Genomic DNA, 114,084 nt, shown 5'->3' with positions numbered 1-114,084 from the left:
GCAAAGGCTGCCTGATCAAGACTTCCACATAGTGTCACCACCGGCGGTCTTAGTAGACCGCCACGCAGGATGCCTTAGCCTGCCTTGCGGAGAAGAACACCAGTCTCGCGCTCGACCTGATTGGTGCATGGGTGCTGGCGTCGGAAATCGTGAAGCTCCTGCCTGACCGTCTCCAGCACGGGATCGAAGGCCGGCCCATGCTCTTTGGCGATGTCGACGAGGACATCAATCGCCCGGAGCAGGCGCTCCTCAGTAACAGGCTCCCACTTGCGCCCTGACCATTCGTCCATCTCAGATCCTCCTCATGGATTGAGACAAACACTGGCCCAACATCCTTGCCGCTCGGTTAAAGGTGATGGTTAACGATTCTCGCCTCAACAGACATCCTGTTGCTTTCAGAGATCCGCCCTTCAGGTTTACGAAACAAACCCTTTCATGAAACTTTTTACAGCCGTGTTTGTTGGTTCGCCGTCAAGTTCTGCCCGACTGCCATGAAATGACGAGCCTGGATCAGCCAGATGACGATGCTCATTGGCTGAGAGGGACGAAATGGCTTGGCATGGAGCACGTGTGCTCCATGTACACAGCGGCAGAATGAGCGAACACGCGTTCTTTGATGTTTTTGTAAAAGGGGAGCACGGGCTCTTGGTGCAATCTGAACTCAAATCGCAGACCTTGCCCCATCGTGCCCGCAGCCTTCGCCCTCATGAGCGTCCCGAGCGCCAGTATGAGAGGGATGAGGCGCATTGGACAACCCTTGAGATCGAGACTCCCAAAGAGGCGTCCCGCCCTCTCGTTGTGGATCTTGACGGCACCCTGATCGCCTCCGACCTGCTGATCGAGACCGCCTTCTCGGAATTGGGACGCCGGCCGCAATCCATCGTCGACATGCTGATGGCCCTCTCCCGTGGCAAGGCCGCCCTGAAGCACCGCTTGTCGGAGCCCGTCGATTTCAATCCGGGAACGTTGCCCTACGACCCCGAGGTCCTGAGCCTGATCCGTCAGGCCAGAGCGGCAGGCCGCCCTGTTTATCTCGCGTCCGCCAGTCACCAACGGCTGGTGGAGAGCATCGCCGACCACCTCGGCCTCTTCACCGGATGGTTCGCGTCCAACGAGACCACAAACCTGGCCGGCCACAGGAAAGCCCAGCAGCTTGTGGAGGCCTTCGGCGAGCGCGGCTTCGACTATGTCGGCAATGATGCCGCCGACCTGCCCGTCTGGGAAAAGGCCGCAAAGTCGATTGCCATCCGCACCCCTGCCGGGGTCCGGAGAAGACTTGCCCTTCAATGTCCCGATGCAGAGCACCTGAACCATGCACGCCCGACGTGGCGCACCTGGGCCAAGATGCTGCGCGTGCATCAATATGCTAAGAACGCCCTCATCTTCCTCCCGCTCCTCGCGGCTCATCTGTTCACGCTGGAGGCCGTCACCCAGGCCATTCTGGCCTTCGTGGCCTTCTCGCTCTGTGCCTCGAGCATCTACATCCTCAACGACCTGGTGGATCTGCAGGATGATCGGGGCCATCGCAGCAAGTGCAAGCGGCCTTTGCCGAGCGGCGCCATTCCCCTGATGCACGGCGTGATGGCCATACCGGTTCTCTTCCTCGCAGCCTTGGTGGTCGGGTCTGCGGTGTCGCTGTCGTTCCTAGGGGTGCTGCTTGGCTACTTTGCCCTCACCACCGCATATTCGTTCGTGCTCAAGCGCATGATGGTCGTCGATGTGATCACGCTGGCAGGCCTTTACTCGGTTCGGGTGATCGGCGGCGCTGTCGCGACATCCGTGGCCGTATCGGAGTGGCTGATCGCCTTCAGCATGATGATCTTCATGTCCCTGGCCCTGATCAAGCGCTACGTGGAACTGGCAGCCCGCCGTGATGCCAACCTCCCCGACCCGACCAGCCGAGACTACAAGAACAGCGACCTGGACATCGTGGCAGCCCTTGCTGCGGCTGCGGGCTTCAATGCCGTGACAATACTGGCGCTCTACATCTCAAGCGACAGCATCAACGAACTCTATTCACGCCCTCAGCTTCTCTGGCTCGTGGGACCGCTGCTCATGTTCTGGATTGCTCGCGCACTGATGCTCGCCGGGCGGCGGATCATGGATGACGATCCCGTGGTGTTCGCGCTCAAAGACAAGGGCAGCCTGCTCACCGTGGCAGCTGCTGTCGTCCTGATCGTGGCTGCCGTCTAGGCCATGTCTATCAAGTCAGTGATCGGAGAGCGCGAGCTCCTGCCAAAGCCTCCCGCAGATCCTCGGGGAGAGCGGGACCGATGATGTTCGTCCGCTATGTCGTGTTCGCCATCATTGCGACGCTGGTCAATCTCTTTACCCAGGAAGTCGTCATCCGGATCGCGCCGGTGGCCCCCTTGGCTCTGTCCATCCTGATGGGAACGGCCGCAGGCTTCATCCTCAAATACGTGCTCGACAAGAAGTGGGTGTTCGAGGATGACTATGGCGGCCACCGGCAGGAGGTGCAGAAGATCACCCTTTATGGTGCCTTCAGCGTCCTGACCACCTTGGTATTCTGGGGCTTCGAGGTGGCTTTCTGGATGATTTGGCAGACGGATCTGGCAAAATATACCGGTGCGGTGCTCGGACTTGCGATTGGCTATGCCGCCAAGTTCATTCTGGATCGGACCTTCGTGTTCAAGGAGCGGCAGGCATGACGGAACTCACCGGTTGGGGACGCTACCCCCGCCATCCGTCAGAGACCCTCAGCCCCCTGTCCCCCAAAGCCCTCCCTTCCCTGATGGCCTCCCGGACCGGGCTGGTGGCCCGTGGCAACGGGCGCGCCTATGGCGACGCCGCCATCGGAGAACGGGTCACTCTCATGGCCCGAGGGCTCGATCGCATCCAGGCTTTCGATCACGCAATGGGCCGCATCCAGGTGGAAGCAGGCGTCCTGCTCTCCGATCTGCTCGAGGTCGTGGTCCCGAAGGGCTTTTTCCCTCCTGTCGTGCCGGGCACCAAGTTCGTCACCATCGGCGGCATGATCGCCTCGGACGTGCATGGCAAGAACCACCACCGAGACGGCGGGTTCGGTGACCACGTGGAAAGCCTGACCCTGGCTCTGCCGGACGGAAGCATCGTCACCTGCTCGCGTGACGAGAATCCCCAACTCCTGTCCGCCACCATCGGCGGGATGGGCCTCACGGGGACCATCCTCGATGCCACCTTTAATCTCCGGCCTATCGAGACCGGGTGGATGCGCCAGACAAGCATTGTCGCCCGCAATCTCGACGACGCCATTCGGGCCCTTCAGGAGACGGGCAGCGCGACTTATTCGGTAGCCTGGGTCGACTGCCTGGCCCGTGGCGCCTCGCTCGGTCGTTCGCTGATCTTCGCGGCTGAGCATGCCACGCAGCGGGACTTGGACGCCCTTCGCCCCGGAGGCGAGCTCTATCCCTCCTCCAGGCTTGGACGCCTGGGCGTCCCGCTCGACCTGCCCTCCTTCACTCTCAACCGCCTGTCGGTGTCCACCTTCAACGAGCTGTACTTCCGGGCAGGAGCTTTGAAATCCGGCTATCCTTTGCTGGTTCACTGGAATCCCTACTTCTTCCCCCTCGACGGGATCGGCAACTGGAACCGCATCTATGGGCGGCGCGGCTTCCTGCAGTATCAATGCGTCATCCCCACCGCGCATGCTCAGGCTGTTCTCGGCAGCATCCTCGAGCGCATCTCCAAGCATGGCAGCGCGTCCTTCCTGGCCGTGCTTAAGCAGTTGGGCGCGAGCCACGGGGATCTCTCGTTCCCGCTTGAAGGCTTCACCCTGACCCTCGACCTGCCCGTCAGCGACGATGCCTTCCCCCTGCTCGACGAGCTTGACCGCTTGGTGGTCGAAGCCGGGGGGCGGCTCTATCTAGCCAAGGATGCAAGGCAGTCGCCTGCAACCTTCGAGGCCGGTTACCCCGGATTGTCCCGCTTTCGCGACCTGCGGCGGGCCATCGGTGCAACCGGCCGGATTTCTTCGCGTTTGTCGGTACGGCTGGGCATCTGATGGAACCTTCGAAAACCCTTCTTCTTGTCGGCGGCACCTCCGATATCGGACGCGCCACGGCCCTGCATTACGCCCAGGCTGGATGGCAGGTGCAGCTTGCCGCCCGAAACGAGGACGAGGCCCATCGCAATGCCGGCGACATCCGCGCACGTACCGGCGCCGAGGTGACGGTGCACCGGCTCGATATTCTCGAGACCGGCGCCTTCGGGAGCTTTCTCGACACTCTGCCTGCGATGCCGGATACGGTGGTCTGCGTTGTCGGCGAATTGGGCGATCAGGCGAAGGGTCAGGCCGATATTACTCACGCATCCCTCGTGCTGCGAACGAACTTCGAAGGTCCGGCGCTCCTGCTCGGATTGTTCGCCGAGCGTTTCCTTGCGCGCGGATCCGGCACTCTCGTGGGCGTGAGTTCCGTGGCAGGCGATCGCGGCCGCGGCTCCAACTATCTCTATGGCGCCGCCAAGGCGGGCTTTACGGCGTTCCTGTCGGGCCTGCGCAACCGCCTGGCGCCAAAGGGCCTGCGGGTGATGACAGTCAAACCCGGTTTCGTACGCACGCAGATGACAGCCGGCATGAAGCTGCCGCCCGTCCTCACCGCGGAACCCGGCGAGGTCGGGCGCGCCATCTTCACGGCGGCCGAGAAGAGCAGCCGTGACGTGATCTACGTACGCCCGATCTGGCGGCCCGTCATGATGGCGATCGGGAGCATTCCCGAACGTTTCTTCAAGCGCTTGCGCCTCTAACCCCTGACGCACGGAGGACAGAAATCATGCGGCTCTGGACTGAGCGCCCCATGAAAGTGGGTCCGATTCTGCTCGCAGCCGCGGCCTTCCTCGCCCTGCTGCTCGCCCTTCCGGGGCAAACCGTCACGACCCGCTATCTGAATGACCTCTTCGTCATTCTGGACGGCGCCTACCGGGTTGCCGCAGGCCAAGTGCCGAACCAGGACTTCCACACGCCTCTAGGGCCCTTCGCGTATTATCTTTCGGCTGCAGGTTATGCGCTTTCGGGAACCCTCGGCGGCACCATGCCCACGGCCATGGCTCTGATGACGCTCCTGCTCGCCCTGCCGATGGCGCACGTTCTCGGCTCGCGGCTTCATCCTTTCCTTGCTATTCCTTACGGCGTGTTCCTCCTCCTGATCGTGGCAGTGCCTGTCAATCTCGGCGAGGGCGTCACCTCCCTGTCGTTTGCCAAGTTCTACAATCGGATCGGCTGGGCTGCCTTGGGCGTGCTCATCGTAATGTATCTTCGCCCACTGAGCACCGACCGGCGCCAGACGCTTCTTGATACGGCCTGTGCGACCGCCCTCACTCTGCTGATGCTCTACACGAAGCTCAGCTACGGTGCTGTGGCCCTTGCCTTCCTTCTGTTCATGCTTTCCGACCGGCAGCAGCGCCGCTGGTCTGCTAACGCCCTTGGAATCACGATCCTCGCGGCGCTCATCATCGAGCTCATCTGGCAATCTTCCCTCGCCCATCTGGCCGATCTGCAGCTGGCCTTCGACGTAGGTGGCGGGTTGCGCGGCACCTGGGGGCAGATCGTGGATCATGTCCTCGTGAACCTCACGGATTATGTCCTGCTCGGTCTGATTGCCGGGATAGCCCTGTACCGCACCCGCACTGTTCGGGACCTTCTGTTCTATGCCTTCTGCGCCGTAGCAGGGTTTCTGATCATCAATCAGAACTTCCAGGCCTGGGGCATCATCATGCTTCACGGCGCGGCGGCTGTTGCCGCGGAGACGATCCTTCGGTCTGAGAGCCGCCAAGCAGGAGCCATCGATCCGGGAGGCTGGTCCACGGCTGCAGGCGCAAAGCTGCTCTTTCTTGCCATGGTGCTGCCCACCGCCATCCATTCCTTGGCAGCACTCAGCCTTCACACGGCTGCAGCGAGCATACGGGCAGGCAACGCCGTCACACTCCCCAACCTGGAGCAGGTTCGGGTCGCGAACCTCTGGACATGGAACGACTACGACACCGCCACCGCTTATCAGGAAGTGCTGCGTGATGGGTTGGACGCCTTATCGAGGCTCGATCCGAAGCCGGAACGGATTCTCGTACTCGACACGGGGAATGTGTTTTCGATGGCGCTCAACGCTCCCCCGGCGCAAGGCGATACGCCATGGCTGCAATGGGACCGCACACTCGGCAGCGCGAACCATATCCCAGCCGAGACGCTACTGGCCGATGTGCAGTTCGTAATGGAGCCGAAACCGGCCGATAGTCCGGACGCCGCAAAAGGACCGCTGCCACAGCTTCAGGCTGTCTATGGCCCCTACATCGCGGTAAATTTCGATGCTGCCGAGGAGACACAGCATTGGAAGCTATATCGCCGCGCCCCTTTGGCTCCTGAGGCGGCCTTAAATCAGGACGGTCGTTCATGACTCCTCTTGAACGACCCACAGCCTGGGTGTCCGGCACGCTCCTTTGTGCGGCGGCGGCGTTCGGATTGCTCCTTGCCCTGCCGGGCCAGACGGTCACGACTGCCTACCTCAACGATCTGTTCATCTTTCTCGACGGTGCGCATCGGATCGCGTCGGGTCAGGTTCCGAACCGCGACTTCCATACGGCCCTGGGTCCCTTGTCGTTCTATGTGCCGGCTCTCGGATATTGGATCTCCGGCAGCATGGGCGGGGCGATGCCGGCAGCCATGGCGGCCACGACCCTCGGGCTTGCCCTGCCCATGATCCACATCCTCAGTTCGCGCCTCCGGCCGGTGGTGGCAATCCCCTATGGCCTGTTCCTGCTCCTGATCGTCGCCGTTCCCACGAATCTTGGCGAGAGCATCGCATCACTGTCTTTCGCGATGTTCTACAACCGGATCGGATGGGCAGCCCTCAGCCTGCTTCTCGTCCTATATCTTCAGCCCGGAAATCCCGGTAGCCGCCAGAACCTGCTCGATGCTCTCTGCGCCGCAGCTCTCACCCTGATGCTGGTTTACACCAAGGCCACCTACGGTCTCGTTGCCCTGGCATTTCTTGCCTTCATGCTCTTCGACTCCCGCCAGCGACGCTGGGTTTTGTGGGCTCTCGGTCTGATCGTCCTCTCCGCTCTCCTCATCGAGGCCTTCTGGCAATCCTCTCTCTCCCATCTTGAGGATCTCGTGCTCGCAGGCCAGGTTAGCGGAACCCGCGGCATCGTCGATCTGTCGCTGGCCTTCCTCCGCCATATGACTGACTATGTGCTTCTCGCCATCTTTGCCGGTCTGGTGCTGTGGCGAACGCGCAGCCTTCGCGATCTGCTGTTCTTCGGGATCTGCGCGGGTCCTGGCCTGATCATCCAGAGCCAGAACTCGCAGCCCTGGGGGATCATCACGGTGTTCGCCGGCGCGGCCGTCGCAACGGAGATCCTGCTGCGCTCCCGCCGTCTTGCCGGTCATGAAAGCCATGGAATCTTGGCTCAAGGGGCTCCGCTTCTGCTGATCGCCTTTCTCCTACCGACAAGCCTTCACTGCTTCATGGCGCTTGGTGTGCATTCCATCGCGGCCACAGCGCGGACGGGCGAGCCTTTCGGACTACCTCGTTTCGGTGAGCTGAGGCTGACCACTCTTTGGTTGCCGGGCAACCGGAGCTTCATGACCGACTATCTCATGAGCATCCGCGAAGGCGCGCGCCTCCTGAGCGAGCTTCCGGTGAAGCCCGAGAACGTCTCGGTGCTGGATTTTGCCAATCCTTTCTCGGCAGGACTAGGTCTGCCGCCCTCCCGTGGCGACTACGCGTGGCTGCACTGGGGACGCAACATCAATGACGTCAATCACCTGCCTCCGGAACAATTGCTCGGGGGGGTCGATGTGCTGATGGTGCCGAAGGCTGGGATCAACGGCATCCCGCTGCGCAATCTCTACGGAACTTACATTCAAGAGGCATTTGATCCCATCCGCCATACTGATCTATGGACCGTGTACAAGCGCCGTGAAGCGAGCGTGCTCAGCAGCGTCGGACAGTCGTTGGAACATGCAAAGCCATCCCGTGTTGGGGCTGGGGATGGAATGTGACCATGAATGTATCGAAGATACGCCCGGCATGCGTGGCGGCGCTCGTTCTTGCTGTGGCGACGATCTGCGCTCTGCTGCTCGCTTTGCCGGGTCAGACGGTCACGACTCGCTACCTGAACGACCTGTTCATCTTCCTCGATGGCGTTCATCGCGTGAGCGAAGGACAGATTCCTAATCGCGACTTTCACACGGCACTCGGCCCCCTCGTCTATTACGTGCCGGCCCTGGGATATTGGATTTCCGGGCATCTGGGCGCAGCCATGCCGGTAGGGATGGCGCTTATGGTCCTGATGATGGCATTGGCTGCCGCTCACATCGTCAGCACGCGCCTGAGGCCTGCCATTGCTCTTCCCCTTTCCATCTTCCTGATCCTGATCGCAGCCGTTCCCATCAATCTGGGCGAGAGCATCAACGGCCTTTCCTTCGGCATGTTCTACAACCGGATCGGCTGGGCAGCTCTCGGCCTCCTGTTGATCATGTATCTCCGACCGATCCACCGCCGCCCCTTTCAAAGCCTGCTCGATTCCTTCTGCGCCGCCTCGCTGACTCTTCTCATGCTGTATATGAAGCTCAGCTACGGGTTGGTGGGGCTGGGATTTCTCATCCTGATGCTGCTCGATTCACAGCAGCGGCGATGGGCACTGGCGGCATTTGGCCTGGTTCTCGCAGGGGGCCTGCTGATCGAAACCATCTGGGATTCGACCGAAGCCCACATCAACGACCTTCTTCTGGCAGGCGGTGTCAGCGGCAGCTTCAAGTCTCTCGATGAACTCGTTTCCGTGTTCCTCAGGAATCTGGCGGATTATACCCTCTTCGCTCTGTTCGCCGCTTTCGCGCTCTGGCGCACACGGAGCATCCGCGGCTTCCTGTTCTACGGGTTTTGCGCCGGCTCCGGCTTCATGCTGATCATGCAGAACTTCCAGACTGGGGGCATCGTCACCCTCCCGGCCGGAGCGGCTGTGGCGGCGGAACTTCTGGCTCGAACGACGCCGGCATCAGCTGACAGGAAAACCCCGGCCTTGGCCGCGGGCACTCAACTTCTGCTGCTGGCTTTCGTCCTGCCGAGCAGCATTCACCATGCCGCCACTCTCGGCCTCCATGCCGCTCTGGCCAGCACGAACCAGGGGCAAGCCGTGCCTCTGCCCAAGTTCGATCGCGTCAGGCTCGTGCAGCTGTGGACCGAGGATAACTACCCGGTCTTTTCACGCTATCTCGAAAGCCTCGGCGACGGCGCTCGGGCCCTTTCTGCACTCGGCGAAGAGGCGGGCCGGGTCCACGTCCTCGATTTCGTAGGCCCTTTCTCGGCCGGTCTCGGCCTTGCGCCGCCAAAAGGCGACAGCACATGGCATCATTGGGGCCGCACAATCAACGAACACCACCATCTTCCTCCTGAAACTCTCTTTCAGGATGTCCGTGTCGTGATGCAGCCGAAATGGCCGGTTGAGTTCGCAACGGCCGAAGGTCTGCGCCAGATTTATTCGGACTACCTGTCCGATCACTATGACCTTGAAGAGGAAACGAAGGACTGGAAGGTCTATGTCCTGCGCGAGCCTGCGGAAACCGTCAGCCGCTCGCCTGAAGACGATCAGGACGAAGAGGAAACATTCTCCTCCAGCGGCGGCTGACTGGCGCATCCTCAAGAAGCGCTTTGCCTGTAATGGCGCTCGAGCAACGGCATCGCGTCCGGCTTCCGTTGTCCGTGCTGCCGGATGCGGCGCCACTCGTCGGCAATGAGGATGGCGAGGCACAGCACCAGCGACCAGCCATAGACGGACCCTACGGTCAGCTGAGTCCAAGCCGGCTTGCCCAGTTGATCGATGATGAAGGGGACCGGAATGATGAGCAGCAGGGCGACGACACGCATGAGCATCCGGTTCCAATGCATCACGATCACAGGAAGCAGGAACAGGGTGTAGTGAATCCAGCCGAGAGGCGAAGCCAGGATTGAGGCCAGGAGTGCCATGGCGCTGACCGTGAGAACATCGGGCCGTCGCCACAATGCCCATGCCGCCAACCCCATCAAGAGAAGAAAGCCAAGCACCAGACCGATCGAGGGAATCCCGGCTCGCGCGGCAAGACCGGCAAAGGATCCATTCGTGAGAAAGAGAGCACGGTCCCCGTCCGCAGCGACGAGTTCGAACCACTGGAGGTAAACATCGGGCCCATAGATCGCCAGCGGGATCAGGCTGATGGCGCCCGCGGTGATGAAGGCAGCAAGCGCAGACCGATGCTGCCCGGAGAGAAGCAGAAGCACGGGCCAGACCAAGAAGTTCGGTTTCATGGCCACGATAATGCCGATGAGGATTCCTGCCCAGAGCCCCACTCCGCGTTCAAGCAGCAGCCACGCTGCAACGCCGGCGAGAACTAGGGGCAGATAGATCTGCCCGAGAAAGAGCGTGTCCCAGAACCCGGCGAGCGCAAAAGCCCACACGGCGATGACCAGAGCCTCGGCACGGTTCTTGACACGACTGACGAGAAGCAGGATCGCCGCCGCATAGACAGCCACCGAGATCCAGCGCCAGACCTGGTAGGTCACATAGGGATCGGCCACATCGAAGGCTTGGAACAGAAGCGCCGAGATCGGCGGATTGAGGTTGGGGTTCCACGACTCGAATCCTGGCAGCTCCACGCGAAGGGTCAGCGGATAGATGCCATAAGGATTGAGCCCCTCGCTTGCTGCACGGCCGGATGCCACGAAGGATCCAAAATCCCACAGGCCGGGCTCATTGAGGATGCGGGGAAGCTCGGCGCGGATCGCCAGAAGAGCCGCTATGACAATGAGGAGGCCAGTAATCCAGCGCGCGGCTGCCTTCATTGCTGATCCTTAAGGTCAAGGTTGAAAGAGACTTTTTGGTTGTAGTGCGGCCCTGTTCGAAACCTACCCCTGCAAGGATTTCTTCCAGAACTCTGCAGGCGCCGACTTTGATGGCTGAGACAACCGATTGGAACCGCTGTCTAATTTGGGAGGTTTACGGTTGAGCCAAGGCCGTTCCGGCTGGCAATCGACAAGTGAGGCTGTGTCTGACTATGGCGAATAATCCGGCTGTCCAGCAACCTGGAACGCAGCAAACTTCATCGGCCACAACGACCATGTGGGCTGTGGTTCTCGGCTGGGCCCTCGTGAGGCTCGTCGCATCCGGGGAGCGCCGCCCTGTCCCGGCCACAGCCGGACGCCCAGCTCGGCGTCCTCAGCAGCAGGGCACGAGCCAAAACCGTGACCGCGATACTGGTTTCGCGGAGAAGCAGCATTCATCACCCGACGCAGCCAATGAAAAGGGCCGCGGACGCAGCGCGGATACGCCGACCGAAATTCCCTCTCAGGGTTGGAAGGACATCCTGTGGCGCACCTATGAGGAGTTCGGCAAGGACCGGGTGATGTCCGTTGCCGCCGGCGTGACCTATTATGCCCTTCTTGCCATTTTCCCGGCCATCGCTGCTCTGGTCTCACTCTATGGCCTCTTCGCTGATCCCGTGTCACTGCAGGATCACCTCAATACCCTATCGGGTGTCCTTCCCAGCGGCGCCCTCGACATCATTCGCGAGCAGGTCACGCGGATCGCCTCGCAAGGCGGAGGGACCTTGGGACTCAGCTTCGTCATCGGTCTCGTCATCTCGCTTTGGAGCGCCAATGCCGGGATGAAGGCAGTCTTCGATGCACTCAACATCGTCTATGGCGAGGAAGAGAAGAGAAGCTTCATCAAGCTGAACGCCATGTCTCTCGCGTTCACCCTGGGAGCGATCGTCTTCATTATCCTCGCTATCACGGGAATTATCGTCCTTCCGATCCTTCTGGATTTCATCGGTCTGGGCAGCAGCCTCGAGTGGCTGCTATCCCTGGCACGTTGGCCGGTCCTGCTGCTTGTCGTCGTGTTCGGTCTGTCGCTGGTCTATCGCTACGGCCCGAGCCGCGACAAGGCTGAATGGAAATGGGTCACCCCGGGCGGCATTATCGCTGCCGTACTCTGGCTTGCCGTATCGATGCTGTTCTCGTGGTATGTGGCGAATTTCGGCAGCTACAACGAGACCTATGGTTCGCTGGGCGCGGTGATCGGCTTCATGACCTGGATCTGGATCTCAAGTGTGGTTGTTTTGCTTGGGGCCGAGATCAACGCCGAGATGGAGCACCAGACCGCCAAGGACACGACGGAAGGGGCTCATCAGCCTATGGGTACCCGTGGCGCACAGATGGCGGACACGGTCGGCGTTGCGAAGAGCTGATCCGGTAGATATAGACGACAAAGGCGCTCCTGAGGGAGCGCCTTTTTTGTGCTTTATGGAGTGTGAGCAGAGTGCATCCTACGATCAGGCGCACCTCCTCGAGGCTCTTCACGAGCTAAAGCGGAGTGGCACAGAAAAATGCGCTGGCGGTCCGCCAGCGCATTTGCAGAAGTCTCTGATAGGGAGAGTAGCGGGGACTAGGCCTGCCCCATTGGAACCGCACTCCCCAGAGCAGGCGAAGTCCGATTGGATTTGTCGTCATGGGCTCTCTCGTCGGAGAACCACGCGATTGTGGCCTTCAGGCCAACTTCAAGAGAAGTACGAGGAGACCAGCCGAGGAGTTGCTTGGCGCGCGTGATGTCGGGACGGCGTCGGCGCGGATCGTCAACTGGAAGAGGCCGGGTGACGACGCGGGAGGACGAGCCCGTCATTGCCAGAACCTTTTCGGCGAGATCGCCGACGGTCAGCTCAACCGGATTGCCGAGATTAATAGCGCCTGGGAACGGTCCTTGGTAGGCCATAAGGCGGAGAAATCCATCGACGAGATCCGACACGTAGCAGAACGAACGCGTCTGGCTTCCATCTCCATAAATCGTGATGTCCTCGCCGGCCAGAGCCTGGCAGATCACGTTCGATACGACCCGGCCGTCATCGGCGCGCATGCGAGGCCCGTAGGTGTTGAAGATCCGCGCAACTCGAACATCGGCGCGACCGGAGCGGTCGAAGTCGAAGGTCAGGGTTTCAGCGGCGCGCTTGCCTTCGTCGTAGCAGGCCCGAGGGCCCGTGGGGTTGACGTTGCCCCAATAGTTCTCGGTCTGTGGATGGACTTCAGGGTCGCCGTAGATCTCGCTCGTGGATGCAAGGAAGAAGCGTGCCTCGATGTCTTCTGCGAAAGTGAGAAGGTTGTGTGTGCCGACGACGCTCGTCAGCATCGTGTGTTCGGGATCGGCTTGATAATGGGGCGGCGAGGCCGCGCAAGCGAGATTGTAGACCTCGTCGAACTTGATGCGCTTGGAACGCAGGCGAGCCGGCAATGGCTTGATGATATCGCTTTCGACGAGATCGAAGCGCGGCTCACGCTCCAGATGGCACAGATTTTGTCTCCGCCCTGTCTGAAAATTATCGAGGGCGACCACATGAGCGCCTTCGCTGAGAAGAGCATCGCAGAGATGGGATCCCAGGAATCCAGCACCGCCCGCAACAAGGACGTGCTTGCTTTTACCATTCTTCATGCAAACGCTCCTTCTCAGACCGACAATAATGGTCTCGAGGTACAAAGCTTTTCTGGTCCAACGTTGAAGCTTGGCATTGGTTCAACGCGAACCTCCGAATCTATTCACAAGATCAGGCTCCGACTTCCAAAGCGAGAGAAGAATCCCTGCGCGGGCGGTCCATTGCCGCGAGAAGATCCCGCTCCATGGAAGCCGCACGGTGAGCTGCCGTATGCTCGGCCAGAATCCGCCCTTGCGCCGAAGCTCCTAAGGCTTTTCGCCGGGTCTCCATCCATGTATCGAGCACACGGAGCACGTCATCTGGTTTCTCGGCGAGGACAATGTCCTGCCCCGGCTCAAGCAAGGTTTCGATGCCGTCCCAGACGTCGGAAATGATCGGCGTTCCGCAGGCCGCTGCCTCGAAGAGGCGAACGCTCGGGCTGTAGCCGGCGCGGATCATATCGGCCCGGGTGACGTTGAGCGTATAGCGGCTCTTGGCGTAGAACGCCGGATGTTCGCCTGGGGGGACGTGGTCGATACGCTCCACATTGGATGGCCAGTCGATGTCCGCCGGATATTGCGGACCTGCCACGACGAAGCGCAGATGCGGCGCGTGCCGCGCCGGCTCGATCAGCAGCCGCTCGAGGGTCGGCTGCCGGTCGGGGCTATAGGTCCCGAGATAGCTGAGATCCCAATGCTTTTCGTGATCAAGCGCAGGATAAGCCTTCGGGTCGACAGAACAGTATAGTGCCCGTGCCGCCGGCGAGCCGTAATGCTCCATGAGGTGGTCGAGGGTGGGACCCCCGGTGAAGGAAAAGTAAATGTCATAATCGCGGATGAGAGCTGGCGTGATATACTCGTAATCACCTCGCTCCAGCTTCGCGAGCGTCACCGGCGTATCGATGTCGTAGAACGCCACCGTGCCTTTTGCCGTCTGCTGTACCCATTGCCCAACGGCGACGCCTTCGGGCACGTAAGAGCCGACAATGACGGCATCCGCATCAGCAATCGCAGTGCAGTAGCTCCTGAGATCCTCCAGGCTGGAATAAAATTCGAGGCGGCAGAAATCGGGGTCCCTCAGATCGCGGTGGGAGGCATACCAGGGCACGTCACGCTCAAGGAACAGAATGTCATGCTCACGGGCCGCAAAGGCCTTCAGCAGCGCGCGGAAGGTTGTCGCATGGCCGTTCCCCCACGATGAGGACAGGCTCAAGCCCAGAACGACGACGCGGAGCTTGGTCACGCCACGCTCCTTTCACGCTTCAGGGATGCCTCCTCGCGCAGGATCGCGTCCACTTCCGCGCCGCGACGGGTGTAGGTGTGAGCGGCCAGGATCCGAGCTTGGGCGGCATCGCCGATGGCACGGGCACGCTCCGGTGTCAGGGCCTCGACATGATCGGCCACATCTTTCCCGTCGCGAGCCACGAGCACTTCCTCACCCTCTTTCAGGAAGAGATCAAGCCCGACCCAGGCGTCCGTGATCAGGCACGCGCCGGCTCCTGCCGCCTCGAAGACGCGTGTCGCAGGCGAATAACCTGTTGTCGCCATCGAATCTCGGGCGATGTTGAGCACCGCCAGCGGGCTCGTGTTGAAGGCGTTGTGATCGCGCGTATAGACATGGCCGATATGGCGCACGTTCGACGGCATGGCTTTCGTCTCCCAGCCATTGCCGCCGATGAGGAAGCTGCGGTTCGGCAGGCGGGCGGCAGGCTCCAGGAAGAACTGCTCCACGCGGACTTCACGATCCGGCAGGCGGTTGCCGAGGAAGGACAGATCTGCCTTGAAGCGCTCATCTGCCGGCACCGGATGGTGGGTCGATGGATCGCAGGCGTTGTAGATCGGGATGCATCGGCGGGCGCCAAATTCCTCATAGGCTGCGACCACCGGTGGGCCCCCGCCATAGGTAAGCACCAGATCGAGCGACGGCATGGTGCGGTGGAGCGGATGATCCGGGCTTTGGCGCAGTTCGGCGAGGGTAGCCGGGGCGTCCACATCCCAGAAGATGCGGATGGCGTCCGGGCGTGATGCGGCCACGACCCCTTCAAGAAGCTCGTTGTCGAACACGCCGACGCCGGAAGCCTTCACAACCACATCGGCCTTAGCGGCCTCGGCCACTACGCCGCGCATGGCCTCCTCGGTTGCCGGATAGACCTTCACCTCGGCCCAATCCGGCGGTTCGATATCGCGATGCTTCTGGCGATCGAAGGCATCCGGCTCGTAGAAGGTGATGCTGTAGCCGCGGCGGGCGAGGTCGCTCAGCAGACCGCGATAATAGGTGGCGGCGCCGTTCCAGTAGGAGGACAGAAGACTGGAGCCGTAGAAGGCGATTTTCATGCGGACATCTCCATCGGCGCTCCGGCGCCGTGAGTGGCGAGGATGGCAAGAAGCTGTTCGGCCCGGTGGGAACAGGAATGGCGGCCGCGAATGGCGTTGAGACCATTCTCGACCAAGGAGCGGTGCAGCTCGGCATCGTTGCGCACGGCCGTGAGATGGCGCTCCATCTCAGCCTCGTCCCTCGCGACGAGATAATCCTTTCCCGGATTGAACAGGCCTTCCGAGTCGCTCCAGGGAGCGGAGATCAGCGGGATGCCGCAGGCCAGCGCCTCGAACACACGGATGGTGGGGATGCCCGGCAGCATGTCGACATAGAAGCGCCGCGGCACATGCACCGTTGCGAGATGGCGAGCAAACACCTCAGGCGCTCGGGCATTCGGTAGCCAGCCACGATAGGTAACGCCATAGCGGGCCAGCGTCTCGAGCGCATGCTCGGGATAACGGACCCCATAGATATCCAGTGGCAGACCGACGGTCTGTGCTGGGCGGAAAAGGAAGCTTTCCAGTTCAGTGCTGCGCTCGTCATCGCCCCAGTTGCCAATCCAGACGAGGCCCTTCCGCTCGACCTCTTGAGCTGGAGGATGGAAAAGACGGATGTCGGCAGCCTCATGCCAGACATGGACGCGCTCACCCCAGCCCCAGCGACGATAAACCTCCGCAAGAGTCTCACCAAAGGCGAGGACGTCGTCATAGCCATTGAGATCGAATTGACGGATGGCGTTGGGATCACTGACCGCCCGATGGTGCGTGTCGTGGAAGAGGAGCGTGAATCGGCCGCCCTGCCTTCGCACCTTTCCGATGGCGGCAACGAGCCAAGGATCGTTCCATTCATGGACGATCACCACATCCGCATCGGCAAGCGCCTCTTCAAGATCGAGATCAGGATCGAAGGCAGTCGACGTCAATTCGGGATAGAGGCTGCGATATGCATTGAGCCCCGCATCGCCATGATCCTTCAGCAGGTTCTCAAGGCTCCAGGCGCTCCTGGGCTCATAGGCCATCACCTCATGCCCACGATGGATGAGATCGCGCAGCACGCCGCGCAGGAAATGCGCGTTGCCGTGATTCCAGCAGGAGGCAAGGGAATGAGTGAAATAAACGAACTTCATGCGGCAGCGCCTTCAAGGGAGGCTTCACAGGATGTCCCGGCGAGCGCGGACCGATAGGCTCTCAGGACGCCTTCACTCATGGCCTCGACGGTATAAGTTTCAGCCCGCTGTCTGGCTGCGCGCTCCAAAGCGGATCGGGTGCCCGGGTCCTGCACCAAACGCTTGACCGCATCGGTAGCCTCATTCTCATTCCTTGGATCGACGAACAGCGCCGCACCGTCCCAGAGTTCGCGGAAGGTTGGGATGTCTGAGAGGATGAGGGCGCATCCGGCCTGGGCTGCCTCAAGCACGGCGAGACCGAACGGCTCGTAGCGCGCGGCCGACACGAAGATCGGTTGCTTGCTGAGCTGCCGAGCGACATCCTGATCGCTCAAGAGACCAAGAGCCTTGGCATGGCGGGCTTCGACCTGCACGCTATTCGGCCCCTGCAGCGGGCCTGCAGCGAGAACCGGAATTGACAGACGCGCAGCCATGCGATCAATGGTGGCGAAGTTCTTTCCTTCGTCCCAGAGACGCCCCGCAGTGAAGATGAAACTTCTGGAGCGAGCATTCGACGGCACGCCTGAGGCGCGCCTTCCATTTCTGACAACGGTAGGCATCTGCGCGAGGCCATAGGTCTCAGCTGTTGCTTGCGCGAATGCGAGAGTGGGCGCTAGGAGCTTGCTCGCGGAGCCATAGCCCTGTCGGACGAGGTCTGTGCGCCAGGCGAAGTCATCCGGCAGCGGCCCACCTTTTACGGCTTGCCACCAAGTGGCGACGCAGGAATGGCAGGCTGTCACGACCGGAACGTCGAACCGCGCATCGGCTGCCAACGCCGGCGCATTGAGGTGAATGAGATCCGGCCGAATCTGCGCTGCAAGGCGCGATATCGCGTGACCGGCCTCTTTCACCTCACCTCGATGGGATGCAGTCCAATCGAGAGGTAGACCTGTTACGACGAGCTCTGCACCAGCTGCCTCCGCCATGATCTGCTGATCTGCCGAGGGTGCAGGACCTAGCACCGCAATCGTCGTTCTGACACCGTGCGTCAGCAAGCCACCGGCAAGGTCAAGGGCATATTGCCAAACCCCGCCGACCGCATCAGCTGTCATGAGCACGTGCAGGCTCTTTGCGGTTTTAGACGTGGTCATCGCAGCTCTCGGCCATACGCAACTTGAGCCCGAGGAACACCCTCATGACAGGGCCTCGGCGGCCTGCATGCGAGGAGTCGATCCTGGCCGCGCGAGCCCCCTCTCCGCCTGCAGCCATTCGGCAAGATCAGCGACACCCTTGAGCCATGAGGTCGGCGGCTTCAAGCCGAGCTCCCGCGTTACAAGACGGGTATCGGAGACGTAGTAGCGCTGGTCGCCGGCCCGCCAGTCGGAATAGATTGTCTCGACCGGGCGGCCGATCACATCCTCGATGTGGGTGATGAGCTGGCGCAGACTGATGGCGTTCGTTGGCCCTCCGCCGAGATTGAAAGCACGGCCTTGGACAGCATCGATCCGCTTCCACGCGGCCGCGTAGGCATCGACTGCATCGGATATGTTGAGCACGTCACGGACTTGGCAGCCGTCGCCATAGATCGTGATGGGCTGGCCCTCAAGAGCGCGGATCAGGAAGTGAGCCACCCAGCCCTGATCCTCGGTTCCCATCTGCCGCTGGCCGTAGATGCAGCTCATCCGCATCACGCAGGTGGGGATGTCGAACGATCGGGCATAATCCAGAACGTATTGATCGGCCGCTCCCTTGGAGCAGCCGTAAGGTGTGTGAAAATCGAGCGGCCGCGTCTCGCCGATGCCTGCATCCCGGATGGCGGGATCGCGGGGCTTGTAGGCGTCGTTCGTCTTCTCAAGCTCCACATCCACAAGGTCACCGTAGACCTTGTTGGTGGAGGCGAAGATCAGCGGCACCCGCTCGTTGCGCTGCCGGAGCGCGTCAAGCAGGTTCAGCGTGCCGCGGACATTGATCTCGAAATCCTCGCGCGGATCGGCGAGGCTGGTGGTGACGGCAACTTGCGCCGCCATGTGGAATACGGCCTGCGCCTCGCCCGCAGCATCGGCCACGGCGGTCTCGTTCCGAATATCACCAACAACAGCCGAGATCTTATTCGGATGACGCTTCTTCAGCCATTCCAAGTTGCGGTCGACGCCCGGGCGCGCCAAGGCATCGTAGACCAAAACGTCATGACCTTCACCTGCAAAGCGGTCAGCGAGATTGGAGCCGATGAATCCTGCACCGCCGGTGACCAGAACTGGCCTCCGGCGGAGGATGGCAGGGGCACCGGCATGAGTGTCGATTTCTTTCATGCCACCAAGCCTCTCGCCTCAAGCTCCTTGCGAGCTTCCTGCACGAGATCCTTGGCTTCCTGCTTGGCAACCCATTCGGCGAGTTCCGCCAAGCCTTCCGAAAAGTCCTTCTTCGGACTGTAACCCAGCTCATCCCGGATCTTCGTGATGTCGGCGATGCAATGGCGGATATCACCGATGCGTGCCTTGCCGGCAATTTCGGGCGCCATGGGGCGGTTCATAGCCTGGGACAGCAGTTCCGCAACCTCGGAAACGGTGCGATCCTGACCGCTGCCCACATTGTAGACGCCGCCCGGCGCCTTCTCGTGCTCGAGAGCCAGGACGAAAGCCTGCGCCACGTCCTCGACATGCACGAAGTCACGGCGCTGCTGTCCGTCCTCGAAGATCATCGGCGGCTGACCATTGTGAAGCCGAGAGGCGAAGATCGCGAGAACCCCCGTGTAGGGATTGGACAACGCCTGTCCGGGGCCGTAGGCGTTCCAGAGCCTGAGAGCCACACCCTCCATGCCGTAAGCCGGGCAGAGGGTGAGGGTCAGCCGCTCCTGGACATATTTCGACAGGGCATAGACGGAAGCCAATGCCGGCTTCTTCCATTCGGGCGTCGGCACCGGGATGAGGGGACGCCCCCGCTCGTCGAGAGGATCCCAGGGATCGTTCTCGCTCGCGCGGGCCGCTCGCACGACATCCTCACGGATCCGCCCTTCCGCATCCTCGTAGAGGCCTTCGCCATAGATGCTCATGGACGAGGCGACGACCACGCGCTTCACCGGGTTATCGATGAGTTGCTGGAACAGCACCGCAGTGCCATAATCGTTCACGGAGACATAGCGGTCGACGGCATACATGCTCTGGCCAACGCCGACCTCCGCCGCGAGGTGAACCACCTTGGTGGCGCCCTTAAGCGCTCTCAGGACCGCCGTCTCATCACGTACGTCGCCGACTACCACCTCGACTTCGGGATCGAGTTCGTCGGCTTGGGTCTTGTCGCCGTGAACCTGCTCAATGAGGCTGTCGAGTACACGAACCCGGTGGCCACGCTCCAGGCAGGCACGCGCGACGTAGCGCCCAATGAAACCCGCACCGCCAGTAATGAGGATGGTATCCGTCACGAGGTATCTCCAGATTGGTTTCTGGTCCAAGCACCGATGGACAAACCAAGAAGCAGCAGCCCCTTCCCGATTTGGAAATGCGACGCAGACAATGCATCCATTCCTATCTCGGAATAGATTTTGCAGGCCTCGAGAGTTGCCTGCGCTCCAAATCTCGTCTCAAGCTTGAGGTTACATTCAGGAAACTACCCAACATCATCTTTGTTCCTGGGCTGTTTTATTAGTTTAGGCGCTGAATTGGGGAGACAAGAGTCACAGGGATTGGAATGTGAGCGGAACAACAAACGTTCTTCAATCGTTGGAAGCCAAGCTTAAGGGAGAGCTTCAGGTTTGATGCCTCTGGCTCACAGGCGTGCGCTTGCCTGAAAGAAGCATTCTTCCGCCCGCATGAGGGAGATCTGTGATGAACTCAAGGAAGGTCCGCGTCGGGATCGTGGGCGTCGGGAATTGTGCCTCGTCCTTCGTGCAGGGCCTTTCCTATTATAAGGACGCCAAAGGCAACGAACCCGTTCCGGGCCTGATGAATGTGGACATAGGCGGATACCATATCGGCGATGTCGAGGTCTCATCAGCCTTTGACATAAGCGCCTCTAAAGTTGGCCGCGACGTCTCTGAGGCGATTTTTGCTGAGCCTAACAATACGCAACGCTTTGCGCCCGTTCCCGAGAGTGGCATCATCGTTCATCGCGGCAAGACCCTCGACGGCCTCGGCAAGTACCTGCGCGAGGAGATAGAGGAATCGAACCAAGACGAGGCTAACGTCACGGAGATCCTGAGACAATCCAAGACGGATGTCCTAGTCTCGTACCTGCCCGTTGGGTCCCAGAAGGCAACGGAATGGTATGCTGAACGGGCGCTGGAGGCGGGCTGCGCCTTCGTCAACTGCATTCCGGTCTTCATTGCCTCTAATCCGGAATGGCGCAAACGCTTTGAGGAACGCGGCCTTCCCATCGTAGGAGACGACATCAAGAGCCAGGTCGGCGCCACCATTGTTCACCGCGTGCTGGCGAATCTCTTCCGTGAGCGCGGCGTGCGGCTCGACCGGACCTATCAGCTCAACTTCGGCGGCAACACCGATTTCCAGAACATGCTGGAACGGGAGCGCCTCGAATCCAAGAAGATCTCGAAGACACAGGCTGTATCCAGCCAACTCGACATCCCTCTCCCCGCCGGCGATATCCATGTGGGTCCGAGCGACCACGTGCCGTGGCTCACGGACCGCAAATGGGCCTACATACGGCTGGAGGGCACCACTTTCGGCGGCGTGCCGCTGAACATGGAGGTGAAGCTCGAAGTTTGGGATTCTCCCAACTCCGCCGGCATCGTGATCGATGCGGTGCGCTGCGCGAAACTCGCCATGGACCGCAAGATCGGAGGAGCGCTGACCGGTCCCTCCAGCTACTTCATGAAATCGCCTCCGCAGCAGTTCACCGACAACGAAGCCCGCGAGAGAACCATCCGCTTCATCGACGACGATGAAGAATAGGAGAGAGGGACGTGACCACTACGTTCCATCTTGTGCGTCATGCAACCCATGACAGGGTCGGAACCATTCTATGTGGCCGCATGCCGGGCGTACATCTCGGCACGCTCGGGAAAGCCCAGGCTGAACGCCTAGCCGTGCGCTTCACCAACGAGAACATAGCCAGCATTCAGACAAGTCCCCTTGAGCGGGCCGTGGAAACCTCCGAACCCATCGCGGCCGGTATCGGACAGCCGCTCGAAATCTGCGAGAGTATCGCCGAGATCGATTTCGGAGCTTGGTCCGGCACGAGCTTCGAGGCTCTGGCGCAGGATCCCCGCTGGTCGGCCTGGAACAATGCCCGCAGCAATAGCCGTCCGCCCTACGGCGAGACGATGCTGGAAGCGCAGGTTCGGATCGTGGGTGCCCTGGAGCAGTTGCGCAGCCGCCATAGAGATCACTCCGTCATCCTCGTCAGCCACAGCGACGTCATCAAAGCCGCCCTGCTCTACCATCTCGGCCTGCCGATCGATGGTTATGCACGCTTCGACATCGACCCTGCCTCCATCAGCACCCTCGTGGTCGGCGACTGGGGTTCGAAAGTGTTGCGTCTGAACGAGGTGATGGCCGCATGAAGATCGTCATTTTTGGCCTCACGATCTCCTCATCCTGGGGCAATGGCCATGCGACCCTCTGGCGAGGTCTCGTCCGAGCGCTCGCAAAGCGCGGGCACAGGATCGTCTTCTTCGAGAAAGACGTGCCCTACTATGCCTCGAACCGGGATTTTTTCGAGATCCCGGGCGGCGATCTCATTTTCTATCAGGATTGGAACGACATCCGTCAACGGGCCGCCACTGAACTGATCGACGCGGATGTGGCCATGGTGACTTCCTATTGTCCGGACGGCATCGCGGCGAGCGAACTCTTGCTCGATGCGCCGCGTCCGCTCCATGTGTTCTATGATCTCGACACGCCGATCACCTTCTCGCGCTTGGAGGCAGGGGAGCCCATCACTTACATCGGCCCATGGGGCCTGCGCGACTTCGATCTGGCGCTCAGCTACACGGGCGGTCGTGCTCTCGACAGGCTTCGATCAGAGCTCGGAGCCCGCCGCATTGCGCCTCTTTACGGGCACGTGGATCCGGACGTGCACCACCCAGTACAGCCGGCAGACCACTACATGTCGGATCTCTCCTATCTCGGCACCTATGCTGAGGATCGTCAGATAGCCCTGCAGCGCCTGTTCATCGATCCTGCGGGATTGCGTCCGAAGCACCACTTCCTGATCGGGGGCGCGCAATACCCCGCCGACTTTCCCTGGCAGCCCAACATCTCTTTCGTCCGGCATCTGCCACCGCCTGAGCATCCCGCCTTCTTCTCGTCCTCGCGCCTGACGCTCAACATCACCCGGCAGGCCATGGCGGAGATGGGCTGGTGTCCCTCGGGACGTCTGTTCGAGGCGGCGGCCTGCGGCACGTCCATCCTGTCGGACAATTGGGAGGGCCTCGACAGCTTCTTCGAGCCCGGCCAGGAGATTCTTATCGCAGAGACATGTGAGAATACCGTCAGCGCTCTCGATCTCACGGATGCAGAGCTGAAACGAATCGCCAGAGCTGGCCGTGAGCGGGTGCTCGCGGAGCATACCTCGGAGCATCGGGCTCGCGAACTTGAGATCCTGCTGGAGGGCGCCAGTTCTGTTACATCCTCGACCGGCGGCTCTGCTGCTATGATGGAGGCCTGACCATGTGGGGGATCATACCAGCAGCAGGGATCGGCAGCCGCATCCAGCCGCTGGCTTTCTCGAAGGAGCTTCTTCCGGTGGGAAGCCGCCTCGACAATGGCATCGAGCGTCCCTGCGCGGTCAGCGAGTACCTCGTCGAGCGCATGATCCACGGCGGTGCGAATAAGATCTGCTTCGTGATCTCCCCCGGCAAATCCGATATCATGGAGTATTACGGCGCAAGTTACGGGAACGCCTCAATAGCCTATGTGGTCCAGCCGCAAGCAAGCGGATTGTGTGACGCCATCTTCCAGGCTGCTCCCCTGATTTCGTCCGATGAGAGCGTGATCGTCGGCCTGCCGGACACGGTCTGGTTCCCCGAGAAGGCTCTTGCGGAACTCCCGGAAGAAACGCTCTCGTTTCTGCTCTTCCCGGTCGACAACCCGCAGGCCTTCGACGCGGTCGTCCTGGACGAGACGATGCATGTGCAGGAGATTCAGGTGAAGCGGGAGGATGCGTCCTCCCACTGGATCTGGGGTGCCTTCAAGATGCCGGGCCATGTTCTTGAAGCCCTGCGCCAGCTCTGGCTCTCGCGCAATCGCGAAGATGAATATTTCGGCACTCTGGTGAACGCCTATCTGGCCCAAGGAGGCGAGGCCATCGGGGTCAAGGCTGGCATATCCTACGTCGATGTCGGGACGTTGCACGGCTACCGTTCCGCTATCGGCTTGCTGAGCGAGGCTGCCCAACAGGAGAACGTATCAGGCGCGCGAGTGGCCCTCGGCTGGCCTGCCGGCCGGATGCCGCGTGGCCTGCATGATTTGAACAGGGAGTAAACCCCACGATGAATGCGATCGACCCGATGCCACCGGAAGAAATCCGCCGAAAAGCCGAAGCGCTTGGCCCCTGGTTTCATAACATCGAGCTGAAGGGCGGCGTCTGGACTGCGCCCGATCACTTCCTCGGCAATTATCCTGCCGTGAAGTGGCAGCAATTCTCCGAGGCGATTCCGCAGGATCTCACCGGCAAGAGCGTGCTCGATATCGGCTGCAATGGTGGCTTCTACTCCATGGAGATGAAGAAGCGCGGAGCGGAGCGTGTGCTCGGGGTCGATTTCGACGATACTTATCTCGCTCAAGCCCGTTTCGCCGCCCAGACGATGGGCCATGACATCGAGTTCCGAAAGCTCTCCGTCTACGATCTGGGGCAGCTCGGAGAGAAGTTCGACGTGGTGCTCTTCATGGGCGTCCTCTACCACCTGCGTCATCCGCTTCTCGCCCTCGACCTCATTCACGAACACGTGGCCAAGGACCTCCTCGTGTTCCAGTCAATGCAGCGCGGTTCGTCAGAAACCATGCCGGTCGATGAGAACTACACCTTCTGGCAGACGGATCACTTCGATGATCCGCGCTACCCGAAGATGCACTTCATCGAGCATCGCTATGCCGATGATCCGACCAATTGGTGGGCGCCGAACTCGGCTTGCGTGGAAGCCATGCTCCGCAGTGCCGGGTTCGGAATCGTCCAGCATCCCGAAACCGAAGTTTACATCTGCCGCCGTATCGATGCCCCGCCCGGTGCGGGTGCCGTCTACCCGGCCCAAGGGAGAACCGCATGATCGAAGCTGCAATGATCTGGAACGAGCCCAATAATAAATCCCACTGGGATCCGGAGATCGATCCGGATTGGAAGCTCTTCTCCGACATGGTGATTGCCGCCGGCCAGGCGATCAAGGCCGAGAACCCCAACCTGCCCCGCGTGCTCGGCGGCATCTCGCCCATCGATCCCGGCTTCATCAAGAAGCTGGAAGCGCACGGCGCCATGGATCACCTGGATGTGGTGGCCGTCCATGGCTTCCCGCTCGACTGGAACCTGTGGCAGATCCATGACTGGCCGGCGAAGATCGATGAGATCCGGACGGTGACGGACAAGCCCATCTGGGTGAGCGAGGTCGGCATCTCCACCTTCGGAGCCGAAGAAGTGCAGGTCTGGGGTTTGAACCGAACCGCCGAGCTTCTCATCGGCAAAGTGCCGAAGATCCACTGGTACAGCCTTTACGACCTGCCCCGCGCCTGGGAGGCAACCACCCGGCACCGGGAGGCTGAAGGATCCTCCTATTACCGCCACTTCTACATGGGCCTTCTGCGCGAGGACGGCACACCCAAACCGGCTCTCGAGGAATATGCGAAATACGCATCTCAGATGGGCCTGTGTCAGTGGTTTCATTATGAGGACCACCGTCTCGACGACGCAGTGACGTGGATGAAACGGCTCGGCGTGAAGTACCTGCGCACAGGCCTGTCCTGGGCCGACAGCTTCCGCCCCAATGCCCTGGACTGGTTCGACCGCCAGATGGAAGCGCTCGTCGATTTCGACGTGACGGTGACGTTCTGCTTCACACCGGAGCATCGTGGGATCGCGCCGCATCACACCAGCGCCCCGCAGGTGCAGGAAGAGTTTGCCGAATTCTGCGCCAGCATGATCCGGCGCTATGCGCCCGCCAATCCGTCGGCACCGGCGAGCAAGGTTCTGGAAGTGCTCTGAACACATTTGGAGCATCACTCATGAAAGAGGCGGCTGAACCTGATTCAGCCGCCTCTTTCAGTTCCGGCCTTGATAGAAGTTGATTTTAGCGTCCGTAGATCCGGTCAAGCACGCGGGCCACATCCACCAGCTGCTCCGCAGCCGAATCGAACCGCTCGCCTGCTGCCAGGCGCGAGGCCCAGTCCGCAGCCGCACGTCCGCCCCATTCATCCGGTGGCGAGGTCAGAGCCTCGCGCGACGTGCCCCGGTAGCGTTCGGCGGTGAAGTCATAGAAGGATCCGTTCACGTTGCGCAGGGACACACCGCCCTGTGTTCCATAGAACGTGGCGGAGATCACAGCATCGCATCCGGCCTGCAGCCGCCAGGAGCAGGCGAGCTGTACCACGGCGCCGGTTTCCAGCTCCGCGGTCGCAACAGCATAATCCTCGACCTGAGAAGCGATATCCTTCAGCGGCGCACCGCCGGCGAAGAGCTTTCCCGTGACGCTGCCGATACCCGGATTGTTCAAGCCCCACAGGGCCAGATCCACAAGGTGGACGCCGAGATCCATCACGCAGCCGCCGCCGGAGAGCGCCGGATCGTAGAACCAGGGCTTGTCCGGGCCGTAGGCGTTGTGGAACACCAGATCCACGGCATAGATGTGCCCCAGCTCCCCTGAGTCGATGATCTCGCGAATGCGCCGCATGCCGTCCGTGAAGCGGTAGGAGAGATCGACGCAGAGCAGGCGATCTGCATTTCGGGCGGCATCGACCACCGCCTGCACCTCCGCGACGGTACGGCCGAGCGGCTTCTGGCAGAACACCGCAACCCCGCGCTCCAGCGCGCGGATCGACTGCTCGGCGTGCATGGCGCTGGGCGTAGCGATTACCACGCCATCCACGCCGAGATCCAATATCTCGTCGAGAGTCGAGACCAGCCTCGCATCCGGTGCCAGCTTGGTCGCCTCCGAAGCCATCTCCGGCGAAGCGTCGGCGATGGCCGCCACATCCACCGCTCCCGTGCCGAGAATCGCCTGCATGCGGTGCCGGCCGATCCAGCCGACACCCAGGAAGCCGATACGGGGACGGGCCAGCGACGTCTCTGACTGTCCCTTGAGAAGGGCCTGCTGCGCCATTAGTAGGTTACCAGAGCTTTGAGGAATCCATCCGGCCGGTCGCGCGTGGCGTTGAGCGCCTCGTCCAGCCGGTCGAGCGGGTAGGTATGCGTGTAAAGGAAGCTCGGATCGAGCCTGCCCGATGCAATGGCGTCCACCGCCTCCCGCAAGCCCTGCATATAGATCTTGGGGTCGCGTTCGTGGGCGTTGATCACATCGATGCCGCGCCAGTTCCACAGCCACATGTTGACTTGGCGGGGACCATCCTGATGGTATCCGGCAACAATCAGCTTGCCGCGCTCGCGGGTCAGCTCACCCGCAAGATCGAGCGGCCATTGCTTACCGACGGCCTCGATCACGCGGTCGCAGAACGTGCCGCCCGTCAGCTCCTTTACCGTTCTGATGATCCCGTGGTGATCCTCCATCGGGATTGTCTCGGCCGCGCCCATGCGGCGGGCGAGATCGAGCGAGAAGGGCCGGCGCGAGATCGTGATCACGCGTGCGCCGGCATCCGTTGCAAGCTTCGTGAGAATCGCGCCGAGAAAGCCGATGCCGATGATCGCGACGGTCTGCCCGGCCTCGATCTCGCTGCGGCGGAAGATGTTCATGGCGCAGCCGAGCGGCTCGCCTGGGAAAGGCTGCCCTGCAAGCACTTCCGGCAGCCGCACCACAGCCTCGGCGTCGGCGAGGTCGTATTCGGCATAGGATTTGTACGAGAGTGCCGCGACGCGATCTCCTACTGAGAAGCCTTCGACACCCTCGCCCAGAACATCCACGAAGCCCCAGGCCTCATGCCCGAGCGCACCCGGTTCGGTGGGATACTGCATCCATTCGGGTCCGGCCCAAGGTGTGAGGTTCGACGCGCATACGCCGCAACCCTCCAGGCGCAGGCGCACCTGACCGGGGCCAGGCTCCGGGCGCGCCACTTGGCGCACCTCGATTTGTCCAGGCCCTGTGAGGACGGCTGCCCGCATGACCTGAGCCGCGCCGGCTCGATCATCGTTGTGCGCAAGTGTGGAAATATCGCTACTCGTGCCGTTTTCGTTCAGCAAGGGTGTCTCTCCACCGTGATGTTCGAGCAATTAGGAACCGGGGAGGAGACTTCAAGGCTTGGCTGTATGCCAGCATCAAAGGCCGTTTTGGGAGTGCCTCTCGGCGACGTAGTTCCTGCGCGCCGCACTGTCGGGCTCCACGCCTTTCTCTGCGCACCACCGGGCGAAAGCCTCAGGCTCGATCAGGATGCGCGTGACGTGAAGACCGGCCTGTCTGCCGACGGTTTCGTTGTTTTCGGCAGCCCCAAGCCAGGTCTCGTAAGTGGAAGCCAGATTGTGGCGGTCGGCCATCATCTCGCGGATGCGGGGGTAATCCTCACGCCGGTACCATGGCAGCCCGATCCGGCGTGCCGGCTCATTCGTCATTCTTGTTGCCCCATGTCGACCAGCCATCGAGCCCTCGGATCTTGAGAGGGCTCGATGCTGCAGGTTTTGTCAGCTCAGCAGATAGAGCATAGCCGGCGCCGCGGTAAGCAGCCCGGCTGCGGTCAATAACGTGAGCCGATGATCAGGGTTCGCGATGCGATGAACTTTTCGGGCCGTCGTTCCGGCCTCCATGCTCCAGCCGTTCATGCAGGAGCAGAGAAGGCGGTGAGAGGCTCCTTCGGACAACTCAAAAAACTCCATGGCGTCTCCGAGCGTGTCGCCCTTCAAGCCCGCGGCGCGCAGGATCGGATCCTCGAAGGCAACCGTGATCGGCGACTCGTCCGACCGCAATTGCGGCCGCTTGTCCTTCGGGACGAACTCGATCTCTCCCAGAGACCTCAGGCGCCGCTTCGGCTGGCGCTCCAGCACTTCCGCCCAGCGCTCAAGGCGCTCGCGACGGGACAGGAAACCTTGGTTGAACTCATGCACCTCAGCGACGCTACGCAGCTTCTCTACAGGCTTGTGTTCCATAGGTATTCTCCTGCAAGGGAGCCGACCCTGAAATCCAGGGCCGAGCCCAGGGGAACCTATGATCCCGTGAGTCCCAGGCTTTTTTACGTCAAACAAGCGCATCGTGCGGAAAAGTGGGCCCGGTTTTCGCTGACGCGGCCCTCCGGGTCCGCTCAAAAACTATGGGCTCATCCAATATGGAGCCTTAGAACGTCAGAAGAGCGTTTCGTGCGGGTGCGCCACATGTTCCTGGAATATCGCCCCGGTGGCGGGCTCGACCTCCTTGAGCACGACCGCATAGCCCCAAAGGTTGGCCACCATCTGCAGCACCCTTTGGGCATCGTCCTTATGGAGCAGGGTCCGATTGAGCACGTGATGGTGAAGGATCAGGCGCCGGTCGCCGGCGAGATCGACATCGATCACCTGGATGTCGGGATCGCTCCAGCCGACGTCATAGTGACGCGACAGGGAGCGCCGCAGCCGGCGATAGCCGCGCTCGTCATGGATGGCCTCGATCCTGAGTTCGGGCTGATCGGGGTCGTCCACGAGATGGAACATGCGCCACTGACGCATCAGGTGCGGACTCAGGTACTGCGAGATGAAGCTCTCGTCCCGGTAGTTGGCCCAGACGTCGCGCAGAACCGCCATGGCGTCGCCGCCACCGGCGATCTCGGGGAACCACTCCCGGTCCTCGACTGTCGGCTTTGTGCAGATGCGCTCGATGTCCTGCATCATCCCGAAGCCGAGGGCGTAAGGATTGATGCCGCCGTAATGCGGATCGTCGAACTCGGGCTGGCGCGTCACGTTTGTGTGCGACTGCAGGAACTCCAGGAAGGAGCCGTCGCTGATCTGCCCCGTCTCGTGCAGGCGGGTCATGATGCGGTAATGGCAGTAGGTGGCGCAGCCCTCGTTCATCACCTTGGTCTGCCGCTGCGGATAGAAGTACTGCGCGATCTGGCGAACGATGCGCAGGATCTCCCGCTGCCAGGGCTGCAGCCGCGGTGCGGACTTCTCGAGGAAATACAGGAGGTTTTCCTGCGGCAGTTCCAGGAGAGCACGACGGCGCTCGTCGCTCAGTTGCGGCTTTGCGGCGGCGCCCTTGGTGGGCACCGTGCGCCAGAGGTCGTTGAAGGTCTGCTCCAGATGGAGGTGCCGCTCCTTCTCCCGGCGCTCCTCGGAGCGCAGATCCGGGCGTTTCTTGCGCGGATACCGGTGGACACCGTGGGACATCAGCGCATGGGCAGCATCGAGCACGCGCTCAACGGCGGCATGGCCGTAGCGCTCTTCGCAGCGGGTGATGTAGCCCTTCGCGAATTCGAGATAATCCAGGATCCCGTCGGCGTCCGTCCATTCCTTGAAGAGATAGTTGTTCTTGAAGAAGTGGTTGTGCCCGAAAGCCGCGTGGGCGATCACGAGCGTCTGCATCGTCGCCGAGTTCTCCTCCATGATGTAGGAGATGCAAGGGTTCGAGTTGATGACGATTTCGTATGCCAGCCCCATGAATCCCTGGCGGTAGCTCGCCTCATGGAGCGCGAAGCGCTTGCCGAAGGACCAGTGCTTGTAGAACAGGGGCATGCCGATGGACGCATAGGCATCGAGCATCTGCTCGGCAGTGATCACCTCGATCTGGTTCGGGTAGACATCGAGCCCCATCTCCCCGATGCCAATCTTCTCGACGGCATCGTGAATGCGCTGGATGGTGCCGAAATCCCAGTCGGCACCCTGGAACAGCAAATGATCGCGCTCCATCACGCTCATGGCACCCTGGCTCCTGCCTCCGCGTCGCGCCGACGGAAGAGTTCGCGGAAAACGGGATAGATCTCACGGCGGTGGTTCACCTTGCGCATGGCAAGGTTGGCGCCCTGCTCCTGCAGCGTCTCGTAGGTTTGCCACAGGGAGGTCTTGTGGTTAATGAAGCCGGTCTGCATCCGGTCGCTGTCGCTGCCCACCTCTAGATAAGCATAGTACTGGCAGACGGGCAGGATCATGTCCCGCAGGAGCGCAGCGCTGGTGCTGCCGTCATTGGGAGAGTTGTCGCCGTCTGAGGCCTGGGCCGCGTAGATGTTCCAGCTGTCCGGGGAATAGCGCTCCTCCACGATCCGCTGCATCTCTCGCAGGGCCGAGGACACCACGGTGCCGCCTGTCTCCGGACTGTTGAAGAAGGTTTCCTCGTCAACCTCCTTCGCCTCGTGGGTGTGGCGGATGAACACGATCTCCACGTGCTTGTAGCGGCGCGTCAGGAAGATGTAGAGCAGCATGTAGAACCGCTTGGCGAGATCCTTCATGTGCTCCGTCATGGAGCCCGACACGTCCATCAGGCAGAACATGACCGCCTGCGCAACCGGCCGTGAGACCGGCTCGAAGCGGCGATAGCGCAGATCGAGCGGATCGATATAGGGGAAGCGCTTGGTGCGCAGCCTCAGCTGCTCAAGCTCCTCCCGCAGCGCGGTAAGCTGATCGGACGGCCCTTCCTGCTTCTCAAGCCGGTTGATTTCTTCCTCAAGACGCAGCAAATCCTCGGGCTTGGGACGCCGCATGGCGATGCGGCGCGACAGGGCGTTGCGCATGGAGCGCAGCAAGGCCAGGTTCACCGGGGAGCCTGTGACCGTATAGCCGGCCCGCCGCATGCCTTGAGTCTCGACGGTTGCAACCCGCCGCTTGGCAAGGTCGGGGAGTTCGAGGTCATCGAGAAATAGGTCGAGGAACTCGTCGCGAGTCAGGGCGAAGCGGAAATCGTCCTCACCTTCGCCGTTGTCGCCGCCGGCCGAGCTGCCACCTTCGCCGCCGGGTGGTCTGTCGACCGTATCGCCTTCGATGAAGCGCTTGTTGCCGGGCAGGATATGATCGTGCACCCCACCTTCGCCCGAGCGCCGGAAGCTGGGCTCGCGAACACCATCGGCTGGGATCGTGACTTCCCCTCCCCGTTCGAGATCGGTGATGTCCCGGTCTCCTGCGGTCTGGCGCACCGCCCTCTGGATCTGCGCTTTCGCGCGGCGAAGGAAGCGTTGGCGGTTCGCCAGACTCTTGCCTCCTGGATTGAGGCGCCGGTCGATGATGTACATAGGAACGCCTGATCTGCCTCCGCTTTCTGTCAGCCCGCCTGCTTCACCCGCATGTACCACTCCACGAGGCGCCGGACCTGGCGCTCGGTGTAGCCACGCTCCATCATCCGCTGCACGAACTCGCCGTGCTTCTTCTCGGTCTCACCATCCTTCTTGGAGCCGAAGCTGATCACCGGCAGGAGTTCCTCCACCTGGGAGAACATCCGGCGCTCGATTACGTCGCGGATCTTCTCGTAGCTCGTCCAGGAGGGGTTGCGGCCGTTGTTGCCTGCCCGCGCCCGCAGCGAGAACTTCACCACCTCGTTGCGGAAGTCCTTCGGGTTGGCGATGCCCGCAGGCTTCTCGACTTTGGTCAGCTCCTGGTTCAGGAGTTCCCGGTTGAGAAGCTGGCCAGTATCGGGATCCTTGAAGTCCTGATCCTCGATCCAGGCATCCGCATAGGATACGTAGCGGTCGAACAGGTTCTGACCGTAATCGTGATAGGATTCCAGATACGCCTTCTGGATTTCATGGCCGATGAAGTCGGCATAACGCGGGGCAAGCTCTGCCTTGATGAACTCAAGATAGCGCCGCTCCACGTCCTGCGGCAGTTGCTCCCGCCGGAGTGACTGTTCGAGCACATACATGAGGTGCACCGGATCGGCCGCAACCTCGATGGTGTCGTGGTTGAAGGTGGCGGACATGACCTTGAAGGCGAAGCGGGTCGAGACCCCGTCCATACCCTCATCGACACCGGCCGAGTCCTTGTATTCCTGCAGGCTACGGGCGCGCGGATCGACCTCACGCAGGCTCTCGCCGTCATAGACCCGCATCTTCGAGTAGAAGTTGGAATTCTCGTGCGCCCGCAGGCGTGACAGGACCGAGAAGCGGGCCAGCATCTCCAGCGTGGCCGGAGCGCAGGGCGCGCCTGCCAGTTCCGAACCGCGGATCAGCTTCTCGTAGATCTTCTGCTCCTCAGTGACCCGCAGGCAGTAGGGCACCTTGATCACATAGATGCGATCAATGAAGGCCTCATTGTTCTTGTTGGTGCGGAAGGTCTGCCACTCCGCCTCGTTGGAATGAGCCAGGATGATGCCGGTGAACGGGATGGAGCCGATATTCTCCGTGCCGACATAATTTCCTTCCTGCGTGGCCGTCAGCAGGGGGTGGAGCATCTTGATCGGCGCCTTGAACATCTCGACGAATTCGAGGATGCCCTGGTTCGCGCGGTTGAGGCCGCCGGAATAACTGTAGGCGTCAGGATCGGCCTGGGACAGAGTCTCGAGCTTGCGGATATCGACCTTGCCGACGAGAGACGAGATGTCCTGGTTGTTCTCGTCGCCAGGCTCCGTCTTGGCAACACCGATCTGCCGCATGCGGGACGGGTTGATCTTGATCACCTGGAACTTGGAAATGTCACCCTTGAACTCGTCGAGGCGCTTGATCGCCCAGGGGCTGAGCAGATTGGTCAGACGCCGCTGAGGAATGCCGTAGCGCTCCTCCAGCACGGAGCCCATCTGCTCCGGATCGAAAAGCCCAAGAGGACTCTCAAAAACCGGGCTGATCTCATCGCCAGCCTTCAGGACATAGATGGGGTTAACCTCCATCAAGGCCTTGAGACGCTCGGCAAGGGAGGATTTGCCGCCGCCGACAGGGCCCAGCAGGTAGAGGATCTGCTTGCGCTCTTCGAGGCCCTGGGCCGCGTGACGGAAGAAGCTCACGATCATCTCGATCGTCTCTTCCATGCCGTAGAATTCGGAGAACGCCGGATAGACCCGAATGGTGCGATTCATGAAGATGCGGCCGAGCCGGGCATCCTTCGAGGTATCGACAAGCTGAGGCTCGCCGATCGCCGCCAGGATGCGCTCTGGAGCGCTTGCATACATCATGGGATCGTTGCGGCACCCTTCCAGGTATTCCGCCAGGGACATCTCCGCCTCGCGGCGGGTCTCATAGGCCTTCAAGAAACTCGAGAACAGGTCGTCGGAATGAAGCATGGCGCCACCGAAATCCAATCCCTCTCAGAGACAACTATTGTGCACCGCTAAGGTTGCCCAGACCATGCGATACTGTGATGCGGCCAAACGGTGCGGCATAGCCCTTTCGTTGTGGCGGCTGATGAACAGATCGCGACAGATCGGGCTTTTCTCGGGTCCGTCTGTGCGACTTGGAAGTTTGCCCGCCCTGACAGCCAGCGTCGCGGATTGCGGGCAGAACGGCAAGTTAAAGTTTCTCACCAGCAACCTGTTTCGGTGTGCCGCATTGCCGCCCGTACAATCATGAAGCGACTTTTCCTTAAGCGAGCGCAAGCCCTTACCTAGGATGTGGGGAGGACCGACACGGAAGCCAGACTCCGGCGATTCACTTGCCCGTGACCATGTGGAAAAGCCACCGTCCGCTGCAATGCAGCAAGAGCTTGGGTCCTTATTGAACAAACCCCGTCCGCATCCGTTGACGGCAGGTCGATGGAGCCTATCGTCTGTAGCGCCAGACTACCCAGCGGGACTTACCCCTTCAGTCCGCTCTATCCGGAGAACTTTCCTGTGATCAAAGCTTTCGGCTACGCCGCCCAGGATGCGACCACACCGCTGTCCCCCTTCAGCTTCGAGCGTCGGGAGCCTGGCGAGCGCGACGTTCAGATCGAGATCCTCTATTGCGGAGTCTGCCATTCCGACCTGCATACGGTGCGGGAGGAATGGGGCGGCACGCTTTACCCCTGCCTGCCGGGTCACGAGATCGTCGGCCGCGTCACAAGCGTCGGGTCAGGGGTGCAGAAGTTCAAGGCCGGCGATGTCGTCGGCGTCGGCTGCATGGTCGATTCCTGCCGCACCTGCCGCTCGTGCCGCGAAGGTCTCGAGCAATACTGCGAGGTTGGATTCACCGGCACCTATAACGGCCCGGAGCAGGGCACGGGCGCCAACACCTATGGCGGCTATTCCGACACCATCGTGGTCGATGAGAGCTTCGTCCTGCGGGTGCCGGACGGTCTCGATCCGGCGGCTACGGCGCCTCTTCTGTGTGCCGGCATCACCACGTTCTCGCCTCTGCGCCGCTGGCGTGTTCAAGCGGGGCAGAAGGTCGGGGTCGTAGGCCTCGGCGGCCTCGGCCACATGGCCGTGAAGCTCGCCCGCGCCATGGGCGCGCATGTGGTGCTGTTCACCACCTCGCCCAACAAGCGCGAGGATGCCCTGAAGCTGGGCGCTCACGAAGTGGTCGTCTCCAAGGACCGGGATGCGATGAAGGCGCACCGCAACAGCTTCGACTTTATCCTCGACACCGTTGCCGCTCCGCACGACCTCGACAGTTACCTCGTTCTGCTCGCCCGCGACGGCGCCATGGTGCTCGTGGGTGCGCCTGCCGAACCACATCCGGCCACCACCGTCTTCAACCTGATCATGAAGCGGCGCCAGCTCGCCGGCTCGCTGATCGGCGGCATCGCGGAGACGCAGGAAATGCTCGACTTCTGCGCCCAGCACGGGATCACCGCCGAGATCGAGATCATCCCGATCCAGCAGATCAACGAGGCCTTTGAGCGGATGCTCAAGAGCGACGTCAAATACCGCTTCGTGATCGATATAGCCTCGCTGAAGCAGGAGGCTGCTGCCTAAGCCCAGCAGGCAGCGTCGATGCTGGTCTACGGTGATATCGAGAGGATCGAGACGGTTGGAGCCAAGCAGGCTGCCGTTGCAAGCTTTCTTTCTGAGGCCTTCTCCATGCCGCCCGGAATCGAACGGCATGGGGCTCTCGTCACCGCCTTCATCAGCGCGAGCGAACTCGTCCAGGGCATCATCGATGCGGAGTTCCACGAGCGCGGCTTCGACGCCCATACTCAAGACCATGAGGCAGGGATGGAATGCCTTTCCATCCTCGCCCGCACCGTCGGAGTATCCTTGCGCAGCAGGTTCGGGCAGCTTTCACCGTTGCCCAATACCTTCTTCGAGAAGCTGCACGGGTTCGATCCGTCACGAACCGTCCGGACCAAGCAGGCGGAAGGCTATGCCTTCTATGCCCTTTACCCGGAAAGCTACCTGGAAGCGGCCAGGGTTTCAGGCCTGGGTCCGGATACCCAGATCATCGGCATCCGCAGCATCGGCACGGGCCTGAGCGCCCTTGTGGCGGCAGAGCTCGGCGCGCCCGCTCCCATCACCCTGCGCCCGGTCGGCCATCCTTTTGGACGCCAGGTAAGGGTCGATCCGGACCTCACGAGGAGCCTTGCATCCAGCGGGAAAGCCTTTGCCATCGTCGACGAGGGTCCTGGCCTGTCCGGCAGCTCCTTCGGGGCCGTAGCCGACTGGCTGGAAGAGGCCGGCATCTCGCAAGACCGGATCCACTTCTTCCCAAGCCATTGCGGCGCGCTCGGACCGCAGGCCAGTGCCAGGCACCGGGCACGGTGGGGCTCTGCTCCGCGCCATCTCGTCACCATGGACGACCTCCTGCTGCACGGGTCGCCTGCCCAGCGTCTTGAGAGCTGGGTGGAAGACCTCCTCGGCCAGTTGGATGGACCCCTGGAGGAGATCTCAGGAGGTGCCTGGCGGTCCCGGCGCTACGAGGACGAAGGCTCGTGGCCACCGGCCAATATCCAGCAGGAACGGCGCAAGTTCCTGGCGCGGGCGAACGGCACAGCATGGCTGGTCAAGTTTGTGGGCTTGGGTAAAACCGGCGCACAGAAGCTCCGGATGGCCCGCGAGCTTCATGAGGCAGGGTTCACGCCTGAACCGGCGGGCTGCCGGCATGGCTTCCTCGTGGAGCGCTGGCATGAAGAATTGGATGGCCTGGGTCAAGCCCACATCAGCCGCGAGAGCCTCGTCGCTCAGGTCGGAGCCTATCTGGGATTCCGCGCCCGGCACTTCCCGGCAGCCGAGCATCAGGGCGCCTCTCTCGATGCCCTGCGCCGGATGGCGGTCTACAATACAGGCCAAGCCCTTGGAGAGGCCGCGGCTGCGGCGCTTGAGCAATCCCTGTCCGAGCCGAGTGCTCTCGCAGGCAAGGTGCATCGGATCTGCACCGACAATCGCCTGCATGCCTGGGAATGGCTCGTTTCAGGCGACAGGCTGATCAAGACGGACGCGCTCGATCACAGCGCTGCCCACGATCTCATCGGTCACCAGGACGTGAGCTGGGACGTTGCGGGTGCAATCGTCGAGCTGGACCTCTCGGAAGATGAAGCCGCTCGGCTCTGTCAGGTTGTCCGGCAGGAGAGCGGACGCCCGCTCGATCAGGCCCTGCTTGCCTTCATGCTTCCCTGCTACCTCGCCTTCCAACTCGGCGCTCACCTCATGGCGGCGGGAGCGCTGGGCGAAGGACCGGAGGCCACCCGCCTGCGCCGGGGCGCCGACCGCTATGGCCGCCGCCTCCAGAGCTACCTGACCGGGCTGGGCGGCCCTGAACCTTTGCAGGAACAAGACGAAGTGCCGGCCAGTTAACCGCCAAGGCAACACACTTGCGAGGCCGGACCGATCCGTCCGGCAGGATCGGTTCTTGCATGCTTTCCGAAACATGGCAGCTCTTGAAGGTGGCATTCGCAGGCTGGTGGAACGACCGCGCCATGAGTCTTGGCGCCTCCATCGCCTTCTTCACCGTTTTCTCGCTGGCTCCGATGCTGCTAGCGGCCATCGCGGTCGCTGGTCTTGCCTTCGGCCGGGAGGCGGCACAGGGCGCCATCGTGGCGGAACTCGGCGGCATGATCGGCACCAACGAAGCCTCGGCCCTTGAGGCGATGATTGCCAGCGCCAGCAATGTCGGTTCCGGCATCATCGGCATGACGATCGGGATCTTTACCTTTCTGCTCCTGGTGACTGGAGCCGTCGTCGAGCTCCAGGACAACCTGAACATCATCTGGAAGGCAAAACCACCTGCCAGCTATGGGGTCATGAGTTTCGTCCGTACTAGGCTGATCAGCCTTGCGCTGGTTCTGGGCATCGGTTTCCTGCTTCTCGTCTCCCTGGTCATCGATACGGGCGTGACGGCTGTCGGGTCATACCTTGAGGCGAATTTCTCAGGCGCGACGATCATCCTCCGCTTCCTCAACAGCCTCGTCGCCTTTACCGTGGCCACGCTCCTGTTCGCGATGATCTTCAAGCTGCTGCCGTCCGTCGATCTCGAATGGAGCGACGTCTGGACCGGCGCCCTCGTGACCGCCCTCCTGTTCACCCTCGGCAAGTTTCTGATCGGCTACTATCTCGGCAAGAGCAACGTCGCCTCGAGCTACGGAGCCGCAGCTTCGATCATCACGATCCTGCTCTGGATCTATTACTCGTCCCTGATCCTGCTCTTCGGCGCGGAGTTCACAAAAGCCTATGCCGAGAACCGGGGCAGCCGGCAGGGCCGCAGGACGGCAGAGCCGCAAACAAGAACGGGCCAGGAGGCCTGACCCGCTCTCATCTCATCCTGAACTATCCGCAGAGGCTACTCGGCAGCCTCCTTCGTAGCAGGCTCGGTCGGAACATCGCGCATACCGTTTAAGACCTCTTCGGCGGAGGCCTTGTAGTTCTTCACGGAACTCGTCCATTGACCCCAGATCGTCGGGTCGATCGTGTCACCGTTCTTGCCCAGGTTATGCAGGCGGCGCTTGTCCTCGTCGGTCAGCACCTGCTTCGGCAGCGGCTGGAGGTTGCGCACCTCGTCGGCCGTGATGCCGATCATCTCGCCCACACGTGTGCCGTAATCGTCGTGAACCAGCAGGAGGTGCCACACCATACGCTCCTGCACGTCACGCTCGCACTGGCCGAGCAGGGTGCCCATGTTGAGAACGAGATCGTCACGCTCCCAGTCCATCATGGTGCAGTAGCGGCCCCGCGCCTGGACGTAATCGTTACGGCGCTCAAGGACGCTGCGGGTCAAGCTCCCCCGGATCTCAGGCGCATTGTTCGGTTCCTCGCGGGGCGCTTCATGCAAGCCATTGTGGATCGACGGCTCGTAGTTCACATGCGGGTTCTGCCCCGGCGCCAGATCGCGGCGGTAGGACATCTGCCCGCCGTTCAGGTTGGTGGAGACCTTGGCGTTCTTGGCTTGGTTCACCGGCAGCTGCAGGTAGTTGGTGCCGACGCGATAGCGCTGGGTGTCGGAGTACGAGAAGGTCCGGCCTACCAGCATCTTGTCGTCGGAGAAATCGAGCCCATCCACGAGAACGCCCGTGCCCATGGCGATCTGCTCGTTTTCGTTGAAGTGATCCTGGACGTTGCGGTTGAGCGTCATGACGCCCACGTGGCGCAGCGGGAAATCCTTCTCCGGCCAGATCTTGGTGTCGTCGAGCGGGTCCCAGTCCAGCTCCGGATGGTCGTGATCCTCCATGATCTGGACGTACATGTCCCATTGCGGGTGCTCGCCCCGTTCAATGGCCTCGTAGAGATCCTTGGAGGCTGAGCCGAGATCCTGCCCCTGCACCTTGGCGGCCTCCTCGGCCGTCAGGCTCGCCAAGCCGCAGCGCGGGTGAAAATGGTACTTCACCAGCACGGTGTCGCCCTGGGCATTCACCATCTTGTAGGTGTTGACCCCGAACCCTTCCATGTGCCGGTAGCTCGCCGGAATGCCGCGCGGGCTGAACAGATGCGTCAGCATGTGCATGGATTCCGGGGTCTGGCTCATGAAGTCGAAGATGCGGTTCGGCTCCTGGCGGAACGTGACCGGATCGGGCTTCAAGGAGTGAATGACATCCGGGAACTTGATGGCGTCGCGGATGAAGAAGACAGCCAGGTTGTTGCCAACCAGATCCCAGTTGCCCTCCTCGGTGTAGAACTTCACGGCAAAACCGCGCGGGTCGCGGGCAGTTTCGGACGAGTCGCGGCCGCCGATCACGGTCGAGAAGCGGATGGCAAGCGGCGTCTTCTTGCCGGCCTGCTGGAACAGCCGGGCGCGGGTGTATTTGGAGGCAGGCTCGTCGCCGATCTTGCCGGTCACCTCGAGCTCGCCATAGCAGACGAAGCCGCGGGCATGGACGACACGCTCGGGAATCCGCTCACGGTCGAAATGGGTGATCTTCTCAAGGAACTGGTAGTTCTCCAGCGTGGCCGGGCCACGGCTTCCAACGGTGCGCTGGGACTGGTTGTTGGTGATCGGATGGCCCTGCCGGTTTGTCAGGACCTGGTCCGGCGTTCCCGACGGTGCTTTGGGGCTCTTATCCATGTCTCTCTCCCTTGAGTGGATGGTTGATTGCGTGCGCCCCTGAGGAACCTTAAAGGGCCCGCGGCGATCAACACCAATCGATATTTCTATGGGTCTCTATCAGATTATCTGACTGGGCATTCCAGCGGGTCGCCGCCTGTTCGCGAAGGCAACATCCGGAACAGGCATTGGTTTCGCCGCGGACACTAATGGCGCGCTGGAAAATCTCGAGACTCTAAGTCTTTGCGTGACTCAGCCGAAGATGCGGTCGCCCTGCTCGTCGATGATCTGCTTGCCCTTGACAATCGCAAAGGCAGTCGCATCGTCCTTGCTCGGATGCGTCTCGGCACGCACGAAGCGGTGTTCCTTGGCTCCGACCTCGGAATCCTTCTCGATGATCCCCGCCGTCTGGTAGCCGCCCTTGGAGGAGTACGGTGCGGGACGGATGCGGAAACCTTTGTACTCGACAGCATCGGCGGCAGGCTCTTCGCGTCCGCTCGCGCCGCCCCCGCCTGCGAAGCGGTTCCAGAGGTCTTTCAGGATCGACGGCATGGCTGAACTCGAGCTGTGATGATTCGTGAGGCGGAAGCATAATCGGCCCTCGGCCGATGAGCGAATCCTGTCCATCCCATCACGATCCGATGATCAGGCTTGGCCTTTGCGCACCGGCGCCTTGACGACAGCTGCCCTACGGCCGACTCTGCAGGACAATATGCCGTCTGCAATATGCAGGAGCCACGATGATGAAGTATCCTTTGTTCGGATTGTTCTTTTCCGGTGCTCTCCTGACCGGCGGCATCGCCGTCGCCCATCACGGCTGGGGGAGCTACGACGCGGGCCGGCTCGTTTCAATCACGAGCAATATCCAGCAGGCCAACTGGGAGAATCCCCACGTAATGGTGGTTGTGGCCCATGAGAACAAGAATTGGGATGCGGTGCTGGCCCCGCCTTTCCGGATGAGCGCGAGGGGGCTGAACCCCGACATGATCAAGCCTGGAACGTCCGTGAGGCTCGAAGGCTATCCCTCCACCCGCACTGAGACGGAGATCAGGGCCGAGCGCATCGTCGTGGGCGGAAAGAGCTACGAATTGCGCTAGGCGCGCCCCATGTATCTGGACCTGCTCGCGGCGCTGGAAAGCTCATGGCTTGGCCATGTGGGACGCCATTCCGCATGGCTTTATACGGCCGCGAACCTGCTGCATGTGCTCGGGGCCGCTTTCGTGGTCGGCGGCATCGCCGTCTTCGACCTGAAGGTGCTGGCTGAGCATGGCAAACATGCCTGGCAGGCGGGGCGCTATGCCATTCCCCTTGCGGCTACAGGCTTGGCTCTGCAGATCCCGACGGGCATGCTTCTCCTCGCCGTGGAGGCCCGTGCACTTGGAACCAACCCTGCCTTCTATGTGAAGCTCGCCTTCATTGCTTTGGGCCTCATCAATGTCGCGCTTTTCCATGCCCGTTTCGGATCGGCCCTGCGCGCCGGAGCCCTTCCGCCGGAAGCCCGTGCCTATGCCCTCGTGTCGCTCCTCGCATGGATCGTCACACTCTTGGCAGGGCGTATGATCGCCTATCTGTAGCTTGGCACCATCTGTTGTCATACGATCCCATTCATCATCGAGGTCTTCATGCGCTTGCGGCTGGCGCTTTGCGGAATATTTCTTTGCTGCAGCGCAGTCTCCGCCAATTCTCAATCGTCAGGCGAGACCATCGAGCAGGCCCTGTGCCGCCTGATTGAAGGCTCTGCACGTGTTCAAAAAATCCCTCGCGACCTGCTCACCAAGCTGATCTGGCAGGAAAGCTCCTTCCGCCCGCATGTAGTCAGCCCGGCGGGAGCCCAAGGCATCGCGCAGTTCATGCCAGGCACCGCCAAGGAGCGAGGACTAGTCGATCCCTTCGATCCCGAGCAGGCGATCCCGAAAGCTGCGGAATTCATCGCCCATCTTGCACAGCAGTTCGGCAACCTGGGTCTCGCCGCCGCTGCCTATAACGGCGGCCCTGCCCGGGTCGCCTCATGGTTGGCCGGCCGGGGAGGATTGCCGGCAGAGACCCAGAGCTACGTTGTGGCCGTCACAGGCCGCTCGGCGGAGGAATGGGCCTCCGATGCAAGAGACAAGACGGATGCCGGGCAAGAGCCCCCCGGCACGGATCCGCAGACATGCCTGCAGATCGTCGCCACCCTGCGGGTGCCTAGCCGTCGCGACACGTTCGAGGCCCCCTTCGCTCCCTGGGGCGTTCAGCTTGCCGGCAATTTCTCTAAGGATAGAGCGTTGGCAAGCTTCAGGCGTGCGAGCCGGAATTATGCATCCCTGATCAAGGATGCGCGGCCGATGATCATCGGCACACGGCTGCGCTACCGCGGAACCAGAACTTTCTATCGCGTGCGCGCACCGGCCGAAACGCGGCAAGCGGCGGAGCAGCTGTGCCGGGACATCCGTGCGGCCGGGGGCAGCTGCATCGTCCTGCCGAGCTAAAGAAAAAGCCCCTCGATGTTTCTACCGAGGGGCCGTCTCGAACGATCGCGATCAGCGGCGCTGGGGCCGGAGCGAACGGGCTAGTTCGCGGATGACATTGTCCTCGATGTTGAGGTTCAGATCGTTGTCATCATTATTGTCGTCGTCACGCATGTCGTCGTCCGCCGGAGCGGCGGGCCTGGACAGAACACCGCGTTGCGGGGCCGTCGGCCTCTCACCAGTCTGGGCCGCAGGTGGCGGAGGGGGTGCGTTTCGCTGACCGCCGCCCTGCTCCGCCTGATTGCGGGCGGGTGCGTGATGAGCCGTATAGCCCCGAGGCGCCACGTAGCGGTTTTCCAGGGCGTCGAGCAGGCTGTTGAGAGCCCCGTTCGACATCGGCACGTCCGGCGCCTGAGGAGCGCCCTCCAGCGCAATGGAACGGTTCTGATAAGCGACTTCCATCGTGACATCATCGCCGAACCAGGACAGCGGTCGGAAATCCCGGGCCTCATCCTCGCTTTCGAAGAAAACGGAGATCAGGTCCAGGGGACCCGGCGTCACGAAGCGGAGGATCTGGATATCTCGGGTGCCGACGGTCAAGTGGGTCAGGAGGTAATCCAGCTTGCCGGGCGTCACATCGAGAAGCGCCTCGGCATGAGCGCGCGGAACCTCGGTGCGCTCCTCGATCGGTCCGCCGGAACTTGCGTGAACCAGAACGAGGCTACCTTTGTCACCCTCGACGACCACGAAGGAACTGCGGTCGGCCTGGTTGGGAAAGTGGCCTTCCGTGACACGATTGCCTCCCCGTTCCTTGCGGATGAGTCTCGCAAGGGAAGAGGCAATGAGGTAACGCCGGGAAGTAACCATATTAAGTTCTCTACTATTGACGGAGCGCCGCGCATCAGCTCGAAGAACTTGCAGCATCCTGACTCAAAACTACGAAGTTACAATTCATACTCCAGAGGCAACCCGCCTGGATTCGACATGCAACAACGTTTGATACTGCGGAAGTTCGAGCGTGTTAGCGAATTCTCTTGGAAGCCTATGATGGCGTTCGCGTGGCAAAGTTCAATGGACGTGGCAAAAAGCTGCCTATGTTTTGTCGATAGAGTTAATGCGCCCAGGCAGTCATACGCAGAATATCACTCTTTCAAGCCAAAAAACGCCAGCTGAAATGGGACAGTCAGCCAGCAGACCATCAGTTTATTACATATGTTAAAAGCCCGGCATTTAGATGCCGGGCCCGAATGCTTCGCGTCTTAAAAAGCGTGCGGTTACTCGCTCGCTGCGGTCTTCGGCACGTAGGGTGAGTTTCCGTCGAAGGTGTAGGCGGTTTTCACAGTGGTGTAGAACTCTGCCGCATAGCGGCCCTGCTCGCGCGGGCCGTAGGACGAGCCCTTCCGGCCGCCGAACGGCACGTGGTAGTCCACGCCGGCTGTCGGCAAGTTCACCATCACCATGCCGGCCTCCGCATTGCGCTTGAAGTGCGAGGCGTATTTCAGGCTCGTGGTGCAGATCCCCGAGGACAGCCCGAACGGCGTGTCGTTGGCGATCTCGAGCGCCTCGTCATAGTCCTTAGCCCGGATCACTGTCGCCACAGGGCCGAAGATTTCCTCACGCGCCACCCGCATCGTGTTGTCCACCTCGGTGAACAGGGCAGGCTCCAGATAGAAGCCGGGCGCATCCCGTTTCAGGAGCTCGCCGCCGGCCACCAGCTTGGCGCCCTCGTCCTGGCCGATGCGGATGTACTTCAGGTCCTGGTCGAGCTGGCCCTGATCCACCACCGGACCGATATGGGTGCCGGCCTTCAAAGCATCGTCCACCACTAGGCCGGCCATGCGCTCCTGCATGGCGGCCACGAAGCGGTCATGGATGCCCTCCGTCACGATCAGCCGAGAGGAGGCGGTGCAGCGCTGGCCCGTGGAGAAGAAGGCCGAGTTGACGGCGCAATCCACCGCCACCTTCAGATCGGCATCGTCGAGCACCACCATCGGGTTCTTGCCGCCCATCTCGAGCTGCAGCTTCTTCATCGGGTCGGCCGTGATGCAGGTCTGGGCCACGCGCCGGCCGGTGGGCACAGAGCCGGTGAACGAGATTGCCGACACCTTGGGGCTCTGCAGCATCGCCTCACCGACGATGGAGCCCTTGCCCATCACCAGGTTGAACACGCCCGCCGGAACGCCGGCCCGGATGATGATTTCGGAGAGCGCATGGGCTGAGCCCGGCACGAGCTCGGCGGGCTTGAACACCACGGTATTGCCGTAGGCCAGCGCCGGCGCGATCTTCCAAGCCGGGATGGCGATGGGGAAGTTCCACGGAGTGATCAGGCCGATGACGCCCACCGGCTCGCGGGTGATCTCCACGTCGATGAGAGGCCGCACGGAGGGCACCTTCTCGCCAGCCAAGCGTAGACACTCGCCGGCGAAGAAGTGGAAGATCTGGGCCGCGCGGGTAACCTCGCCGATGCCCTCAGGCAGTGTCTTGCCCTCTTCGCGGGAGAGGAGTCGTCCGAGCTCCTCCTTGCGGGCCAGGATCTCGTCGCCGACGCTTTTCAGGATGTCATGGCGCTGCTGGATCGAAGAGCGCGACCAGGCCGGAAAAGCGTCATAGGCCGCCGCAATGGCGCGCTCGGCTTCCGCTGCCGAGGCGCGGGCAAACTCGCCCACCACATCGGTGGTGTTGGACGGATTGATGTTCGGCGAGGCCTCCGATGCGGCAAGCCATTCGCCCGCAATATAGTTCTTCGTCATCGTTAACCTGCCTGTCTGGTGTTGATGAGGCCCCGCTGGGCCAAGTTGGACATGAGTGCGCGGATACCGAAGGTCCAGGGTTCGCATTCGGAGCTCGGCTTCATGCGGTTGACGAGCGCCCCGAGCTTTGGAGCCGCGATGGTGACGATGTCGCCATGCTTGTGTGTGAAGCCCATGCCGGGCTCGCCGCGATCCTGTGTGGGAGCGAACATCGTTCCCAGGAAAAGCGCAAACCCGTCAGGGTACTGATGGTGCGGCCCGACGGTCTGGGCAACCAGATCCTCAGGATCGCGGCTGATCTTCGTGATGGACGACGACCCTTCGAGCCTGAATCCATCCTCTCCTTCCACAGTGAGCGTCACCGTAGTCTGGCGCACGTCGTCGAGCGAGAAGGTGTCATCGAAGAAGCGAATGAAAGGACCGACCGAGCAGGACGCGTTATTGTCCTTCGCCTTCGAGAGCAGCAGAGCCGAGCGCCCTTCGAAATCGCGCAGGTTCACGTCATTGCCAAGGGTCGCGCCCACGATCTTTCCTTCAGCGGTGACGATCACCACCACTTCCGGCTCGGGATTGTTCCAGGTGGACTTGGGATGCAGGCCGGCATCCATGAACGCGCCGACTGCGGAGAGGGTCGGTGCCTTGGTGAAGACCTCCGCGTCCGGACCAATCCCCACCTCGAGATACTGGCTCCAGGCACCCTGGGCCATAAGCACCTCTTTGAGCGCCATGGCCTCGGCGGATCCCGGCTTGAGACGGCTGAGATCATCGCCCACGAGACGAAGAACCTCGGCCCGGATGGCTGCTGCCGCGCTGGCATCACCGCGCGCCCGCTCCTCGATGACACGCTCCAGCATGGATACCGCGAAGGTGACGCCGGCGGCCTTGACGACCTGAAGGTCGATTGGCGCCAGAAGCCAGGGCTTAGAGGTGTCGCGGCTGTCGGGTGCGGTATTCGCGGCAATGTCCTCCAACGAGCCGATCCTCTCGCCCTGTGCGGCCTTCATGGCACGCGCCGGATCGTCCTTGGCGGCAAGATCGCTGACCGTGGAACATGTGGACGAGATATCGAAGAGGCCATCCTCTCTGACTGCCACGACTGAGGGTCCGAGACCTGGACGCCACACACGCCCGACGAGCGCTCCCTGAAACCCATCTTCCGGCAAGATACGGACAATGTTCGTTGAAGATAGGTGGTCCATGGGCTGGCGCTCGCTTTCCTTGAGGACTGTGCTTCGCCCTCTTCTCACGTGCGTCTTTGATATAGCGAGCATGCAGCAAGCGGCTATAGGGAAAATTCATTGCAGCCCTGCTCTGCCGGGAGGGCTCGGAACAAACCAGGTTCATCCCCCGTTCGCAGCGTGGTTACGCCATTGCGATGTCATGGAAGTGCTGGCCGGCGCCAAGCAACGAAGGATGCGAGAAATGTCCGATACACCGTCTCCCGATCCGCAGCCTGACGTTCCCAATCCGATACCCCAGCCCGTGCATCCCGATCCAGGGCCTGCGGGCATCCCAGATCCTCAGGAGCCGGTCGGCGTCCCGCCTGTAACACCCAGTGAAGCTCCCAGCCCGGCCGAGCCGGTGGGTATTCCTCCCTCAGGGCCTCAGGAACTTCCAATCGGCCCGATGGGGAATTAACGCCGCTTCGAAACTGTGCTTTGTGCGTGGCCGGGTCAAAGGAGCCCCACCCCATGAATGACAGCAAGCGCTCGGCTGCAGCCAATATGGCATCGCCTTCCTATCGACTGGCGGTGATGGATCAGGATTTCCTGCTCGGCGATTCCACGCGGGGCGTGCGATTCATGCTGGAATACGCAAAGGCCGAGGAGAGCCTGCGGACCTGGGGCGTGCGATCCACTATCGTGGTGTTCGGCAGCGCTCGCATCCGGGAGGATGGGCCGGGGCGGCACTCCGTCTGGTACGGGCAAGCGCGGTCCTTCGGCGCCATCGCTTCGCAGCGCGGCGGTGCTATGACCGTCACCAGCGGGACGCGCGACAATGTCATCGCAACAGGCGGCGGCCCCGGCATTATGGAAGCGGCCAACCGGGGAGCATCCGATGTGGGCGCCCCGTCCATCGGCTTCAACATCACCCTGCCGCACGAACAGGAGCCCAACGCCTATTCGACCCCGGACCTGACCTTCCGCTTCCACTATTTCGCCATGCGCAAGATGCACCTCGCCATGCGGGCCAATGCGCTGGTGGTGTTCCCCGGAGGTTTTGGAACTCTGGACGAACTCTTCGAGATCCTGACCCTCCGGCAGACTGGAAAGGCGCCGGCCCTGCCCATCGTGCTCTTCGACAAGGCCTATTGGCAATCCGTCATCAAGTTTGACGCTTTGCTCGAACACGGCATGGTGAGCGAGAGGGATCGCGAGCTGGTCAATTTCGCCGACACTGCGGAGGATGTGTGGACCACATTGATCGAGAACGGCCTCGTGGTTCAGACGCTTGAGCGGAGCGCGGAGCAGGATTTCTGAGGCCAATTCAGAGATTATTGAATTGATTTGACAAAATCGCCGGCCTGAACTTTGATGACCCTCATGGGGATCGCGATCTCCCCACGAGGCGACATGCCCAAGCATCGCATCCGCACCAAACATTCACGGATGCATCATGTCGTCATTCAACACCATCTCGGCTGAAAAGCTTGCTCGTCTTATTGGCACCCCCAAGTGCCCGGTTCTTATCGATGTTCGCATCGACGAGGATTTTGAAAGCGATCCCCGTCTCATTCCCGGCTCCATTAGGCGCCCCTTCGGCACGGTCTCGGACTGGGCTCATGAGTTCACAGGCAGATCCGCCATCGTGATCTGCCAGAAGGGGCTGAAGCTCAGCCATGGGGTGGCAGCCTGGCTCCGCCATGCAGGCATCCCGGCCGACACCCTTGAGGGTGGGACTTTGGCTTGGGCCCAAGCTGACTTGCCCATGGTGCCCACCGAAAGAATTCCACCCCGTGACCAGCAGGGACGGACGATCTGGGTGACACGCTCGCGCCCCAAGATCGACCGGATTGCCTGCCCATGGCTGATCCGCCGCTTCGTCGATCCGAACGCGGTGTTCCTGTTCGTTCCGACTTCGGAGGTTCCTGGCGTCGTGGAGCGATTTGAGGCCACGCCTTTCGACATCGAAGGCGACAATATCTTATGGAGCCATCGCGGAGAGCTTTGCACCTTTGACGTGATGGTGGAAGAGTTCGGGCTTGGTACCGAGCCCTTGAGACGCCTCGGTACCATCGTGAGAGGTGCCGACACGGCTCGGCTCGATCTTGCTCCCGAGGCCTCGGGTCTCTTGGCCGTTTCCCTGGGATTATCCCGCATGTATTCGGATGATCTTGCCCAACTCGATGCTGGGCTTCTGCTCTATGACGCCCTGTATCGTTGGTGTCGAGATGCAACAGATGAAACACACAACTGGCCTTCGAAGAAGCCGGGAGCGTGATATGAGCGAGACAACCACCGGAAGTTCGACCACTCAGCCCCTCCCAAGCCATGGCGTCTCCCTGAGCGAAGCCTTCCGGGTCTGGCTGAGGGTCGCGGCCCTAAGTTTTGGTGGCCCCGCGGGCCAGATCGCCGTGATGCATCGCATCCTGGTCGAGGAGAAGCGCTGGATCTCGGAGAGCCGGTTTCTCCACGCGCTCAATTACTGCATGCTGCTGCCGGGGCCGGAGGCGCAGCAGCTTGCCACCTATGTAGGCTGGCTCATGCACCGCACTCTCGGCGGCATTCTAGCGGGCGGCCTGTTCATCCTGCCGGGCATCATTGCCATCATGGGCCTGAGCTGGATCTATGCCCTCTACGGTAAGGTCGGCTTCGTTGCGGCGCTGTTCTTCGGCCTGAAGGCGGCCGTGCTCGCCATCGTGCTCGAAGCGGTGGTGCGGATCGGCAAGCGGGCGCTCAAGAACCGTATCCTGATCGGGATTGCGGCGGCTGCCTTCGTGGCAATCTTCTTTCTCGACGCTCCCTTCCCGCTGATCATCCTCGCCGCCGGTTTGGCGGGTTTCTTTGGCGGAAGAGCAAACCTGCCGGAATTTCAAGTCGGCGGGCATGGCAGCCAGAGTGCAGAGGAAAGCGACAACCTGCTTGGAGAGCATCTGCCAGATCACGCCAGGCCCAACACAGGACGAAGCGTGCGCATCGCCGCTGTATGGCTGGCGCTCTGGCTCGTGCCGGTCGCTGCCCTCCTGCTGCTTCTCGGCGACAGCAATGTCTTCAGCCAGATTGCGATCTTCTTCTCCAAGATGGCAATGGTGACGTTCGGCGGCGCCTACGCAGTTCTGGCCTATGTGGCGCAGCAGGCAGTCGAGACCTATGGCTGGCTGCAGCCCGGCGAGATGCTGGATGGTCTCGGCATGGCCGAGACGACGCCTGGCCCCCTGATCATGGTGCTGCAGTTCGTAGGCTTCATGGCAGCCTTCCGGGATGCGGGCGCCCTCCATCCGCTTCTGGCAGGTACGCTGGGCGGGCTTCTCGCCACGTGGGTGACCTTCGCGCCCTGCTTCCTCTGGATCTTTCTCGGCGCCCCCTACATCGAGGTGCTGCGTGGCAATCGTTCTTTAAGCGGCGCACTGACTGCCATCACGGCGGCCGTCGTGGGCGTGATCCTGAACCTCGCGATCTGGTTCGGCATCCATACGATCTTCAGGGGCGTTCGCCCGGTGGAATGGGGAATCCTCAACTTTGACGCCCCTGTGTGGGGGAGCGTGAACCTCTGGGCGTTGCTGCTCTCAGTAGCGGCGATCATCGCCATGTTCCGCTTGCACGTCGGAATGCTGCCAACCCTAGCCGCAACTTCGGCCGCGGGAATTGCTCTCTACGCAGCCGGTGCCATCGTGTGAGGGTGGGGTGAGGCAACGTCTTGCCTCACCCGTTATCGATCAGGTCACGGACGAGATCTGGCCGCCATCGACGCGCAGGATCGAGCCCGTCATGAACGAGGCCTTCTCGCTGGCGAGGAACACGGCGGCGGCCGCGAACTCCTCGATCTCGCCGTAACGTCCCGCCGGAATGCCAGCACGAGCGGCTGCGGCCACATCCTCCACGGAGCGGCCGGTGCGTTCGGCATTGGCAGCATCGAGCTGCTTCAGGCGATCCGTGGCGATACGGCCCGGCGCAATGGCATTCACCGTGACGCCCGAGGTGGCAACCTCGCTCGCCAAGGTCTTGCCCCAGCCTACGAGCGCGGGGCGGATCGCATTGGAGATGGCGAGGTTCGGAATGGGCTGGATCACACCGGAGGAAATGACCGAGATGATGCGGCCGAACTTGCGCTCGATCATGCCGGGCAGCAGCTGATCCGCGATCCGCACGAGATTGACAAACATCGCGTCGAACGATTGACGCCATTGATCGGACGATACCCCTTGAGCCTTGCCGGGCGGCGGACCACCGCTGTTGAGCACGAGGATGTCGACACCGCCAAGCGCCGCCGTCACGTCCTTCACCAGCGCATCGACCTGATCGACTTTGCCGGTGTCGCAGATAAACGGCAGAACGCCCCTGCCGATCTTGTCGGCGGCGCCTTTCGAACCTTCCATCGTGCGACTCGCGATAGCCACACGTGCACCCTCCTCCGCCAAGCCTTGAGCGATGCCGAAGCCAAGCCCTTTGCTCGCGCCGAGAACGAGCGCGCGCTTTCCTTCCAATCCTGTTTTCATGTGAAGTTCCCCTTGTCTTACGAGCGCTCGATGCGCTCCATCAGCCATTCGATATCGGCGATCGTCTCTGGGCTCAGCTTCGGCCCGGGCTTGCGCAGCGTGTCGGTCGCGATGATGCCGCGCCGCTTCAGCACGTATTTGCGCACGGCGAGCCCGACGCCGGGCTGCGTCTCGTAGCGCACCAGGGGCAAATGCCGATTGAAGAGATCGTGCGCCTCTGTCCGCTTGCCCTGGTTGATGAGGTTGACCACGCCCACCAGCATCTCGGGGTAAGCATAGCCCGTCATGGCGCCGTCGGCGCCGCGCTCCATCTCGAAGGGCAGGAACATACCGCCATTGCCGCACAGGATCGACACGCGGCGTGCTTGGCCGGCATCGCTCGCGCGACGCAAAGTCGTGATCTTGTCGAGTCCCGGCCAGTCCTCGTGTTTGAGCATCACGCAGGAGGGGCTCTGCTCGATGATGCGCATGATCACCTTCGGGGTCATGACCACATTGGTCGTGAGCGGGTAATCCTGGAGCACCCATGGCACGTCCGATCCGATGGCTTCGACCGCATCGGCATAATAAGACACGATCTGATCGTCGGTCTTCAGGGTCGATGGCGGCGCGATCATGACGCCGGCAGCGCCCGCATCCATCACCTTGGAGGAGAGCCCCGACATGGCGGCAAAACCCGCCGCGGACACGCCGACGATCACGGGAACGCGGCCTGCCACCGTGGCGATGACCTGACGGGCGAAGGCCAGCGCCTCGTCGGCTGCCAGCTTGGGAGCCTCGCCCATAATGCCGAGAATGGTCAGCCCGGTGGCTCCGGCTTTCAGATAGGCCTCGACCATCCGGTCGGTGGAGGCTGCGTCCACCCGCCCGTCGCTTTCGAAAGGCGTGGGACAGATGACATAAACGCCGGCGGCTGAACTGGTGAGCAAGGCTTCCTCCATGGCAGAGCTTGGCAAAGGGTCAGGGGATCCTCATACACCTGCTTTCCGCCCGGCGCACTACCCTAACCAAGCTGCCCAGCTATGCCTTTAGCTACGTCCGGAACCGCTTTTCTTGCCGCTGCCGTCCTGCCTGTTAACGGTCGCCCAGGCCCGACGCTCGGCTTCCTTCTCGGACGTGCCGCGGCTCTCGTAGGATTCCTCGATATGCTCAGCCTTGCGCTTCTGCTTGTCCGTATAGGCGGACTTGTCACCGCGGGTCATGGCGCTCTCCTGATAGGTTGATGCTCCGATGGGATCAATCGATCAGCCAAAGCACGGTTCCGTAACTCTGTCTCCAGGCTGCCATCGCACAGGCCTGCCGGATTTCCAGCCGATTGCGGCCTAGTTGGTGACAGCCCATCGGCCCGGCTCCTCCGTCTGACCGATGAGGGCCAAGCCGTAAGCGATCGATTCGAACTGGTCGGCGGAGGTCAGGCAGCTATCGCCGAAGCGCTCCACGAACAGGCGGCGGATGGCGGGCACGAAGGACGTGCCACCCGTGAGGAAGACGCGCTCGATCTGCTCCGGCTTCACGCCGGCCTTAGTGAGCGCCTCGTCCACCGTGCCGGCGATTTTCTGAACATCCTCGGCGATCCAACTCTCGAAATCGGCCCGGGTGATCCGCGCCTGAATATCGACGCCCTCGCCCTGGAACCGGAAATCCGTCTCCTCCTGGCTTGAGAGCGCCACTTTTGCCGATGACACGGCACGGTAGAGGGCAAAGCCGAGATCATACTCGATGATGTCGATGAATTTCTCGAGCGGTTCAGGCTCGAGAGCCGCACGGGCGAGTTCCCGCAACTCCTTCAGATCGCCGCCGCCCTTCATCATCGCCAGTTGGTTCCAGCGGGCGAAGTTGGCGTAGTAGTGATTGGGGATCGACAGGATCTTGTCCATCGAGCGGTAGAGCCCGCCCTTGCCAAGGCGGGGCGAGACGACCCGGTCGACGATCCGGTAGTCGAAGGCATCGCCCGCAAGCCCGATGCCCGCATGGCCCAGGGGCTCCGCCCGCAGCACTCCGCCCTTTCTGGAAAAGCGCACGACGGAGAAGTCGCTGGTGCCGCCGCCGAAGTCGGCCACGAGCACGGTCGCATCGTGGTCGAGCTGCCGCGCATAGAAGAAGGCCGCGCCTACGGGCTCATAGACGTAGCGGGCATGGTCTGCCCCAAGGCGACCGAAAGCAGCCCGGTAGCGCTGCATGGCAAGATCGTCGTCCGGGTTGTAGCCGGCGAACCGGACGGGCCGGCCGACGATCACATTACGCGCACCCCACTCCAGGCGTGAGCCGCCATGGCGCGCGAGGGTACGAAGGAACGCGCTCAGCAGGTCCTCGAAGCCGTAGCGCTCCCGGAAGATGCGGGTTTCCTTGAAGGTGGCGCTCGCCGCGAAAGTCTTGAAGGACTGGATGAATCGATGGGCATGGAGCCCTTCCAGAAACTGCTCGATGGCCCAGGGGCCGCCCTCGACCTCGGTACGCAGGCCGTTGCCGTGCCGTTCGTCCCAGAAGCAGAGCGCGGTCACATAGACCTTGAGACTCTCGCCCCCATGTTCGAAGGTCAGCGCCTCCATCTGCCCGTCCGGGCTCGCGATGGCCACGACCGTGTTGCTGGTGCCGAAGTCGATGCCGATGGAAATATCGTGGGATTGTGGCATGAGGACCTCGGGCGCGGACGAGAAGGGCCGGACGGTCTATACGCCAAGGCTTTCGGAGCCAAGGGGAATCGCCGGGAAAAGTGCTTTCCCTACAGGCACTGCGACCCTGGCACTGTGGACGGGCCGTTGACCCGGGGGCGCCCCGCACCGTAGAAGCCGCGCCTCAACCTCTCGGAGACTTTCATGCTATCCATCGGTCAGCGCATCGCGAGCGAACTGAATGTTCAGGAATGGCAGGTCAAGGCGGCCATCGATCTGCTCGACGGCGGTTCGACCGTTCCCTTCATCGCGCGCTACCGCAAGGAAGTCACCGGCACCCTGGACGACGCCCAGTTGCGCACCCTGGAGGAGCGCTTGAGCTACCTGCGCGAGCTGGAGAGTCGCCGCAAGACAATCCTCGACAGCATCCGCGAGCAGGGCAAGCTCACCGACGAACTGGCGCTCCAGATCAACACTGCCGACACCAAGGCGCGGCTTGAAGACCTCTACCTGCCCTATAAGCCCAAGCGCCGCACCAAGGCGCAGATCGCCCGTGAGGCCGGCCTGGAGCCGCTCGCCGACCTGCTCCTGGGCGAGCCGACCCGTGATCCGAAGGAGGTTGCGGGTGCTTTCGTGAATGCAGAAAAAGATGTGGCGACGCCGGAGGCGGCTCTTGAAGGTGCTCGCTCCATTCTGGTCGAGCGGTTTGCCGAGAATGCAGAACTGCTGGGTGCCTTGCGCGACATCTACTGGGAGCGCGGCAGCCTCACCTCCAAGGTGCGCGACGGCAAACAGAACGACGGCGCTAAATTTTCCGACTATTTCGACTTCGCCGAGCCACTGCCCAAGCTGCCGTCCCATCGCATCCTCGCCCTCTTCCGCGGCGAGGAGGAGATCCTCGACCTGCGCATGGAGGAGGACAAGGATGCGGCCGAGCCCGGCTATGTCAGCCGCTACGAGGGCCGTGTTGCACTTACTTTCAACATCGCCGATCAGGGACGCGCCGGTGACAAGTGGCTGCTCGACACCGTCCGCTGGGCTTGGCGGACGAAGCTGCGCTTCTCCATCGAACTCGACATGAAGATGAAGCTCTGGCAGCTCGCCGAGGACGAAGCCGTGAAGGTGTTCGCCGGCAACTTGCGCGACCTGCTGCTCGCGGCTCCCGCCGGCGCACGCCCAACTCTGGGCCTTGATCCGGGCTACCGCACCGGCGTGAAGGTGGCCGTGGTGGATGCCACCGGCAAGGTGGTGGCCACCGACACGATTTATCCCCACGAACCCAAGCGGCAATGGGACGAATCCATCGCAATCCTGGCGCGGCTCTGCAGGGTTCACCGCGTCGAGCTCATTGCCATCGGCAACGGCACCGCCTCGCGCGAGACCGACAAGCTCGCGGCCGAACTGGTGTCAAAGCACCCGGACCTCAAGCTCACCAAGATCATGGTCTCGGAAGCGGGCGCCTCCGTCTATTCGGCATCGGCCTTTGCCAGCCAGGAACTGCCGGATCTCGACGTTTCCATCCGCGGCGCCGTCTCCATTGCGCGGCGCCTGCAGGATCCGCTCGCCGAACTCGTGAAGATCGACCCGAAATCCATCGGCGTGGGGCAGTACCAGCACGATCTCGCTGAGTACAAGCTCTCCCGCTCCCTCGACGCGGTGGTGGAGGATTGCGTGAACGCGGTCGGCGTCGATCTCAACACGGCATCGGCGCCACTGCTCGCCCGCGTGTCGGGCCTTGGCGACTGGGTTGCGCAGAACATCGTCACTCACCGTGATGCCAACGGTCCGTTCAAGACCCGCAAGGCGCTGACCAAGGTCTCAGGGCTTGGGCCGAAGACCTTCGAGCAGGCCGCCGGCTTTCTGCGCATCCCGAACGGCGACGATCCGCTCGATGCCTCCGGCGTCCACCCCGAAGCCTATCCGGTCGTGCGCCGGATTCTCGAAGCCACGAAGAGCGATATCAAGGTGGTTATCGGCAACGGCGCGGTGCTGAAGAAGCTCAACCCGCAGAACTTCACGGACGAGAAGTTCGGCGTGCCGACCGTCAAGGACATTCTCAGTGAGCTCGAAAAGCCGGGCCGCGATCCGCGTCCCGAGTTCAAGACCGCCACCTTCATGGAAGGCGTGGAGAAGATCGGCGACCTGAAGCCGGGCATGATGCTGGAAGGCGTCGTCACCAACGTGGCAGCCTTCGGTGCCTTCGTGGATATCGGCGTGCACCAGGACGGCCTCGTTCACATCTCGGCGCTCGCCGACACCTTCGTGAAGGATCCGCGCACCGTGGTGAAGCCGGGCGACATCGTGAAGGTGAAGGTGCTCGAGGTCGACATCCCCCGCAAGCGCATCTCGCTCACCATGCGCATGAGCGATCCGGCCGAGACGCGCCCTGCCGGTCGGCAGGACGACAACCGGGGAGCTTTCCAGAAGCACCGGGCTCAAGCGGAAAGAAAGCCCGCGGCACAAGCCCCCTCCTCCGGCGGCGCGCTTGCCGATGCCCTGCGCCGGGCAGCCATGACCAACGGCAAGGACAAGGGCAGCCGGAAGTAACTTCAACAGAGGCGGCTTGTGGCCGCCCCTGATCTGTTCTAGAAGCAAAGCGTCTCACGGGGAGCCTCATACGGGGCTGAGAGGCGGCCAGGCCGCCGACCCGTCGAACCTGATCCGGGTCATGCCGGCGGAGGGAATGAGCATGCGACATCGCCACAAAAGCTATGCCCCGTGCAATTTGCGCCGCCTGTCCGGCCTGCCTCTTGCATGGGAGCGCTCTTAAGATGTTACGCCGCCTTCTTCTCACCTTCGTTTCGCTCGGGCTCGCCACCGGCCTCGCCCAGGCGCAGACCAAGCCGACGCTCACCGTCTACACCTACAGCTCGTTCGCCGGGAAATACGGCCCTGCCAAGACCGTCGAAGAGCGGTTTGAGGCAACCTGCAACTGCGACATCACCTGGGTCACCGCCGAGGATGCGGGCAGCCTGCTCGGACGGCTGCGGCTCGAAGGCCAAAACACCAAGGCCGATGCGGTCGTCGGTCTCGACATGAACCTCGTGGCGGAAGCGAAGTCCCTCAGCCTCTTTGCCCCGCACGGCGCCGAGGTAAAGGATTTGTCTCTTCCCATCGAATGGAAGGATGACACCTTCATCCCCTTCGACTGGGGCTACTACGCCTTCGTCTATGACGCCAACAAGCTGCCTAACCCGCCGAAAAGCCTGAAGGAACTCGTCGACAATCCCAACGGTCCGAAGGTGGTGCTGCAGGATCCCCGCACCAGCGCGCCGGGCCTCGGTCTCCTGCTCTGGATGCAGAAGGTCTACGGCGACAAGGCCGGCGAAGCCTGGGGCAAGCTTAAACCCCGCATCGTCACCTTCACCAAGGGCTGGTCGGAAGCCTACGGTCTCTTCATGAAGGGCGAGGCCGACATGGTGATGTCCTACACCACGTCGCCTGCCTACCACATCGTCGCGGAGAAGAAGGACAACTACAAGGCCGCCGCTTTCACGGAGGGGCACTACCTTCACGTCGAACTCGCCGGCATGACCCGCACGACGAAGCAGCCTGAACTCGCGAAGCAATTCATGGCCTTCATCCTCAGCGAGCCGTTCCAGACGGCAATCCCGGAGACCAACTGGATGTATCCGGCGAAGAACCCGCCCTCGGGTGTGCCTGAGGCGCTCAAGGGGATGATCCAGCCGAGCCAAGCGCTTCTCTTCACACCCGAAGAGGTGCAGCAGAACCGCCGCGCCTTCACGGATGCCTGGCTCAACGCAACGGCGCGCTGATCGCTCATGCTGACCTTGAAGCTGCCTCATCCCGGAACCCTGGTGGCCTTTGCCATCTTAAGCCTGGTTGCGGGCGGCTTCATCGCGCTCGCCACCTTCGATGGAGGAACGCCGACGCTTTTCTCCATCGGCCCTTACCTCGGACACGTGCTCGCCTTCTCGATCATCCAGGCGATGCTTTCGACCGTTCTGTCGCTTGCCCTCGGCATCGGCCTCGCGCTCGCGCTCGTGCGGCGCTCGTTCCCGGGTCGGGGAGTCGTTCTGGCAGTTCTTGGCACCACGATGGTGATGCCCACCATTGTGGCGGTCTTCGCGGTTTTCGCCGTATATGGCCGCAGCGGCTGGCTTTCAGAGCTGCTCGCCTTCTTCGGGTGGCCGGGCGGCATCAGCATCTTCGGCTATCCGGGCATTCTCATCGCCCATGTGTTCCTGAACGCTCCCTTCGTGGCGCGGATCACGCTGGACGGCTTGAACCAGATCCCCGCCGAACATTGGCGCCTCGCAACGGCCTTCGGGTTCACGCCGGCGCAGATCTTCCGCCATCTCGACTGGCCCGTGCTGCGCACTGAGCTGCCCGGCATCGCAGGCCTCATCTTTCTTATGTGCTTCAAGAGCTTCGCCATCGTGCTGGCCCTTGGAGGAGGCCCGAGCCGCTCCACCCTGGAGGTGGCGATCTACGAGGCGCTCAAGATCGATCTCGATTTCGGCCGCGTGGCTTGGCTGGCGCTGATCCAGCTCGTCATCTGCCTCTCGATGACGGCGTTGCTGCATTGGGCGTTCACACGTCCACCCGTCGGCCACACTTTCCGCAGCCTCGTCCGCCGGCCCGATGCGAATGACCGCCGCCTGAAGGTTCTGGATGGCCTTGTGCTCGCGGTTTCAGCCCTATTCATCGCGCCGCTCGCCGTCAGCGTTTTTACAGGTCTACGCAACATTCCCGGCATCCTGGAAGTGGACCTGCTCCAGGCTTTCGTCACGAGCATGATCATCGCCGCCGCTGCGGCCGTGATCGCCTGCATTCTGGCGCTCGCGCTGGCATCCGCAGCACGGCGGAGGCGTCTTGTCCTGCGCTCGCCGCGCATCGCGGCCTTCTATGACTTCCTGCCCGACACGCTGCTGGCCGTTCCGCCCTTCGCACTGACGGCCGGCCTCTTCCTGCTGATCCAGCGCTTCGGGAATCCCTCGTCCGCGGGTCTGATTCTCCTGCCGCTCATCAACGGGTTGGCCGCCGTGCCTTTCGCCTACCGCTTCGTCGCGCCGCATCTGCTCACCGTCGAGGAACGCTACGGCCGCGTCGCTGCCTCGCTGGGCGTCACCGGATGGGCGAAGCTGACGATCATGGACTGGCCCGTGCTCAAGCGCCCGCTCGCCGCGGGCTTCGCGCTGGCGATGGCCCTGTCATTCGGCGATTTCGGCATCATCGCGCTTTTCGGCGGCACGGAACTGGTGACGCTGCCGTACCTTCTCTACGAACGCCTCGGCGCCTACCGGCTCGACGAGGCTTCAGCCATCGGCCTCGTCATCGTTCTTATCGCCTTCCTTCTGGCTCACATTTCAGGTCGCATGTCCCATGCTGGTCATTGAGAATTGCCGCCTAGCCTGGCCCGATTTCGTGGCAGACTACTCACTATCAGTGCAGGCAGGACACCTCTGTGCCGTCATCGGCCCGTCCGGCGGCGGCAAGACCACACTGCTCCACATGATCGCCGGCTTCGAGACGCCGGAGAGCGGCATGCTGACTCTTGGTGGGCAGAACCTCCTGCCGCTCCCCCCAGCCAAGCGGCCTGTCGCCATCGTGTTCCAGGATCACAACCTGTTTCCGCATTTGAACGTGGAACAGAATGTCGGCCTTGGCCTCCGGCCCTCGCTGCGCCTGACCGGCGATGAGAAGCGGCTCATCGAGGAAACGCTGGGATCCGTCGGCCTTGAAGGCTTCGGCTCCCGCAGGCCCGGCGAGATGTCGGGCGGTCAGCGCCAGCGCGTGGCGCTGGCCCGCGCCCTGGTTTCCGGTCGTCCGCTGATACTGCTCGACGAACCCTTCAGCAGCCTCGACCCGAACTTGCGTCGCGATATGATCCTCCTCGTCGACGATATGCGTCGCAAGCGTCCCGTCACCATCCTCATGACGATCCACACCCCTGAGGACGCCGCTGACGTGGTCGATCAGATGGCGTTCGTCGCCGATGGCAAGGTCGTCGCTTCAGGTCGGCCAGCCGACATTCTCAACAGCGCATTGGCGCCGAGGATCGCAGCAGCTGTATCGAACTCGTAGAGGGTTCGCTTCAAGAGCGCTCAGGCAGAACCGACAGGCCCGCCGCATCGAACACATGGAGCGCGCGGCTAGGCACATGGGCGGTATAGGTGCCGCCCGGCGTCGCCTCGGTCTCGCCAGGGGCGCGGACAATCACGTCATCGCCGCTGGCCAGCCGCATATAGACATAGCTCGACTCGCCTAGCTGCTCCACGGCGTCGATGGTGCCTCTGAGCGGCGCGGAACCGGCTCCTTCCACTTCCATATGCTCGGGCCTGATGCCCACCGTCACGTGATCGCCGGGTTTCACGCTGCCGGGTCTCACATCCACGGCAGCCTCCGTGCCGGCGAAGCCGATAATGGCCTGCTCCTCGCTGACCCGAAGAACCTGCCCTTTGATGAAGTTCATGCGCGGCGAGCCGATGAAGCCGGCGACGAACAGGTTGCGGGGGGAGCGGTAGAGCTCCAGCGGCGCCCCGACCTGCTCGATCCGCCCTTGGTTCAGCACAACGATCTTGGAGGCCAGCGTCATTGCCTCGACCTGATCGTGCGTGACGTAGATCATCGTGGCGCCGAGATCGCGATGGAGCTTGGCGATCTCGAGGCGCGTGTTGACACGCAGGGCTGCATCGAGGTTCGACAGCGGCTCGTCGAAGAGGAAGACGCTGGGATTGCGCACGATGGCGCGGCCGATGGCAACGCGTTGCCTCTGGCCGCCCGACAGCTCCCGCGGCTTGCGGTCGAGAAGCGGCGTCAGCTTCAGGATCTCGGCGGCCTGCCGCACCCGGCGGTCCGCCTCCGCCTTGTCGGTCTTGGCGAATTTGAGGCCGAACGCCATGTTCTTGTAGACGTTCATGTGCGGGTAGAGCGCATAGGATTGGAACACCATGGCGATCTTGCGGTCCGCCGGCGGCAACTCGTTCACCCGTTGGCTTCCGATCCGGATCTCTCCGCCGCTGACCGTCTCGAGACCGGCGATAATGCGCAGCAAAGTGGACTTGCCGCAGCCCGAGGGGCCGACGAAGACCACGAACTCCCCGTCATCGACGGAGAGATTGATGTCGCGCAGGATCTCGGTTGCCCCAAAGGATTTCGCAACACCGTGAAGGGAAACCTCAGCCATTGCAGCCAATTCCTGGAATGATGCTCATTTCACGGCACCGGCAGTCAGGCCGCGCACGAGATAGCGGGAGAAGAGAAGATAAAGGACGAGAACGGGCGCGATCGCGAGCGTCAAGGAGGCGAGAACCGCGTTCCAGTCGGTCACGTACTGGCCGATGAACTGCTGCACGCCGAGCGTGATCGTCTGCTTGCCGTCGCCGGGTGCCAGGATCAGGGGAAACCACAGATCGTTCCACACCGGCACCATGGTGAACACAGCGACCGTCGCGATGGCCGGGCTGATCAGCGGCAGGATGATGCTGAAGAAGATCCGGTACTCGCTGACGCCGTCGCAGCGGGCCGCGTCACGCAGGTCTTTCGGGATCTGCTGGATGAACTCGCCGAGGATCAGGATCGCGAGCGGCAGGCCCTGCGCCACATAGACGAGAATGAGGGCCGTCAGGGTGTTGACGAGGTTGAGCTCCACCATCATGCGCAGGATGCTGACGCTGCCCAGCCGGATCGGCACCATGATGCCGATGGCAAGATAAAGGCTGAGCAGTGTGTTGCCGCGAAAGCGGTATTCGGTCAGCGCCCAGGCGGCCATGGCTCCAATGAGCACGATGAGCACCAGGGACACGACGGTGACAGTCAGGCTGTTGAAGAAGTAGAGGCCGAAATCGGAATTGGCGAAAACCCGGTCGAAGCCGATGGTTGTCCATGTCTGGCCATTGGGCAGGCCGAGCGGGTCGGCGAAGATCGCCCGGCGCGTCTTGAAGGCATTGATCAGGATGAGAAAGATCGGGCCGAGCGCCAGGATCGTGTAGAGGATCAGAGCGATGTGAACGGCGATGCGGCCGGGTCTGATGGTCATGTCCCGAACTCCGCTAGAAGCTATGCCGCTGCAGCTTCCGCTGCACGCCGAACAGATAGATCAGAACGCCGATCAGGATGATGATCAGCATCGCAGTAGCCACCGCGGCCCCCATGGTCGGGCTGCCGACCTGAAGCTGAAAACCGAAGAAGGTGCGGTAGAAGAAAGTGCCGAGAATGTCGGTCGAGAAATTCGGGCCCGCGAGCGCACCCTTGATCGCATAGATCAGGTCGAAGGCATTGAAGTTGGCAACAAAAGTGAGGACCGACACCACACCGAGCGTCGGCAGAATCAGGGGCAGGCGCACGAACCAGAACACGCTGAACGGCCCTGCCCCGTCGACGGTCGCGGCATCGAGAAGATCGTCCGGAATGTTCAGGAGGGCCGCATAGATCAGCATCATCGGGATGCCGACGAACTGCCACACGGAAATGAGGGAAACCGTCAATAGCGCCGTCGATTCCTGCCCCAGCCAAGGGCCGAAGAGACTGCCCAATCCCGCTGCTTTAAGGAGGCTCGGCGCGATGCCCCAAAGGGGGTTGAGCATCAGCTGCCAGATGAAGCCGATGATGACCACGGAGAGCATCGTCGGCAGGAAGATCAGGGTGCGGTAGACGCTGCCGCCCGTCAGCCGCGGCAGGCTGAGCAGCATGGCCAACCCCAAGCCGATGCCGTTCTGCACCACCATGTGGATGGCGAAGAAGATCAGGTTGTTGGAGAATGCGTTCCAGAACTGGCCCGACCAGTTGGGGTCGGTGAGAAGCGTATAAAAGTTCTGGAGACCAACGAAGCTGCGCGCGCCCGTCTCGTCGCCCGCATAAAGGCTCAGGCGAATCGTATCGATCAGCGGATAGATCGAAAACAGCGTGTAGATCGCCAGTGCCGGTGCGAGGAACACCGCAATGTGAATCGAAAAGCGCGAACGGGTGGGGACCACGTCCGTCACCGGCACACTGGAGGCCGTGATATCCGTCATGCTGCTCCGGGGCGAAGGAGAAAAGACAGGCGGGCCGCTCCCTCCGAGCGGCCCGCCTTCGATCAACGCTTACTTCTTCTGCGGCTCATACCAGCTGGCAAGGCCGTCCTGGGCCTTCTTGGCCGCCTCTTCAGGCTTCATGGCGCCGTTCATCACCTGGGCGCTCACGTTCCAGAGCTCGTTCTCGAGGTTCGGCGTCCCGCGCGACAGGATCTGGTAGGAGTTGCGGATCGAGCTCTCGCAGGTGCCGCGCCAGCCGACGAACTTGGCCGCCACAGGATCCTTCACCTCGACCTTTGCCTTGGAGAGCGGGAAGAAGCCCGGCAGCTCGTTGGCATAGATCTCGGCGAATTCAGGCGATGCCACCCAGGACAGGAAGGTCTTGGCGGCGTCCATGTTCTGCGACTTCGCATTGATGCCGATGGCGATGTCCGTATGGTCGCTGATATAGCACTTGTCGCCGGCATTCACCACGGGCGGTGCGAAGGCGTCGAACTCGAAGTCGGCCTGCTTGCGGAAGATCGGCACGTCCCAGGAGCCGGCTGGATAGATCGCTGCGCGGCCCAGGGTGAACAGGTTCTGCGTATCCGGATATTTCTGGGCCTTGTAGCCGTCGCCCATATAGGGGGCCCAGCTCGCCAGCTCCTTGAACGCGTCCACGTAGGGCTTGTCGGTGAACTTCTGCTTGCCCTCGATGAGCGCCTTGCGGCCCTCCTCGCCCTTCCAGTAGTTCACGCCGATGTTCTGGAGGCCCATGGTGGCGGCTTCCCACTGGTCGGCCGTACCCATGGCGATGGGGGTGTACTTGCCGTCGGCCTTGATCTTGTCGAGCACCGCGTGGAACTCGGCCACGGTCTTCGGCGGCGTCAGCTTCAATTCGTCGAAGATTTCCTTGTTGTAGACGAAGCCGTGGATCACCGAGGCCATCGGCATGCAGAACGTTGTCTTGCCGTCGTCCGTGGACCAAGCGCTCTTCGCCACGTCGGAGAAGTTCTCAAGGCCCTTCACGTCATTGACGGAAACGAGGCTGCCCTTCTTGAACAGGTCGAGGGAGGCATCGAAGGGCCTGCACGTGATGAGATCTCCGGCCGTCCCGCCGGCGAGGCGCGCGTTGAGCGCGGCGTTGTACTCGGTCGGCGGATCGGCCTTGAACTGCACCTTGATGTTCGGGTGTTTCTTGTTGAAGGCCGGAATGATCTTGGTGTTCCACACATCTGCATCGTCGTTGCGCCAGCTCTCGATGGTGAGTGTCTGGGCCGAGGCGGTATTGGCGAAAGCCAAAGCGGCCGCGACGACCGATGCGGTCGCCAGCAACTGTCTCGCACGACGCCGGAAAGCCTTCGAATGGAGCGTCTTCATCGTTTTCGTCCTCCGTAGCCCAAAGGCGGCTTCGAGGCGCGCCTTCAAGCATGTTCCCTTTTGTTGCCCCGTGCCCATTTTGTGCATTCTTGTGCCTCCCAGCGGGCAGCCATGACTGTTCCACTGGACGATGCGTTGGACAAGTGACCTCATATTGGTATCGACAAAATTCAAACACAACTCCCCTTCGGCGTGATCCGCCGGAAATTACCGGCTTCCGTCTGCGCTCTCATGAATCTGCATCCACAGGACAGGTACGTTGGACTCTGGGCCAGACGGTCTCTGCCCCTTCCCGAACTGGACATTAAGTGGCATTGTGCCGTCCCATTATCCGCATCCTGAGATCCATCCGCGCATGACCGACCTTCTGTTCCTTGGCATCGATGGCGGCGGCACCAAGTGCCGGGCCCGTTTGCGCAATGCTCAAGGCGATCTGCTGGGGGAAGGAACGGGCGGCCCATCCAATATCCGCCTCGACCCGGAGCTGGTCTGGAACTCGCTTCTCACGGCGTGCCGTGAAGCGCTGTCCCAGGCGGGGCTTCAGGAAAGCGATCTTGGCCGAGTTCATGCCGGCATGGGGGCAGCCGGTGCGGGCCAGACCAGCGCGGTCGAGCGCCTGCTGGCGCGCGCCCATCCCTTTGCGTCTTTTGAAATCGACACGGATGCCCATACCGCCTGGCTCGGCGCCTTCAACGGAGGCGACGGGGCGATTCTCATCGTCGGCACCGGCTCCTGCGGCTATGGCGGCGTGAGCAGCCAATGCCATTATGTCGGGGGCTGGGGCTATGAGGTCTCCGACGAGGGCAGCGGGGCCGCCATCGGGCGGGAACTCCTGCGCCGCTGCATCTGGGCTCATGACGGGCGTGCGCCTTCGACCCCGCTCTCGGATGCGGTGCTGGCCGAGTTCAAGAACGACCTGGAGATCCTGGTCGACTGGGTCGGCAAAGCCCGCCCGAGCGATTACGGGCGCTATGCGCCGCTCGTCCTCGACTATGCAGAGCGCAGAGACCCGCTCGCCATCGACCTTGTCGCGGATGCTGCCGCCGGTTTGGGCCTGATCGCCACGCGCCTTCTCGACCTCGGTGCTCCGGCCATCTGCCTCTTCGGCGGCCTCGCGGAGCCCATGCGCCCTTGGCTCCCGCCCCCTGTCCAGCGCACCATTGCGGCTCCCATGGCCGATGCGGTCGACGGCGCCATCCTGCTCGCTCGCACAGCCATGACAGGGAGACCATCATGAGCGATCAAGCCGGCGAGGTCCTGTCGCTTCTTCCCCTGAACGAGGCTAATCCCACGCCCCTGTACCTTCAGCTTCAGCAATCCATCGAGGAGGCGGTGCGCAAGGGCGATCTCAAGGCGGATGCCGCGCTGCCCGGAGAGCGGGATCTCGCCAAGCAGCTCGGCATTTCCCGCGTCACCGTGCGCAAGGCTATCACGGGCCTCGTGCAGAAGGGCGTTCTCGTCCAGCGCTGGGGCTCGGGGACCTTCATCGCGCAGCAGATGCGCCTGGAGCAGCCCCTGTCCCGCCTGTCGAGCTTTACCGACGACATGTCGGCCCGCGGCCTGAAATCCTCGGCCGTAATGCTGAGCCAATCGACCGGACAGGCCTCGACGGACGAGCTGATGGCGCTCGGCCTCTCGCCCGGCGATCGGGTGAGCCGCGTCAATCGCCTTCGCATGGCGAACGGCATCCCCATGGCGATCGAGAACGCCGTCATCCCGTCCCGCGTTCTGCCGGATCCTTCCCTGGTGCAGCAATCGCTCTATGCCGTGCTGCACGAGAAGGGCTTCATGCCCACTCGTGCCCTGCAGCGGCTCCATGCGGTGCTCCTGAATGAGGAACAGGCCTCGCTTCTTAGCGTTCCGCCCCAGAGCCCTGCGCTCTACATCGAGCGACGCTCCTTCACGGCCACTGGGGAAGTGGTCGAGTTCACCTCGTCCTACTACCGGGGCGATGCCTATGATTTCGTGGCCGAGCTGACCATCAGCCAGCCCGAACGGATGCACAATGATGACACCTGACACGAACAGCGCTGTTTCCACCGTCACGGCCATGCTGCGCGAAGCGCAGGAAGCCCCGCAGGTGGTAGCATCCCTGCTCGCGAGCAATGCGCCCCTCTGCCGGGAGCTAGGCGAGCGTTTGCGCGCCTCTCCTCCGCCTTTTGCTGTCACTTGCGCGCGCGGCAGCTCGGACAATGCGGCGACCTTCGTCAAGTATCTGCTCGAGATCCATTCCGGGCTCGTGACCGCCTCCGTCGGCCCTTCCGTGACATCCGTCTACGAAGCGCGGCCGCGCATGCGTGATGCGCTGTTCCTCGCCGTATCGCAATCGGGCCGCAGTCCCGACATTCTCAATCTCGCCCAGGCCGGGCGCGACGATGGCGCGCTGACGGTCGCGCTGGTGAACGACACCTCGTCGCCGCTGGCATCCACCTGCGAGGTGGTGCTGCCGCTCCACGCGGGCCCTGAGAAGAGCGTGGCGGCCACGAAGTCCTTCATCGCGGCGCTAGCGGCAGGCCTGCAGCTCGTCGCCCATTGGTCGCAAGACCGGGACCTGCTGAGCGCGCTCGACACTCTGCCGGAGGTTCTTGCTAAGGCGTCCGCCGTCGATTGGTCCCCCGCGCTGCCGCTCCTGTCGGATGCCGACAACCTCTTCGTCGTCGGGCGTGGCGTCGGCTTTGCGGTCGCGCAGGAAGCGGCGCTCAAGCTCAAGGAGACATCGGGCGTGCATGCGGAAGCCATGAGCGCGGCCGAGCTGATGCACGGTCCTTGGACATTGGCCGGCGATCACTTCCCGATCCTGGTGCTCAGCCAGCAGGACGAGACCCTGAGCGGCGTCAACGACCTCGTGACGAAGCTGAACGAACAGGGCGTCCCCGTCGTAGTGGCCGGTGCGGCCGAGGGGCCTGCCTCCGTCATGCTGCCGCCCGTCGAGGATGTGCATCCCTATCTTGCCCCGATTGCCCTCATTCAGAGCTTCTATCCTCTCGTGAACGCTGTTGCGCTGGCGCGCGGGCGCAATCCCGACAGCCCGCCGCGGCTGCGCAAGGTGACGGAGACCGTCTGATGGCCGTTGCTCTGACTGGGGCCCGCATCTTCGACGGGTCGCACATGTTCGACGGCCGTGCCGTCGTGATCGAGAACGGGCGCATCGCCGGCGTGCCGCACGAGCGGGACCTCGGCGCCGGGATCGAACGCCATGCGGTGAGCGGCCTCTTGGCCCCTGGCTTCATCGACGTTCAGGTCAATGGCGGCGGCGGCGTCCTCTATAATGACGTGCGGACCGTTGAAGGGCTGAGAACCATCGCGCAGGCGCACCGGGCCTACGGCACCACCGGCCTCCTGCCGACCTTCATCACTGACACGCGCGAGAAAATGGCGGAAGCGGTGGAGGCCATGCGGGAGGCTCTGGCGGCCCGTGTTCCCGGCGTTCTCGGCATCCATGTGGAAGGCCCTTTCATCAGCCCCGAACGCAAGGGCGTGCACAACCCCGCCTTCATGCGCCCGATGGAGGAGGAGGATATCGCGATCCTGACCTCCCTGAAGGAGGGCCGCACCCTGGTGACCCTCGCGCCTGAGCGCAACAGCATGGAGGCCATCGCGCGCCTTGCCTCGGCCGGCGTGCTGATCTGCGCCGGGCATACCGCGAGCGACTACGCCACTGTCATGGAAGCTACCCACCATGGATTGCGCGGCTTCACGCATCTCTTCAACGCCATGCCGCCGCTCGCTGGCCGCGATCCGGGCCCGGTGGGCGCAGCCCTCGACAGCCGGGATACCTGGTGCGGCCTCATCGTCGATGGGCATCACGTGAGCGATTCCGCCTTGCGCGTGGCTATTGCCGCCAAGGACACGGAGCGGATGATGCTCGTGACCGATGCCATGTCGGTGACCGGCACGGACCTGACGAGCTTCGAGCTCCATGGACGCACGATCTACCGCAAGGACGGCAGGCTCACCACAGAGGACGGAACGCTTGCTGGTTCCGACCTCGACATGGCGAGCGCGGTGCGCAACAGCGTCGAGCGCCTGGGCCTTGCCCTGCCGGACGTGCTCCGGATGGCCTCTCTCGTGCCGGCAAGCTTCCTGCGGCTCGATCACGAACTCGGCCGCATTGCGCCGGGCTATCGCGCCGACCTCGTGCTCCTCGACGAAAGCCTGCAGGTGCGGCAGACTTGGATCGCCGGTCAAAGTGGATAAGGGGAAGCGTCGATGAGCGCGCAGCGGGTTCTGGTCGTCGGCCTCGGCAATATGGGCCTGTCCCATGCCCTCGCCTATACGCGGATCGAAGGCTTCGAGATTGCGGGGCTCTGCACGCGCAACATCGACACGACTACGCTTCCCGAGGCTCTGCAGGACGCTCCGCGGTTCAGAGATTTCGAGGACGCGCTTGCGGCAACCAAGCCGGACGTGGTGTCGATCAACACCTGGTCGGATACCCATGCACCCTACGCGATCCGAGCCATGGAGGCGGGCGCCCATGTGTTCGTGGAAAAGCCCCTGGCCGACACTGTAGAGGATGCGCAGCGCGTGGTGGACACAGCTCAGCGCACCCGGCGCAAGCTCGTCATCGGCTACATCCTTCGCCATCACCCGTCCTGGATCAAGTTCATCGAAATCGCCAGGACGCTAGGCACCCCGCACGTCTTCCGCATGAACCTCAACCAACAATCAAGCGGGGCCGCCTGGGAGGCGCACAAGCGCCTGCTGCAATCGCTGTCCCCCATCGTCGATTGCGGCGTCCATTATGTCGACGTCATGTGCCAGATCACCAAGGCCAATCCCGTGCAGGTCCATGGTGTCGGCACGCGACTGACGGAGGATATGCCGGCTGGCATGTACAACTACGGACACCTTCACGTGACCTTCGACGATGGCTCCGTCGGCTGGTACGAGGCTGGCTGGGGTCCGATGATGAGCGAGACCGCCTATTTCGTGAAGGACGTGATCGGACCAAAGGGCAGCGTCAGCATCGTCATGGCCGAGACGGTCGGCGACATCCGCTCTGACGACATTAATGCCCATACCAAGACCAATCAGATCCTGCTCCATCATGCTGCTCTGAACGGCGATGGTACTTTCGCGAAGGCGGATGAGCGGATCAGCACCACGGACGAGCCGGACCACGATGACCTCTGCGAACGCGAGCAGCGTTATCTCCTGCGGGCGATCCAGGAAGATCTCGACCTGACGGATCACATGAACGATGCCGTTCGCTCCCTGCGCATCGTGCTCGCCGCCGACGAGGCTGTGCGGACAGGACGAGTGGTGACGCTCTGAGCGTTCAGCCTTTCGCGTAGAAGACGAAGCTGCGGCTCCTGCCGGCGAAGTCCCGGTCGTATTCCCGCTCCACCTGCCAGCCATGACGCTCATAGAAGTGACGGGCGGCATGGTTGTCGTGGAAGCATTCGAGGCTTCTCGCGCCGCGCCGCTCGGCTTCTTGCAGAAGAAGCGCACCGCCTCCCCTGCCGATGGCAGAGGGATCCATGAACAGCATGTCGATATGCTGATCGGTCATGAGCAAGAAGCCTGCGAGTGTGCCATCCGAGAGAACCACGAGCATGCGCTGCCATGCATGCGCAAAGCGTGCCATGAAGAAGGCTATATCGTGATCTTCAATAACTTCTGTCTCAAGGATATCGGCAAAAGCCAAACTGTATGAACTCTGCGCGATGCCCGCCAGTGCCGGGACATCGCCGGGCTCTGCTGGCCTTACGATCACGGTTGCCCTCTCAGGCGCGGATCGAGGGTATCGCGCAAGGCATCGCCCAGAAGATTGAAGCCGAAGGACAGGAACAGGATGGCGAAGCCCGCGAAGATCGCGCTCCAGGGAGACAGCATCAGGAAGTTACGGCCCTCCGACAGCATCAGACCGAGCGATGGTGTCGGCGGCTGGGTGCCGAGGCCGAGGAACGAGAGAGAGGCTTCCACCAAGATGGCGGCGGAGAGTAGCAGGCTCGTCTGAACCAGAACCACGGACGCGAGATTCGGCAGGATGTGAAGAAAAATGATGCGTGCGTCTGACGCCCCGATGGCGCGGGCCCCGGCCACGTATTCGCTTTCGCACAGCACCAGCGCCGGGCCGCGCAGGAGGCGGGCGAAGATCGGCGTGTAGACCACCGCGATGGCGGCGGCCGCGCTGTAGGTGTGCGGCCCCAGAACCGCGATGATGCCGATGGCGAGCAGCATCACCGGGAAGGCGAAGAGCACATCCATGATGCGCATGATGATGCGGTCAAGCCAGCCGCGGTAATAGGCGGCCACAAGCCCAAGGGCACCTCCGGCGAAGAGCGCGACTCCGACGGCGAGCAGGCAGGCTATGAGCGAGGTGCGGTAGCCGTATAGGATCCGGGTCAGCACGTCGCGACCCAGCTGGTCGGTGCCGAACCAGTTCAGCTCGGTCGGCGCCCGCAGGCGCCGCGCCACGCTCTGCGCCATGGGATCGTAGGGCGCGAACAAGGGGGCCCCGAGAGCAAGGATGACCTGGATCGCCACCAGAACGACCGCGAAGGTGAGAAGCTTGTTCCTGGCCAGACGCTGCACGGATTCAGGCCCTCACGCGGGGATCGACGACGATGTAGAGCAGGTCGACAAGGAAGTTCACCATGACGAAGCCCGCCGTGACCACCAGGATGGTGGCCTGGATCAGCGGGTAATTGCGCTCGGCGATGGCGCCGAGGATGAGCCGTCCGAGGCCCGGGATGGCGAAGACCTGCTCGACCACGATGGCGCCGCCAAGCAAATAGCCGGTCATGATGCCCACGCTGGTGAGAAACGGGATCAGCGCGTTGCGCAGGGCATGCTTGTAGACGACCTTGCGCTCGGCCAGACCCTTGGCGCGCGCTGTCCTGACATAGTCCTGCCCCAGCGCGTCGAGCATGGCCGAGCGCACGAGGCGCGAGAGATTGGCGAGGATCGGCAGCGCCAGGGCGATGGCGGGCAGCGTCATCCGCTGCAGGTTGCCGACCGGGTCCTCGGAGAATGGCACATAGCCTAGTGACGCGAAGCCTGGCGCCCAGGAAGCAAGCAGCAGGATCAGCACGATCCCGAGCCAGAAGGAGGGAATCGTCAGGCCGGCGATGGCCGTCACACGCATCGCCACGTCTGCTGCACCGCCGCGGGTCTGCGCCATCAGGCAGCCGACCGGCACCGCCAGCACCGCGCCGACGAGAAGCGCGAGGAAAGTGAGTTCCAGCGTCGGCCACAGGTGCAGGAGAATTTCGCCGGCCACAGGCCGGCCCGTCCAGAGCGAGGTGCCGAAATCGCCGCGCAGCGCGGCGCCCGCCCAGAGCAGGTATTGCTCGACGATGGGACGGTCGAGACCGACGCGGCGGTTGAGCTCCGCCATGCGCTCGGGCGTGATCTCGGTATTGGCTCCCAGCATGATCGCGACCGCGTCGCCCGGGATCAGGCGGATCATCAGAAACACGATGATCGACACGCCGAACAGGACGAAGACCAGATCGATGAGGCGCGCGAGCAGGACTCGGTTCATGCAGTGGGGCTCTCAGAAAACGCCCTGGCGCCGCGTGGATGCGGCGCCAGGGCTGTCGTCGGATCTTAATAGGAGGCGTTGCGCAAGGTCAGGAGCGACCGGTTCGGCATCACGTCATAGCCCTGCAGCTTGCTGTTCATGGCCGAGAACAGGGTGCCGTAGGTGAGGTGCGCCACGGGACCGGAGCAGGCGAGCTTCTGCTGCACCTTGTCGTAGGCTGCTTTACGCGCCGCCTGATCCTGTTGGCTCCGGGCCTGGTCGAGCAGCCCGTCGATCTCCGTGTCGGAATACTTGAACACGTTGGTCGATCCGCCCGTGCGGAAGGTGCGGTAGAAATACTCGTCCGGATCCGGCTGTCCGGCATTGATCGAGGCGAACATGTCGAAGTTGCTGTTGCGCCAATCCTGGATGAACTGGCCCTGCTCCTGATTGATGAGTTCAACCTTGAAGCCAGCCTTGTTCAGCTGCTCCTGCACCACCTGGGCGATGTCCTTCACGTCCTGACGCGGCAGGACCTTCAGGGTAACAGTGACCGGCGTCGCGACATCCGCCTCTTTCAGGAGCGCCTGGGCTTTCGCCGGATCGGGCTTGTAGCAGGCGAACTGGTTGACATTGAGCGCCCAGGTTTTCAGGGCGGGCGAGAGCGGTCCACCCGGCACGCCGGCCCCGAAGAGGGCCGCGTCCACGATTTCCTGACGGTTGATGGCGTAGTTCACCGCCTCGCGTACCTTCGCGTTGTCGAAGGGCGGCTTCGACACGTTCATGCCGATCAGCGTGTAGGCGAGATCCATGGTCTCGGCGAGCTTCACGTTCGGCTTCCCCTTGAGCTGCAGGGCCGTGGCCGCATCGATGTTGGGCAGGAGAGCGTATTGGCCGTTGCTCAGGCCCACCTGGCGGGTGGCCGATTCAGGCACGATGTTGAACTTGAGCCCGGCGAGCTTCGGCAGACCCTTCTCCCAATAGGCGTCGTTCTTGGTGAGCAGGATGAAGCCGTTGGGCTGCCACTCCTGGAACTTGAACGGCCCCGTGCCGACCGGTGTCTTCTGCAGGGCGTCCTTGTTTGCCTCCATGGCGCTCGGCACGATGGCGATGGTCGCGAGCGAGCTCAGGAGAGCGGCGGACGGCTCCTTGAGCTTCAGTTCCACGGTCTGGGGATCGACCGCATTGGCGCTCTCCACTGCCGCGAGGCGGCTTGCCAGAGGCGAAGCGATGTCCTTGCTCTGTACGCGCTTGATGGAAGCCACCACGTCCTCCGCGTTCATGTCGGAGCCGTCGTGGAATTTCACGTTCGCGCGCAGCTTAAAGGTATAAGTCTTGCCGTCTGGTGCAGCGGTCCAGGACTCGGCGAGGCCCGGAACGGTCTTCAGATCCTTGTCGATGGCCGTGAGGCCTTCATAGATGTTGCCGTTGACAACCATGAAGCTCGGGAACGCGGTGATGAGATGAGGATCAAGACCCGTCGGGCTTGCATCCGCGCCGATTTCCAGAACCTGAGCCGAAGCGGAGGCCATTGCCGCCACCATGAAACCTGCGCCGAGCGCACTGCGCAGTGCTGACCTAACCATACGTTTATTCCTCCCTTGGAAGCCGCAGATCAATTTATAAGCCATCGTTGCGGACCTGTCATGGTCCAATATCATACCACTCTGGACCGGCTCCCCGGCTGTGCTATGGTCGCGACCAAACAGACAAGGCCGGAGAACCAGATGTCGGATCGTTCCATCGTCAAAGCCATCGGGGTGATCAGCGGCACATCGATGGACGGGATCGACGTCTCCATCGTCGAGACGGACGGCGACACCGTCGTAAAGCCGGGGGCTGGCCGCACCTTCTCCTACCCGGAGGATTTGAGAAAAACCCTTCAGGCATTGATCGCCGAGCCGGCGCGGACGCAGAGCGAGCCGCTGGAGGATCTCGAGCAAGCCGTGACGGACGCGCACATCGCTGCCATCCGGCGCTTCATGGAGGAGACCGGGATCGCCGCCGCAGAGGTGAGGCTCATCGGCTTTCATGGTCAGACCGTCTATCACCGGCCGGAGATCCGCTTCACGCGCCAGCTCGGGCTGGGCACGAGGGTCGCCGAGGCGCTCGGCATTGATACCGTTGACCGCTTTCGCCATGCGGATGTCGCGGCAGGCGGCGAAGGCGCTCCTTTCGTCCCTCTCTACCACCGTGCGCTCGCCAGCAATCTCCAGCAGCCGATCATGATCCTCAATCTCGGCGGGGTCGGGAACGTCACCTATATCGATGGTGATGTGGTGATCGCCTTCGACACTGGCCCTGCGAGCGCCCTGCTCGACGATTTCGTGCTGCGTCGCCGCGGCCTGAGATACGACGAGAACGGGCAATTGGCAGCCTCCGGCACGGCCGACGAGGCGCTCGTTGCCGAATTCATGCAAAACCCGTTCTTTGATCGGCCTGCGCCGAAGTCGCTCGACCGTCAGGATTTTCATGCCCGCGCCAAAGGCATTGAAGCGCTCTCAGATGCGGATGGCGCCGCCACCGTGGCGGAGTTCACCATACAATCCGTCATCGCCGCCTTGCGCCATGTCCCACGTGCACCGCAGCGCTGGCTCGTCACCGGTGGCGGGCGGCGCAATGCACAGTTCATGAGGCGCCTGCACGAGGAACTCGATGTTGCCGTCGATCCGGTGGAAGCCGTGGGCTGGGACGGCGACTTCCTCGAGGCGCAGGCCTTCGGCTATCTCGCCGTGAGATCGACCCTCGGTCTGCCCTTGAGCCTGCCGACCACAACCGGCGTGCCGCATCCCATGCCCGGCGGCGAATTTCACCGCGCCGCGTGAGACAATCATGGCCCTGACGGATCTGATCGACGAAGCCTTCGCGCCGGCTGCCGCTTCTATCGAGGCCGGCAACATCCCGGGTGCCGTCTTAGGGATCGTAACTGCAATTGGCGAACGCGCGGTGCAATGGGCTGGGGCGGCGCAGATCGAGCCGGCGCGCGAAAATGTTTCCCGTGAAACATGGTTCGATCTCGCCTCGCTCACGAAGGTGATCTTCACGACCGCGCGCATTCTGCAACTGGTCGAGGAAGGCCGGATTGCCCTCGACGATCCTCTGGTGAAGGTCATTCCTGACTTACGCCAATACGACATGAACGCAGCCGAGCGGCGGCTCACTTTCCGCCAGTGCCTCGCGCATCAGACGCATCTGCCGGCCGTGGAGCCGCTCTACACCTATGGGCAGGATCCGAACACGTTGCGCGCCTTCATCCTGCAACGGATCTGGCAGCCAGGGCCGGCGGTTTATTCCGACATCAATTTTATCCTGCTCGGCATCGCCATCGAGCGCATCACGGGACAGGCGCTGATCGATCAGCCGCTTCCTGAAAAATTCTCGTTCCGGCCCGATCCGAAGCTTTGTGCAGCGACCGAGAAGGACACCTGGCGCGGGCGCGTCATTCGCGGCGAGGTGCATGACGAGAACGCCTATGCTCTGGGTGGCGCCTCGGGTCATGCGGGTCTGTTTGGCACCATCGACGGCGTGCTCGACTTCGCCCGTTCGCTCCTAGACAGCACAGGGCTGTCGCCGGATGCCATTAAGGCCATCCGCACGCGGGAATCGGAGAAGCGGACTGTGGGCTGGGAGGGCTTCTATCCCGGCTGGCACGGGGGCGATGCCTGCTCGCCTGACACCATCGGCCATACGGGCTTCACCGGCACTGGCCTCTGGATCGATTTCGAGCGCGGGCTTGCCTGGTCGCTGCTGACCAACCGGGTCCATCCGAGCCGGCACAAGGACAGCGGGATCCTTGCCCTCCGCCGTGCAACGGGCGAGCAGGTGATCGCGTTGTTTGATCGGCTCGTGTGACTTTAAGGATGCCAACAGAAAGTTGATGGCCGGCCCCTCTCAGTCCTCTCCGGGCGATTGTTGCAGGCTTCAACTGGTCCTATACTGGTCTGGAAGAAGGTTGGCATAATGGCAACAGAACATTTCAGTACCCGCTACCAGGATCTCGACACCTGGCCGAGCCTCGATGTCCTCTCGGCATTTCTTGAGGGACAGCTCTCTGCCGTCGCCGCCGTCAGGCCTGCTCTCCCGGCCATTGCTTCTGCGGCGGAAGTGGCGGTGCCGCGTCTGCGCCGCGGCGGGCGGCTTGTCTATGCGGGCGCCGGAACCTCAGGCCGCATCGGCGTCCAAGACGGCACGGAACTGCCGCCGACCTTCAACTGGCCAGACGACCGCATCGTCTACCTGATCGCCGGCGGCGAAGGCGCCATCATGCAGGCGGTCGAGAACGCCGAGGATTCGGTCGAGGACGGTATCGTGGGCATCCGCGAGAACAACATCGGTCCGGACGATGTGGTGATCGGTGTGGCGGCCAGCGGCCGGACGCCGTTTACCATCGCGGCTCTCAAGGAGGCGGCCGCGCGAGGGGCCCAGACCATCGGGGTTTCCAACAATCCCGACACGCCCCTGCTCGAGGTCTGCTCCCATCCGATCCTGGCCGATACGGGCGAGGAGGTGGTTGCCGGCTCGACGCGTATGAAGGCTGGCACGGCGCAGAAGGTGATCCTCAATCTGCTCTCGACCCTGATCATGGTCAGGATGGACCGGGTCTATCGCGGCCTCATGGTCAACATGCGCGCGACGAACGCGAAACTGCGCCGCCGAAGCGAGATTATGGTCATGCAGATCACCGATTGCGACGAGGCCACGGCAACGGATGCCATCCTCGAAGCCGGCGGCGACTTGAAGAGTGCCGTTCTCATCGCGATGGGCGCCAGCCCGACGGAGGCGCAAGGCGCGCTTGAGCGCCACGACGGCAATCTGCGCAAAGCTCTGGCGGATCTCCCCAAGACGTCCTAACAAAAGTCGACTTGAAAGCTGGCACTGACAAGAAGGCTGCGGGCGCATGGGGCTGGGTCTGGGCATCGATGCGGGTGGAACCGCCACGCGCTGGCGGCTGGCGGATGCGACCGGCCGATGCGTCGCCCAAGGTTCCGTTGCGCCCCTGACCGGCCATCTCTTTTCCGCCGCTGCGGAAGAGCGCGCCCGGCAGATCGTCCTCGACATGGCTCAAGCCGTGCTGACGACAGGCAAGCCGCTCGGCATCATAGCTGGCATCACGGGCCTCACCCGCGAGACTCCGGCCGAAGTCACCATGCGGGCGATGTTTGCAGAGACCTTCGAACTGCCGCCCGAGAAGGTTTTCGTCGCGGAGGACATGTGGATCGCCTACCTGGCCTATTTCGCCCTGGGCGAAGGCATCCTGGTCTATAGCGGCACCGGCTCCATCGGCTACTATCTCTCCGAGGACAAGCAGGTGATCCGGGTCGGCGGGCGCGGCAACCTTATCGATGACGGCGGCTCCGGCTTCTGGATCGCCCGCGAGGCGCTCAAGGCTATTCTGCGCGCCGAGGAAGAAAGCCCCGGCAGAGGTTGGACATCGACGCTGGGCACCTGCCTTGCACACGCGCTCGGCGGCACCGACTGGAACATCGTCCGCTCCTTCGTCTATGGCGGCGACCGAGGCAAGATCGGGTCTCTCGCCCGTGCCGTGGGCGAGGCGGCCTATGCTGACGACGGCACGGCCCTTCGCATCCTGCGGGAAGCAGGCGAGGAACTGGCTCGCTTGGCCAATGCCCTCATCAAGCGCCTTGGACCCCGGCCGGTTGCCTTGGTGGGCGGCAGCGCCCGGCTTCACCCGGTCGTCTCCAGCGCCTTTCGCAAGGGGCTCGTCGCTCCTGTCGAGTTCATCGCGACCGACCTGGACGCGGCCCTGACGGCAGCCCGCTTGGCCGCGACGCTCAACAGAGCCTGAAAAACCGCCAAGCCCAAAGGCGAAGCCTGCATGGCTTGCCTAATCATTTCTGCTCGTCCAAGACTCTGGCGGCGAATTCAGCGAGATGATGACGAACGATGCATGCTCTCTTTGTCGGACAGACCTATATCGACGTGACCTTCCTGGCGGACGAGTTGCCGACCGGAGACGAAAAAACCGTGGCGCGGGATTATGCGATCTCGTTCGGCGGCAATGCGGTCACAGCGGCCTTCGCCTGCGCCAAATTGGGGCTGCCGCCAGACCTGCTCACATCAATCGCGGACGATTGGCTCGGTCGCATGTTCATCGACATGGCGGCAAAATACGGCATTTCGGTCCATCACCGGAAGGTCCACGAATCCTCCCTGTCCTTCATCATGCCGCGGGGCGGCAAGCGCGCCATCGTGCGCTGCCGCGACGATCATTACCTGCACCCGGTGCCGCCGTTGAACCTGCAGGGCTGCAAGGCCCTCCACCTCGACGGCCACCAGGCCGACGCCGCTATGCATTACGCCAAGGCCTGCCGCGAGACCGGCATCCTTACCTCGCTCGACGGCGGCGGTCTGCGCTCCAACACCCATGAACTCCTCGAATTCATCGACGTCGCCATCGTGGCCGAGCGCCTGTGCGAGCAGATGGACCTAACCCCGGCCGGAATGCTGGAGTATCTCAAGAGCCGCGGCTGCAAGATCGGCGGCGTGACCTTGGGCGAGCGCGGCCTCGTCTGGTATGACGAGACCGGCCAGGAAGGGGTCCTGCCCGCCCTCGACGTGCCGGGCGACAAGGTGGTGGACACGAACGGCGCCGGCGACATTTTCCATGGTGCCTATGTCTATTCGGCCATGGCCCGGCCTGAGCTGCCCTGGCGCGAGCACTTCATCTTCGCCCGCGGGGCCTCATCCCACGCCATCCAGTATCTCGGCAACGAAGCGAGCCTGCCGACCCTCGCCGACATTGCGCAGGTGCAGACGCAATTTCCGGAGAAAGCCTCATCGAAGGCTCTGCTTGATGCCCCAGACGTGGCTGGAAAAAGCAAGCTGACAGCATAGAATATTATTACACTGGCGGGTTCGTCATGGTATTGCCTCCTCTCCTTGGTGTGCTTTTGTAAAGGATGTCAGCGTGAGTCCCTCTCAGCCCTGGGCCTATGGTCTCGATGGGATTCGCCTCCAGGGAGGAGCGGGAGGCTTCAGCCAGGAGGCTCTTTCCGAGCTTCTGGAGAACGTGCCACTGGCCATCGCCGTGACCCTTGGCTCGGAGCAGCAATTCGCCTTTACGAACCGCCTGTTTCGGTCTGCCCTGTCCGGCTCCGACGAGGACATTGTCGGCCGGACTGTGTCCGAGGTCATGGGCGAGAGGTACACCCCTGAGCTTTGGGCCTTACGAGAAAAGGTGTTCCAGACCGGCGAACCGCAGGAGCTGCGGGATCATCCCCTCGTGCTCACGCCCGGCAACACCACCTACTGGGACATCAAGCTTCTGCCCGTCCGCGAAGGGGGCGATCAGATCAGTGGGATCCTCGCTCTGGCAGCCCATGTGACCGAGCGGGTCAGGGCGCGCGGCGAAGCCGAGGTCAAGACCCGCGAGGTTGCGCTTCACAATGAGCGTCTGGCGCTTGCCGTCGAGGCGACGGAGATGGGCCTCTGGGAATGGAACGCCCAGACCGGCGAGACTTTCTGGTCGGATCGGCAGAAGGACATCTTCGGCCTGCCGAAGAGCGAGCCCGCAACCTATGAGTTCTGGCACTCGGCCATTCACCCGGAGGATCGCGAAAATGTGGTGAGCAGCGTAGGCTCACTGAGCGATCCTCGCTCGGGGGGACAGATCCAGATCGAGCACAGAGTCGTCCGCCCTGACGGGGAGGTCCGCTGGATCCTCAGCCGCGGCCGCATGCTCTACGAGATTATCAACGGCGAATTGAAACCCGCCCGAATACTCGGAACGATCATCGACATCACGGAGCGTCGCAGGAACGAGGAGGTCAGGCAGCTTCTGGTGCAGGAGCTCAACCACCGGGTCAAAAATCTCTTTGCCATGACGAGCGGCATGATCGCCCTCACGGCCCGGACGGCGGAAACGCCGAAGCAGATGGCCACCGCCCTGCGCGGGCGCATCGACGCCCTGGCCCGCGCGCATGAGCTGATCCGACCTGCCATCACGGGCAGCGAGCCGACGGACGGAGAAACCTCGGTCGAGGAGATCGTGCAGGCCATCCTGGCGCCGCACATCAGCCAGGACGCGCCCTCCCCGATGACGATCCAGGGGCCATCAGTGCGAATTAGCCCAAAGGCTGCAACGATCCTGACGCTGGTGCTGCATGAGCTGGCCACCAACGCGTTGAAATACGGCGCCCTCTCGGCTCCCGAAGGCCGCCTGAGGATCACCTGGGTGCGGGGCGTGATGCTCGCGCTCACATGGCAGGAAAAGAATGGGCCGGCAATCCAGGGCGTGCCGAGCACCGAAGGCTTCGGCTCGAAGCTCGTGCGCCGGAGCGTAACGGACCAGCTCGGCGGCGCCATTGCCTATGACTGGCGCCGCGAGGGCCTGCTGGTACGCATCGACCTGCCGCTGAACCAGCTCGAAGCCTGAGGCAAAAGGAAAGGCGGCTGTTAAGCCGCCTTCTTCTGGTAATCCTTCACGTCCGAGAACTGGATCGCCTTGTAGCGGTCCACCTCGTATTGAAGATTGAACATGTTCGGCGCCATGAACACGGGCGCGTCGTCGAGGTCGCGCGCCATGGACGACAGATGGCCCTCGATGAACTTGTCGAGCTCCCGCGAATCGTCCGCCGTGATCCAGCGGCAGATGGAGAAGCGCGTCGGGTCATAGTCGATCGGCAGGCCATACTCGGCATTGAGCCGCTCTTTCAGCACATCGAGCTGCAGCGCACCAACCACGCCGACGATGGCCCCGGAGCCGTCCTGCGGCACGAAGAGCTGAACCACGCCTTCCTCGGCCATCTGCTGCAGCGCCTCGCGCAGCTTCTTGGCCTTCATGGCATCCTGCAACTTGATGCGGCGCAGGATTTCCGGCGCGAAACTCGGCACGCCGCGGAAGACGATGTCCTCGCCCTCCGTGAGCGTATCGCCGATGCGAAGCGTCCCGTGGTTCGGAATGCCCACAACGTCGCCGGCCCAGGCCTCGTCCGCAATGGCGCGATCTTGCGCGAAGAAGAATTGCGGCGAGTTCAGGCTCATGGGCTTGCCCGTGCGCACGAGCTTCGCCTTCATGCCGCGCTGGAGCCTGCCGGAGCAGATGCGCATGAAGGCGATGCGGTCGCGATGGTTCGGATCCATGTTGGCCTGGATCTTGAACACGAAGCCCGACATTTTGGGCTCACCCGCCTCGACGAGACGCTTGTCGGCCTCCTGGCCGCGCGGCGGCGGCGCGTAGGCGGCCAGCGCATCGATGAGATCGCGCACGCCGAAATTGCGCAAAGCCGAGCCGAAGAACACGGGCGTGAGATGGCCCTCGCGGAAGGCCTGCAGGTCGAAAGGCTTGCAGGCTTCCTGCGCCAGCGTCACCTCTTCCTGCCAGGCATCCACCTCTTCCGGCGGCAGCAGGCTTAAAAGCTTCGGATCGTCCGGGCCAGAGACGGGGGTCGGCTCATCGTCGGTGTCGATGCGGCGAACCATGTTGCGGCGCAGGTCGAACGTGCCGGCAAAGCTCCTGCCCTGGCTGATCGGCCAGGTCACGGGTGCCGTGTCGAGGGCCAGGGTCTTCTCGATCTCGTCGAGGAGGTCGAAGGGGCTGCGCGCCTCGCGGTCCATCTTATTGATGAACGTCACGATCGGGATGTCGCGCATGCGGCACACCTCGAACAGCTTGCGGGTGCGCGCCTCGATGCCCTTGGCCGCGTCGATCACCATGATGGCGGAATCGACCGCGGTCAGCGTGCGGTAGGTGTCCTCCGAGAAGTCCTCGTGGCCCGGCGTGTCGAGTAGGTTGAAGACGCAGTCGCCATACTCGAAGGTCATGACCGAGGTCACCACGGAGATGCCGCGCTCCTTCTCGATCCCCATCCAGTCGGACCGGGTGGAGACGCGGTTCTTCTTGGCTTTCACCTCACCGGCGAGCTGGATCGCGCCTCCGAACAGCAGCAGCTTCTCGGTGAGCGTGGTCTTGCCCGCGTCCGGGTGGGAGATGATCGCAAAGGTACGGCGGCGGCCCACAGGGGCCGGAAGATCGGTCATGGCTTTTGGAATTCTCTGAAATCGACATGGAGGACAGAACGCCGCAGCGCCCTGCCCTTTCGCTGGGCTCTTCTCACCCCATATGGGGCTTTCCCGTCAACAACGAAAGGAGGTGATCTAGTGTCTCATTGTCATACCCTACGTTCCCCGGTTGCCGCGACCTGGATCTTGGCCTCTGCCGAGATTTGTGCGTAACGCACCTTTAAGGGCGGCTCTTCGGGGCCGTGGAACCGACAATGGAAAGGCCGTCCCTCGGGACGGCCTTTCTTTTTGTTCTCACAGAAGGAAGTGCTAGGTGCTTCCCTCCCCCTTGCGGGGAGGGTGTGCCGCGCAGCGGCCGGGTGGGGGTCGGAAAGTCGGAACGCTGCGCGCCATTTAGAATACAGGAGGGCTGTTACAGCTCCATCTGATCAACTGCTCACCCGGTCAAACCACCCCCACCCCTACCCCTCCCCGCAGGGGGGAGGGAAAAGACAGCTGGCTCTTACGCGCTGAGCAGCTTGCCGGTTCGCTTGGCTTCGGTGCCCGCCACCTTGGCGATGCGCATGCCCTTGGTGACAATGCGCTGGGCGATTCGAGCGAACATCACGCCATCCGATGGAGCTTTGGCCTGAACCAGGGCACCGGTCAGTGGATCGACCACATCGGCGATCACATCGCCGGCCTTCACCCGCGCTCCCACCTCGGCCCTGAAGACCAGAATGCCATATGCCGGAGACTGGACCGGCTCTGAGGCTGCGAGCGGCGTGGCCTGGCACAGAGGCTCCGGCACCTGGGGCGCCTCCCCGGCGATTGCGCCGCACAGGATCAGATAGCTGACGAGCGCGGCCGCATCGGCCTGCCCCGTCTCGTGGCTCACATCCCGCTCGCCCCGGAACTCCAGAGTCGTCGAGTGGCAGCCGAAGGGGATGGGATGATCCGGAAAGCGGTCGGCCAGTTCCGCCCAGGGGCGGCTGCAGGCCTCGTCGAAAGGCTCGTCGCCGGACACATCCGCAAGCAGATAGGCATGGGCCCCGATCAGGGCGGAGAGCGGCGCGAAGGCCTCCTCCGAACGGGTATGGGCGTAGAGATGCACCACAGCCTCGGCATCGCAGTGCATGTCGAGCACGATGTCTGCTTCCTGAGCAAGACCGAGTAGAGCCTTCTTCATCGCATCAGCCGGGTTGGCGGGCTCCCAGGCCTCACACTCCGCCCGCAGAGCCTCGCGGATCATGCTCACATTCGTATCGCCATCATCTGTCAGCTTGCCATCGATGCGCTCGGCCACTTTTGATACGAAGTCGGGATAGCCGCGGTTGAAGTTGATGCCATCGGAAAGATTGAAGCGGCCGATATGGCTGCCCAGCACCCGCTGCGCCAGGCCAATGGGATTGGCCGAGGGCACGAGCACGATCTCGCCCTGGATCCGGCCCTCGTTCTCGAGGGTGATGAGGCGCTCGCGCAGGTGGTGGGCTGCGATCATACCGGGGATCTCGTCCGCGTGGAGCGAGGCCTGGACATAGATGCGCGGGCCGGCGCCTTCAGGGCCGAAGCGCTGGACCATCAGGGAGAGGTCGGCTCCGGGAGCGAGCGGAGCAAGAGCGATCTGTTCTGTTTTCATCATCCATCAGCAGGTTGGAGAGCAGGCCCTTCAGGTAGCCCGCCACCCCTGCGATTGGAAGACGAAGCGCTCTGGATTCGTCACGATGGCGGCCAGACCCTGCAGGGCCGGCTCGGGATTGACGATGGCATAGACCGGGACCTTCCTGGCCCAGGCGTCATGGGGCGCCTTGCGGTCGAAGGCCTCGCGGAAGCCGCCAGCCTGGAGGATGTCGATCATCCGGGGCGCGATGCCGCCCGCGATGAACACGCCGCCGGAGGATTCGAAGGTCAGCGCCAGATCGCCGGCGAAGCGCCCGAGGAAGCGTGCGAAGAGGTCCAAGGCATCCTTCGCCAGACTGTCACCCTCGCGGGCTGCGGCCAGAACGTCGTTTGGCATCGTGAAGGGGCAATCGACGCAGCGATGAGCGGCCAGCGCCCTGGCAATACGGAAGAGGCCAGGGCCGGACAGCACCACCTCTCCCGAGACGCGTCCGCCCACCCGCTCCAGATGCGGCCAGAGGGCGGTTTCCTCGTCGTCCGTCGGGCCAAACTCCATGTGACCCGCCTCGGTCGCCAGAATGGCGAAGCGGTCCTCCACCGGCACCAAGGCGCCGGCTCCAAGGCCCGTGCCAGGCCCCAGCACGACGCGCGCGCCGGATCCGGCCGGAGGGAACGCTCCGATAGGCGCAAGATCGCCCTTCGCCTCATCGAGCACCGTCACGGAAGCGGCGACCGGCGTGTAGTCGTTGACCAGGGTCACGCGCTCGAGATTGAGCGCCTGCCCGATGGCTTCGGCATCGATCACCCAATGGGCGTTGGTGAGTCGGATGGCCGGCGCATCCACCCGTGTCGCCACCGCGATGATGGCGGACCGTGGAGCTGCTCCTGAATAAGCTTCCAGCGCAATCCTGATGGCCCCGACCGGGTCCGGCGTCTGTGCGGTCAGCGCGCGAGGCAGGAGCTGAACGGGCTCTCCGGGCGCGGGCAGAACAGCGAAGCGGGCATTGGTGCCACCGATATCGCCGAGCAGAACGGGAAATGCGAACATCGAAGCCTATCGTCCTTTCCGCCATTGACGTCCGACCGTGACGATCAGAACGCCTCCTCCCAGCTCCGGCTCAGGCGCACGGCCGAGTTGATGAGACCGACCATGGAATAGGTCTGGGGAAAATTGCCCCACAGCTCTCCCGTGGTGAAGTCCGCATCCTCGGAGAAGAGGCCGAAGGAATTGCGCAGGCTCAGGATGTGCTCGAACAATTCCTTCGCCTCCTCCTTGCGCCCGATGGCGTTCAGGGCATCCACGTACCAGAAGCCGCAGATCATGAAAGCCGTGTGCATGAGGCCGAAGTCGTCTTCCACATCATAACGCAGAAGGAGGTCGCCGCGACGCAACTTCGTCCCGACGGCCTCCACGGTGGCGATGAAGCGCGGATCGTCCGCCTTGACGAAATCGAGCTCCGCCAGGAGCAGGAGCGTGGCGTCGAGATCCGCGCCATCGAAGGATGATACGAAAGTGCCCGTGCTGGCGTTGTAGGCGCGCTCATCGATGACCCGGTGCATGTGCTCGGCATTCTCGCGCCAGAAGGCGGCGCGGTCCTCGCGCCCCATGGCCTCGGCGATCTTGATGAGCCGGTCACAGGCGGCCCAGCACATCACGCTCGGAAAGGTGTGGACCGCCGCCTTGGTGCGCAGCTCCCAGGGGCCGGCATCGGGCTGGTCAAACACCTCGATGGCCCTTTGTCCCAGCTTTTCCAGATGCTCGAAGAGGGCCTGATTGCCGGTGCGGATCAGGCGCTTGTCGAGGAAGGCGTGAACGGAGGCGAGCACGACGCTGCCATAGGCATCGTTCTGGATCTGCGTATAGGCCGCGTTGCCGACGCGCACCGGCCCCATCCCGCGATAGCCTGCGAGCGCCGTCGCTTCCCGCTCATCGAGATCGGGCGAGCGGGTGATGCTGAAGAGCGGCGGCATGTCCTTCTGGTCGGGGATGGCGTCCATGTCGTCGACGATGTTGGTGATGTAGGTGAGGTATTCCTCCATCGTCTTCGTCGTGCCGAGCCGGTTGAGCGCCTGGATCACAAAATAGGCGTCGCGCAGCCAGCAATAGCGGTAATCCCAGTTGCGCTGCGTGTGGGGCGCCTCCGGAACCGAGGTGGTGAGCGCCGCCACGATGGCGCCCGTCTCCTCGAAATTGCAGAGCTTGAGCGTGATGGCAGCACGGATCACCGCCTCCTGCCAGTCGAACGGAATGGAGAGCGAACGCACCCAGTCGCGCCAGAAATCAACCGTGCTGTCGAGAAAGGCGCGGGCCGTGGTGTCGGCTTCCGAGCGCAGCGGCTCGTCCTCGCCGAAGAAGAACGACATGGGCCGGTCCGCCACGAAGAAGCGCTCGTCCTGGACATAGGAGATCGACGCATCCGTGGTCAGGCGAAGGGATGTGTCGGGGCCGACGAAGCGCAGGTGATTGCTGCCCCGCGTCAGGCCGGGCGGATGCTCGCCCCATTCGAAATGCGGCCGCAGCCGGACGCGGATGCGCGGACGCCCTTTCACAGGAGTGACTCGACGCACCAGCATGGGCGGACGGAAGGTACGGTCGAAATGCTTGAAGCGCGGCGCGAAATCCGTAACCTCGACGATGTTGCCGTAGGAATCCGTCATGCGCGACACGAGAACGGCCGTGTTCTGGAGATAGCGCTGCTCGCAGCTCACCATGCCGGCCATGTCGATGGCGAAGACGCCCTTCTGGTCCGCATCGCTCTGCCCTTCGGGGCAATCGAGCAAAGCCGAAAAGACGGGGTCGCCATCGAAGCGCGGAAAGCAGCTCCAGACGATCTGCGCGCGGCGATCGACCAAGGCCGAGATCATGCAATTGCCGATGACGGCAAGGTCCAGCGAACTCATATCAACAATCATCCTCATTGAAAGGCAGAGAACCGTCGGTTGCCCATGCGGCCAGGCAGTGTCGCAGTTCCGCGGGCGTTCCGAGGCGCACCTTGGCGATGGTCTCGCCAGCGCCGATACGTATGGACAGGCCGCCATGGGCATTCACGGTCTTGAAGCCGTTCTCATCGGTCAGATCGTCGCCGATGAAGATCGGGCGTCGTTCCCTATAGGGGGATTCGTGAAGAAATCGCTCGATCACCTTGCCCTTCCCTGCCGCCGAGGGAAGGATCTCTGCCACAGCTTTGCCGTGCTGAACACGGTAATCGTTGCCCAGGGCCTCGATGGCCGCATGCGCCGTGGCCAGCGCAAAATCTTTCTCGTGCGGGGCCAGCCGCCAGTGGATCGCAACCGAGCAGCCCTTGTCCTCGATTAGGATCCCCTCTTTGTCGGCCACAATCTGCTTGAGGCGCGCCACCATGTCCCGCAGGGCGGGATGCTCGTCCGGGTCGCACATGGAGAGGCGCCCGGCGATGCGCTGCTCAAGCCCGTGAAGCCCGGCGATGTCGAACTCGTGCGGTGCGAAATGCCCGTCCAGAAAGGCAATAGGACGCCCGCTGATGATGGCAAGCGCGCCGCCGAGCCGGTCCTCCAGATCCGTAAGCACCTTCGGCAAGGCGGGATCCACCGTAACCGCGTCAGGGCGCTCGACGATGTCGACGAGGGTCCCGTCGAAATCGAGAAAGAGGGCATAATTCTCGTTCGTCTTGGCCATTGTCTTGTGTCCTGCAGAAACGTCACGCATCGGCCGCCGCACGCCTGCGCCCCCTGGCGATCAGCTGCCTGATCCGCTGCTGCTTGCGCAGTCGCGAGGCGGCGAGCAGCATCTGCCCGGCCCAGCGATAGACGTTGCGCTCCTTGACCTGATCGCGCATCAGCCGCATGCGCTCGCGCTGTTCGGGCTGCGGCATGGTCAGGGCGCGGTTGATAGCCTGACCCATGGCATGAGCGTTATAAGGATTGACGATCAGGGCCTCCGACAGTTCGCGCGAGGCTCCGGCGAAGGCTGAGAGAATCAGCACTCCCTGCTCGTCGTCGCGGGCGGCCACGAACTCCTTGGCCACAAGATTCATGCCGTCGTGCAGGCTTGACACGATGCAGAGATCCGCCGCGCGGAACAATTCGAAGACCTCGTCCGGCTCGTGGTGGCGAATGAGGAGCCTGATGGGCTCATAGCCGTCACCGCCATGGCGCTCGTTGATGTCGCGGGCAAGAGCTTCGGCCTCCTCCTGAAGCAGTCGGTAATTGGCAAGCTTGCTCCGTGTCGGGGCTGCAACCTGCACGAAGGTGAAGTTGCCTCTCCACTCCGGATTCTCGCCGATGAGCGCGTCGATGGCCTGCATGCGGTCGAGGATGCCTTTGGTGTAATCGAACCGCTCGATGCCGACGCCGATGCGCATGTCCGACGACAACCCTAAGCGCTCGCGCACGACACGACGGCATTCCTCGATCGGCTTCTGGCCTTCCATGGCGGTTGGAGGCCATTCGATGGAGATCGGATACGGGCGGATCAGGGTCTCCTCGCCGCCGAAGAACACAGAATCCTTCTCCCGGTCGATGCGGCTTTCCACGAAGGAATCGACCGCATCCAGGAAGTTGTTGCAGTGCGCCTGGGTGTGGAAGCCGAGGATCGACGAGCCGAGCAGCCCGTCGACGATCTCCTCGCGCCACGGGCAGATGCCGAAGGTCTCGGCATTGGGCCAGGGGATATGCCAGAAGGTCACGATGGTAGCATTGGGCAGCCGGTCCCGGATCATGCGCGGCAGCAGGGCGAAGTGGTAGTCCTGCACCAGGATGATCGGATCCTCGCGTTTGGCCTCGGCCACAATCGCATCGGCAAATTTCTCGTTCACCGAGCGGTAGAACTGCCAGTCGGCTTCCCGGAAGATCGGCCGCACGAAGGCAATGTGGCAGAGCGGCCAAAGGCCCTCGTTGGCGGCGCCATAGTAGTAGCCGTCCTGCTCCTCCTCCGAGAGCCAGACCCGGCGCAGGGTGTAGGACGGGTGATTCGGCGGGACGGGCACCCGGTCATTGGCATCGACTACGTCCCGGTCCGCCGTGCCGCTGCCATGGGCGACCCAGGTGCCGCCGCAGGCGCGCACCACCGGCTCCAGGGCCGACACGAGGCCGCTTGCAGGGATCTGAAGGGCGACTTCGCCCGTCTCGGTGCGGTTGTGGATGTAAGGCTCGCGGTTCGACACCACAATGACCTCGGAGCCCGACAACTCGTTGGCGAGCGCTGCCCGTAACGTGTCCGGGCTCCAATCCGTGTGCGCGGCATCGATGGTCCGCCGGGAGGACTCCAGTTCCTGGAGCACATCGCGGATTTCCTTGCCCAGAGGGATGATGTTCTCCTCGCCGGCCGGCTGCGTATTGCCCGCACGGGCGCTCTCCAGCGCCTGCCGGATGGAGGCAAGCCACCGCCGCATGATGAGGGCGGCGATCATGGCGGCAAGCGCCGCCGCCCCAAAGGCGACACCGGCAAGCGCCAGGAAGAGATAATTCCTCGCCTCCCCGCCGCGCTGGTCGGCGTAGCTCAGATCGTGCAGGACCACGAGATGGCCCGAGCGTCCGCCTGCGTTCAAGGGAAAGGAGCTGACCAGGACGTTGTGATCCTGGTTCCTGACCGTGGAGAAGCTCTCGGCATCGGAGCGGGCCGCCTCCGCGCAGGAGAAGGACCTGGGCATGTTGACTGTGGGGAAGCGCAGCTCCTGTCCGTCGCAATAACCGATGGCCAGAACGCGCTCGTCGGAGGCGATTCGCTCGAACAGCCCTCCTACTTGCTGGGCATCGTTTCGGACGAGAAGGCCCGTGACCTGGTCACGGACGGAGTTGAACACCAGACGGGATCGCAGCTCGACGTCGCGTTGCGACCATTGCTCCACGAAGGATGTCGCAAAGGGCAGCACCGCCAGGATGACGATGGCCGCGACGAGCAATGCGATACCGCCGAAGCGGAAGATGATCCTCAAAACACCCAGTTCCTCAAGAAAGCCTGCACCATCATCGAAGGAGAGACCTGGCCTCGGAGCGAACCTACGAAATTGGCCTTCGACGGAGAGCCACGGAGATGCGGCCTTCGCCCCTGTTATGGGTTCTTGGGCGGAACTTTCCAGGCTTGGGTGGAGCTTGAGGCGGGTTCGGCCTGGACTTCCAACAAAAACGCGGCCGGGCTGACAGTGCCCGGCCGCGTTTCATCACATCATGAGAGGACGATCAGTGCTCGCGGAAGGCGCGGGCGATCTGCTCCTGCATGGGCTTGAAGAAGTACTGCAGCGGGGTGCGCTCGTTCACCTCGACGAAGACTTCCGCCTGCATGCCGGCGATGAGCTGCACGTTTTGAAGTTTCTTGACCTCATCCTGCGGCAGGTCGACCCGGATCGTATAGAAGGTCATGCCGGTCTGCTGATCCTTGGTCACGTCCGCAGAAATCCGGCTGACCTTGCCGTGCAGTTCCGGCGTATTGCGGGCGTTGGCGGCATGGACGCGCACCGTTGCCTTCTGGCCGATCTTCACCTGATCGATCTCGTTCGGGAGAACCCGGGCTTCGAGCTCGAGCTTGTCGTTCATCGGAACGATGTTCATCACCGGCTCGGCAGGCGAGATCACGCCCCCGATGGTGTGAACGTTGAGCTGGTGGACGAAACCGTCGCTCGGCGAACGGATGTCGATGCGCTTGAGCTGGTCCTCGGCAGCCACGCGTCGCTCGGTATATTCCGCAACCTTGCCCTGGATATCGCGCAGCTCCTGAACAGCCTCGGCCAGCATCTGCTCGTCGATCTGGATGATCTGGAACTCAGTTTCGGCGATGCGGCTCTCGGCCTGGGCCACGGCAGCGATGAGCTGGCCGCGCTGGCCTTCGATGCTGGCGGCGTCACGCTCGAGAGCGTTGAGGCGCGTGATCGGAACCAGGTTCTTCTGATAGAGGTCCCGGACACCCTTCAACTCGTCTACGATCAGCTCGGCCTCGCGGGTCTTGGCGTTCTGCTGGGCCTTCAATCCACCGATCTCGTCACGGGACTGGGTGATACGCTTCTTGAGCTGATCCTTCTGCGCCTCCCGCGAGGCGCGGCGTGCGGTGAACAATGTCCACTCGGACGACATGATCTTCTGAACGGCCGGTTCTTTGAGCCGGTTGGCGAACTCGACCGGCATCACGACTTCGGAAGCGCCGTCGCGTTCCGCCTCGAGTCGAGCCTGACGGCCGAGATACTCGTCGAGCTGCTTGGAGACGACCTGCAGATTGGCGCGGGTCACCGTCTCGTCGAGGCGGACCAGAATATCGCCCTGGGAAACACGGTCGCCTTCCTTGACCTTCAGCTCGCCGACGATGCCGCCGGTCGAGTGCTGAACCTTCTTGACGCTTGTGTCGATCACGAACTGACCGCCAGCCACGACGGCGCCGGACAGGGTCGAGGTCGCGGCCCACAGGCCGATCGTGCCGCCGAACAGGGCGATCATGGCGATGCCGCCCATGGTGGACTGGCGCAGGATCCGCTGATGCGCGGAGGGCTTCTTCTCGGGAGCTTGAATGACCAACATTTAACCAACCTCTCGCAGGTTAGCAGCCTGGGCGGCTGGCGCCTGCTGCGGGCGCACGGCGGGGGCCGGCGCCGCATTGCGTTTCATGACGGATTGCAGGACCTCGTCGCGCGGGCCCACGGCCTTGATCCGGCCTTCTTCCATGATGGCGACCTGATCGACTTGGCCCAAAGCGGCCGGACGGTGCGTGATGACGACCACGATGCCGCCGCGCTTGCGCACCGACAGGATGGCCTGATTCAGGGCTTCGTCGCCGGCGCCGTCGAGGCTGGCATTCGGCTCGTCGAGCACGACAAGGAACGGATTGCCGTAGAGGGCACGGGCGAGTGCCACGCGCTGGCGCTGGCCGCCTGAGAGCGAGGCGCCGCTTTCGCCGATGCGGGTATCGTAGCCGTCGGGCAGGTTGAGGACAAGCTCATGGGCGCCCGCCGTCTGCGCGGCCGCAATGACGTCATCCGGCTTGGCATCGGGCTGGAAGCGGGAGATGTTCTCGGCGATGGTACCTTCGAACAGTTCAACGTCCTGCGGCAGGTAGCCGATATGGCGTCCGAGAGGATCGGCCTCCCATTGGTCGAGAGCTGCGCCGTCCAGGCGGATCTCGCCGCGCAGGGTCGGCCACACGCCGACGAGAGAACGGGCAAGGGTCGACTTGCCGGAGGCGCTGGGGCCGATGAGGCCGAGGCCCTGGCCGGCCTGCAGCTGAAGGGAAGCCGCCTGCACGATCGGGAGCGAAGCACCCGGAGCGCCAACATACACCTCTTCCACTGTGAGGGTCGACTTGGGCGCGGGCAGCGGCATGCGCTGGCCTTGGGCCGGCACGATCGACATGATGTGCGCAAGGCGGCGGTAGGCCTGGCGGGAGGCGGTGAAGCCCTTCCAGTGCGCCACGGCGATTTCGATGGGCGCCAGAGCGCGGGACATCAGGATCGAACCGGCGATCATCAGACCGCCCGACATCTCGCCCTGGATCACGTAATAGGCGCCCAGACCCAGAACGGCCGACTGCAGGACCATACGGAACACCTTGGCGAAGGCGCTGATGCCGGCGGAGGATTCGCTCGCGGCCAGACCATCGTTGACGTGGCGCACATGCACCTCGTCGTATCGCTTGGCCAGGAAGCCCAGCATGCCGTTGGCACGGATGGACTCGGCGTTGCGGCGGCTGGTCTCAGCAATCGCATGCCGCTCGGCGCCGCTCTTGGTCACCTCGTAGGAGGGGGCCTTGCTCTTGGCGTCCGTGTAGATGGTCAGGCCGATGATGATGACGCCGCCGATCACCGACATGACGCCGATGCCTGGATGGATCATGAAGCAGCCGATGAGGAAGATCGGCATGAAGGGCATGTCGAACAGGGCCGTCGGACCCAGGCTGGAAAGGAAGCCGCGGATCGTATCGAGATCACGGATCGGCTGCATGCTCTCTGCCTGCTTGGCCCCTTTGAGCGGCATCGTCGCCACAAGGTCGAAAACTCGGTGCGAAAGGAGTTCGTCGAAGCGGGCGCCGATGCGCGCCAGCATCCGGCTGCGCAGCATGTCGAGGCCGCCCGAAAGCGCAAAGGCCGCGAGCGTAATCAGGGAGAGACCGATCAGGGTTGGAATGCTCTGGCTCGACAGCACCCGGTCATAGACCTGGAGCATGTAAATGGAGCCCGTCAGAGCCAGAAGGTTGACCACCGCCGAAAAGACGGCAACTCCCGTGAATGAGGGAAGGCAGGATTTCAGAGCGTCTTGGACCTCTGTGCTCTCTTCCCGATTTCTCGATGCCTGCTTCATGTCTTCTTTCCATCAGCGCACGCGTGACCGGCGCCAGCTTGATTGCAATGCCGCTCCGCAAGGTTATTACCTAGCACAGCGGTGGCCATTTGGCGATGGCTGCCGTATCGGGGGTTTTGGCCCCACAAGAGTATCTCTTCATAGTTAGGCCTAGAGGCCCACGTTGCTCTTACTCTTATGGGTATTGAGATGCCCCTAAGGTGTCGCTTTCCGTTACGCCACCTGTTGTAACCCTATTATATGTAACTATGTCAATAAAAAGTTCTTAATAGATCTTCATCAATGTGCGCAAAGTTACCTTACCTCTTTGTTTAGAGGGGGGTGCGATGCAGCTAAATAACTTAACCATAACGCTTTGGTAAACATTCGTGGTTAACCGTCTGTGACCTGCAAATGAGGTCGCAATATGGACAGCAAGAAACGTCTTCAGGATCGCAGCCAAGCCAGGGCCGAGACCAGCGCCTTGTCCAACAGTGCCGTCCAGATCGACTCTCCCGCAAGCGCCGCCTTGGCCGAGGCCATCAAGAGCGCCCGTGAAAGCGCCAAGCCCGCGCCCCCGGTTTCCGAGGTGAAGACCGCAGAGGTCGCCAGCCGCTGGTCCGCTCCCTCCCGATTCGTTACCCAGGCGGCCATGGCCCTCCTGCTGGTCGGCGCCGGCTGGTCCGCGTCCTATCTTGGAACGCTCGCCAACCGCGACGCGATCGAGAAGCTGGAAGTCGAGACCGCTCGCAGCCAGGAGATCCTGGCACGCCTGAGCAGCGACCTCGCGTCCCTCAAGAACACGGCAGCGGCCTTCAAGGAAGTCGAGCACACCTCGTCCACCACTGCGAAAACGGACCAGGCGAAGCTCACCGACAAGGTCGAGCGGCTCGCGATCAGCCTCCAGGAGCCCACTAAAAAGCTCTCTTCGCTTGAGGGGCGGCTGGACAAGATGGAAAGCCAGATCATGACCACCCTGGCCACCCTGAACACCAAGCCCGCCGCGCCAACGGCTCCTGCTGCACCGGCGGCCCCTCCAGCTCCTCCGGTCACCGAGGCCGCAGCCCGCGAAGCGGCGCCCGCGCCGAAGCCGGTCAAGAACGAGCCGGTGGACGGCTGGGTGTTGCGCGAGGTTTATAAGGGCGCAGCGCTCGTCGAGAGCCGCAACCGCCGCCTGTACGAAGTCATGCCGGGCGGCATCCTTCCCGGCGTCGGCAAGGTCGAAGCCATCGAACGCCGCGGCGCCCGCTGGGTCGTGCTCACCGACAAGGGCTTCATCGGCACCTATCGGTAAACATCAGCCACCAAGCCCCGCAGGCCGTAGACGAGCCCCGCAAAGATCGCGAGGCTTGCCACGTAAAGAAAGACGAACCAGAGCAGGCGCTTCCCGCGCCGCTCCCCGGACCGATGCGTGTCGCCCCGCATCAGTGATACCCGTAGCCGCCGCCCGAGATCTCCTCCGCCACCTTGCCGCGGAAGACCCAATAGGCATAGGCCGTATAGGCGAAGGTGATCGGCAGCACGATGGCGAAACCCACCAGCGCGAAGAGCTGCGAATTGACCGTGTTGGACGTTTCCCAGATCGTGAGGTTCGGCGGCACGTTATAGGGGAAGAGGCTGACGCCCAAACCCAGATAGCCGAGCAGAAACAGGCCGATCGTCAGGAAGAACGGCCGGTAATGACGCCCTTCCTCCAGATCGCGGAAGAGCCGGTAGGCCACATAGGCCGTGACCAGCGGAATCGGCGCCAGGAAAGCGATGTTGGGCCAGGAGAACCAGCGCGTCTCGATCTCGCGTCCGAGGAACGGCACCCACAGGGACACCGCCGCCATGGACACGATGGTGAGTAGAAGGAAGCGCACCGACATGCGCCGCGCCCAGATCTCCAGTTCTCCCGTGGTCTTCATCACGCACCATGTCGCGCCGAGCAGGGCATAGCCGAAGATCAGGCTGATGCCGGTGAGCACGCTGAAGGGCGTCAGGAAGTCGAAGGTGCCACCGGTGAACTGACGTCCGTCATTGGCGAAGCCCTGCACGAAGGAGCCCAGCACCATGCCCTGGAAGAAGGTCGCGAGCAGGGAGCCGAAGAAGAAGGCATTGTCCCACAGGAATTTCGAACGCTCCGCCTTGAAGCGGAACTCGAACGCCACCCCGCGGAAAATGAGCGCGATCAGCATGAGGGTGATCGGCACGTAAAGCGCCGGCATGAGAACCGCATAGGCCACATGGAACACGGCAAAGAGGCCGCCGCCGCCGAGGATGAGCCAGGTCTCGTTGCCGTCCCAGATGGGAGCGACCGAAAACATCATGCGGTCGCGCCAGTTCTCGTTGTGAGCGGCCTTGAAGAGGATGCCGACGCCGAGATCGAAACCGTCGACGATCACGTACATGGCCACCGCCACCGCAATCAGACCCGACCAGATCACCGGCAGCCAGAAGGCCAGTCCTTCATATTCCGTTCCGAAGCCGAACATGGTGCCGTCTCCTATCGCGCAGGCAGGGCTTTGTGACCGGGACGTCCCTCAATGCCCTCGTCCGGCACGGAGAACGGACGCTTCGGCTTCTTGCCGAGATCATCGCCACGGATGTCCTCGATCGGATCGGGGCCGCGCCGCAGGAGCTTGGCGAGATAATACGAACCGAAGCCGAACACGAAGGCATAGACCACGACGAAGGTGAGGAGCGATGCGGTGACCGCGCCGGCCGAGACGGGCGAGACCGCATCCGCCGTGCGCATGTGTCCGTAAACCACCCAGGGCTGGCGCCCGATCTCGGCGGTGAACCAACCGAAGAGTACCGCGCCGAAGCCTGACGGGGTCATGATCATGGCAGCGGTAAGGAAAGTTCTGTTGGTGAACAGCGTGCCCTTCCAGCGCAGGTAAAGGCTCCAGAGTCCGATGCCCAGCATCGCAAAGCCGATGGCGACCATGATGCGGAACGAGAAGAAGACGGGCCAGACCGGCGGGCGATCCTCGGGCGGCACTTCCTTGAGGCCCGGCACCACGCCATCGAGCGCATGGGTGAGAACCCAGCTGCCGATCTTCGGAATGCCGATCTCGTAGTGGTTCGTCTCCGCCACCTCGTCGGGGATCGCAAAGAGGCGCAGCGGCATGTTGGCCATGCGATCCCAGTTGCCTTCGATGGCGGCAAGTTTCGTCGGCTGATATTTCAGCACGCCGAGGCCGTGAAGATCGCCGATGATGATCTGAACGGGCACGAAGATGGTGGCGAACCACAGCGCCATGGACATCGAGCGCCGCGAGGCGGCGAGCTTCGCCTCCGGCGCATCGTGCGGATGGCGCAGCAGCATCCAGGCGGACATGCCGGCAACCGCAAAGGCCGTCGTCAGGTAGCAGCCCATCACCATATGCGCATAGCGCAACGGGAAGGACGGATTGAACACGACCTTGAACCAGTCGACCGGAACCGCCTTGCCGTTCTCGATGGCAAAGCCGTCCGGCGTCTGCATCCAGGAATTGGCTGAGAGAATCCAGAAGGCGGAGATGAGCGTGCCCAAGGCCACCATGCAGGTGGCGAAGAAATGCAGGCGGTCGCCGACACGCTCCCAGCCGAAGAGCATGATGCCAAGAAAGGCCGCCTCCAGAAAGAACGCCGTGATGACCTCGTAGGCAATGACGGGCCCGAGCACGTTGCCGGTGAACTCGGAGAACCGCGACCAGTTCGTGCCGAACTGATAGCTCATGACGATGCCGGACACGACGCCGAGGCCGAAGGAGACGGCGAACACCTTCACCCAGAAACGGAAAAGATTGCGATAGAGGGGATTGCCCGTGCGCAGCCAGTTGAACTCAAGGGCCGCGAGCCAACTGGCGAGGCCGATGGTGAAGGCCGGAAAGATGATATGGAAGGCAATCGTGAACGCGAACTGGATGCGCGAGAGCAGCAGGGCATCGAATTCCATATCCGCCTTCCCCTTATCGACGTACCTGCCTGCTTTTAGGGCGGTGGCAGGCCGGGACCAGGGGTTCGGAGGGCTAGTAGGCCTGCATTCCTGACATAGGCTCCGAGCGAAGCGGACGCCATCCGGTGCTCAGGCGTTGCAAGGCCTCCAGCTCGATGGGATCGTGGCTGCAGAAGATTTTCACGTTGCCGCGAGGGTCGTTCGCCAATTCCCGCAGGCGCTCCTGATTGTGCAGGCGCAGCGGCCGGTTCTCCTCCATCAGCTTCTGGTAGGCGGTGAGCCCCGGCGTGCAGGACGGATCCTCGTCCATCTCGTGCCGGTGGAAATAAGCGTCGCCTGCATTGAGCAGCCAGCCCTCCGGCGTGTCGATGGCGATGCCCGCATGACCCATCGTGTGGCCCGGTAGGGGTATCATCAGGATCTCGGGCGGCAGGCCATCGAGGTCGCGCACGGAGCCGAAACCGAACCATTGTTCACCTGTGGGATCGTAGAAGCGCCAGTCGCGAACGCCGTCCCATTGCTCGGGACGGTAGCGGCGGCGATGAATGAAGCCCTGCCGCACCTCGGCCTCCTCCAATTCTGCGCGCAGGACGTGGACCGTTGCATCCGGAAAGTCCTCTAGGCCACCGGCATGGTCGAAGTCGAGATGCGTCAGCACGATGTGGCGCACGTCGCGCGGGGAAAGGCCTAGGCTCCTCACCTGCTCGACGGCCGTGTAGCGATGCTCCAGCTGGATTCGGTTGACATGCACGAAGAGCGGGCTGAGGCGCTCGTAAGGATTATCCACGTCGCGGGCGCCGATGCCGGTATCGACGAGCACGAGCCCGTCGCGGTCGGTCTCGATCAGCTGGCAGTGGCAGACCAGATTCCCAGTCAATCCACGGCTCACCCCATCCCAGAGCCGTCCGCCCACCGGGCACATGCAGCCGCAATTGAGGTGATGGATGCGCATGGGAACCTCGCTGAACGAAGGGAGCGAAAGCCTAACGCGAGGGGGTAGAGAAATGTTCGAGAGGCTAGGATTCGAGGCCGATCATCACTTGCGGCAGGCGAAGGGCGGGAAGGTGCTTGCCGTGCCGGCATTCATGGCCGCAACCACCATGATGTTGGCCATGTCGAGCTCCTCTGTAGACCTGGGGCAGACATCGGCCCGTGCGGTGCAGCCGGATGCGAGGAAGACCTCATGACGCTCGATGAACTCCGGGCTCAGGCCCTGCCTGCCCCGCCGCGTGAGCGCCTCCGTCCAGGCCTTTCCATAGCGCTCGCACTTCACCTCGGGCCAGGACTTCGGCGGCGTGTTCTGGGCAACTGCGCCCGAAGAGCCACCGGCAAGAGTGACGGCTAGCAATGTCCCAATGGCAATCATCAATTTCGGCGAACGGCTCATCTCATCCAGTCACGGTTGAAGCGGATGCGATGGACCATGGGAGATGCGACAGGTCAAGCCATGGGAGAACGCATGCAGTGACCATTCGATGTCATCCCGGACGCCGCAGGCGATCCGGGATCGGGTGCAGGATGTGGCTCTGAACTCCCTCTCCTTGAGGGAGAGGGTTGGGGTGAGGGGTTACAGGTTCATCCGGACAGGACACTAACCCCTCACCCGCGCCTGAAGGCGCGACCTCTCCCATAAGGAGAGGTAAACAGCGCCACACTTCTCTGACGATCCCGGATCTGCGCTGCGCTTCGTCCGGGATGACGCTAAACTTTTAAGCCCGCATCTCGGCCTGACTCTTGGCCTGCGCCTTGCGCGGCGGGGAGCGGCGGCTCTTGGCGGGCTTCGCCTCTTCCTGCTTCTTCACCTCGCGCGACAGGCGCTCCTGCAGCAGGGTGAGAACGGCGGCCTCTTCGGGCTTGAGGGATGGCAAATCCTCGCGCAGCTCGGTTTCGATCTCCTCCTTGACCTCGAGAAGAAGCTCGCCGTCCATGTAGGAGGAGAAGACCTCCGGGTGCACATAGCATTTGCGGCAGATGCTCGGGGTATTGCCGAGCCGCCCCGAAACCTTCTCGATGGCGGCCCGGATATTCTTCTTGGCCTTGGCCTCGCTGTCGAACGCTTCGAACTCCTTGAGGGCGAGTGCTGCCAGCACCGTTCCGGCCCAGGTGCGGAAATCCTTGGCCGTGATGTCACGGCCCGTGATCTCCTTGAGATAGGCGTTCACGTCGGCGGAACTGACCGATTGCTGCGCGCCGTTTCCGTCGAGATACTGGAACAGATCCTGACCCGGCAGGTCCTGGCAGGCCTTCACGATCCTGGCGATCCGCCGATCCTTCACCTGCAGCTTCCAGATTTTGCCGCTCTTGCCCTTGAACTGGAAGCGCAGCTCGCCACCCTCGACCTTCACATGCGGATCGCGCAGGGTGGTGAGGCCATAGCTCTTGTTCTGCTTCACGTAGTCGGCATTGCCGACACGGATGAGGGTGTTCTCGAGCAGATGCACGACCGTCGCCAGCACCTTCTCACGCGGCAGTCCGCGCAGGCTCATATGCTCGTCGATTGTCTTGCGGATCGCCGGCAGGCCTTGGGCGAATTCGAGCATGTGCTCGTATTTCGTGCTCTCGCGGACCTCGCGGAAGGCCGTGTGGTAGCGATACTGCTTGCGGCCCTTGGCGTCGCGCCCGGTAGCTTGAATATGACCGTTGGGCTTCGCGCAGATCCACACATCCGTGTAAGCCGGCGGAATGGCGAGCGACTTGATGCGGTCGAGCGTCGCCTTGTCCGCGACCTTCGAGCCATCGGGCTTCTGATAGGTGAAGCCCTTGCCGGATTTCTTGCGCCGGATGCCGGGCTCCTCGTCCGAGACATAAAGAAGGCCTGCCGTTTCAGCGGCATCCCGCGGGTCGACGATGTTATCGGAGGTGGCGTTGGGTTCCAGCAGCATGGGGCGCCTTGTCTGAAGTGCAGAACGTCAACCGGGCCGCGCTGCTTCAGGTTCCCTGCGCGAGGTCGACGCAGCGGATGGGGCGCGGGCCTCGCTGCGATCATTGCGGACTTTCAGGAAGAGGATGGTGCCGCTCAAGCTCAGGCTCAGCAGGTTGAAGACAATGAGCGGCATCGCCCCGATCAGGAACCCATAGGCGGTCCACAGGACGAAGGCCGCTACGGTAACCAGGTACATGCGCTTGGAGATAGCGGCCGTGTCCCGTTCGCGCCAAGCCTTCAGCACCTGAGGCACGAAGCTCGACGTGGAGAGAATGCCGGCGATCGTCGCCAGCACGGTTGGCAGCCAATCCGCCATGGGGTTCCTCCGGTTGCACAAGTCGACGGCAACGACCGCCGCCGAGGGGGAGTTCCCTTTCCCCGCATGGGGAGGTTACAAGGGCGCCTTGCTTCACCCGGATTGCCCTTTGTCCTCCACTCCCCTTCTCGAAACTCAAGGCCGCAAGCTCGTCTTCGTCGTGACCGAGGACTGGTTCTTCGCCTCCCATTTCCTTCCCATGGTCAGGGCCGCCCGCGAGCTGGGGCTTGCGGTGACGGTAGTCACACGGGTGCGTTCGCACCGGGAGGTGATCGAGGCGCTGGGCGCGAAGGTCGTGCCGCTCGACATCGAGCGCCGCAGCCTCAACCCAATCACCATGGGCGACGCCTCCGGTCAGCTGGCTGCCATTCTCAAGGCCGAGAAGGCGGATCTCGTCCACTGCATCGCTCTCAAGGGCATCCTGCTCGGCGGCTTTGCCGCCACCCTGGCTGGTGTCGGGCGACGGGTCTATGCGCTCACGGGCCTAGGCTTTCTCGGCGCACGGACCGACACGGTCGGGCGCCTGTCGCAGCGAGCGATCCGTCTGATGATGCGCGGCCTCCAGACAGGCCGGACCCATTACGTGTTCGAGAACACGGACGATCCCAGGCTCCTCGGCCTCGACCCAATGGGCGCCCGCGTCACCATTCTCGGTGGCGCCGGCGTGGATCCCGAAGCCCTCAAGCTCCAGCCTCTGCCGGCCCAGCCGCCGCTCAAGGTTGCGGTGGTCGCCCGTATGCTCTGGTCCAAGGGGATCGATGTGGCCGTGGAGGCGGTCCGCACGGCACGGGCGAAAGGCGCATCCATCGAGCTCTCCCTCTATGGCGCTCCCGACCCGTCGAACCCGAAGGCGATTCCCGAAGCGACCCTGAAGGCCTGGAGCGCGGAGCCCGGTGTTTCCTGGCATGGCGCGACGCGGGACATCGCGGGTGTCTGGCGGGAGCACCACGTGGCCTGCCTGCCCTCCCGCGGCGGCGAGGGTTTGCCGCGCACCCTCTTGGAAGCCGCCGCCTGCGGCCGTGCCATCGTCACCACCGATGTCCCCGGCTGCAGGGCTCTTGTGCGGGATGGTGTCGAGGGGCTGCTCGTGCCCCCCGACGATGCCACAGCCTTGTCCGATGCCCTGATGACCTTGTCCCACGAGCCGGATCGCGTCGCCCGCATGGGTGAGGCCGCCCGCACCCGGGTTCTCGACGGCTTCACGGAACGGGACGTGATGGACAGCGTCAAAGAGCTGTACCGCTCCATGCTGGCTTCATGATCGCCGATCCAGTCGCTTTCATCCTCGCCGAGACCCGGCTCCGACCCGTGCCCCACGCGCCGGAGATCGCCCTGCACGTGGCGGACGAGGCCACGGAGCTGTGGCAGAAGACAGAGGAGGAATTGGGCGAGATTGGCTTAGCCCCGCCATTCTGGGCCTTCGCCTGGGCCGGCGGGCAGGCGCTGGCGCGCTACATCCTCGATCATCCCGAGACGGTGCGGGGCCGGCGGGTGCTGGATTTCGCCTCCGGTTCGGGGCTTGTGGCCATCGCGGCCATGAAGGCCGGAGCTGCCGAGGTGACCGCCTGCGACATTGATCCCTTTGCCATCGCGGCCATCGGGGTGAATGCAAAGGCCAACGGCGTTGCCGTTACCTCGCTCGCCGCCGACATCGTCGGGCTGGACGAGGGCTGGGAAGCGGTGCTCGCCGGCGACATCTGCTATGAGCACGATCTCGCCGCTCGGGTGATCGACTGGCTGCTTGCCTTGAGCAACCGGGGCGCCACGATCCTGATCGGCGATCCGGGGCGCAGTTACCTGCCGAAGGGCCGGCTCGAGAGCCTGGCCGTGTATGAGGTGCCGGTCACCCGTACGCTTGAGGATTCCGATATCAAGAAATCGAGCGTCTGGCGTTTCCGGCAGCCGTAATCCGGCTCCGGAGCCATGCTCGTATTTTTCACCGCCAAGATCCAACTTTGCTGTTTACCCCTCGAAATAGGTAGTGTTATAACCTATATGAACGAGGTGGATGCGCCTGATTTGCAGGTGTGGCGCCGTATCGCTTTCAACCTTCAGCCTTGATCGAAGAGGGATCCCGATGGTCCACGCCCCGTCCCTGCAGCACCACCTTCCCGGCGACAACGCTCGCTTCCAGACCTCCTCAGTTTCCAGCACCGGGAAGGCCCTGGCGGACTCTGAGGCTCTGTGCCGGGCCAAGGGCGTGCGGCTGACGCCGATCCGCCGTCGCGTGCTCGAGGTGCTTCTCAGTGCGCCCAAGCCGCTCGGAGCCTACGACCTTGCCGATTCTCTTGCATCCCAGGGGCGGCGGATGGCCCCGATCACCGTCTATCGCGCCCTCGACTTCCTGATCGAGCAGGGGCTGGCTCATCGCCTCGCAAGCCGGAACGCCTACATCGCCAGCACGGGCAGCCACCGGATCCCGGCCTTCCTCATCTGCGATGGCTGCGGCGAAGCCACCGAGATCACCTGCTCCGACGTGGCGGAGACCGTCCGCAAAGTGCTGACGGAGCAGGGCTACCAGCCCCTGAGCCGCGCCCTCGAAATCACCGGGCGGTGCCTGCACTGCCAGGATGTTCACTGACCTCGGCAGCCTTCGCTCCAATAAGCCGCGCTTGACGAAGAGGGCGTTTGGCATCAGCTAAACGGCGGCAGCCAGGAGCTGTCGTCGTGGGTTGCAGCATGTCCTTCATCTCGTCTCCTGAGACCATTCCCGCCTCCGAGAGCACGGCAGGTCCCGCCCCGCGCCACCGCACGGTGGGCGTGCTGGTCGGCTCCGTCATGGTCGGCGGCGGCGCGCCGATCGTGGTCCAGTCGATGACCAACACGGACACGGCGGATGTGGACGCGACCGTCGCCCAGGTGGCGGCGCTCGCCCAGGCGGGCTCGGAGATCGTGCGCATCACGGTCGACCGCGACGAGGCCGCAGCGGCCGTGCCGAAGATCCGCGAGCGCCTCGACCGGCTCGGCATCGACGTGCCCCTCGTGGGCGACTTCCACTATATCGGCCACCAGCTGCTCGCCGATCACCCGGCCTGCGCCGAGGCTCTGGCCAAGTACCGCATCAATCCCGGCAATGTGGGTTTCAAGGAAAAGAAGGACCGGCAGTTCGGCGCCATCGTCGAGCAGGCGATCCGGCACAGCAAGGCCGTGCGCATTGGCGCCAATTGGGGATCCCTTGATCAGGAGCTGCTTACGCACCTCATGAACGAGAATGCGGCCTCGGCCAAGCCGCGCGACATGCGCTGGGTCACCCGCGAGGCGATGATCCAGTCGGCCCTGCTCTCGGCTACCCGTGCCGAGGAGATCGGTCTCGGGCGCGACCGAATCATCCTCTCGGCCAAGGTCTCGGCCGTTCAGGACCTGATCGCCGTCTATCAGGACCTTGCCCGGCGCTCCGACTACGCCATTCATCTCGGCCTGACCGAGGCCGGCATGGGCTCGAAGGGCATCGTGGCTTCCTCCGCCGCCATCGGTATCCTGCTCCAGCAGGGCATCGGCGACACGATCCGCTTCTCCCTGACGCCGGAGCCCGGCGGCGACCGGACGATCGAGGTTAAGACGGCCCAGGAGCTGCTCCAGACCATGGGTTTCCGCACCTTCGTGCCCCTGGTGGCCGCCTGCCCCGGCTGCGGGCGCACCACCTCGTCCGTTTTCCAGGAGCTGGCGCGCGACATCCAGACCTGGATCTCCACCTCGATGCCGGAATGGCGCCGCACCCATCCGGGCGTCGAGAACCTGAACGTGGCGGTTATGGGCTGCATCGTGAACGGGCCGGGCGAGTCGAAGCATGCCAATATCGGCATCTCGCTTCCCGGCACCGGCGAGCAGCCGGCGGCCCCGGTCTTCATCGACGGAAAGAAGGCCATGACCCTGCGCGGGCCGACGCTCGCCCAGGACTTCCAGAAGATCGTCATCGACTACATCGACAGGAATTACGGTCAGCCCGGTCGCGATGCCGCCGAATGAGGCCGCAAGCTTGACCATGGAACCTTGAGAGAAATTCCGTTTTAAGCTGAAACGCGATGTGCTAGAAGCCTGCCGCGCCGGCAATGACGGCCGCCGCGCTCTTTGAGAAGGGGCGCCCTTCGTCGATTGCAAAATGACTTGAACAAGGGCCGTCCGCGGGCACATCCGCAAAGAAAAAGCACCCATGGCAGAACAGCACGCCGTCGCCTCCAGACATGCGGATTCCGCAGTCCCAGAGGCGACCCTTCCGGAAAGCCACCACAAGGCGAGTTTCTGGACCCTAACCCTCGGCGCTATCGGCGTCGTTTACGGCGATATCGGCACAAGCCCGCTCTATGCCATGCGAGAAACGGTTGCAGCTGCGACTGGAGGCCATCATGGCGTACCGGTCGATCTGACCCGCGAGCTGGTGATCAGCATCCTGTCGCTGCTGCTCTGGGCGCTGATCCTCACGGTCACCGTCAAATACGTCATTCTGATGCTGCGGGCCGACAACAAGGGCGAGGGCGGCGCCCTGACCTTGGTCGCCCTGACGCAGCTCGCTATCGGGCGCCGAAGCCTGCCCGTGCTCATGATGGGCATGGCCGGAGCGGCCCTGTTCTACGGCGACGCCGCGATCACCCCGGCCATCTCCGTGCTCTCCGCCCTGGAGGGCCTGAAACTCGTCGCCCCCTCCTTCGAGAGCTATGTTCTGCCGGGCGCATTGGTGATCCTCATCGGCCTGTTCGCCGTGCAGAGCCGCGGCACCGGCAAGGTGGCAGCCTTCTTCGGCCCCCTCACCCTCGTGTGGTTCATCACCATGGCGGGTCTCGGCATCCTGCATATCGCCGACGACTGGGAGGTCCTTCTCGCCTTCAACCCGTATTATGGCGTGTCCTTCCTGGTCACCCACCCGGGAACCGCCTTCGCCATTCTCGGAAGCGTGTGCCTTGCGGTGACCGGAGCGGAGGCGCTCTATGCCGATCTGGGCCATTTCGGCCGCAAGCCGATCCGCATGGCCTGGGGAACGGTCGTCTTTCCGGCCCTCGCCTTGAACTATCTCGGCCAGGGAGCCCTCGTTCTGTCGAACCCAGAATCCATCGCCAACCCGTTCTTCCTGCTGGCACCTCCGTGGCTGCTCCTGCCGCTCGTGATCCTGGCCACCCTGGCGACCATCGTGGCCAGCCAGGCCGTGATTACCGGCGCCTTCTCCCTGACCCGGCAGGCGGTTCAGCTCGGCATCCTGCCGCGCCTTGAGGTGCGCTTCACGTCGGAGACCCACCAGGGACAGATCTATCTGCCGCGCGTGAACTGGCTCCTGCTCGCTGCCGTCGTGGCTCTCGTGATCCTGTTCGGCTCGTCGAGCAGCCTCGCCAGCGCCTACGGCATCGCGGTGTTCGGCACCATGGTCGTGACCACCCTGCTCGCCTGCATCGTGATGAGCCGGAGCTGGGGTTGGGGTCCGGTGAAGACCGCCCTGGTGATGATCCCCCTTCTGCTCATCGACACTACCTTCCTGTCCGCGAACCTCGTGAAGCTCCTGGACGGCGGCTACGTGCCGTTGCTGATCGCCGGCAGCTTCTTTGTGATGATGCTCACCTGGGTAAAGGGTACTCGAATCCTGTTCGAGAAAACCCGCAAGATCGATGTGCCTTTCGTCGAGCTGGTGCAGATGCTCGAGAAGAGCCCGCCTCACCGGGTGAAGGGCACCGCCGTCTTCCTCACGAGCGATCCGGATACCGCACCGGCCGCTCTCCTGCATAACCTCAAGCACAACAAGGTGCTGCACGAGAAGAACGTTATCCTCACGGTCAACAGCGCGGATATCCCGCGCGTGGAGGACGAGGATCGCGTCTCCATCGAACATGTGGGCGATTCGTTCTGGCGCATCCGCCTGAGCTACGGCTACATGGAGACGCCCAATATTCCGCGCGGGCTGGCGATCCTGCGCAAGCAGGGCTTCAAGTTCGACATCATGGCGACGTCGTTCTTCCTGTCGCGGCGCTCGATCCGCCCGGCGAGCCAGTCGGGCATGCCGCTCTGGCAGGACAAGCTGTTCATCGGCCTCGCGAAATCCGCCAGCGACGCCACGGACTTCTTCCAGATCCCGACCGGACGTGTGGTGGAGGTCGGCACGCAGGTGACGGTATAGGCATCGGACCCAAAAGTGGATTTGCACTTTTGGGATCCATCCGATGCCCTTTCTTGAGTGAGCGCATCGTTCGATGCGTGATCCTGTTGCCCTCGTGGCGGCGCGATGTCACTTTCGAGCCGCCATGACCGACATCACCCTCCTCCGCCCGAGCCTCACTTGGCTGCCGGCTTACGAAGACGCCCTCGCCCGCGGCTGGTCGCCCAACACCGACCAGGATGTCAGCCGCGAGCAGCTCCGGCAGCTCCGCCGCGATCCCGAACGCTTCCTGCACGATCTCTACAACAGCCCGATGATCCGCCTGGCCGATGGGCGCGAGGTTGCGCGCCTGCCCGCGCACGATTTCTGGATCAGCGACGGTGCGTTCTGCGGCCGGATCGGCTTTCGATTCCAGCGCGGCACGGAAGAGCTGCCCCCCACCGCTTATGGCCATATCGGGTACACCATCGTGCCCTGGAAGCAGCGGCGCGGCTATGCGACCCAGGCCCTACGCATGATCCTTCCTGTCTGCCGCGAGGAAGGGTTTTCACGGGTCCTGATCACCTGCGATGACGACAACGAAGCCTCGCGCAAGGTGATCCTCGCCAATGGCGGCGAGGCTGCCGGCACGGTTCCGCATAATGCCCGGCCGGGTCATGTGAAGCTCCAATTCTGGGTGCCGACGGGCTGAGGCCTGCGCATGACATCTAAAAAGAGAGCATCGTTCATGCGGAAAACCGGTCCTCTTTTCTGCATGATGCGCTAGGCAGGGAAAACCTTTGAGCTACTTACTCCTATCTGCCTCGGCTCCGACGACGGAATGCCGGGGCAGCATGGGAGGATACGATGAGACGTCTCGTCAGCGCTGCGGCCCTGCTGGCCGCTGCAAGTAGCTCCGCATACGCACAGAACACCTTGCCCCAAACCAACGACGCTTACTTTCGCGCCGCCCAGACAGCCCTTCAGGAGCGTCTGCGCGTGACGCCGAATACCAATCGCGCGAAGAACGTGATCCTGTTCGTCGGCGATGGTATGGGGATTTCCACAGTGACAGCCGGCCGCATCTACGAAGGTCAGAAGCGCGGTGTCGACGGCGAGTCGAATTCGCTTTCCATGGAGAAGCTGCCTTACGCGGCTTTGTCGAAGACCTACACCCATGACGCGCAGGTTGCCGACTCCGCCCCAACGGCGGTCGCGATGGTGACCGGCGTCAAGACGCGCAATGACGTGATTGGTGTGAACAGCGAGGTTGAAGTCGGCGATTGCGCCGGATCCAAGGGCAAGGAGGTCCTGAGCCTCGCGGCCATGGCCGAGCGGGCCGGACAGGCCACCGGCGTCGTGTCGACCGCCCGCATCACTCACGCCACTCCGGCGGCCATGTATGCGCATTCGCCTCACCGCGACTGGGAGGGAGATGCCAATATGCCGCCTGAAGCAATTGCCGCCGGGTGCAAGGACATCGCCCAGCAGCTTGCTGCATGGTCCCATGGCGACGGCTTCGAAGTCATCTTCGGCGGCGGCCGCGATCGCTTCCTGCCCGAGACCGTGAACGATCCCGAGGACACGGACCGCAAGGGATCACGCAAGGATGGACGCAACCTCGTGCAGGAATGGCAGAATCGCTATTCCAACAGCGGCGTGTTTTTGTGGAACAAGGAACAGTTCGACAAGCTGGACGCCAAGATCCCGCATGTCATGGGCCTCTTCGAACGCTCCCACATGCGCTACGAGGCTGATCGGCCTAAGGACAACGGCGGAGAGCCATCGCTGGCGGAACTCACCGTGAAGAGCATCGACATCCTGAACCAGAATCCGAACGGGTTCTTCCTCATGGTCGAGGGCGGTCGCATCGATCATGCTCATCACGACGGTAATGCCTATCGCTCGCTCGAAGACATGGTTGCTTTCGACAACGCCATCAAGGCCGCCTTGGAGAAGGTGAACCTGAACGAAACCCTGGTCGTCGTCACCGCAGACCATAGCCACGTGTTCACGATCGCGGGCTATCCGAAGCGCGGCAACCCGATACTGGAGACGATCATCGAACCGGATGGCAAGCCCAAGCTCGGCAAGGACGGCAAGCCGTTCACGACGCTCGGCTACGCAAACGGACCCGGTGCCGTGAAAGAGGGCGAGCCCCGTCCCGTTCCGACCAACACCACGGCGCCCGACTATAAGCAGCAATCCCTCGTGCCGCTCGACAGCGAAACCCATGGCGGCGAGGACGTGGCGATCTTCGCCGGCGGTCCCTGGGCTTACCTCTTCGCCGGCGTGGTGGAGCAGAATTACATCTACCACGTCATCGAACACGCGACGAAGCTGGGTGAGCGTTCCGGCCTTCGCGCTTCGGCTCAGTAGGTTTTCGGCGGGCGGTTCTTTAGAGGCCGCCCGCTCGAGCCTCTCAGACCTGCCGCTCGACCACGAACCGTACCGCCTCGCGCAGCGTGTCCGCCTTTTCACCGAAACGGTCGAGACAGGCATGCGCCTTTTCCACGAGCTCACGGCATTCGCGCCGCGCGCCGTCCATCCCGAGCAGATCGACCAGGGTGGCCTTGCCCTTTTCCTGGTCCTTGCCGGTGCGCTTGCCAAGCGCCTCGGCAGAGGCCTCGCGGTCGAGGATGTCGTCCGCCACCTGGAAGGCGGCACCCAAAGCCCGTCCGTACTCAAGCAGGCTCTGGCGCACCGTCGCGTCAGCTCTCCCCAGGATCGCTCCCGCCTCCACCGAGAAGGTAAGGATGGCGCCGGTCTTCATCATCTGGAGCAGGCGCACATCGGCATCAGTAAGTTCCGCCGGTCCGTAGCGGCCCTCCGCCGAGAGGTCGAGGAGCTGGCCACCCACCATGCCGCCGAGGCCCGAGGCACGGGCGAGGCCGAGCACGAGGTCGGAGCGGATCGCCGGATCGGAGGCGGTCGCCGGATCGGCCAGCACCTCGAAGGCCAAGGTCTGGAGGGCGTCGCCCACGAGAATGGCGGTTGCCTCGTCATAGGCCTTGTGCACCGTGGGACGGCCCCGGCGCAGGTCGTCGTCGTCCATGGAGGGCAGGTCGTCATGGGCGAGTGAATAGCAGTGCAGGAGTTCGACGGCGCAGCCGGCCCGAAGGGGGCCCTGCCCTTCCACCCCGAAGAGGCGCGCCGCCTCAATGGTCAGGAAAGGCCGAAGGCGCTTGCCGCCCCCGAGGACCGCATGACGCATGGCGGCCATGAGCCGAGGCGGCCGGGCAATCTCGCCGGGGGCGGCTTTGTCTGATAGCAAGGCTTCGAGACTTGCTTCGACGGCTCTCGCGGCCTCGGAGAGCCGCGTCGTGAAAGTAGGGGTAGATGGCATCATGATGAGCCTGGATTCGGGTGGGGCCGCCGCTCCGCCCGAGGGGAACGTGGGCGAGCAATCGCGGTCGAAATGGACGCTGCGGTCGGGGCGGCCGAGCAAGCCCATGACGGCTGCCCGCTTTCTCCGCCGCCTCGTCCAGATCGGCCTCGGTCTTGTTCTCTTATGGGTCGGCGCGGTCTTTTGGCTAGGCCTTTTGTACTGGGCCACGCCGCCGGTCTCGACCCTGATGCTCGGCCGGTGGCTCACCTTGCAGCCGGTGGAGCGGACCTTCGTCAGCCTGGACGACATCTCGCCGATCCTTCCCCTGGCAGTTCTGACCGCTGAGGACAGCCGCTTCTGCGAGCATAACGGCGTGGATTGGGATGCCCTCCGGGATGTGGTGGAAGCAGCCGACGACGATGGGCCGGCCCGCGGCGCCTCGACCATTCCCATGCAGGTAGCCAAGAACCTCTTCCTGTGGCCGAGCCGCTCCTACATCCGCAAGGGCCTGGAGATCCCGGTGGCGCTCTATCTCGACCTGGTCTGGTCCAAGAGCCGCATGATGGAGGTTTATCTCAATGTCGCCGAATGGGGCGAAGGGGTGTTCGGGGCCGAAGCCGCCGCCCAACACTATTTCCGCAAGTCGGCCCGAAACCTGAACGCCCGCGAGGCGGCCCTGCTGGCCAGGGCCCTGCCCAATCCCCTGGTCCGCAATCCAGCCCGGCCAAGACCGGGGCATCGGGCCTTGGCCGGGCAGCTGCAGGTGCGCATGGTGCGTGCCGCCCCCTTCAGCGACTGCCTGAAGCCCTGAGGCCTCCTGAGGCCCCCTGCGGCAATGAAAAACGCCTGGAATGCACCAGGGGACTAGATATTTGCCCTAAGACCTTGTAAGAGGCGCAACCTCATCAAGTTTGAGATGTGAGCGTTCCCCGGTTTAGCGGGCGCTCCGCTTTTTTACCGGAGACGAGAAATGGCCGTTCCTAAGAGAAAGACGTCGCCCTCGCGGCGTGGCATGCGTCGCTCCGCCGATGCCTTGAAGGCCCCGACCTACATCGAGGACAAGGATTCCGGCGAGCTGCGCCGTCCTCACCACGTTGACCTGAAGACCGGCATGTACCGTGGCCGTCAGGTTCTGAAGGTGAAGGCTGACGCGTAATCCTTACGCGACATGCGAGTATCAAAAACCGGCGCTTGAGGCGCCGGTTTTTTATGCCCTAGGGCATCGGACCCAAAAGTGGGCTCCACTTTTGGGCCCGATGCCTGATCAAAAAGAAGCGCATCGTGTGGTCCGGAAAACCGGATCCACTTTTCCGCACGATGCGCCGCCCCAGATTGCTGATTTTCCAACGTATTTTACGCTTCATTAAGCCTGAGGGCCGATCCTGCACCCTTGTTCTCCAGGACCGGCCCGACCTGCGACCCATGCGTCGCCATCCTGGATCTGTTGCGTATTTCCGAGGGTGCGAGTGATGGTGACGAAGCGGCAGGGCCCGATGGGGTTGTTCAAGGGGGCCTCCCAGTCGCCGCGCAAGAGCCAGGCTGCGGCCTCCCGGTCGTCCATCACCAGCGTGCTCTACGCCTGGGACATGATCACGGACGCATTGACCTGGGGACCCGGCGCCGCCGAGGCCCTGCAGCTCTCGACCAGGGACCTGCCGAAAACCGGCCACGCCTTCGCCCAGTTGATCGAGCCGGGCTGCGGCCTTTCGCGCCAGGAAGCCATCGCCGCCTCGGAAGACTCCAACCTCGCCTACGAGACCCGCTATGCTCTCCGGCTCGAACCCGACCGGGTTGTAATGATCGAGGATGCCGGCCGCTGGCTGCCTGATCTCCACGGGCGCCCCGCTTTCGCGCGGGGCCAAATGCGCGTCGATTCCGCCTCCGGCGCACGGGACCTCCTGCCGGCAGTGCTAAAGGAGCGCTCGGCGCTTCTCTGCAGCATTCAGGACGCCATCAACGAGGCGGTGCGCGTCTCCCAGACCTGTACCCTCATCGTCGGCTCGCTCGACCTGGACGAAGCGGACGAGATGGTGGAAGTCGCGCGCCGAGTCCGGCCGATGATGCGCCGTCACGACCTTTTCGCGGCGCTCGGGCCGAACCGTTTCGCGCTGGCTCTCACCTGCTGCCCGGCCGCGGATGCCGCAGGCGCCATGAGGCGCCTGTCCGGACTCCTGCAGGATCATCCGGGCGGATCTTCGCTGCGCTTGGGCGCCGCCTGCGCACCGGACCATACCTTCAAGGCCACCAAGCTGCTGCGCTTTGCCGAGCACGCTCTGGCCGCCGCCACGGAGCGGGGTGAGACCTCGGCTCTCTACAAGTCCCGCTCCGCCAAGCCGGCACGCGTCACCGAGCAGGCGCCGTTCGACTGGGTTGCCGCGCTCAACGACCGCAGTCTGACCTTGGCCTGCCAGCCCATGGTGGAGGCGCAGACCCGTGCGCCGATGCTGGCCCATGCCTGCGCCTCCGTGGCCCGAGCCGACGGACGCATCACTCCGCTCGGCCCCGTTCCCGGATTGCAGGAGGCGAACCTTCCCCTGCTTGTAGACGGGCGCATGCTGGAACTGGCCGCCGATCACCTAGCCGGGAATCCGGATCAGCGCCTGGCGCTGCCGGTCTCGTCGAGGACCCTTCAGGATGCCGAATGGCTGTCGGTGCTGGCGGCGCATCTCGGCGCCCGCCCCGGCATCGAGGCGCGGCTTGTTCTCGAAATACCTGAGATCGCACTCGCCGAGTGCCGGCGCAGTCTCGGCCGGCTTCATGCCATGAAGGCGCTCGGCGTGGGGATCGCGCTCACGGGCTACGGGGCTGGCCATGTTTCCCCGGCCCAGCTGCGTGTGCTGCCGATTGATCTGCTCAAGATCGACGGAGTCTTCATCCAGCCGCTCAAGCGCTCCACGGACGATCGGCTCCATGTCCGCACCCTTATCGACCGGGCTCAGCATATAGGCATCGCGACGGCGGCCGAGTGGGTCGACGACGAGGCGACCGCCCGGCTGCTCGCCGCCTGGGGCGTGGACTACCTGCAGGGCGGATTGTTCGGTGAGTCCGAGGCCGTTGTGCAGCCGTTTTCGCTGCAGCAGATGCTGAAGAAGGCGAGAGGCTAGAGCCCCGATCTACTTTGTTGCCAGCTTGTCGAGCTTGGCCTGCATATCGGCCATCTGCCGCTTCAGGGTGTCGAGCTCATCGGCCCCCTCCCCCTTAGGGACAGGCTTTGCCCCGGGGGCACCCGGACTCCCTTGCGGGAAGGGCGAGAACATGCGCATGGCCTCGCTGAAGAAGCCCATGTTCTTGCGCACCTGCTCCTCCATGGCCTGGAAGGCCGAAGGGCCGAAGGCCTGCGCCATCTGCTCCCGGAGCTTCTGCTGTTCCTGGGAGAGGTTATTCATGGAGAATTCAAGGTAGCTCGGCACCAAGGCTTGCATGCTGTCGCCGTAGAAACGGATCAGCTGGCGCAGGACCGTGACGGGCAGGAGGTTCGGCCCTTCCTTGTTCTCCTGCTCGAAGATGATCTGGGCCAGGACCGAGCGGGTGATCTCCTCGCCGGACTTCGCGTCATAGACCACGAAATCCTCGCCCTTGCGCACCATGCCGGCCAGATCTTCCAGCGTCACGTAGGTCGAGGTGCCTGTGTGATAGAGGCGGCGGTTGGCATATTTCTTGATGACCGTCGGTTGTTTGTCCGTCGCCATGTTGTCCCGATACGCTCCTGGGAAATTCACCGGGCTGCCGTCCTGCAGGATGCCAGCCTCACTTGATTATAGGCCTTATAACAGAGGTGCAAAGCGCCAAAAGTCTAAGGTTTCTTAAGAGTGGTCCGAACGATCCTATCCTTGACATCCGACCCTCTGGGGCTTTCATCGAACAAGCACTACATACGTTCCAGCACCACACGGATCAGCATAGGAGAGAGGCATGGCTCAAGACAGCATCGTTATCGTCGGAGCGGCGCGCACCCCCGTCGGCTCGTTCAACGGAGCCTTTGCCAACACCACGGCTCATGATCTCGGCGCCATTGCCATCAAGGCGGCCCTGGAGCGCGCCAAGGTCGACGGCTCGGAAGTGGACGAGGTGATCCTCGGCCAGATCCTCAGCGCCGGCCAAGGCCAGAACCCAGCCCGTCAGGCGGCCATGGCCGCTGGCGTGCCACAGGAAAAGACCGCCTGGGGCCTCAACCAGCTCTGCGGCTCGGGCCTTCGCACGGTGGCCATCGGCATGCAGCAGATCGCCAACGGCGATGCCAGCATCATCGTGGCCGGCGGTCAGGAGTCCATGTCGCTCGCCCCGCACGCCGCATATATGCGCTCCGGCACCAAGATGGGCGACTTCAAGCTCGTGGACACCATGCTCAAGGACGGCCTGATGGACGCCTTCAACGGCTACCACATGGGCAACACCGCCGAGAACGTAGCCCAGCGCTGGCAGCTCACCCGCGAGGAGCAGGACCAGTTCGCAACCGCCTCCCAGAACAAGGCGGAAGCCGCCCAGAAGGAAGGCCGCTTCAAGGACGAGATCGCACCCGTCACCATCGCGTCCCGCAAGGGCGACGTCGTGGTGGACCAGGACGAGTACATTCGCGCCGGCACCACGGTCGAGGCGCTCGGCAAGCTGAGGCCTGCCTTCTCGAAGGACGGTACGGTCACGGCCGGCAACGCCTCGGGCATCAATGACGGCGCGGCCGCCATGGTGCTGATGACGGAAACCGAGGCCCAGAAGCGCGGCCTCACCCCGCTCGCCCGCATCGCCTCCTGGGCCACCGCCGGCGTCGATCCGGCCATCATGGGTACGGGCCCGATCCCATCATCGCGCAAGGCGCTGGAGAAGGCCGGCTGGAAGGTGCAGGACCTCGAGCTCGTCGAAGCCAACGAGGCCTTCGCCGCGCAGGCGCTTGCGGTCAACAAGGACATGGGCTGGGATCCGTCCATCGTGAACGTGAACGGCGGCGCCATCGCCATCGGCCATCCCATCGGCGCGTCGGGCGCCCGCGTGCTCGTGACCCTTCTGCACGAGATGGGCCGCCGTAACGCGAAGAAAGGCCTCGCCACGCTCTGCATCGGCGGCGGCATGGGCGTTGCCATGTGCCTTGAAAGATAAGCTGCCTCGAAGGCTGAAACGACAAGAAGCTCCGTTAAGGGAAATTACGGAGCTTCACCCTTCCACGTTCTGCCACATATCGTAAGCTATGTTGTGAGGGGGGCGGGCTGGGCCGCCGCCCCCCCACATGCTCCGGGCGTGTTTCGCGCAAACCGCGGGGGCGGGACCACCCGTGGGGGCGGCGCCATGGTGCCATGCGGGCCACCCGGCCG

The 114,084-nt window shown here is 62.9% G+C and carries 99 protein-coding genes and 1 riboswitch; of the genes, 50 read left to right on the top strand and 49 right to left on the bottom strand.

Annotation, left to right across the window (positions count from 1 at the left end; translation table 11 throughout):
- Window positions 1–74: 74 nt before the first annotated feature.
- Window positions 75–290: a hypothetical protein gene (locus VB618_RS03955; protein ID WP_329795223.1), complete on the bottom strand. Its 216-nt coding sequence runs from the start codon at window positions 288–290 to the stop codon at window positions 75–77.
- Between the two features lie 358 nt (window positions 291–648).
- On the opposite strand from VB618_RS03955, the gene VB618_RS03950 reads away from it, so the two are divergent.
- From VB618_RS03950 to VB618_RS03920, 7 genes are all read left to right on the top strand, one after another.
- Window positions 649–2,193, top strand: a complete 1,545-nt coding sequence (locus VB618_RS03950) for a UbiA family prenyltransferase (RefSeq protein WP_442931637.1) — start codon at window positions 649–651, stop codon at window positions 2,191–2,193.
- Between the two features lie 80 nt (window positions 2,194–2,273).
- Window positions 2,274–2,669 (top strand): GtrA family protein, encoded by a 396-nt coding sequence (locus VB618_RS03945; protein ID WP_329795222.1) that lies wholly within the window; start codon window positions 2,274–2,276, stop codon window positions 2,667–2,669.
- On the top strand, window positions 2,666–4,000 hold the full coding sequence (locus VB618_RS03940; RefSeq protein ID WP_329795221.1) for an FAD-binding oxidoreductase: 1,335 nt from the start codon (window positions 2,666–2,668) through the stop codon (window positions 3,998–4,000). Before VB618_RS03945 ends, VB618_RS03940 begins: the two co-directional genes overlap by 4 nt.
- A complete protein-coding gene (locus VB618_RS03935) occupies window positions 4,000–4,743 on the top strand; it encodes an SDR family oxidoreductase (RefSeq protein WP_329795220.1) in 744 nt (247 codons plus the stop codon). Before VB618_RS03940 ends, VB618_RS03935 begins: the two co-directional genes overlap by 1 nt.
- Window positions 4,744–4,769: 26 nt before the next feature.
- Window positions 4,770–6,383, top strand: a complete 1,614-nt coding sequence (locus tag VB618_RS03930) for a hypothetical protein (RefSeq protein WP_329795218.1) — start codon at window positions 4,770–4,772, stop codon at window positions 6,381–6,383.
- Window positions 6,380–7,993: a hypothetical protein gene (locus VB618_RS03925; RefSeq protein ID WP_329795217.1), complete on the top strand. Its 1,614-nt coding sequence runs from the start codon at window positions 6,380–6,382 to the stop codon at window positions 7,991–7,993. Before VB618_RS03930 ends, VB618_RS03925 begins: the two co-directional genes overlap by 4 nt.
- 2 nt (window positions 7,994–7,995) lie before the next feature.
- Window positions 7,996–9,618: a hypothetical protein gene (locus VB618_RS03920; protein WP_329795216.1), complete on the top strand. Its 1,623-nt coding sequence runs from the start codon at window positions 7,996–7,998 to the stop codon at window positions 9,616–9,618.
- Window positions 9,619–9,629: 11 nt separating this feature from the next.
- Here the strand turns inward: VB618_RS03920 and VB618_RS03915 are convergent, their stop codons facing one another.
- Entirely contained in the window at window positions 9,630–10,808 is a 1,179-nt protein-coding gene (locus VB618_RS03915; RefSeq protein ID WP_329795215.1) for a glycosyltransferase family 87 protein, read from the bottom strand.
- A gap of 212 nt (window positions 10,809–11,020) precedes the next feature.
- Between VB618_RS03915 and VB618_RS03910 the strand changes: the two genes are divergently transcribed.
- Entirely contained in the window at window positions 11,021–12,211 is a 1,191-nt protein-coding gene (locus VB618_RS03910) for a YihY/virulence factor BrkB family protein (protein ID WP_329795214.1), read from the top strand.
- 197 nt (window positions 12,212–12,408) lie between these two features.
- Here VB618_RS03910 and VB618_RS03905 read toward each other — a convergent pair whose 3' ends face one another.
- The 7 genes from VB618_RS03905 to VB618_RS03875 form a co-directional block, all read right to left on the bottom strand.
- On the bottom strand, window positions 12,409–13,443 hold the full coding sequence (locus VB618_RS03905) for a UDP-glucuronic acid decarboxylase family protein (RefSeq protein WP_329795213.1): 1,035 nt from the start codon (window positions 13,441–13,443) through the stop codon (window positions 12,409–12,411).
- 112 nt (window positions 13,444–13,555) lie between these two features.
- Entirely contained in the window at window positions 13,556–14,665 is a 1,110-nt protein-coding gene (locus VB618_RS03900) for a CgeB family protein (protein WP_329795212.1), read from the bottom strand.
- Window positions 14,662–15,756: a CgeB family protein gene (locus VB618_RS03895; protein ID WP_329795211.1), complete on the bottom strand. Its 1,095-nt coding sequence runs from the start codon at window positions 15,754–15,756 to the stop codon at window positions 14,662–14,664. The genes VB618_RS03900 and VB618_RS03895 overlap by 4 nt, the downstream gene beginning before the upstream one ends.
- On the bottom strand, window positions 15,753–16,865 hold the full coding sequence (locus VB618_RS03890; protein ID WP_329795210.1) for a CgeB family protein: 1,113 nt from the start codon (window positions 16,863–16,865) through the stop codon (window positions 15,753–15,755). Before VB618_RS03890 ends, VB618_RS03895 begins: the two co-directional genes overlap by 4 nt.
- Window positions 16,862–17,995: a glycosyltransferase family 4 protein gene (locus VB618_RS03885; RefSeq protein ID WP_329795209.1), complete on the bottom strand. Its 1,134-nt coding sequence runs from the start codon at window positions 17,993–17,995 to the stop codon at window positions 16,862–16,864. The genes VB618_RS03890 and VB618_RS03885 overlap by 4 nt, the downstream gene beginning before the upstream one ends.
- Before the next feature lie 42 nt (window positions 17,996–18,037).
- Entirely contained in the window at window positions 18,038–19,153 is a 1,116-nt protein-coding gene (locus tag VB618_RS03880; RefSeq protein ID WP_329795208.1) for an NAD-dependent epimerase/dehydratase family protein, read from the bottom strand.
- Complete coding sequence (locus tag VB618_RS03875) at window positions 19,150–20,262, bottom strand: NAD-dependent epimerase/dehydratase family protein (protein WP_329795207.1); 1,113 nt, start codon at window positions 20,260–20,262, stop codon at window positions 19,150–19,152. The genes VB618_RS03880 and VB618_RS03875 overlap by 4 nt, the downstream gene beginning before the upstream one ends.
- A gap of 403 nt (window positions 20,263–20,665) precedes the next feature.
- Between VB618_RS03875 and VB618_RS03870 the strand changes: the two genes are divergently transcribed.
- The 6 genes from VB618_RS03870 to VB618_RS03845 are packed head-to-tail and all read left to right on the top strand — an operon-like array spanning window position 20,666 to window position 25,988.
- The gene (locus tag VB618_RS03870) at window positions 20,666–21,748 is read left to right on the top strand and encodes an inositol-3-phosphate synthase (protein ID WP_329795206.1); all 1,083 of its coding nucleotides are present in this window, start codon (window positions 20,666–20,668) and stop codon (window positions 21,746–21,748) included.
- A gap of 11 nt (window positions 21,749–21,759) precedes the next feature.
- The gene (locus VB618_RS03865) at window positions 21,760–22,359 is read left to right on the top strand and encodes a histidine phosphatase family protein (RefSeq protein WP_329795205.1); all 600 of its coding nucleotides are present in this window, start codon (window positions 21,760–21,762) and stop codon (window positions 22,357–22,359) included.
- Window positions 22,356–23,465: a CgeB family protein gene (locus VB618_RS03860; protein WP_329795204.1), complete on the top strand. Its 1,110-nt coding sequence runs from the start codon at window positions 22,356–22,358 to the stop codon at window positions 23,463–23,465. The genes VB618_RS03865 and VB618_RS03860 overlap by 4 nt, the downstream gene beginning before the upstream one ends.
- A 2-nt stretch (window positions 23,466–23,467) precedes the next feature.
- Window positions 23,468–24,280 carry a nucleotidyltransferase family protein gene (locus tag VB618_RS03855; protein WP_329795203.1) on the top strand — a complete coding sequence of 271 codons (813 nt, stop codon included), beginning with the start codon at window positions 23,468–23,470 and terminating at the stop codon, window positions 24,278–24,280.
- Between the two features lie 8 nt (window positions 24,281–24,288).
- The gene (locus VB618_RS03850) at window positions 24,289–25,062 is read left to right on the top strand and encodes a TIGR04290 family methyltransferase (protein ID WP_329795201.1); all 774 of its coding nucleotides are present in this window, start codon (window positions 24,289–24,291) and stop codon (window positions 25,060–25,062) included.
- Window positions 25,059–25,988, top strand: a complete 930-nt coding sequence (locus VB618_RS03845; protein ID WP_329795200.1) for a beta-xylosidase — start codon at window positions 25,059–25,061, stop codon at window positions 25,986–25,988. The genes VB618_RS03850 and VB618_RS03845 overlap by 4 nt, the downstream gene beginning before the upstream one ends.
- Before the next feature lie 85 nt (window positions 25,989–26,073).
- Here VB618_RS03845 and VB618_RS03840 read toward each other — a convergent pair whose 3' ends face one another.
- From VB618_RS03840 to VB618_RS03810, 7 genes are all read right to left on the bottom strand, one after another.
- Entirely contained in the window at window positions 26,074–27,102 is a 1,029-nt protein-coding gene (locus tag VB618_RS03840) for a Gfo/Idh/MocA family protein (RefSeq protein ID WP_329795199.1), read from the bottom strand.
- Window positions 27,102–28,055, bottom strand: coding sequence for an MDR/zinc-dependent alcohol dehydrogenase-like family protein (locus VB618_RS03835; protein WP_329795684.1), 954 nt, complete (start codon window positions 28,053–28,055; stop codon window positions 27,102–27,104). Before VB618_RS03835 ends, VB618_RS03840 begins: the two co-directional genes overlap by 1 nt.
- A gap of 153 nt (window positions 28,056–28,208) precedes the next feature.
- Window positions 28,209–28,499 carry a hypothetical protein gene (locus VB618_RS03830; RefSeq protein ID WP_329795198.1) on the bottom strand — a complete coding sequence of 97 codons (291 nt, stop codon included), beginning with the start codon at window positions 28,497–28,499 and terminating at the stop codon, window positions 28,209–28,211.
- A gap of 69 nt (window positions 28,500–28,568) precedes the next feature.
- Window positions 28,569–29,030: a hypothetical protein gene (locus tag VB618_RS03825; protein ID WP_329795197.1), complete on the bottom strand. Its 462-nt coding sequence runs from the start codon at window positions 29,028–29,030 to the stop codon at window positions 28,569–28,571.
- Window positions 29,031–29,222: 192 nt separating this feature from the next.
- The gene (locus tag VB618_RS03820) at window positions 29,223–30,767 is read right to left on the bottom strand and encodes a SpoVR family protein (protein ID WP_329795196.1); all 1,545 of its coding nucleotides are present in this window, start codon (window positions 30,765–30,767) and stop codon (window positions 29,223–29,225) included.
- Window positions 30,764–32,071, bottom strand: coding sequence for a YeaH/YhbH family protein (locus tag VB618_RS03815; protein WP_329795195.1), 1,308 nt, complete (start codon window positions 32,069–32,071; stop codon window positions 30,764–30,766). Before VB618_RS03815 ends, VB618_RS03820 begins: the two co-directional genes overlap by 4 nt.
- Before the next feature lie 29 nt (window positions 32,072–32,100).
- Window positions 32,101–34,047: a PrkA family serine protein kinase gene (locus VB618_RS03810; protein WP_329795194.1), complete on the bottom strand. Its 1,947-nt coding sequence runs from the start codon at window positions 34,045–34,047 to the stop codon at window positions 32,101–32,103.
- A gap of 546 nt (window positions 34,048–34,593) precedes the next feature.
- Between VB618_RS03810 and VB618_RS03805 the strand changes: the two genes are divergently transcribed.
- The 3 genes from VB618_RS03805 to VB618_RS03795 are packed head-to-tail and all read left to right on the top strand — an operon-like array spanning window position 34,594 to window position 38,420.
- Window positions 34,594–35,658 (top strand): NAD(P)-dependent alcohol dehydrogenase, encoded by a 1,065-nt coding sequence (locus VB618_RS03805; protein ID WP_329795193.1) that lies wholly within the window; start codon window positions 34,594–34,596, stop codon window positions 35,656–35,658.
- Window positions 35,659–35,676: 18 nt separating this feature from the next.
- Complete coding sequence (locus VB618_RS03800; RefSeq protein ID WP_329795192.1) at window positions 35,677–37,473, top strand: hypothetical protein; 1,797 nt, start codon at window positions 35,677–35,679, stop codon at window positions 37,471–37,473.
- Between the two features lie 59 nt (window positions 37,474–37,532).
- A complete protein-coding gene (locus VB618_RS03795; protein ID WP_329795191.1) occupies window positions 37,533–38,420 on the top strand; it encodes a YihY/virulence factor BrkB family protein in 888 nt (295 codons plus the stop codon).
- Between the two features lie 35 nt (window positions 38,421–38,455).
- Here the strand turns inward: VB618_RS03795 and VB618_RS03790 are convergent, their stop codons facing one another.
- Complete coding sequence (locus tag VB618_RS03790; protein ID WP_329795190.1) at window positions 38,456–40,171, bottom strand: catalase; 1,716 nt, start codon at window positions 40,169–40,171, stop codon at window positions 38,456–38,458.
- A gap of 231 nt (window positions 40,172–40,402) precedes the next feature.
- Window positions 40,403–40,702 (bottom strand): HlyU family transcriptional regulator, encoded by a 300-nt coding sequence (locus VB618_RS03785; RefSeq protein ID WP_329795189.1) that lies wholly within the window; start codon window positions 40,700–40,702, stop codon window positions 40,403–40,405.
- Between the two features lie 188 nt (window positions 40,703–40,890).
- On the opposite strand from VB618_RS03785, the gene VB618_RS03780 reads away from it, so the two are divergent.
- The 3 genes from VB618_RS03780 to VB618_RS03770 are packed head-to-tail and all read left to right on the top strand — an operon-like array spanning window position 40,891 to window position 42,618.
- Window positions 40,891–41,247, top strand: a complete 357-nt coding sequence (locus tag VB618_RS03780; protein ID WP_329795188.1) for a DUF6152 family protein — start codon at window positions 40,891–40,893, stop codon at window positions 41,245–41,247.
- Between the two features lie 9 nt (window positions 41,248–41,256).
- The gene (locus VB618_RS03775; protein ID WP_329795187.1) at window positions 41,257–41,724 is read left to right on the top strand and encodes a hypothetical protein; all 468 of its coding nucleotides are present in this window, start codon (window positions 41,257–41,259) and stop codon (window positions 41,722–41,724) included.
- Window positions 41,725–41,772: 48 nt separating this feature from the next.
- Window positions 41,773–42,618 (top strand): lytic transglycosylase domain-containing protein, encoded by an 846-nt coding sequence (locus tag VB618_RS03770; RefSeq protein ID WP_329795186.1) that lies wholly within the window; start codon window positions 41,773–41,775, stop codon window positions 42,616–42,618.
- A 51-nt stretch (window positions 42,619–42,669) separates the two neighbouring features.
- Here VB618_RS03770 and VB618_RS03765 read toward each other — a convergent pair whose 3' ends face one another.
- From VB618_RS03765 to VB618_RS03755, 3 genes are all read right to left on the bottom strand, one after another.
- On the bottom strand, window positions 42,670–43,464 hold the full coding sequence (locus VB618_RS03765) for a hypothetical protein (RefSeq protein ID WP_329795185.1): 795 nt from the start codon (window positions 43,462–43,464) through the stop codon (window positions 42,670–42,672).
- Between the two features lie 407 nt (window positions 43,465–43,871).
- Window positions 43,872–45,347 carry an aldehyde dehydrogenase family protein gene (locus tag VB618_RS03760; RefSeq protein WP_329795184.1) on the bottom strand — a complete coding sequence of 492 codons (1,476 nt, stop codon included), beginning with the start codon at window positions 45,345–45,347 and terminating at the stop codon, window positions 43,872–43,874.
- A gap of 2 nt (window positions 45,348–45,349) precedes the next feature.
- Window positions 45,350–46,546 (bottom strand): fumarylacetoacetate hydrolase family protein, encoded by a 1,197-nt coding sequence (locus VB618_RS03755; protein ID WP_329795183.1) that lies wholly within the window; start codon window positions 46,544–46,546, stop codon window positions 45,350–45,352.
- A gap of 492 nt (window positions 46,547–47,038) precedes the next feature.
- Here VB618_RS03755 and VB618_RS03750 point away from each other — a divergent pair, with 492 nt between their 5' ends.
- The 3 genes from VB618_RS03750 (at window position 47,039) to chrA (ending at window position 50,184) form a co-directional block, all read left to right on the top strand.
- Complete coding sequence (locus VB618_RS03750; protein ID WP_329795182.1) at window positions 47,039–47,827, top strand: TIGR00730 family Rossman fold protein; 789 nt, start codon at window positions 47,039–47,041, stop codon at window positions 47,825–47,827.
- A 136-nt stretch (window positions 47,828–47,963) separates the two neighbouring features.
- Window positions 47,964–48,788 (top strand): sulfurtransferase/chromate resistance protein, encoded by an 825-nt coding sequence (locus tag VB618_RS03745; protein WP_329795181.1) that lies wholly within the window; start codon window positions 47,964–47,966, stop codon window positions 48,786–48,788.
- Window position 48,789: 1 nt separating this feature from the next.
- Complete coding sequence (gene chrA, locus VB618_RS03740) at window positions 48,790–50,184, top strand: chromate efflux transporter (protein ID WP_329795180.1); 1,395 nt, start codon at window positions 48,790–48,792, stop codon at window positions 50,182–50,184.
- Between the two features lie 39 nt (window positions 50,185–50,223).
- Here the strand turns inward: chrA and VB618_RS03735 are convergent, their stop codons facing one another.
- The 4 genes from VB618_RS03735 to VB618_RS03720 form a co-directional block, all read right to left on the bottom strand.
- Window positions 50,224–51,003, bottom strand: coding sequence for an SDR family oxidoreductase (locus VB618_RS03735; protein WP_329795179.1), 780 nt, complete (start codon window positions 51,001–51,003; stop codon window positions 50,224–50,226).
- Between the two features lie 17 nt (window positions 51,004–51,020).
- Complete coding sequence (locus VB618_RS03730; RefSeq protein ID WP_442931633.1) at window positions 51,021–51,932, bottom strand: dihydrodipicolinate synthase family protein; 912 nt, start codon at window positions 51,930–51,932, stop codon at window positions 51,021–51,023.
- 99 nt (window positions 51,933–52,031) lie between these two features.
- Complete coding sequence (locus VB618_RS03725; RefSeq protein ID WP_329795708.1) at window positions 52,032–52,205, bottom strand: hypothetical protein; 174 nt, start codon at window positions 52,203–52,205, stop codon at window positions 52,032–52,034.
- A gap of 120 nt (window positions 52,206–52,325) precedes the next feature.
- Window positions 52,326–53,636, bottom strand: coding sequence for an Hsp70 family protein (locus VB618_RS03720; RefSeq protein ID WP_329795178.1), 1,311 nt, complete (start codon window positions 53,634–53,636; stop codon window positions 52,326–52,328).
- A 183-nt stretch (window positions 53,637–53,819) separates the two neighbouring features.
- On the opposite strand from VB618_RS03720, the gene VB618_RS03715 reads away from it, so the two are divergent.
- The 4 genes from VB618_RS03715 (at window position 53,820) to VB618_RS03700 (ending at window position 59,663) form a co-directional block, all read left to right on the top strand.
- The gene (locus tag VB618_RS03715) at window positions 53,820–56,162 is read left to right on the top strand and encodes a Tex family protein (RefSeq protein WP_329795177.1); all 2,343 of its coding nucleotides are present in this window, start codon (window positions 53,820–53,822) and stop codon (window positions 56,160–56,162) included.
- A gap of 47 nt (window positions 56,163–56,209) precedes the next feature.
- Window positions 56,210–56,316: riboswitch (TPP riboswitch) on the top strand.
- A gap of 70 nt (window positions 56,317–56,386) precedes the next feature.
- Window positions 56,387–57,391 carry a thiamine ABC transporter substrate binding subunit gene (gene thiB, locus VB618_RS03710; RefSeq protein WP_329795176.1) on the top strand — a complete coding sequence of 335 codons (1,005 nt, stop codon included), beginning with the start codon at window positions 56,387–56,389 and terminating at the stop codon, window positions 57,389–57,391.
- 6 nt (window positions 57,392–57,397) lie between these two features.
- A complete protein-coding gene (locus tag VB618_RS03705) occupies window positions 57,398–58,975 on the top strand; it encodes an ABC transporter permease subunit (protein ID WP_329795175.1) in 1,578 nt (525 codons plus the stop codon).
- Window positions 58,962–59,663, top strand: a complete 702-nt coding sequence (locus VB618_RS03700; RefSeq protein ID WP_329795174.1) for a thiamine ABC transporter ATP-binding protein — start codon at window positions 58,962–58,964, stop codon at window positions 59,661–59,663. The genes VB618_RS03705 and VB618_RS03700 overlap by 14 nt, the downstream gene beginning before the upstream one ends.
- A 10-nt stretch (window positions 59,664–59,673) precedes the next feature.
- Here VB618_RS03700 and VB618_RS03695 read toward each other — a convergent pair whose 3' ends face one another.
- The 4 genes from VB618_RS03695 to VB618_RS03680 form a co-directional block, all read right to left on the bottom strand.
- Window positions 59,674–60,765: an ABC transporter ATP-binding protein gene (locus tag VB618_RS03695; protein WP_329795173.1), complete on the bottom strand. Its 1,092-nt coding sequence runs from the start codon at window positions 60,763–60,765 to the stop codon at window positions 59,674–59,676.
- Window positions 60,766–60,789: 24 nt separating this feature from the next.
- The gene (locus tag VB618_RS03690; RefSeq protein ID WP_329795172.1) at window positions 60,790–61,617 is read right to left on the bottom strand and encodes a carbohydrate ABC transporter permease; all 828 of its coding nucleotides are present in this window, start codon (window positions 61,615–61,617) and stop codon (window positions 60,790–60,792) included.
- A 13-nt stretch (window positions 61,618–61,630) separates the two neighbouring features.
- Entirely contained in the window at window positions 61,631–62,593 is a 963-nt protein-coding gene (locus VB618_RS03685) for a carbohydrate ABC transporter permease (protein WP_329795171.1), read from the bottom strand.
- Between the two features lie 69 nt (window positions 62,594–62,662).
- The gene (locus tag VB618_RS03680; RefSeq protein WP_329795170.1) at window positions 62,663–63,952 is read right to left on the bottom strand and encodes an ABC transporter substrate-binding protein; all 1,290 of its coding nucleotides are present in this window, start codon (window positions 63,950–63,952) and stop codon (window positions 62,663–62,665) included.
- Window positions 63,953–64,307: 355 nt separating this feature from the next.
- Between VB618_RS03680 and VB618_RS03675 the strand changes: the two genes are divergently transcribed.
- From VB618_RS03675 to VB618_RS03655, 5 genes are read left to right on the top strand one after another with little or no spacing between them, the layout of a single operon-like run.
- Complete coding sequence (locus tag VB618_RS03675) at window positions 64,308–65,189, top strand: BadF/BadG/BcrA/BcrD ATPase family protein (protein WP_329795169.1); 882 nt, start codon at window positions 64,308–64,310, stop codon at window positions 65,187–65,189.
- A complete protein-coding gene (locus VB618_RS03670; protein ID WP_329795168.1) occupies window positions 65,186–65,971 on the top strand; it encodes a GntR family transcriptional regulator in 786 nt (261 codons plus the stop codon). The genes VB618_RS03675 and VB618_RS03670 overlap by 4 nt, the downstream gene beginning before the upstream one ends.
- Window positions 65,958–67,016, top strand: coding sequence for an SIS domain-containing protein (locus VB618_RS03665; protein WP_329795167.1), 1,059 nt, complete (start codon window positions 65,958–65,960; stop codon window positions 67,014–67,016). The genes VB618_RS03670 and VB618_RS03665 overlap by 14 nt, the downstream gene beginning before the upstream one ends.
- Window positions 67,016–68,149: an N-acetylglucosamine-6-phosphate deacetylase gene (nagA, locus tag VB618_RS03660; protein WP_329795166.1), complete on the top strand. Its 1,134-nt coding sequence runs from the start codon at window positions 67,016–67,018 to the stop codon at window positions 68,147–68,149. The genes VB618_RS03665 and nagA overlap by 1 nt, the downstream gene beginning before the upstream one ends.
- 12 nt (window positions 68,150–68,161) lie before the next feature.
- On the top strand, window positions 68,162–69,229 hold the full coding sequence (locus tag VB618_RS03655; protein ID WP_329795165.1) for a Gfo/Idh/MocA family oxidoreductase: 1,068 nt from the start codon (window positions 68,162–68,164) through the stop codon (window positions 69,227–69,229).
- Window positions 69,230–69,233: 4 nt separating this feature from the next.
- Here the strand turns inward: VB618_RS03655 and VB618_RS03650 are convergent, their stop codons facing one another.
- The 4 genes from VB618_RS03650 to VB618_RS03635 all read right to left on the bottom strand — a co-directional run bounded on the left by VB618_RS03650 (window position 69,234) and on the right by VB618_RS03635 (window position 73,009).
- Window positions 69,234–69,542, bottom strand: coding sequence for a GNAT family N-acetyltransferase (locus tag VB618_RS03650; protein WP_329795164.1), 309 nt, complete (start codon window positions 69,540–69,542; stop codon window positions 69,234–69,236).
- Between the two features lie 125 nt (window positions 69,543–69,667).
- Window positions 69,668–70,492, bottom strand: coding sequence for an ABC transporter permease (locus tag VB618_RS03645; protein ID WP_329795163.1), 825 nt, complete (start codon window positions 70,490–70,492; stop codon window positions 69,668–69,670).
- 4 nt (window positions 70,493–70,496) lie between these two features.
- The gene (locus tag VB618_RS03640) at window positions 70,497–71,444 is read right to left on the bottom strand and encodes an ABC transporter permease (protein ID WP_329795162.1); all 948 of its coding nucleotides are present in this window, start codon (window positions 71,442–71,444) and stop codon (window positions 70,497–70,499) included.
- A gap of 65 nt (window positions 71,445–71,509) precedes the next feature.
- Entirely contained in the window at window positions 71,510–73,009 is a 1,500-nt protein-coding gene (locus VB618_RS03635) for an ABC transporter substrate-binding protein (RefSeq protein ID WP_329795161.1), read from the bottom strand.
- A gap of 141 nt (window positions 73,010–73,150) precedes the next feature.
- Here VB618_RS03635 and VB618_RS03630 point away from each other — a divergent pair, with 141 nt between their 5' ends.
- The 6 genes from VB618_RS03630 (at window position 73,151) to VB618_RS03605 (ending at window position 79,818) form a co-directional block, all read left to right on the top strand.
- A complete protein-coding gene (locus VB618_RS03630) occupies window positions 73,151–74,248 on the top strand; it encodes an anhydro-N-acetylmuramic acid kinase (RefSeq protein WP_329795160.1) in 1,098 nt (365 codons plus the stop codon).
- 7 nt (window positions 74,249–74,255) lie between these two features.
- Window positions 74,256–75,275, top strand: a complete 1,020-nt coding sequence (locus VB618_RS03625; protein ID WP_329795159.1) for a serine hydrolase domain-containing protein — start codon at window positions 74,256–74,258, stop codon at window positions 75,273–75,275.
- Between the two features lie 108 nt (window positions 75,276–75,383).
- Window positions 75,384–76,274, top strand: coding sequence for an N-acetylmuramic acid 6-phosphate etherase (locus tag VB618_RS03620; RefSeq protein WP_329795158.1), 891 nt, complete (start codon window positions 75,384–75,386; stop codon window positions 76,272–76,274).
- A 46-nt stretch (window positions 76,275–76,320) separates the two neighbouring features.
- Window positions 76,321–77,229, top strand: coding sequence for an N-acetylglucosamine kinase (locus VB618_RS03615; RefSeq protein ID WP_329795157.1), 909 nt, complete (start codon window positions 76,321–76,323; stop codon window positions 77,227–77,229).
- A 98-nt stretch (window positions 77,230–77,327) separates the two neighbouring features.
- On the top strand, window positions 77,328–78,278 hold the full coding sequence (locus tag VB618_RS03610) for a sugar kinase (RefSeq protein ID WP_329795156.1): 951 nt from the start codon (window positions 77,328–77,330) through the stop codon (window positions 78,276–78,278).
- Between the two features lie 73 nt (window positions 78,279–78,351).
- Window positions 78,352–79,818 (top strand): sensor histidine kinase, encoded by a 1,467-nt coding sequence (locus VB618_RS03605; protein WP_329795155.1) that lies wholly within the window; start codon window positions 78,352–78,354, stop codon window positions 79,816–79,818.
- Between the two features lie 20 nt (window positions 79,819–79,838).
- Here VB618_RS03605 and VB618_RS03600 read toward each other — a convergent pair whose 3' ends face one another.
- From VB618_RS03600 to VB618_RS03565, 8 genes are all read right to left on the bottom strand, one after another.
- Window positions 79,839–81,422 carry a peptide chain release factor 3 gene (locus tag VB618_RS03600; protein WP_329795154.1) on the bottom strand — a complete coding sequence of 528 codons (1,584 nt, stop codon included), beginning with the start codon at window positions 81,420–81,422 and terminating at the stop codon, window positions 79,839–79,841.
- A 484-nt stretch (window positions 81,423–81,906) separates the two neighbouring features.
- Window positions 81,907–83,022, bottom strand: a complete 1,116-nt coding sequence (locus VB618_RS03595) for a succinylglutamate desuccinylase/aspartoacylase family protein (protein ID WP_329795153.1) — start codon at window positions 83,020–83,022, stop codon at window positions 81,907–81,909.
- A 30-nt stretch (window positions 83,023–83,052) separates the two neighbouring features.
- A complete protein-coding gene (locus tag VB618_RS03590) occupies window positions 83,053–83,991 on the bottom strand; it encodes a glucokinase (RefSeq protein ID WP_442931689.1) in 939 nt (312 codons plus the stop codon).
- A gap of 104 nt (window positions 83,992–84,095) precedes the next feature.
- Window positions 84,096–85,904: a glycoside hydrolase family 15 protein gene (locus VB618_RS03585; protein ID WP_329795151.1), complete on the bottom strand. Its 1,809-nt coding sequence runs from the start codon at window positions 85,902–85,904 to the stop codon at window positions 84,096–84,098.
- Between the two features lies 1 nt (window position 85,905).
- Window positions 85,906–86,658, bottom strand: coding sequence for a trehalose-phosphatase (gene otsB, locus VB618_RS03580; protein WP_329795150.1), 753 nt, complete (start codon window positions 86,656–86,658; stop codon window positions 85,906–85,908).
- 22 nt (window positions 86,659–86,680) lie between these two features.
- Window positions 86,681–88,915 carry an alpha,alpha-trehalose-phosphate synthase (UDP-forming) gene (locus VB618_RS03575; RefSeq protein ID WP_329795149.1) on the bottom strand — a complete coding sequence of 745 codons (2,235 nt, stop codon included), beginning with the start codon at window positions 88,913–88,915 and terminating at the stop codon, window positions 86,681–86,683.
- A 244-nt stretch (window positions 88,916–89,159) separates the two neighbouring features.
- Window positions 89,160–90,485, bottom strand: a complete 1,326-nt coding sequence (locus tag VB618_RS03570; RefSeq protein WP_329795148.1) for an HlyD family type I secretion periplasmic adaptor subunit — start codon at window positions 90,483–90,485, stop codon at window positions 89,160–89,162.
- Complete coding sequence (locus VB618_RS03565; protein WP_329795147.1) at window positions 90,486–92,258, bottom strand: type I secretion system permease/ATPase; 1,773 nt, start codon at window positions 92,256–92,258, stop codon at window positions 90,486–90,488.
- Between the two features lie 406 nt (window positions 92,259–92,664).
- Here VB618_RS03565 and VB618_RS03560 point away from each other — a divergent pair, with 406 nt between their 5' ends.
- Window positions 92,665–93,531, top strand: coding sequence for a hypothetical protein (locus VB618_RS03560; protein ID WP_329795146.1), 867 nt, complete (start codon window positions 92,665–92,667; stop codon window positions 93,529–93,531).
- 130 nt (window positions 93,532–93,661) lie between these two features.
- On the opposite strand, the gene cydB is transcribed toward VB618_RS03560, so the two are convergent.
- The 6 genes from cydB to VB618_RS03530 all read right to left on the bottom strand — a co-directional run bounded on the left by cydB (window position 93,662) and on the right by VB618_RS03530 (window position 99,398).
- On the bottom strand, window positions 93,662–94,711 hold the full coding sequence (cydB, locus tag VB618_RS03555) for a cytochrome d ubiquinol oxidase subunit II (RefSeq protein ID WP_329795145.1): 1,050 nt from the start codon (window positions 94,709–94,711) through the stop codon (window positions 93,662–93,664).
- An 11-nt stretch (window positions 94,712–94,722) separates the two neighbouring features.
- A complete protein-coding gene (locus VB618_RS03550) occupies window positions 94,723–96,159 on the bottom strand; it encodes a cytochrome ubiquinol oxidase subunit I (RefSeq protein WP_329795144.1) in 1,437 nt (478 codons plus the stop codon).
- Window positions 96,160–96,232: 73 nt separating this feature from the next.
- Window positions 96,233–97,111, bottom strand: a complete 879-nt coding sequence (locus VB618_RS03545; protein ID WP_329795143.1) for an MBL fold metallo-hydrolase — start codon at window positions 97,109–97,111, stop codon at window positions 96,233–96,235.
- 84 nt (window positions 97,112–97,195) lie between these two features.
- Window positions 97,196–97,546 carry a hypothetical protein gene (locus VB618_RS03540; RefSeq protein WP_329795142.1) on the bottom strand — a complete coding sequence of 117 codons (351 nt, stop codon included), beginning with the start codon at window positions 97,544–97,546 and terminating at the stop codon, window positions 97,196–97,198.
- A 322-nt stretch (window positions 97,547–97,868) separates the two neighbouring features.
- Entirely contained in the window at window positions 97,869–99,041 is a 1,173-nt protein-coding gene (locus tag VB618_RS03535) for a DNA topoisomerase IB (RefSeq protein WP_329795141.1), read from the bottom strand.
- Between the two features lie 27 nt (window positions 99,042–99,068).
- Window positions 99,069–99,398: a SemiSWEET family sugar transporter gene (locus VB618_RS03530; protein WP_329795140.1), complete on the bottom strand. Its 330-nt coding sequence runs from the start codon at window positions 99,396–99,398 to the stop codon at window positions 99,069–99,071.
- A gap of 109 nt (window positions 99,399–99,507) precedes the next feature.
- On the opposite strand from VB618_RS03530, the gene VB618_RS03525 reads away from it, so the two are divergent.
- From VB618_RS03525 to VB618_RS03495, 7 genes are all read left to right on the top strand, one after another.
- Window positions 99,508–100,659 (top strand): glycosyltransferase family 4 protein, encoded by a 1,152-nt coding sequence (locus VB618_RS03525; protein WP_329795139.1) that lies wholly within the window; start codon window positions 99,508–99,510, stop codon window positions 100,657–100,659.
- Entirely contained in the window at window positions 100,656–101,306 is a 651-nt protein-coding gene (locus VB618_RS03520; RefSeq protein WP_329795138.1) for a class I SAM-dependent methyltransferase, read from the top strand. Before VB618_RS03525 ends, VB618_RS03520 begins: the two co-directional genes overlap by 4 nt.
- A 169-nt stretch (window positions 101,307–101,475) precedes the next feature.
- Complete coding sequence (locus VB618_RS03515; protein ID WP_329795137.1) at window positions 101,476–101,979, top strand: Fur family transcriptional regulator; 504 nt, start codon at window positions 101,476–101,478, stop codon at window positions 101,977–101,979.
- 98 nt (window positions 101,980–102,077) lie between these two features.
- Window positions 102,078–103,364, top strand: a complete 1,287-nt coding sequence (gene ispG / locus VB618_RS03510) for a flavodoxin-dependent (E)-4-hydroxy-3-methylbut-2-enyl-diphosphate synthase (RefSeq protein ID WP_329795136.1) — start codon at window positions 102,078–102,080, stop codon at window positions 103,362–103,364.
- 184 nt (window positions 103,365–103,548) lie between these two features.
- Window positions 103,549–105,495 (top strand): potassium transporter Kup, encoded by a 1,947-nt coding sequence (locus VB618_RS03505; RefSeq protein WP_329795135.1) that lies wholly within the window; start codon window positions 103,549–103,551, stop codon window positions 105,493–105,495.
- Window positions 105,496–105,568: 73 nt separating this feature from the next.
- Window positions 105,569–106,165: a GNAT family N-acetyltransferase gene (locus VB618_RS03500; RefSeq protein ID WP_329795134.1), complete on the top strand. Its 597-nt coding sequence runs from the start codon at window positions 105,569–105,571 to the stop codon at window positions 106,163–106,165.
- Window positions 106,166–106,320: 155 nt separating this feature from the next.
- A complete protein-coding gene (locus tag VB618_RS03495; RefSeq protein WP_329795133.1) occupies window positions 106,321–107,832 on the top strand; it encodes an alkaline phosphatase in 1,512 nt (503 codons plus the stop codon).
- Window positions 107,833–107,875: 43 nt separating this feature from the next.
- Here the strand turns inward: VB618_RS03495 and VB618_RS03490 are convergent, their stop codons facing one another.
- Window positions 107,876–108,802: a polyprenyl synthetase family protein gene (locus VB618_RS03490; protein ID WP_329795131.1), complete on the bottom strand. Its 927-nt coding sequence runs from the start codon at window positions 108,800–108,802 to the stop codon at window positions 107,876–107,878.
- Here VB618_RS03490 and mtgA point away from each other — a divergent pair.
- From mtgA to VB618_RS03475, 3 genes are all read left to right on the top strand, one after another.
- The gene (mtgA, locus tag VB618_RS03485; protein ID WP_442931632.1) at window positions 108,801–109,592 is read left to right on the top strand and encodes a monofunctional biosynthetic peptidoglycan transglycosylase; all 792 of its coding nucleotides are present in this window, start codon (window positions 108,801–108,803) and stop codon (window positions 109,590–109,592) included. The genes VB618_RS03490 and mtgA overlap by 2 nt on opposite strands.
- Window positions 109,593–109,751: 159 nt before the next feature.
- The gene (rpmF, locus tag VB618_RS03480) at window positions 109,752–109,937 is read left to right on the top strand and encodes a 50S ribosomal protein L32 (RefSeq protein WP_036358586.1); all 186 of its coding nucleotides are present in this window, start codon (window positions 109,752–109,754) and stop codon (window positions 109,935–109,937) included.
- A gap of 313 nt (window positions 109,938–110,250) precedes the next feature.
- A complete protein-coding gene (locus VB618_RS03475; protein WP_329795681.1) occupies window positions 110,251–111,885 on the top strand; it encodes an EAL domain-containing protein in 1,635 nt (544 codons plus the stop codon).
- A gap of 9 nt (window positions 111,886–111,894) precedes the next feature.
- On the opposite strand, the gene phaR is transcribed toward VB618_RS03475, so the two are convergent.
- Window positions 111,895–112,470, bottom strand: a complete 576-nt coding sequence (gene phaR, locus VB618_RS03470; protein WP_329795130.1) for a polyhydroxyalkanoate synthesis repressor PhaR — start codon at window positions 112,468–112,470, stop codon at window positions 111,895–111,897.
- Between the two features lie 223 nt (window positions 112,471–112,693).
- Here phaR and VB618_RS03465 point away from each other — a divergent pair, with 223 nt between their 5' ends.
- Window positions 112,694–113,872 carry an acetyl-CoA C-acetyltransferase gene (locus VB618_RS03465; RefSeq protein WP_329795129.1) on the top strand — a complete coding sequence of 393 codons (1,179 nt, stop codon included), beginning with the start codon at window positions 112,694–112,696 and terminating at the stop codon, window positions 113,870–113,872.
- Window positions 113,873–114,084: the final 212 nt, after the last annotated feature.

It is taken from the genome of Microvirga sp. CF3062 (genome assembly GCF_036314045.1).
GTDB lineage: Bacteria > Pseudomonadota > Alphaproteobacteria > Rhizobiales > Beijerinckiaceae > Microvirga.
The sequence above is the reverse complement of the archived record's forward strand: the minus strand, read 5'-3'. Positions and strand labels throughout refer to the sequence as shown.

What these genes read in the sequence shown, in the direction of transcription:
- VB618_RS03855 (WP_329795203.1), top strand. Translation starts at nt 23,468, where the DNA reads ATGTGGGGGATCATACCAGCAGCAGGGATCGGCAGCCGCATCCAGCCG.
- VB618_RS03520 (WP_329795138.1), top strand. Translation starts at nt 100,656, where the DNA reads ATGATCGCCGATCCAGTCGCTTTCATCCTCGCCGAGACCCGGCTCCGA.
- VB618_RS03940 (WP_329795221.1), top strand. Translation starts at nt 2,666, where the DNA reads ATGACGGAACTCACCGGTTGGGGACGCTACCCCCGCCATCCGTCAGAG.
- VB618_RS03845 (WP_329795200.1), top strand. Translation starts at nt 25,059, where the DNA reads ATGATCGAAGCTGCAATGATCTGGAACGAGCCCAATAATAAATCCCAC.
- VB618_RS03490 (WP_329795131.1), bottom strand. Translation starts at nt 108,802, where the DNA reads ATGATGCCATCTACCCCTACTTTCACGACGCGGCTCTCCGAGGCCGCG.
- VB618_RS03825 (WP_329795197.1), bottom strand. Translation starts at nt 29,030, where the DNA reads ATGGAACACAAGCCTGTAGAGAAGCTGCGTAGCGTCGCTGAGGTGCAT.
- VB618_RS03630 (WP_329795160.1), top strand. Translation starts at nt 73,151, where the DNA reads ATGTCGGATCGTTCCATCGTCAAAGCCATCGGGGTGATCAGCGGCACA.
- VB618_RS03790 (WP_329795190.1), bottom strand. Translation starts at nt 40,171, where the DNA reads ATGGATAAGAGCCCCAAAGCACCGTCGGGAACGCCGGACCAGGTCCTG.
- VB618_RS03615 (WP_329795157.1), top strand. Translation starts at nt 76,321, where the DNA reads ATGGGGCTGGGTCTGGGCATCGATGCGGGTGGAACCGCCACGCGCTGG.
- VB618_RS03495 (WP_329795133.1), top strand. Translation starts at nt 106,321, where the DNA reads ATGAGACGTCTCGTCAGCGCTGCGGCCCTGCTGGCCGCTGCAAGTAGC.
- VB618_RS03640 (WP_329795162.1), bottom strand. Translation starts at nt 71,444, where the DNA reads ATGAACCGAGTCCTGCTCGCGCGCCTCATCGATCTGGTCTTCGTCCTG.
- VB618_RS03910 (WP_329795214.1), top strand. Translation starts at nt 11,021, where the DNA reads ATGGCGAATAATCCGGCTGTCCAGCAACCTGGAACGCAGCAAACTTCA.
- VB618_RS03850 (WP_329795201.1), top strand. Translation starts at nt 24,289, where the DNA reads ATGAATGCGATCGACCCGATGCCACCGGAAGAAATCCGCCGAAAAGCC.
- VB618_RS03870 (WP_329795206.1), top strand. Translation starts at nt 20,666, where the DNA reads ATGAACTCAAGGAAGGTCCGCGTCGGGATCGTGGGCGTCGGGAATTGT.
- cydB (WP_329795145.1), bottom strand. Translation starts at nt 94,711, where the DNA reads ATGTTCGGCTTCGGAACGGAATATGAAGGACTGGCCTTCTGGCTGCCG.
- VB618_RS03890 (WP_329795210.1), bottom strand. Translation starts at nt 16,865, where the DNA reads ATGAAGTTCGTTTATTTCACTCATTCCCTTGCCTCCTGCTGGAATCAC.
- VB618_RS03595 (WP_329795153.1), bottom strand. Translation starts at nt 83,022, where the DNA reads ATGAAAACAGAACAGATCGCTCTTGCTCCGCTCGCTCCCGGAGCCGAC.
- VB618_RS03530 (WP_329795140.1), bottom strand. Translation starts at nt 99,398, where the DNA reads ATGGCGGATTGGCTGCCAACCGTGCTGGCGACGATCGCCGGCATTCTC.
- VB618_RS03920 (WP_329795216.1), top strand. Translation starts at nt 7,996, where the DNA reads ATGAATGTATCGAAGATACGCCCGGCATGCGTGGCGGCGCTCGTTCTT.
- VB618_RS03925 (WP_329795217.1), top strand. Translation starts at nt 6,380, where the DNA reads ATGACTCCTCTTGAACGACCCACAGCCTGGGTGTCCGGCACGCTCCTT.
- VB618_RS03700 (WP_329795174.1), top strand. Translation starts at nt 58,962, where the DNA reads ATGCTGGTCATTGAGAATTGCCGCCTAGCCTGGCCCGATTTCGTGGCA.
- VB618_RS03655 (WP_329795165.1), top strand. Translation starts at nt 68,162, where the DNA reads ATGAGCGCGCAGCGGGTTCTGGTCGTCGGCCTCGGCAATATGGGCCTG.
- VB618_RS03735 (WP_329795179.1), bottom strand. Translation starts at nt 51,003, where the DNA reads ATGAAAACAGGATTGGAAGGAAAGCGCGCGCTCGTTCTCGGCGCGAGC.
- VB618_RS03750 (WP_329795182.1), top strand. Translation starts at nt 47,039, where the DNA reads ATGAATGACAGCAAGCGCTCGGCTGCAGCCAATATGGCATCGCCTTCC.
- VB618_RS03755 (WP_329795183.1), bottom strand. Translation starts at nt 46,546, where the DNA reads ATGGACCACCTATCTTCAACGAACATTGTCCGTATCTTGCCGGAAGAT.
- VB618_RS03650 (WP_329795164.1), bottom strand. Translation starts at nt 69,542, where the DNA reads ATGGCACGCTTTGCGCATGCATGGCAGCGCATGCTCGTGGTTCTCTCG.
- VB618_RS03665 (WP_329795167.1), top strand. Translation starts at nt 65,958, where the DNA reads ATGATGACACCTGACACGAACAGCGCTGTTTCCACCGTCACGGCCATG.
- VB618_RS03475 (WP_329795681.1), top strand. Translation starts at nt 110,251, where the DNA reads ATGGTGACGAAGCGGCAGGGCCCGATGGGGTTGTTCAAGGGGGCCTCC.
- VB618_RS03500 (WP_329795134.1), top strand. Translation starts at nt 105,569, where the DNA reads ATGCGTGATCCTGTTGCCCTCGTGGCGGCGCGATGTCACTTTCGAGCC.
- VB618_RS03720 (WP_329795178.1), bottom strand. Translation starts at nt 53,636, where the DNA reads ATGCCACAATCCCACGATATTTCCATCGGCATCGACTTCGGCACCAGC.
- VB618_RS03915 (WP_329795215.1), bottom strand. Translation starts at nt 10,808, where the DNA reads ATGAAGGCAGCCGCGCGCTGGATTACTGGCCTCCTCATTGTCATAGCG.
- VB618_RS03505 (WP_329795135.1), top strand. Translation starts at nt 103,549, where the DNA reads ATGGCAGAACAGCACGCCGTCGCCTCCAGACATGCGGATTCCGCAGTC.
- VB618_RS03955 (WP_329795223.1), bottom strand. Translation starts at nt 290, where the DNA reads ATGGACGAATGGTCAGGGCGCAAGTGGGAGCCTGTTACTGAGGAGCGC.
- VB618_RS03810 (WP_329795194.1), bottom strand. Translation starts at nt 34,047, where the DNA reads ATGCTTCATTCCGACGACCTGTTCTCGAGTTTCTTGAAGGCCTATGAG.
- VB618_RS03935 (WP_329795220.1), top strand. Translation starts at nt 4,000, where the DNA reads ATGGAACCTTCGAAAACCCTTCTTCTTGTCGGCGGCACCTCCGATATC.
- VB618_RS03725 (WP_329795708.1), bottom strand. Translation starts at nt 52,205, where the DNA reads ATGACCCGCGGTGACAAGTCCGCCTATACGGACAAGCAGAAGCGCAAG.
- VB618_RS03705 (WP_329795175.1), top strand. Translation starts at nt 57,398, where the DNA reads ATGCTGACCTTGAAGCTGCCTCATCCCGGAACCCTGGTGGCCTTTGCC.
- VB618_RS03695 (WP_329795173.1), bottom strand. Translation starts at nt 60,765, where the DNA reads ATGGCTGAGGTTTCCCTTCACGGTGTTGCGAAATCCTTTGGGGCAACC.
- VB618_RS03840 (WP_329795199.1), bottom strand. Translation starts at nt 27,102, where the DNA reads ATGGCGCAGCAGGCCCTTCTCAAGGGACAGTCAGAGACGTCGCTGGCC.
- VB618_RS03930 (WP_329795218.1), top strand. Translation starts at nt 4,770, where the DNA reads ATGCGGCTCTGGACTGAGCGCCCCATGAAAGTGGGTCCGATTCTGCTC.
- thiB (WP_329795176.1), top strand. Translation starts at nt 56,387, where the DNA reads ATGTTACGCCGCCTTCTTCTCACCTTCGTTTCGCTCGGGCTCGCCACC.
- VB618_RS03565 (WP_329795147.1), bottom strand. Translation starts at nt 92,258, where the DNA reads ATGAAGCAGGCATCGAGAAATCGGGAAGAGAGCACAGAGGTCCAAGAC.
- nagA (WP_329795166.1), top strand. Translation starts at nt 67,016, where the DNA reads ATGGCCGTTGCTCTGACTGGGGCCCGCATCTTCGACGGGTCGCACATG.
- VB618_RS03715 (WP_329795177.1), top strand. Translation starts at nt 53,820, where the DNA reads ATGCTATCCATCGGTCAGCGCATCGCGAGCGAACTGAATGTTCAGGAA.
- VB618_RS03680 (WP_329795170.1), bottom strand. Translation starts at nt 63,952, where the DNA reads ATGAAGACGCTCCATTCGAAGGCTTTCCGGCGTCGTGCGAGACAGTTG.
- ispG (WP_329795136.1), top strand. Translation starts at nt 102,078, where the DNA reads ATGTCCTTCATCTCGTCTCCTGAGACCATTCCCGCCTCCGAGAGCACG.
- VB618_RS03830 (WP_329795198.1), bottom strand. Translation starts at nt 28,499, where the DNA reads ATGACGAATGAGCCGGCACGCCGGATCGGGCTGCCATGGTACCGGCGT.
- VB618_RS03625 (WP_329795159.1), top strand. Translation starts at nt 74,256, where the DNA reads ATGGCCCTGACGGATCTGATCGACGAAGCCTTCGCGCCGGCTGCCGCT.
- VB618_RS03620 (WP_329795158.1), top strand. Translation starts at nt 75,384, where the DNA reads ATGGCAACAGAACATTTCAGTACCCGCTACCAGGATCTCGACACCTGG.
- VB618_RS03685 (WP_329795171.1), bottom strand. Translation starts at nt 62,593, where the DNA reads ATGACGGATATCACGGCCTCCAGTGTGCCGGTGACGGACGTGGTCCCC.
- VB618_RS03785 (WP_329795189.1), bottom strand. Translation starts at nt 40,702, where the DNA reads ATGCCGTCGATCCTGAAAGACCTCTGGAACCGCTTCGCAGGCGGGGGC.
- VB618_RS03945 (WP_329795222.1), top strand. Translation starts at nt 2,274, where the DNA reads ATGATGTTCGTCCGCTATGTCGTGTTCGCCATCATTGCGACGCTGGTC.
- VB618_RS03670 (WP_329795168.1), top strand. Translation starts at nt 65,186, where the DNA reads ATGAGCGATCAAGCCGGCGAGGTCCTGTCGCTTCTTCCCCTGAACGAG.
- VB618_RS03635 (WP_329795161.1), bottom strand. Translation starts at nt 73,009, where the DNA reads ATGGTTAGGTCAGCACTGCGCAGTGCGCTCGGCGCAGGTTTCATGGTG.
- VB618_RS03760 (WP_329795184.1), bottom strand. Translation starts at nt 45,347, where the DNA reads ATGACGAAGAACTATATTGCGGGCGAATGGCTTGCCGCATCGGAGGCC.
- VB618_RS03585 (WP_329795151.1), bottom strand. Translation starts at nt 85,904, where the DNA reads ATGAGTTCGCTGGACCTTGCCGTCATCGGCAATTGCATGATCTCGGCC.
- VB618_RS03545 (WP_329795143.1), bottom strand. Translation starts at nt 97,111, where the DNA reads ATGCGCATCCATCACCTCAATTGCGGCTGCATGTGCCCGGTGGGCGGA.
- VB618_RS03880 (WP_329795208.1), bottom strand. Translation starts at nt 19,153, where the DNA reads ATGAAAGAAATCGACACTCATGCCGGTGCCCCTGCCATCCTCCGCCGG.
- VB618_RS03540 (WP_329795142.1), bottom strand. Translation starts at nt 97,546, where the DNA reads ATGAGCCGTTCGCCGAAATTGATGATTGCCATTGGGACATTGCTAGCC.
- VB618_RS03885 (WP_329795209.1), bottom strand. Translation starts at nt 17,995, where the DNA reads ATGACCACGTCTAAAACCGCAAAGAGCCTGCACGTGCTCATGACAGCT.
- VB618_RS03860 (WP_329795204.1), top strand. Translation starts at nt 22,356, where the DNA reads ATGAAGATCGTCATTTTTGGCCTCACGATCTCCTCATCCTGGGGCAAT.
- VB618_RS03770 (WP_329795186.1), top strand. Translation starts at nt 41,773, where the DNA reads ATGCGCTTGCGGCTGGCGCTTTGCGGAATATTTCTTTGCTGCAGCGCA.
- VB618_RS03560 (WP_329795146.1), top strand. Translation starts at nt 92,665, where the DNA reads ATGGACAGCAAGAAACGTCTTCAGGATCGCAGCCAAGCCAGGGCCGAG.
- VB618_RS03780 (WP_329795188.1), top strand. Translation starts at nt 40,891, where the DNA reads ATGATGAAGTATCCTTTGTTCGGATTGTTCTTTTCCGGTGCTCTCCTG.
- VB618_RS03465 (WP_329795129.1), top strand. Translation starts at nt 112,694, where the DNA reads ATGGCTCAAGACAGCATCGTTATCGTCGGAGCGGCGCGCACCCCCGTC.
- VB618_RS03570 (WP_329795148.1), bottom strand. Translation starts at nt 90,485, where the DNA reads ATGTTGGTCATTCAAGCTCCCGAGAAGAAGCCCTCCGCGCATCAGCGG.
- VB618_RS03775 (WP_329795187.1), top strand. Translation starts at nt 41,257, where the DNA reads ATGTATCTGGACCTGCTCGCGGCGCTGGAAAGCTCATGGCTTGGCCAT.
- mtgA (WP_442931632.1), top strand. Translation starts at nt 108,801, where the DNA reads ATGATGAGCCTGGATTCGGGTGGGGCCGCCGCTCCGCCCGAGGGGAAC.
- VB618_RS03515 (WP_329795137.1), top strand. Translation starts at nt 101,476, where the DNA reads ATGGTCCACGCCCCGTCCCTGCAGCACCACCTTCCCGGCGACAACGCT.
- VB618_RS03550 (WP_329795144.1), bottom strand. Translation starts at nt 96,159, where the DNA reads ATGGAATTCGATGCCCTGCTGCTCTCGCGCATCCAGTTCGCGTTCACG.
- VB618_RS03795 (WP_329795191.1), top strand. Translation starts at nt 37,533, where the DNA reads ATGCTTTCCGAAACATGGCAGCTCTTGAAGGTGGCATTCGCAGGCTGG.
- VB618_RS03675 (WP_329795169.1), top strand. Translation starts at nt 64,308, where the DNA reads ATGACCGACCTTCTGTTCCTTGGCATCGATGGCGGCGGCACCAAGTGC.
- VB618_RS03895 (WP_329795211.1), bottom strand. Translation starts at nt 15,756, where the DNA reads ATGAAAATCGCCTTCTACGGCTCCAGTCTTCTGTCCTCCTACTGGAAC.
- VB618_RS03535 (WP_329795141.1), bottom strand. Translation starts at nt 99,041, where the DNA reads ATGCTGCTGGAACCCAACGCCACCTCCGATAACATCGTCGACCCGCGG.
- otsB (WP_329795150.1), bottom strand. Translation starts at nt 86,658, where the DNA reads ATGGCCAAGACGAACGAGAATTATGCCCTCTTTCTCGATTTCGACGGG.
- VB618_RS03765 (WP_329795185.1), bottom strand. Translation starts at nt 43,464, where the DNA reads ATGGTTACTTCCCGGCGTTACCTCATTGCCTCTTCCCTTGCGAGACTC.
- VB618_RS03600 (WP_329795154.1), bottom strand. Translation starts at nt 81,422, where the DNA reads ATGACCGATCTTCCGGCCCCTGTGGGCCGCCGCCGTACCTTTGCGATC.
- VB618_RS03745 (WP_329795181.1), top strand. Translation starts at nt 47,964, where the DNA reads ATGTCGTCATTCAACACCATCTCGGCTGAAAAGCTTGCTCGTCTTATT.
- VB618_RS03800 (WP_329795192.1), top strand. Translation starts at nt 35,677, where the DNA reads ATGCTGGTCTACGGTGATATCGAGAGGATCGAGACGGTTGGAGCCAAG.
- VB618_RS03690 (WP_329795172.1), bottom strand. Translation starts at nt 61,617, where the DNA reads ATGACCATCAGACCCGGCCGCATCGCCGTTCACATCGCTCTGATCCTC.
- VB618_RS03820 (WP_329795196.1), bottom strand. Translation starts at nt 30,767, where the DNA reads ATGAGCGTGATGGAGCGCGATCATTTGCTGTTCCAGGGTGCCGACTGG.
- chrA (WP_329795180.1), top strand. Translation starts at nt 48,790, where the DNA reads ATGAGCGAGACAACCACCGGAAGTTCGACCACTCAGCCCCTCCCAAGC.
- VB618_RS03610 (WP_329795156.1), top strand. Translation starts at nt 77,328, where the DNA reads ATGCATGCTCTCTTTGTCGGACAGACCTATATCGACGTGACCTTCCTG.
- VB618_RS03815 (WP_329795195.1), bottom strand. Translation starts at nt 32,071, where the DNA reads ATGTACATCATCGACCGGCGCCTCAATCCAGGAGGCAAGAGTCTGGCG.
- phaR (WP_329795130.1), bottom strand. Translation starts at nt 112,470, where the DNA reads ATGGCGACGGACAAACAACCGACGGTCATCAAGAAATATGCCAACCGC.
- rpmF (WP_036358586.1), top strand. Translation starts at nt 109,752, where the DNA reads ATGGCCGTTCCTAAGAGAAAGACGTCGCCCTCGCGGCGTGGCATGCGT.
- VB618_RS03905 (WP_329795213.1), bottom strand. Translation starts at nt 13,443, where the DNA reads ATGAAGAATGGTAAAAGCAAGCACGTCCTTGTTGCGGGCGGTGCTGGA.
- VB618_RS03835 (WP_329795684.1), bottom strand. Translation starts at nt 28,055, where the DNA reads ATGCGGGCAGCCGTCCTCACAGGGCCTGGACAAATCGAGGTGCGCCAA.